Genomic DNA, 115,343 nt, shown 5'->3' on the forward strand with positions numbered 1-115,343 from the left:
ACACCGCTTCCATCCGGGTGGTCGAAAAAGTGGGCTTTCTTTATGTCGGTCTCTCCAAATACTATTTACAAATCAACGGTGTCTGGGAAGACCATCACATCTATGCCATCACGCAGGAAACGTGGCAGGAGAAATCATTGAATAACTAAATGCTGAAAACAATGACCGCAAATCGTTTATTTCCTTTCCTTTAAATAGCGGACCGGAACATGATCTGTCAACCAAACCCCATTGGCAGAACGAAAAAAGACATATCCTTCCTCATGCATCTCCTTTGCCAGAACAACCAAAATGACAGGTTTTCCGTGTCTGCTTCCCACCTTACGGGCTGTATCCGGATCCCCGGACAAATGCACATGATGCCGTTTTCCTTTCACCAGCCCCTTTTGACGGATGGAATGAAGAAAACGTTCCGCCGTTCCATGATACAACCGTTCGGGCGGTTGCACCGGCTTGAGATTTAAATCCACCACGATGGAATGCCCTTGATTCGCCCGGATCTTTTGTCCGTCTTCACTCAAAGCAAAACGCCGCTTCTCATTCGTCGCCACAATCCGCTCCAACACCGTCCGATCCATCGGAACCCCATGGTTGCGGCATGCCATCAAAAGCTGCTCCACATCCACCCATCCATTTTGATCCAACTCAAGACCGACCATCTCCGGCTTATGACGTAAAACTTTGCTCAGAAACTTACTCAGACGGACATCTGATTTTAACAAAACCATCAAGCTCCTTTGAACGAAAAATGACAAGTTGAATATAAACAATTTTACGAGCTGGGACAATCCTAAAAAAGAACCCGACAGATATATTGGAAAGCCTCCGTCTTGTACAGACGGGGGTTTTATTTTTGGGCAATCATTCGTTCTAATAAATCGAATTGTATAATTTAATTTATAATTAATAAAAAATATTTATTCGTCCGAATATATATTTTTAGATAATATTAGGAGGTTTCCTCATCTATGTTTATCATCGGAAAAGAATACCAGCGCAGAAAACTTCACGAACTCTATGGTGGACAACGTTATGGAGGCATTTCTACTCCAAAAAATTACCCATTTATCATGCTTTTCACAGGAGAGTCTGGACAAAACTACGGCTATAAAGATTATTGGGAAGACGGTGTTTTTTATTATACAGGCGAAGGACAAAAAGGTCCGATGCAATTTACGAAAGGTAATAAAGCCATTCGAGAACATAATGAAAACGGCAAAGACCTTTATTTATTCCAGTATGTTCGAAAAGGAGTCGTCGCGTTTGTCAATCAGTTAACTTACATCGGACATCATTTTGAAAACGATGGCCAACGTGAGATTATTGTTTTTCACCTCGCAATTTCGGATCTCGTCAATCAATGGGATGAAACCCCGATAGAATCCGAAGATTTCAAAACCAACGACCTTCATACCTTAAAAAAGATAGCACTTGATCAGCAAATAAAAACACAAAGTAGCACCATCTCTGAGGGGAAAGTGATTTACCGAAAAAGAACACTCGCGGTCAAAAAATACGCACTCGCCAGATCGAAAGGGAAATGCGAAGCATGCGGCCAACCGGCTCCTTTTATCAATAAAAAGAATGAGCCCTTTCTTGAGGTTCATCATTTAAGACGCTTATCCGATGGTGGATATGACCATCCCGAACATGTCGCAGCCATTTGTCCAAACTGCCATCGACGCGTACATAATGGGATCGATGGCAAAGATTATAACGAGAAGTTAATCCAAAAGATCCATCAAAAAGAAAAAAGGTTAAACATCAACTGTTAGTTATAAGAAAAAACAGCAAATATCCCTCTTGATCTAAGGCCACAAAGAAAAAATATTCCAAAGAACAACCATATAAACAACCTTGATCTTGTCACACCCTGTTTTTTGAATAAACAGGGTTTTTTATTTTGATGCCTTATGATAAGATCTGATTATAAATATCATATATGGAATATTAAATCACATATGTGATTTAGTGAGGTGGAAAATGTCTGTTAAATCTGCAGAACGAGTGTTACTCATTTTTGAGCTACTGGCAAATAACACTGAAGGCCTGACCATTAAAGAGATTAGTGAGAAACTCACCATCCCACAAAGTAGCACTTCCAATTTGGTTCGTACTCTTCTTCAGGCAGGGTACCTCACTCAAGATTCGCTCAAACGTTATCAATTAGGCCCCAAGCTGATCCAAATTGGAACCGTTGCTATGGATTCGTTGGATATCTCATCACAGGGAAGGCCGTATCTTAAAAAATTGATGGAAGAAGTGGAAGAAACGGTTTTTATGGCCGTCCTCTCTGGGAAAGAACTGGTCTATGTTGCCAAAATTGACAGTGATCGTTCGATTCGTACCACCGCGCAACCAGGTTATCGGAAACCTTTATATTGCACGGGTTTAGGCAAAACTTTCTTAGCATTTTTGCCAGAACCAGATCGAAAAGCATTGTTGGACGAAATCAAACTGACTCCGATCACACCCAAGACGATCACAGACAGGGAAACATTGGAAACACAACTCGAAACCTTTGCAGAACAAGGATACGCCGTGGATGATGAGGAGAATGAAGAAGGCTTGTTCTGCCTGGCTGCTCCTATCTTTGGCGTTGACCACAAGATACAAGCAGCTATCAGTGTTGCAGGGCCGAGAGAGCGAATGCTTCACCGTAAAGAACAAATCATAGAGAAACTTTCACAAACTGCATTGATCATTTCAAAAAACATTGGATATTCCCATGCACTTCACAAATAATTGGAGGCTTTTGAATGGATGTTGTCAGTATTGGAGAAACAATGGCACTGTTTACTCCCGATCAACGAGGGCCTATGAGATACGCCCGAAATTTTTCATTAAAAATGGCTGGAGCTGAAACCAATACATTGATCGGGTTAGCCAAGCTAGGGCACAAGACGGGTTGGATCAGTCGGGTTGGAAAAGATGAATTTGGCGCCTTTCTACTCCATTCAATTCGCGGAGAAGGTGTCGATACAAGTCGTGTCACTGTGGATGATCAAGCTTTGACGGGCATCTTTTTTAAAGAAATTCGAAATGAAAAAGATGTTCGTATCACCTATTACCGGAAGCATTCAGCAGCTAGCCGCATCCATCATGAGCAAATTGACGAAGACTACATCGCCAGCGCACGTTTCCTCTATCTTACCGGGATCACCCCTGCATTAAGTGAATCCTGTCGGAAAGCGATATTCTATAGCATGGACGTGGCAAAAAAACATGGCGTGAAAATTGTTTTTGATCCTAATTTGCGTCTTAAGCTTTGGAGTAAGAAGGAAGCAAGAAAAACGCTTTTATCGATGGCAGAAATGGCAGATCTGGTCCTCCCCGGTTATCAGGAAGGAATATTTCTAACGGAAACCACAGATATCAAAGAAATGGCCGATGTTTTCCATCAACTCGGAAATGAAATCGTGATCATAAAATGTGGAGAAAAAGGCGCCTACTATTCCCTTCACAATCAATCGGGATTTATTCACAGTTTTCCAGTGAAAAAAGTGATCGATCCCGTTGGGGCCGGAGATGGTTTCGCAGCGGGTGTGCTCTCAGGCTTGTTGGATGGACTCTCTATTTCCCAGTCGGTTGAAAGAGGTTGCGCCATTGGAGCCATGGTGACTACTGTTCCTGGAGATATCGAAGGGCTTCCAGATCGCGAAACATTGGAAGCGTTTTTAAAATCCGTGGACCAAGAAGATATTGAACGCTAAATAAAGGAAGGAGCTGATGGAGTGAACACTTACGCTCGCATTGTTGAGAACAAAATTGTCGCGATCATCCGCGGGGCTCATCCCTCCGATGTCATTCAAATCATCCATGCGCTAAGGGATGGCGGGATTCATGTCGTCGAAATCACGATGAACTCCCCCAAAGTGTTATCTGTTTTGGAAGCGGCTACAGACACCTTTGGTGACCAAGTTGTGATTGGAGCGGGTACGGTCTTGGATGCAGAAACCGCTCGTGCTGCGATCCTGGCTGGTGCCAAATTCATTTTATCTCCCACAACTGATGAGGAAACCATTAAAATGACCAAACGATATGGGATAATTAGCATTCCTGGTGCTTTGACACCAACGGAAATCCTTCGGGCTTATGAATATGGTGGAGATATTATCAAGGTTTTCCCAGCTACGTTGGGACCTCGATATATCAAGGACCTGCGTGGTCCCCTTCCTCAGATTCCTCTCCTTCCTACAGGCGGAATTGATCTAGATAACATCGCTCAATTTATCGAAGCAGGCGCCGTCGGTTGTGGCATTCGGAGTTCGCTCGTCAATCCCAGACAGGAAATTAATGAGGAATCACTAAAAGCGATCACGTCCAAGGCAAAACAATTTGTCTCAGCTGTAAACCATATTCATAGATAAAGGAGCGAAGTTTAATGAAAATAACAGGTTATAAATTGTTTCAAGTTCCACCCCGCTGGCTGTTTTTAAAAGTAGAAACCGATGAGGGACTCATCGGTTGGGGAGAACCAGTGATTGAAGGCCGGGCAGAAACCGTCAAAACTGCCGTTAAAGAACTAATGGAGTATTTAATTGGACAAGACCCTCTTCGGATTGAAGACCATTGGAACCTTATGTACCGCTCTGGTTTTTACCGAGGGGGACCAATATTAATGAGTGCCATTGCTGGCATTGATCAAGCCCTGTGGGATCTGAAAGGGAAATATTTTGGCATTCCCGTTTATCAATTGCTAGGTGGCGCTTGCCGGGATTCTATCCGTATTTATTCTTGGATTGGTGGCGATCGTCCATCCAATGTAGCAGATGCAGCCAAAAAAGCGGTCGAATCCGGTTTTACCGCTGTCAAAATGAATGGTACTGAGGAACTGCAAATCATTGATTCTTATGAAAAGATTGACCAAGCCGTCGAAAGGATCGCTGCAGTTCGAGAAGCTGTTGGCCCATCCGTCGGTATTGGCATTGATTTTCATGGTCGCGTCCATAAGCCGATGGCCAAAATTTTAGCCAAAGAGCTCGAACCGTATCGTCCCATGTTTATCGAAGAACCCGTATTGCCAGAAAATAATGAAGCATTAAAAGAAATTGCACAGTCTACCCATATCCCGATTGCTACGGGTGAGCGAATGTTCTCGCGCTGGCATTTTAAAAATCTTTTAATTGATGGTTATGTAGACATTATCCAACCAGACCTTTCTCATGCCGGGGGAATCACCGAATGCAAAAAAATTATTTCCATGGCTGAAGCATTTGATGTAGCCGCTGCCCCTCACTGTCCATTGGGCCCCATTGCTTTGGCAGCTTGCTTGCATGTAGATGCGACCTGCTATAACGCCTTTATCCAAGAACAAAGCTTAGGCATTCATTATAACCAAGGTAGTGATTTGCTTGATTACCTTGTTGACAAACAGGTTTTTGCATATAAAGACGGATATGTTCAGATTCCAAACGATCCCGGACTTGGTATCGAGATTGATGAAGAACACGTCAGAAAAATGGCAAAGATCGAACACAACTGGCGCAATCCCGTCTGGCGACATCGAGATGGTAGCATTGCCGAATGGTAAAACGAAAGGAGAAAGGAGCAAGACCAGACATGAATCAACGGAAAAATCGAAACAAACCGACACGGGTACGTTACGCCATTTTGGCACTCATTTTTGTAAACGTTGTCATCAACTATATGGATCGAAGCAATATCTCCGTGGCCGCCACGGCGATCAGTCAAGATTTGCAATTGAATTCGGTCCAATTGGGACTCATCTTTTCTGCCTTTGGTTGGGCGTATGCCGCTCTCCAAATTCCAGGTGGATGGTTGGTAGACCGACTTGGTCCCCGAATCATCTATAGTCTTTCTTTGTTTACTTGGTCCTTAGCGACCCTTTTTCAAGGCTTTACCAGAGGGTTTGCTTCTTTATTTGGGCTTCGTTTTGCAATTGGGGCATTTGAAGCCCCATCCTTTCCGACCAATAACAAAATTGTGACCAGTTGGTTTCCGGATCGTGAAAGAGCTTCGGCCATTGGAATGTACACCTCGGGTCAATTTGTTGGTTTGGCATTTTTAACTCCATTGCTTGTGACGATCCAACACTTCTTAGGTTGGCGAGGATTATTGATTGTAACCGGTCTGATCGGGATCATTTGGTCTGCCATTTGGTATTTGATTTACCGCAATCCTTCCGATAGTCGAAAAGTTAACCAGGACGAACTGGACTATATCAAAGAAGGAGGCGGATTAATCGATACAAAAGATTACCTAACCAACAAAGATAAAAAGAAATTTCAATGGAGTGATTTAAAAGAAGTCTTTACCCATCGCAAGCTTTGGGGGATTTATCTTGGACAATTTGCAGTCACTTCCACCTTATGGTTCTTCTTGACTTGGTTTCCCACATACCTCGTCGAATATCGGGGACTGGGCTTTATTCAATCTGGTTTTTTAGCTTCTATTCCCTTTTTAGCAGCTTTTGTAGGTGTATTGATTTCTGGATTCTTGTCTGATTATTTGGTGAAACGAGGCATTTCCATGGGGGTTGCCCGCAAGACGCCAATTATTGTCGGGCTGTTCCTTTCCATTTCCATTATTGGAGCCAACTATGTAAACAGTGCTGCTCTCATCATTTTCTTTATGACCATCGCTTTCTTTGGAAATGGACTCGCATCCATCACCTGGGTGCTCGTCTCTTCTCTTGCCCCCAAAAACCTGATTGGGTTAACCGGTGGTGTTTTCAACTTTATTGGTAACCTTTCTTCCATTGTGGTCCCTCTGGTCATTGGATTCTTAATCAAAGATGGCAATTTCGCACCAGCACTGATCTTTATTGGAACCATGGCTTTAATCGGTGCATTATCTTATATCTTTCTGGTTGGAAAAGTGGAACGGATTGCTGTCCATGAGGAAACTCCAGTCCGTGAAAAATCTTCTGCTTCTTCTTTATAACTTCTTTCTTAATGAGGCTGTCTATCTGGTCAGCCTCTTTTTCTTTCATTTTCTTGTGCACTCATTTTCTCCCGAAATCCTCCACGATAGTGAGAAAACAAAACAAAAACAGCATGAGAAGGACCAAACCGCCGGAAATGAAAACCAATCGCCTGTGATTCCGTTTTACAACCCTTTTACCGGGGAGTAAGATGATTTCAATCTGAATAAATCTCTTCATAAAAATCGCTGAATCCCATGATGGGAGCGGGGGAACCACCTGTTCCGGGGTGAATCCTGGGCAAGCCGTTTTGTCCGGGTAGGGTGACTCTCAACACCCGAATCCGTCAGCTAACCTCGCAAGCGTTCTGAGAGGAGGAGTGACATCGTGCTGAAGCCACGGTTTCTTTTGTGGTGCAAAAAAAGCCGCAGGAAGTCTTCCTTCTTGCGGCTTATTATATAAGGCAAGGTGGTCATCAATATATTTCCTTAAGTAACATCGTGATTCCAAGATCCCATGAGACCCGTTAAATCATCTTTTTAAAAGGAAGTGAATGGCTTTGAACTATGTTTTGCGTTTTGAGGAAATGGATCGCCACAGCTTGCCGATGGCCGGGGGAAAAGGGGCCAATCTGGGAGAATTGGCCAATGCCGGATTTCCGGTGCCGCCCGGTTTTTGCATCACCACCGACGCTTACCGCCGGATCATTGATGAACGGGATGAACTTAAAGATTGGTTGGATCGCTTGAATGAGCTGAAACCCGATCAGTTGGACACCATTCGTTCTATCGGACAAAAAGTGCGGGAACTTTTTGAGTCCTTGGAATTTCCCGCTGCGATAAAATCTGAAATCATCGGGGCTTGGGCGGAATCGGGAACCGAGCATGCCTATGCCGTCCGCTCCAGCGCAACGGCTGAAGACCTGCCCCATGCCTCTTTTGCCGGCCAGCAGGAAACTTACTTAAACGTCAAGGGGGAAGAACCGCTTTTAAAGGCCGTCAAAAAATGCTGGGCTTCGCTCTTTACCGACCGGGCCATTGTCTACCGCCTCAAAAACGGTTTTGATCATCACTCCGTTTCCTTGGCCATTGTCGTCCAACGGATGGTCTTTCCGGACGTTTCAGGCATCCTGTTCACCGCTGACCCGGTCACGGGACACCGGCGCACGGTCTCCATCGATGCCGGTTTCGGGTTGGGGGAAGCACTGGTTTCCGGGATTGTAACCGCCGATTTGTACAAAGTGCGGGACAATGAAATCATCCAAAAACAAATTGCCAAGAAAGAAAAAGGGGTTTTTCCTCTCCCGGAAGGCGGTACCGAAGTCCGGGAACTTTCTCCGGAACTTCGCCAAAAACAGGTGCTCCCGGATGAAAAAATTCTTGCCTTGGCAGCGTTGGGGAAAAAAGTGGAAAAACATTTCGGCTCGGAACAAGATATAGAATGGTGTTTGGAAGGCGATAACCTTTACCTGCTTCAGAGCCGGCCGGTCACTTCCCTTTATCCCGTCCCTGCCGCCGGAAAAAATGAAAACTACCGGGTTTATCTGTCCATCGGCCATTCGCAAATGATGACCGATTATATGAAACCGCTCGGGATCTCTATGTTCCAGTCCCTCATCCCCTTTGATGATGAAACGACGCCGTTTGTGGAAACAGGGGGACGTCTTTTCTGGGATTGTTCCAGTTACTTGTTTTTAAAGCCCGTGCAGCAGAAGATCCTGCAAAGCACCCTCGTGGATGACAGCATCCTGGTGCTGAAAAAAGTGATCCAAAGTGAAGACTTCCAACGATTCATGCCAAAGCGGGGTGCATTGAAACAAGCTTTGCGTCCCATTAAAGTAATCATGAGTATCTACGGAAACGTCATTCCCAGAATCATCCGAACCTGGTTTTTTGAGGATCCGAACCGGATCGTGAAGCGGGCTTATTCCACTTTTGAACAAGACCTGGCTCAATTCAAAAAGGAATTGTCCAAACAAGCCGGGGCCGAACGCATCCGGTTGATCCGGGATCACATCTTGTTCAAAACCATTCCCGATCCGTTGGCCTATACCTATATCGGCGTGATCGCCCGGGCGGTGATCAAAAGCAAAATCAAAAAATGGCTGGGCGAAGAGGCTTGGGATCACGCCATCGAAAAGTCTCCCCCCGGCAATATCACCAGCGAAATGGGGCTGATGATCGGGGATCTGGCGGATGCAGCCAGACGTTATCCCGAAGTGGTCCGCTATCTGGAGCAAGCAGAAGACCATAACTTTTATGAAGGGTTAAACCAAGTGGAAGGCGGTGAAGCTTTCCGTGCCGAACTGGACCGGTTCATGAAAAAGTTCGGGATGCGGGCACCCGGTGAAATCGACATCACCCGGGTCCGCTACAAAGAAGCGCCCGCCATGCTCATTCCGTCCATTCTCAGCCATATGAAAAACAATGCCCCCGGGGAACACCGCGAAAAATTTAAACAAGGGGAAAAAGAAGCACATGAAGCCATCCAGTCTTTGCTGGAAAAAATCAAAGCAACACGCGGCGGAGCCCGGAAAGCCCGGAAACTCTCCCGGTGGATCGCCATCTTCCGGAACACGGTGGGCATCCGGGAATTGCCCAAATATATTATGATCCGCTATTTTGAGCTGTACCGGGAAGCGATTTTGGAAGAGGCGCAAAAACTGAGTGAAAAAGGTGTCCTGAAACAAAAAGAGGATGCCTTTTACCTCACGCTTGACGAACTGATCCATCTGCTGGAAAACCAGTTGGCCGGGGATCAAGCTATCAAACGCATCGACAGCCGCAAAGAAGAGGAAAAAGTATACCGGAATTTCACGCCTCCCTTGATCATTACCAGCGAAGGGGAAACCTTCAATGGAGGTGTGGAAAACAAAGATGCCCCGCCGGGCGCTCTGGTGGGCATTCCGGCATCAGCCGGGGTGGTGGAAGGCTATGTCAAAGTCATCCGCCGGTTGGAAGAAGGAACATTAAATAAAGGAGAGATCCTGGTCGCTCCCTATACCGATCCCGGCTGGACCCCCTTGTTCCATTCCGCCAAAGCGCTCATCACCGAAGTCGGAGGAATGATGACCCACGGATCCGTCGTTGCCCGGGAATACGGCATCCCCGCGGTCGTCAGCGTGGAAAACGCAACCCAAATCTTAAAAGACGGCCAATACATCCGTGTCGACGGAACCAACGGCTATGTGGAAATTCTGGAGGATATAAAGGAATAAAAATAAGGTTTCAACCAAGCCAAAGCCCGCTCCGGTGAAAAAGGAGCGGGCTTCTCAACAACATCCATGGACGATTATGCAATGAACTGCAACAATTCTTCTCGTTTGATCTTTTTACTACTTCCCGCTGGATAATTTTCGAGCAGGTATTGCTGCAAACGCTCTGCCCAATCTTCTCGATACCCGTCTGCTTTTGCAATTTCTTTGGCAAATTCATCAATCATACCATCATCAACGATTTCAATAGGTTGTGGGACATAATTATCGTGACCATATTCAAATTTATACGCCTGCCAGATGGTGTACTCCAATGCATAATTGATGCATAACCATATTCTTGCCTGCTGAGAATTTTCCTCATCCACTGCTTCTTCATAAAACATGGAGACTCCGCCATCTTCTTCATTGACAAATATAGAGTAAAGATCACCGCCATCATATTTCTTCTCTTCGACCCATGCCCAGCACATATCAACGGTTTTTCGGGCATCAGCAGTACCCTTGGTTACTTGTTCCAAGATTTTCTCTATTAAACTCAATGTAAATAAGCCACCCGAGCCTCTTCACTGATTTGCGTGTACCAACTCACGGCACGCTTTCCTCCTTTCTTGGGGGTATGAATCTGCAATTTCCATCGGCTCATGATGCTTCCCTCTGTCAACACATTTTTTTGGATATCATCAACTGCAACAATTCTTCTCGTTTGATCTTTTTACTACTTCCCGCCGGATAATTTTCGAGCAGGTACTGCTGCAAACGCTCGGACCATTCTTCTCGATACCCGTCTGCTTTTCGGATTTTTCCCATAAATTCATCAATCGTCCTGTCACTTTCACCTTCAAGAGATTGTGGCAGATTTCTTTCTTTTTCATATTGACAGGCTTGCCAGCACGTATAACACACTGCATCCAAAACACATGCCCAAATCAATTTTGCTTGGTGACTATATGTTCGATCTCCCTCATATGCCACCCCTTCAATAAAAATCAATCCTTCTTCATCTTCATTCTCCACATTCTCATACAGATCATCTGCCCGATGCTTTTTCTCCTCCACCCATTCCCAGCAAGCATCCACCGCTGCCCTCACGGTGGCAACCCATTCATATTTTTCAATTTGATCCATGAATCTCTCCGTCATTGCCAGCAAATAGGCAGCTTTGGCATCTTCATTTACCTTTTCATACCACTTCACGTCCACACCTCGGGATTTGCCAAACAATATTGTCTGCGATATTCAAATTCTACTGGAAAAAATATTACTGCGTACAATCGGCGGCCATCGATTTCATTTCCCCCCGTAACGGTCATATCACCAATATCCGGGTTGGTTAAATATAAAGTATCAAAGTATCAAAGTAATCACTCCCCACTTGTCCCCATCAACTTGATCCAAGTAACTTTTGATTTGTTTCCAATCCGGATTGTTAATCTTTTCTTCCCCTCCACTTGGCTTGAAAATTGTTAGTTCCCATCTACTCATTCGATCACCTGTTCCTGTTCAATCATTCTTTACCGATAAGGCAACGTTTACGGCCTCTTTCAGTTTATTTTCAGCTACGTATTCTTTGATTCGCTTCGATTCTTCATCCCAATCCGGGCCATAGGCGTAAATGAAACAGGCAAATGCGATGATTACCTCTTTGTCCAGAGATCCCAGCCTGAATACTTGGTGGAATAAGTCAAACACCAAACCAACCGGCAATATATACACAATTTCAGGATCTGATTGAATAATGACTTCGATTTCCTCCTTGGATGCCGTTTTTTCCAAATACCCCCTGATATCGCCTATCAATGCTTCCCATTTTTTCACCAGCAAAGGATATTCCCTTGAGTTTATGTTATATTCTTCGGATTCAGTGATTTCCATCAATCTTTTTAATCGGGAGTATAGATGATTCATCCATTGTTTTCCTCCATTTGCAAATTCGCTGAAGAAAATCCATTTTTCTAAAAAGAAGGATCCAATCAAAGATCTTCAGCAACGGATAAATAATAATTTTCTTTGGCATCCAGCTTTCGTAAAAAGTCTTCAAGGGATTCGGCAATGATCATCCCTCCATAGTCAACCGGATGAACCCCCTCCCTTGTTTCTTGGCTCAAATCTAAAAAAATCAAGCAATCATCGCCCAAGAAAAAAAAACGGAAACAAATGCGGATCCTCTGCGATTTCTTCCACCAGATAGTAATCTTCCCAGTAATCTTCACCCAAGATCAAATCTGCGATGGAATGGGGATCCATGATCAGGTTATTAAAAGTCCTTTGATGAATACACATACGACCATAACCAATTTGTAAATAAAATTCCCTCAACTCTTTTGGAAACGTTCGCTTGAGCCTTTGTTCCGCTTCTTCCACTTCACGCTTTAAAAGCGGATAAAATTTATGCTTAAAATCCGGAGGTGCTTGAATGCGTTCAGATGGAAGGACATATTTTTTCAAAAAAGAAAAGTCACTCATCTTTGATACCTCTTTAAGCGTTTTATTTAACTGATTCAAGATCTCCCTTCCACACGATCCAATGATCACTCACCAAATCCGCTTGCGTCTTTAACAAGCCAAATGCCTGCTCCGGTGAAAAAGAGCAGGCTCCACTTATACTTCTATTTAATCATATATTTATGCAATCAACTTCAACAATTCTTCTCTTCTGATCCTCTTGTCACTTCCTGCCGGGTGGTTTTTAAGCAGGTACTCTTTTAAACGCCCGGACCACTCTTCTTGGTATCCGTCCGTTTTTTTGATTTCTTCCATAAACTGAACATAGGTGAAATCGTCATTGACGGGTACGAGTTCTTGCGGACCATGATGTTCCTTGTTTTCAAATATTAATGCTTGCTTTAAGGTATAAGATACGGCATAGAACAAACACCAATACACCGATTCCGCTTGCAAATCATCATGGTATAAACCTTCCAAAGTTGAAAGAACATAAAAACCCTCGTCTTCATCCGCCAGTTCATCATACATGGCATAGGAATCATACTTCTTCGCCTCAACCCATTCCCAACAAAGATTGATTGATCTTCTGATAACCGCATCCCAATCATCACCAAAAGCCAATTGTTCCAATATTTTTTCTGACAACGTTAAATAATAAGCGACTTTTGCGTCCATGTTTACTTTCTGATACCATTTCCCCATCAAGATGCCCCCGTCACATTCTGAGTTTCAAAATCCACATTCCAGGAAGCCAAATCAGAATTCTTCATTAACAGATAAATAATAATCTTTTTCAGCATCCAACTTGCGTAAAAACTCTTCCAATGAATTTGCAACTTTAAGACCCGTATAGTCAACCGGGTGATTTCCGTTATCTGTTTCTTTGCTTAAATCCAAGGAAATCATGATATCGTCGCCAACCTCAAAAAAGGGAAATAAGTGTGGTTGCTCTGCAAATTCATCTGCCAGATAATAATCTTCATAGACATTTTCACCCAAAAGAAGATCCGCCACGGAATCCGGATCCATGATCCGATTAATGAACATCCGATCTTTGACTGTCCACATGAAGCCGTAACCAATGTGCAGATATAAATCCCTCAACTCTTTTGGAAATGTTCGATTGAGCCTCTTTTCAGCGGCTTCCACTTCACGTTCATTAAGGGGATAAAATACATGCTTTTGCTCTGGTGGTGCTTGAATCTGTTCAGATGGCAGGATATATGTTTTCAAAAAAGAAAAGTCGTTCAATTCTTTGTTCACCTCCTTAACGATTTATATAGCTCATCGGGGAATTCCCCTTTAAGGCATGCGGTCAAGTCAAAACGAAAACCCGCTCCGGCTAAGAGGGAGCAGGCTTTTTTATGACTTAATCAAACGTATTTCAAAAGCTTTTGGATTATCATCCATTTAATGTGTTGATCTTAAATTATTCCCAATCCAGATTATTTAACACTTCTCCCGTTTGGTTAAAAATACTTCATTGCACGGACCACTTCCTGAAAACCCACAAGATGGATATCTGCTATATCCGTTCCCACTTGACCTGTAGCTAAAAAAAGTATTTATCAGGGTCTACATTCGGGTTAAGCAAGGTATTAAAATCACCTTTTCCATCAAAGAATTCAACCATATAAACTCTTTTTCCTTTCTCTTCAATAAATTCTCCACCGGCTACTGTCATAAATCCAACATCATCTATTTTAAGACTTGCTTGACTCACTTTTTTACCATCCATGCTTTCCAAAACTTCATAAACTTTTTCCCAAGTTGGATTTGAAAGAACTTTGGATTTATCTTGAATGCTTAATTCAACATTTTTCAAAACCTGTCACCTGCGTCCTCCATCGTCTTTATGCAATCAACTTCAACAATTCTTCTCTTCTGATCCTCTTGTCACTTCTGGCCGGATAATTTTCCATCAGGTACTCTTTTAAGCGTTCAGACCAATCTTTTTGGTATCCGTCTGTTTTTTTGATTTTTTCCATAAAACGCTGTTCATTGAATTCATCATCTAAACTTTCAAGCTCTTGTGGAAGTTCATGTTCCTTGTTGTTCTTGATATGACCCAGCCATATGATATAACTTACAGTTCCAAAGATACACCAATAAGCTGATTCCGCCTGTGAATTTCCCTGAAAAAGATCGATTTCGGCCAAGCCGATTATAAAGAACCCCTCATCTTCATCATTAGCTTTCATATAAATATCATCTTCATCCACTCTCTTATCCTCAACCCATTCCCAGCACAAATCCAGGGTATTTCTCGCAATGGAATACCAATTCTCATAAGGAGCAAGTTTATCTATTATTTTTTCTGATAAAGCTAAAAAATACGCTGCTTTCGCATCTATATTTACTTTTACATACCATCTCACTCTCAATTTCCTCCTGTCTTCCGGAGAAACCCGCTCCGGTGAAGAGGAGCAGGCTTCTTTTTATCATCCAAACCGCGTCCACTGAACTTTTTTACAAAATCAACTTCAACAATTTTTCTCTTTCAATCTTCTTGCCGCTTCCTGCCGGATAATTTTTTAGCAGGTATTCTTTTAAGCGTTCGGACCATTCTTCTTGATAACCATGGATTTGCTTTATTTTCGCCATAAAGTCCATCTCAATCGATTCATCACTCACCAAGTCAAGGATTTGCGGAAGATCATCTTTCTTTTCATACTCATAAGCTTGCCATATCGTGTAACATATTGCTTCCAAAATCGTATGGAGAATGAGCATGAATTGCGGACTTTTTGCCACTTCATCCTCTCCTTCAATAAAAATGAGTCCGTCTTCTTCGTCATCAAACTGAAAATACAGATCATCTGCACCATGCTTTTTCTCTTCAACCCATTCCCAGCACATATCCATCATGTTCCGAATCAGGCGATGCCATGGGTAATTTTCTGTCAAAGCCAAAATCTTCTCCGATAAGCACAGTACATAAGCTGCTTTTGCATCCTCACTGAGATGTTCATACCAAGCGATGGCAAGTCCCGCCTTTCCAACTTTTAGAATTCCAAACTTTTTTCAGATCAGTTTCAACAACTCTTCTCTTTTAATCTTCTTGCTGCTTCCGGCCGGATAATTGTGAAGCAGGTACTCTTTTAAGCGTTCGGACCATTCTTCCTGGTATTCGTCTGCTTTTCTCATGCTTTCCATAAACCAGTCAATGGCTTCATCATCCGTACTTTCCACCGCTTGGGGAACATATTCTTCCCCTTCATATTCATAGGCTTGCCATGTCGCATAAAACGCCACCTGTGTTACACAAAACCACAACGCTTTTTCTTGAGGATCCGGCTGATCATCGACAAACGCCACCCCTTTGATATGAATCAATCCGTTGCCATCTTCATTATCCAATTTCAAATAAAGTTCATCACCATGATGCTTTTTCTCTTCGAGCCATTCCCAACACATATCCATGACATTTCTTGCCAATCCATACCAATGATATTTTTCGATTTGATGCATCATTTTCTCTGTCAAGGTCAGGAGATAAGCCACTTTTGCATCGGAGCTCAACTTCTCAAGCCATTCCATCCTCAATGGTCTCCTCTCTCTGAAATTAAAAACAGTCTAAGGTTTCCTATCGGTTCATTTGACCAATCTATTAAAAAAAAAGAGCTGCAGAATGAGCAGATTTTTTTCATTCCCACTCTTGGTCCTCTGTTAATTCTCCTGTTTCAAAAAAATGTTTCACAGCTCGAATCATATCATCATATCCCACAAGGTATTGCTTGAATATGTCTGTCCCCACTTTTTGAACCGTAATATTCAAGTGTTCTTTAGTTTCTTCTGATTCTGAGGGGTTCACTAAATTCGCTTCATAACGATGAACAGCATCATAATATTGAACGTGATAACGTCTGATGCCATGAATTTGATCTCCTCCGGCAACCATTAAATCCCCGAATTTATCGTTAAATAAAGAAACATTATCGAAACGGCTTCCATCTACCTAGTCTAATATCGTTTGAATTTGTTTCCAATGAGGGTTAGAAATCACTTTTTCTTTCCCAGGTGTATGAATCTGCAATTTCCATTGGCTCATTCGACTTCTTCCTCTGCATGAACATCAGTACCTGCATTCGTTGCTTTACATTCACTTTCTTGCGGGTTCTGCTTGATCTTCATCAGTTTGAACATCTCTTCTCTTTGGATCTTCTTGCTGCTTCCCTTTGGTTCACGACAGATATCATGCTTTCTCTATGAACCACCCTGTGATTCTCTTTCGGGGAATGTGCCAATAAAAACTGAAGGAGTTTGTCTGAAATCTCTTTATACCGACCTCCTATGGCATGAAATTGCTCAATAAAATACAAAATCAAATCTTCGTCAAATTTTTCCACAGGTGCCGGAAGATATTTTTCACCACGCTCCTGATAAGCTTTCCAAGTGGTATATGTAACCGCACTGACCACACAATTCCAAACCCTCTGCTTTGCAGCATCTTCTTCTAACTGTATCAAGATAAAAAGTCCGGTTTCATCAATGGTATCCAAAAATGCATAGAGAAAATCCCCTGAAACCCTTTTTGTCTCCACCCAATCTCAACATGCTTTTAAAGCTACCAGCTTTTTCATAACCGTCAGAACCAGACAGCTTTTGGATAATTTTTTCCGATAAGGCCAGTAAATACACGACTTGAGCATCAGAAGGCAGTTGAGTTACTTTGGCGAACATATCGGGTTGCTCCTTCATCTGATTCTATCGTTCAACATTAACCGCATAGATATAATAATTTTCTTTGGCATCCAGCTTTCGTAAAAAGTCTTCGAGGGATTCCGCAATGATCATCCCTCCATAGTCAACCGGATGAATTCCTTCTCTTGTCTTTTGACTCAAATCGAAAAAAATCAAGTCATTTTCGCCCAAGTCAAAAAATGGGAACAAATGCGGCTCTCCGATCTCTTCCATCAGATCATAATCTTCCCAGATATACCGGTGCGGGCCTCTTTTTATGATCAAAACACCATTATGCAATTAACTTCAACAATTCTTCTTTTTGGATCTTCTTGTCACTTCCGGCCAGGTGGTTTTTAAGCAGGTACTCTTTTAAACGCTCCGACCATTTTTCTTGGTAGCCGTCTACTTTCACTATTTTTTCCGTAAACCAATCGATCCCTTCTTCATCAACCAATTCTACCGTCTGCGGAACATATTCTTGCCCTTCGTATTCATAAGCTTGCGATGTAACATAAGCCAAAGCCGTCGTTACACAAAACCATATTGCTTCTTCTTGAGGATCCGGTTGATCATCGACAAACGCCACTCCTTCGATATGAATTAACCCATCCCCATCTTCATTATCCAATTTCAAATAAAGCTCATCAGCCTGATACTTTTTCTCTTCCAGCCATTCCCAACACATATCCATGGCTCTTCTTGCCAAACCATACCAATGGTATTTTTCGGTTTGATGCATCATTTTCTCTGTCAAGGTCAGGAGATAAGCCACTTTTGCGTCTGAACTGACATTTTCAAGCCATTCCATCCTGAAAAAACTCCTTTTGTGATTTTATGTCTTGATAAATAATTTATAATTTCCTCAACTTCTTACGCACAAAATCTTTAGTGGAATCCGCAATAATTATCCAAGCATAGTCAAACAGATGAATTTCTTCTTTTCTCTCTTGGCTCAAATCAAGTCATTGCCCAATTCAAATAAGGGGAACCGGTATGGTTGCTCCGCAATTTCATCCACCAAATCATAATCTTCCCAGATATCTTCTCCCAAGATCAAATCTGCGATGGAATGAGGATCCATGATCCGATTTCATAAAACTAACCTAGTTAATACACAAAAAGCCATATCCAATTTGTAAGTAAAATTCCCTTAACACTTTTGGAAATATAATTCATTAGAAACAAAGCCCAACTGTTATCTTTAACAAAACTAATAACCCGCTCCCTTTTCTTTTTTCTGGAGCGGGTCTTTTTACCTCCACGGAATTATGCAATCAACTTCAACAATTCTTCTTTCTTGATCTTCTTGTCACTGCCTGCCGGATGGTTTTCCATCAGGTATTGTTTTAATCGCTCGGCCCATTCTTCTTGGTAGCCGTCTACTTTTTTTATTTCTTCCATAAACACCTCATCGATAAATTCATCGTGTGCGATATTAACGGTTTGAGGACAATGATTTAACTCACCATCATAAACATAAGCTTGTCTTGTGGCACAGGCAGCTGCATACAATACACAGTCAAACACTTGCTTTACTTGGGGATCATCTGAAACCGGCATTTCACAGTCGATTTCTTCAATATAGATAACAAATAACCCTTCATCTTCATCCTTTTCTAACTGGTCATACAGTTCGTCACCACGATACTTCTTCTCCTCCACCCATTCCCAGCACCTGTTCATCGTTTCTCTGATTTGAGAATACCATCTGTAATTTACCAATTTACCCATCACTTTCTCTGTCAATGTTAATACGAATGCCACTTTCGCATCGTCATTTACTTGATTGTACCAACACATTCGTTAACCCTCCGTATCAATCAATGATTATATTTATATTGTTTCCCATCTTTTACTATAAAGAAATGTTTTCTTGTAGCTTGTCCTCCCTCTGAAATTTCAGATGAAACAATGATCTCAAGATTTGGGTATCGCTTGCTAAGTTGATATATTACACCTTTATTAGTATTTTTAGATCTTCCTAAACCTGCTTTACAATTATTACATACTCCTCTATTATTTGATTGGTGAATATAAAGTTTTCCTTTTACATCATCCGGATTTTTAAACTTTTTATCCACAGCATAAACGAACTTATTAATTACCACTTCTTCAGCATGATTAACAAACAGTGGGTTTTTAAATGGTGCTTTGATTGGCCTATCAGGCATTTCCTCATCCAAAGACTTCAATCCAGCTTCTTTTTTTGCTGCTTTTATTACCTCCGGAGACGCACCTTTAAACACTTCACCTTCCAAACCTTCAATATCCGTTCTGGCAACAGCAATCGTATCTAAATCAGTTCCTACTTCTTCTCTCCACTTTTTTAAATCACTTTTAAGAAGGTTTGTTATACCTGTATCAATACATGTGAATTTTGTCGTATTTGTCGCCAAGAACAAAGCATGGTACCCTCTGGTTGGCTGTACAGCAACGCAATCGTCAACTTTGTTGAAAATATTTTTGACAATCGGGGTTTTGGCCAGTACCGGTTCCAGTGATGCAACGGCTTTATTGACGACAGGTTGGGCAAAGTGAACCACGGCGACGGAGCCGGCTCCAAACAGTCCTGCCAAAAAGGCATTTTTCCAATTGATCTTCCGCCCATGCAGGATATCGTCTGCCACACTGGTTCCGGCACCCTCGACGGCTCCGATGGCTCCGCCTTTGCCAAACATTTTTTGCAGAGGTGCCGGCAATTTGGAGACCAGTTTCTGTCCTCCTTGCAGAACAGCCCCCAAGACTTTGGAATTCTTGGCACCCATGATCAGTTTTTGCCCGATGCCACTCGCCAATGCCCGGGAAGCTCCTGCCGTGATACCTCCGCCGACCAATCCCAAGATGCCGCCAATGGCAGCCTCCAAGAAGGTCATTTTGTTAATTTCCCATCCATTCAAGGCCATACTGATCACAAATGACAAAGCCATACCACTGAGTACGGCAATCCCTAACGGTGTGGCAAAGATGCACAAGACGATACCCAAAATCAAGACACCGGCAAAAGCAATATATTCTTTATATTTTTTCACCCATTCCCAAGCCGTTGACAGCGTATCAATCACGACTTCTGCCATTTTGGAGCAAATTTCAGTAAACCAATCCCAAAAGGCAGCCGCTTTCTCTTTGGTCCATTCCCATGCTCCTGAAATTTTGTCCCCTAACCAATCTCCAGCCTTTGACAATGATTCGGTAAACTTATCCACAAATCCTTTCTTTTCTTCAACCGGAGGGGATGAGACCGGTTGTTCCTTCTGCACCGGGTTTTTTTGTTCAAATTGATTGAAATCTTCATTAATTTCGGGAACATTAATTCCCCCGTCAGCATGAACAAGGGCATGAACCCAGAAACCTGTTCCCACCGAGATGATCATCAACAAAAGGAGAAACCGAACAAAATGTTTTCCCATACTTTCGGGGACGAAAATCCGTAACCCCGTTTCCTCCTTTCTTATTTCTCTAAATATATTGTACAGGAAACAATTATTAATTTTAAAAAATAATAGTTTTCTTGGCAATTGTATTCATAAATAAATTTTAATAAATAGTGTATGAATTTGTTGATGACAATTGCGATAAAAAATAAACCTGCACTTTTGCAGGCTAATCCACTGATTTGTTAAATTCTTAGAGTCACTTCTGTAAAAACCATGGAAACAAAAATTAATTCCGCTCCATTGAAGAGAGCGGAATTTTTTTATTATTTTATGCAATCAACTTCAACAATTCTTCTCTTTGGATCTGCTTGTCACTTCCGGCCGGGTGATTTTTCAGCAGGTACTCTTTTAAGCGTTTGAACCATTCTTCTTGGCAGCCGTTTACTTTTCGGATATTTTGCATAAACGCTTTCTCCATATATTCATCATCGATGGGTTGTATTTCCTGAGGGCTTCATGTTCTCTTTTTTCAAAGAGGAGTGCTTGCTTTACGGTATAAGAAACAGCCAAAAAAAGGCACCAATAGACAAATTCTTCCTGCGAGCCTTCTTCGAAATCGTCATATTCCAGTCCAATAATATAAAATCCCTTATCTTCATCAGCCAATTCCAAGTACATGAGATAGGAATCACCCTTTTTATTCTCTGTCCACTCCCAACACATATCCATGGATTTTCTCACAGTGGAAAACCAGTCATATCCGGCTAATTTATCGAGGACCTTCTCAGATAAGACCAAATAATAAGCCGCTTTCGCATCCATATTTACTTTCTTATACCATTTCTCCATCTTAATCCTCCGATTTATTAAAATCCCGTCAATCCCTGTCGTCTTTGTCCCTGCAAAGTCCCATGATCTTTTTCACTTGTTCCATGTCCATGTGTTCACGGATCCATTGCGCCAGCAAAGAGTAAATCTTTTCCCTTTCTTCCCTTCTTCGTTTCATCGTTTGTTTCCGTTTTGGCAACCCTTTTTTCAAGTGGAGATGGCAGATCCAATGCCCGGTAAAGGAAGGATTGTCAAAAACGCCGTGAAGTCCGGTTCCCCACACTTCTCCGTCTTCGGAAACCGCGCCGTCGAACCGGCCGTCGGACAGCTCAAACAGTGGAGAAACTCCCGCGGCTTTCCGGGGGCGGGCGGAATGAATCTCATATCCTTCCACCGGGTCCGGTCCTCCCCAAGCGGCCAAAGGTTTTGCTTGGCTCCGGCTGGTTGGTGTGTTGAAATTCCATTGTATTTCCATGGGAAGAAGCCCCAAACCGGCCTCTTCGCGTTCGGACTCACAATCAGGATAAACCCATTTCGTCCCCAACATGGGAAAGCCTCCGCCGATCCCGATAACCGAACTTCCTTGTATTTTTAACACCCGGATTTTTTCTTCCAGTCCGGTCTTTTTCAGCCAGGCAAAATCTTCTTTCGGATTTTCCGTCCCGGGCAGAATGATGACATCTGGTCTTCCCAGTTCCCGGGCCGCTTTTACAAACCGGACAGACAAATCCGGATGATCCATGAGCGGGGAAAAATCCGTGAAGTTGGCAATACGGGGAAAACGGATCACGGCCACATCCAGATCGGCCGTTTCTTTTTGGTTTCCTTTTAACGCCAGTTCGGTGAGCGACAGGGAATCTTCCGGATCGATGCCAACCTCCACATAAGGAAGGACACCCAAAACCGGGATCCCGGTTCGCTGTTCCAGCCATCGGATTCCCGGTTCCAATAATGATTTGTCTCCACGGAATTTATTGATGATGATGCCTTTCACCCGCCGCCGCTCGTCCGGCTCCAGCAATTCCAAGGTGCCCACAACCGAAGCGAACATGCCCCCGCGGTCAATGTCAGCGATCAGCAAAACCGGCGCATCCGCCATCCGGGCCGTCCACATGTTCGCGATATCCCGCTCTTTCAAATTAATCTCCGCCGGACTCCCTGCTCCTTCCATCACCAGAACGTCATAATCCCGGGATAACCGGTTCAACGACTGTTGAACGGAAGCCAGAATCGAATCCAGTTCATGATGGAACGAACCGGCACGGAGTTCGGCAAAACGGCGCCCGTGCAAAATCACTTCCGACACCATTTCTCCTGTGGGCTTCAGAAGTACCGGATTCATATCAACCGTGGGTTCAATTCCCGCCGCCTCCGCCTGAATGCCCTGTGCCCGGCCGATTTCCCCTCCATCCCGTGTCACATACGAATTTAAAGCCATGTTTTGCGACTTAAACGGAGCCACCCGAAAACCTTCTTCAAAAAAATAACGGCAAAAAGCCGTGCATATCACACTTTTTCCGACATCGGAAGCCGTTCCTTGCAGCATGATGGCCTTCATCTTGTTACACCTCTCTTTTGCGATCATGTTTCGTTTCATTATTGCACATTTTCATTCTTTTTCCCTTTTATAAAACGATGCTCTCTTCGCTCCCGCCAATGAAAACAGACAGAAAATACTGTGACGGCACTGAATGTGCAAAGAAAAAAAGTCCCCCAACGCAAGCCGGCATATTGATCCGAAAATCCGTAAACGGCCGAGAAAACCGGCGGTGGCAACCGGAGAATCAAACTTCGGAAACTGGTGATTCTCCCCAGGTATTCCTCAGAAACTTCACGCTGGTAACCGGTGTTAATAAGAATTTGAATAAACACCGCCAGAAAACCGTTCAAAAAGAACAGAATCAGGACGAACAACGAGTGATGAAAAACGGTTGGCAAAAACAGCATGATACTGTAAACAAAAATAAGAAACGGCACTTTGTCAAAGTCCAGTTGCAATCTTTTGGTCACTTGGCGGATCAGGATGGATCCTGCAATGGTTCCGGCGAGGTACAAACTGTTCATCCATCCCAAATAAGTTCCGGGATGAAGGGGAGAGAACCTTTGAGAAAGCATCGTCATTTGAATGGAAATCATGGATACCGGGATATTTACAATGACCATATAAGCCATCGATTCCCGGAGAACGCCGGACGCTTCTCTCGTCAAATAAATCCATGCCTGTTTCAGTTCCCTTTTGATATCCGGTTTGTTCTTTCCAACCTTCCGCCGGCCGTACGGGGATTCAACCAACCATAAACAAACCAACGAACACAAATATGAAAAACCATTCAATAAAAAGATGATCCGGACATCCACCGTACCGGTGAGCACGCCACCCAGCAATGATCCCACAACCTTGGAAAGATTCAGTGTCATTTGCTTCGCACTGTTCGCTTCCAAAAGTTCCTCCGGCTTCACCAATCTTTTCATCAACACCAAATGGCAGGGATCAAAAAAGGTAGCGACTGAAAAGATGAGAAAGACAACCAGATAGATTGCGGCCAGCCCCACCCCATCTTGGTCCCACAGCCAAACAAGAATGAGCAGCAAGAAAAACCGCAGCAAATCAGAGCGGATCATCGTTTTCACGGGATCCAGCCGGTCCACTTTCACTCCGGAATACAAAGAAACAAGGAAATAGGGCAGCACTTGAACCAAAGTAATCAAGCTGATGGCCACGGGGGATCTCGTTTTTTGATAAACGGCCAAAAGAATCCCCACCGACATCATGGCATCTCCGATACCGGACAAAAACGACCCCGACATCAAAAAACGGAATGATTTGTTTTGAACCAGAAGTTGCATCATGGAAGAATGACCCCTTTTCAACCGAAGTGACAACCGGGACCGGCTGCTTGGATGTAAAGGTGTCTTTGATAAATCATTCGCAAAGATCGGGTGGCTTTCGGATCCGGAGCAATCAAAATCCGGTGAAAGGGATTCCGGCAACTACGCCCTTTTTCTCCGTTGCAATTTTTCAAAAACAAAAAACACAAGTGTCCCCTTGCACTTATCAAGAATATATACCAAAACGGTTATCATGGATATGAAAATTTCTCCCCAAACCACCGCGTTAAGATTCCCGGCACCTCCTTTACCGGGTTTATCCATGCTTTATATCACCCGGGGGAAATCACTGACATCAAATAAAAAAAAGAGGGGATGTTCCCTCTTTTAAAACGGCCGGTCGCCAACAATGGCCACCCGTTCGGCTTGGCGGGGGTTGGGATAATAGTCGGAAACCGCGTAATGTTGAGTGGCCCGGTTATCCCAGAAAGCGATCGTGTTTTCCTCCCAGCGAAAACGGACTTGATACTCGGGAATCTGTGCCTGCCGAAACAAATATTGCAGCAATGATTCACTCTCCTCCGGTTCCATCCCGACGATCCGGGTTGTAAATGATGGATTCACGAACAAAGTTTTGCGCCCGGTTTCCGGGTGGGTTCGGACCACCGGGTGTTCCACAGGAGGGAATTCGGCTTGTTTTTCCGCCAATTCTTCTTTTGTCATGAAATCACTGAAAGCCGGGGTAAAGTCGTGAACAGCGGTCAGCCCGTCGATGCGCTCCTTGATCTTGTCGGGTAAATTGTCGTAGGCGGCTCCCATGTCTGCCCACAGTGTATCGCCCCCGACCGGCGGGACCTTGATCATTTTTAACAGGCATGCCTTCGCCGGACGGGTCCGGAAAGTCACATCGGTATGCCAGATGTTCTCGTATCCGGCTTGCTTTTGATCCTTGGCAAACCGGACAAATTCCTTGGACTCGCCTTGTGGGAGAAAAGGGTGAACCTCCAGATCGCCCCATAGCCGGGCAAATGCTTTCAGTTGTTCACTGGTGACGTTTTGGTTTCGGAAGAAAATCACCTTCCACTCAAGCAGCGCCCGGTTCAACTCGGCTTGCAACTCCGGTGTAACAGGCCCTCTCAAGTTGACCCCGACAATTTCAGCACCAATCACAGGCGTGAGCGGCTTGACTTTAAACAGCGTATAGGGACGTTCCTCTGTTCCTTCCGGCAAACGGCGCAAAAGGCGCGGACCGACGTGATCCTCCCGGTTTTCAAACTTGAACGGACGGGAATCACCGGCAATGAATCCAGACATGGCACCTGCTCCTTTCAACGGGAATTCCAAATAAAAAAGGAGGTCCCACCCCGGCCGTGAAAGCCGGGATACAGGAACCTCCAGTGGTCTGGTCGGCTAATTATATATTTCACATCTGTTTACTCGGAAATAATGATATCAAGAGTTATTTTTGATGTCAATCGGTTATGGTTTATTAGGGTTCACCATGCCGGGCTGGAACAATTCTGTATGAGGGGCGGGGCAAGCAACACACCATGAAACGCTTACCCCTTCTTGCCGTCCCGGTAGTTCCGGCAAGCCGCAATGAAACGTTTGGCCATGGAAGGGTTGGAAGCAAAATGAAGATGGGTATACCCGGCCAGGAGATTTCCCCGTGCATACCCTTCCCGCTGTTTGCCGGCATGCCCGCTGATTTCATAAGCCCAAGCATCCTGCTCTTTCCGCATCGCCAGAGTGGAATAGTGAAATTGATGTCCACGCGCTTTCTCCCCTTGTTTGAACAACAGGTTGTCCGTCACGGCTTCCACTTCCCGGTAACCCAGCGCCGTCAGCCGGTCACTCATCCGGACCACGGCCGGGATCATGCCCGTCATCGGATGAAGCTTCCCTTCCCGGTCCACGATCGCCTCGGTCAAATACATGTATCCGCCGCACTCGGCATATGTCGGCATGCCTCTTGTGATGTTTTCCCGGAAAGAACGTTTCACTTCCTCATTTCCCGACAGTTCCCCGACAAACTCTTCCGGGAACCCGCCGCCCACGATCAATCCGTCGGCTTCTTCCGGCACCAGTTCGCCCTTGAGCGGACTGAAAAACCGCAACCGGGCTCCGTACTGCTTAAGCAACTCCAGATTTTCCGGGTAATAAAAATGAAAGGCCGCATCTTTTGCCACCGCGATGGTGACGGGATGTTGTTCCATCCGTTTTTGCGAAAAAAGCCGATGCTCAGGCCTGGCAAGCAAAGGAGCATCCCCGGCAACCTTCTCTAAACCGTCCAAATTCACTCCTTTTTCCATGAGCTCTGCCAACCGGTCAAACAGAGGAACCATATCCCCCCGTTCAAGGGCCGGGATTAAACCCAGATGGCGTTCCGGGATGTCAACGGACGGATCCGGGGGAAGCCAACCGAAAACCGGAATGCCGCACTCTTTTTCAATTGCAGATTTTACAAGCTGAAAATGTCCCTCCCCTCCGGCCCGGTTGGCGATCACTCCGGCAACGGGCACAGACGGATTCAACCCCTGATAACCCTTCACCACCGCCGCCGCACTGCGCGCCAAACCGTAGACATCCACCACCAGGATCACCGGGCTTCGCAGCAATATGGCAATCTCCGCCGTGCTTCCCTTGTCGCTCAAAGGATCTTTGCCGTCATACAGTCCCATGACCCCTTCAACGATGGAAAGATCGGCATCCCGGCTGCCATTGAGAAAAATCTCCACCATGTTCTCCGCCGACACCATCCAGGTATCCAGATTGCGGGAAGGGCGCCCGGTGATCGCCGTATGGTAACCCGGATCGATATAATCCGGCCCGGCCTTAAATCCCTGCACTTTGAGCCCCCGCCTTTGAAACGCAGCCATGAAACCAAGGGTCACCGTCGTTTTGCCCACTCCGCTCCCCGTTCCGGCAATGACGAGTCTCGGTCTTTTTTCGTTCATGGCACATCTCTCCCGTTCCTTTCCTTTTCCATGAGAAATCCCCTGCCACTTTGTTGCAGCAGGGTGCATTCCGTTCCTTAATAAGACTTGGCAAACCAGACAGTGTATTTGGCTTTCTCTCCGCATGCGACACACGTTTTCATGGTTTCCGGGGGATCAAAAGGAATGTTGCGGCTGACGGCACCGCTTTCTTCCTTCACTTTGGCTTCACAACGGTCATCGCCGCACCAGCCGGACAAAACAAAACCGCGCTTGGTTTGGATAATATCCGTCAACGCTTCAAGGGTTTCCGCAATGTGGGCATTCCGGTCAAAATGGGCTTTCGCTTGTTGATACAAGTTTTCCTGAATCTCATTGAACAGACGATCAACCGTCTCTGAAACTTCTGCGGTTGGAACCGTGATTTTTTCCAATGTGTCCCGGCGGGCGAGCACGACCTGATCTTGATTTACATCCCGGGGCCCGATTTCCATGCGAAGCGGAATGCCTTTCGCTTCATATTCGTTAAATTTCCATCCGGGACTGTAATTATCCCGGTCGTCCAGCTTCACCCGGATTCCCTTCGCTTTCAATTGGTCCAGGATTGGTGCGGCATAAGACAGCACACGCTCCCGTTCGCCTTTCGCACCGATCGGGATGATGATGACCTGTGTCGGGGCAATGTGCGGCGGCAGCACCAATCCTTGATCGTCGCCGTGAACCATGATCAATGCCCCGATCAAGCGGGTGCTCACTCCCCAGGAAGTGGTGTATGCATACGCCAGCTTGTTGTTTGCATCCGTAAATTGGATATCGAAACTTTTCGCAAAGCGTTGCCCCATATAATGGGAGGTTCCGGCTTGGAGTGCCTTTCCGTCTTTCATCATGGCTTCCACGGAATAAGTGTGAACCGCCCCGGCAAACTTTTCCGAAGGCGTTTTCTCTCCGCGGACAACCGGAATCGCCAAAACGCTTTCAATAAACTCGCTGTATAAATCCAAAATTTTAAACGTTTCTTCTTTGGCTTCCTGTTCGGTGGCATGAGCAGTATGCCCTTCTTGCCACAAAAACTCGCTCGTCCTCAGAAACGGCAACGTGCGTTTTTCCCAACGGACCACGTTGCACCATTGGTTCATGAGCAAAGGCAAATCCCGGTACGATTTCACCCATTTGGAAAACATGTGCCCGATCATGGTTTCCGAGGTCGGGCGGATCGCCAACTTTTCCTCCAGCGGATCGCCCCCGGCTTCCGTCACCCAAGGCAGTTCCGGATTAAACCCTTCCACATGCTCTTTTTCTTTCTCGAAAAAACTTTGCGGGATAAACAAGGGGAAGTAGGCATTTTCATGACCCGTTTCTTTCAGCCGGGCATCCAATTCTTTTTGAATCGCTTCCCAAAGCGCATATCCGGCCGGTTTAAAAACGATGCACCCCCGGACCGGCGAATAATCCATTAAGTCCGCTTTTTTGATCGTCTCTATGTACCAACCCGAAAAATCTTCGCTCTGCGACACAGACTTTTTGGAGCTCATGCAACATCATCCCCTTCCGGTATTTCAATTCATAATTTTCTGCCCGAGTGGATTCATGTTACTATATTTCATTTCTTTCTTCAACGCGTTTGTTTTATTTCCATTCTTTCATTCATGAGAATTAAAAATTCAACGCATACCGCAAGAAAGACCCCTGCCACTTCCTGTGCAGCAGGGATCTTTCTTTATCTTTGCTCAAGTGCTTGCTCAACGCTTCCGCCTGCTTCCAAACTGGCTTCATCCTTTGACAGAATCTCTTTTTTTGCGGACAGGAAACAAAAGATTAATGAGATCGCCGCACAGCCCCAAAAAATTTCCGGTATCCCCCACTTGGACACCACCGCCAACGAGCCGATCAAAACAACATCCAATACGGAATCAAGAATACTTAACAGAGAGGGTGGTCGCCCGGCTTCCCGTTGAAATGTATTGGTTACCGAGATTCGAAGAAATCGGCCAGCTAATGGATCGGGCCGCCCGGATCACCAGAACCGCCAAGATGAAAACAACCGGCGAATGATCAAAGATCACCGTCAACACATAAGAAGAGATGATCAAAACACCGGACAGATACATCCAAGCCACTTCGGACACCTTTTTCGTCAACCAACCGACATAGGTGGAAGCTAAAATTCCTCATTCGATATCGTTTTCTCATTATACAGGGGAATGGTTTTCGCACCGGCCCTCGTTCTTGCGGGCCATAACGCTTTAGAGACTCATTAATCCACTGCACGAATCCCTTTCATGACGGCAAGAATCAGCCCTTGAAAGAGCACGATGCAACTTCCGCAAATGATCAGCATCAAGGAAACGGACAAGCCATGATTCAAAAAAATGGTGAACACCCCGTGGGATACCGGCGTCAAACCGATCGAGAACGTGGTCATTAACCCCATGATCCGCCCCAATTTTTCCACAGGAATGCGTTCTTGAAGAAGAGTAACCAATAATGTATTGCCTGAGATCAAAACAAAACCGCAGAAAAACAGAGAACCCATTCCGAACAACAGCCGGTTGGTCAACCCCAGACCGACCAAACTCAATCCGTTGAGGGCAATAAGGATCATGGCAATCAGCGCCCGTCTGAACCGCAATGTAACCAGTGCCAAGAAAATTGCCCCGATGATCATTCCTGCGGATAATGCCATTTCCAAATAACTGAGATCCAGCGCCGAACCGTGCAAGATCTCTTCCACATACAAAGGAATGGCGATGTTTATGGGCCCGGAGAAGAAAAAACTGGCGATTAATGTCGTCAGGATTAATGAAAAGGCAAACGTGTCCTTTTTTAGATCGTTCAATCCTTCCCTCAGATCTTGCATCACCGACAACGGATTTCCTTGTTTTTTCCGGGTTTTGTTCTCTTCCTCCCGGACAAAGAAGAGAAAGAATGAACTAATGGCGAGAAATACAGAGATGGTGACAAAAACCAGCCCGTAAGAAAACAACGTCAACAGTCCGCCTGCGATCAGCGAACCGGTAAGAAGTCCCGCTTGTTGGGTTAATGCATTGAAAGAATTGGCTTGAGCCAAATGGTTCTTGGGCACAACCGCCGGTAAAACGGAGTTGGTTGCCGGCCAATAAAATGCTTCCAAAGTTCCAAAAAGAAAAGCAAACACAAGCAATAAGGGGATGCTCAGAACGTTGGTCATCACACAGAAAGCCATCACAAAAATCAGCAGAGCACGGGCCGAGTCGGAAACAATCATGATTCGGGATCGCTTGAAACGATCCGCCGTCACACCGCCGACGGGCATGAGGAACAACCGCGGAATGGACGCCACCATCAGGACAACTCCCAAGATCTGCCCGGCACCGGATTCCTTCACCACATACCAGCTTACTGTCAAGGTATACATGGAACCGGCCAAACTGGTAAATATACCGGCCAACCAAACCAATAAAAAGGATTTATTTTTGAACAAAGCGAACTTGGTGTTGGTTTGCCGTTCTTCTGTTTTTGCCAATACATTCTGTTCTTTCATGATCTCCCCGCAAATTCTGTCTGTCCCAATTATCAAATATGAAAAACACATTTTCTCCATAGTAACACTGACCGTCAGGCAACTTGAAGGATTATCCCTTTGATATTTCTATAAAACCCCATTAACAGCATCATGTCCCTTTTCTCGTTTCAAGCTCACCGTTTGTTACAATCAAAGCAATTTTTCCCACAAACGGCTACATCCCTTGAAACAACAATACAGTGTAATTTTACTGTTTTTTCTAATTTTCGCAAATGTTTTTTGGTTTTTAAGAAAAAACTACTAAATCAACAAATTGAACACAAAAAACCCCTGCCACATCTATGCAGCAGGGATATTTTCAATAAGACTGTATGAGAGTGCAAACACATGAGCAATAGATTGTGACTTCGGCTTCTCACTTTAAGATGTATCACAAAAGTGAAACTCACTAACGTGAAAAATAATATTCTTGCACAAAATAGTACAGAGTTCAGGTTATTTAAAATGCAGAAACTCATCTTTGTAATAAGAGTATTTCAAAGTTAATACTTGACACGGATCATGCCAATGCAGACTAGAAATCGATAGGTAATAATCCGATTACGATCAGAAAAGAGTCCGATTTAGAGGCATTCTACAGCAGACACCAAATACTTATTCCTTTAAAAACAACTCTTTAAAATATAGTGATTTGCATATACTTAGATATATCAATATTAGAAATAAATAATTCCCTTCCTATTTTTGTGTTATTTCCCTGATTAATCGAATAACACCATGACTCCTGATTAACATAAAAGTCCACTGATTGATATATCTCTTTCACCTCTTCACAATCATCAATAGTTAACAAAAAATTATGTTGAGTTTTTTTTAGAAGCCTAGCCAGTTTAACATGCTCTTCATGACTCATACTTACAGGGTATAATTCATGACCTTTTTTATAATATGGAGGATCCAATACTAGGAATACATCTTTCCCTGGGGCTAAGATAAGTTCTTCAAAATCTAAGCAAGTAATTTTTACATTTTGAAGTTTACTTGAGCATTCTTTAATTCTTTTACAAAGCATTTCAGGATTCCATCTACAATCAATTTTCCAATTGGATTTTTGTTTTATCCCTCCAATAGGATTAGCTGTAATTATGCCGGAGTAGTTTGTTCTATTTAAAAATAAAAACTTATATGCGACTTCCAACTCATTTTGCGGCTTTATTGATCTAATTTCTTTCCAAATCTCAATACTAGGTTTTATACTTAAAACAAATTTGCAAATGTCATCTGGATAGTCACGAACTATTTTAAAAAAAGCATAGACACTATAATCTTTATCATTTACCCAATTTATCTTTGCCTTGGGCTTCCCAAAAAATATAGCTCCACCCCCAAAAAATGGTTCACGATATTCTATATGAGGGATATAAAAATATGGATAAAATCTGTTTAAAACCTTGCTTTTAGAGCCAGGAAACCTTAAAGGAGATCTTATTTTATTTGATATCATTTCAAATCACTTTCCTCAATACATTCCCTTTTTTGTTTATATTATCATTACCAGAGCTTCTTGGCCAGACGAAAAATTAATGCCCACTGCTTAAAAGTGGGCATATGAACATTATTTTATTAATGCTTTTCTTGTTAATAAATCTAAAATTTTCCCACCTGGTTTCATACTAATAGCCGTGTATCGGTGCGCTAGTGCTATTGGTACTACAGCATTCTCATAAAGATCGCACTCAAATTCTTCAATTAAGCTTAATGCTTTTGGTAAAACTGAATTATATTTCTCAATATTAGCCTTCTCTCGCTTGAAAACCTCTAAATTCGGCTTAGTTTTACTTTCAAATGGATAAACAAGATTAAAGACAAACACTCTTCCCGAAGGAGTTTTGTATATAAAATCTTGTCCATAATATGTTTCATAGCCATGACCATTTTTAGGAACTCTTCTTCCAGGAGAAATATACTTGTATCGAAATGCATCATTAAGTGCAAATATCCTGTTGTTTGGAATATGAGAATTAATCATTTTTACAAAATCTACAACCTGGCCACTTTTTATCAAACTCATGATAAAAAGTGGCTCATAACCATTATTCTCTAGCTTTTTATTTATTAAATGTATATATCTTAATATACTTGCATGTAGCCATGCTGAGGGACCAAATATAGCTAAAGCCCCATCTAATATAAAAGCCATTTTTGATAAAATATCCAAAGAGCCCTGTTCTTCTAAACAACGGATATAATGAATAGGAATTAGATGCTCAAGGACTTGCATTGTTCTAGAAAGAGCTACTACGTTTGATTGATACTCATTGATCTCTTCCCAAATCCTAAGACAATCAGTCGGATAAATTGGTTCACCGCACTTACAATAGATTTGCTCCTCTAGGTCCTCAATTCTAATATCCCGTTCATCACATTCCTCATTGGGACATTTATGCAAAAATAAATGGGGTCTTTCTTCTAAAGATGTATTAAATTCATTGGGTCTTATTGAAGCTAAATAGAATAAAGTTGATCGTAAACTCGTTTTTGGGTCATCTGATTTTATCCTAAATTCGTACAATAATTTATCTAATTGTGCCCTAAAACTATCTCGAACAGATTTATACCCATCTAGGATCACATTCGAACTAGGTAAAGTAAATGAAATAGAAGAGTTGTTTTGTTGAAGCTTTGCCACCTCAAAAGGGTTAACAAACCCCCCCTTTTTATTGAGTAGCCTGTATTTATTTAATTCTATTAACAGGCTACCAATTTTTATATAACCCATTTTGGTACTTGGGATAGCCTCCTCGACACTTGATTCATAAATACTACCATCTACGGCTATAATAAATTCAGGCAAATAATCACTTTTCAAAGTTGGCATAACAAATTTTTTTTTGATTTCGTCGCGTTCTTTACCATCAATCGGACTTAACAGCTTACATTTATCAAGGAATTCCTTTACATCTGGACTTTTTATTAAATTCATATGTGATGATTTATTTGCAAACTCTCCATCATAAGGCATTATATAACCACCTAATCATTCTGGTTTAAAAAGATCGATCTGTACTGGTACTACAAACGGACTAGACAAAGTTTTAACTCTGGCAAATCCAACATCTTGTGCTTTCAATAAGGAACGACTAAAATCTGCAAAATCATAAAACTTAGTTAGCTCTTTGATTTCTTTTTCATTATTTAAATGGGTTACAAACCAATTTTCTGTATTAGCCAAAATATTCGGATGAATTGATGAAACTTCTTGTGTCGCATAAACTAATGCAATATTGTATTTAGCCCCTTCTTTTGCTATCCGAGGCCATGTTTCAGTTAAATCCATATTTTTTCCAATTAAATTATGTGCTTCTTCAATGTATATTACAATATTCGGCGGAGGAACGTCTTTGATAAATTGCTCCATTGATTTGTTAAAAATATATTCAGCGATTTCTAGACTAATATTTTTCCGAATCGTTGGGTCTCCAACGGACAAGTCAAGAATAACGATTTTCCCTTCTCTTAAATGGCTATATATTTCTTCGCCGACAGCAATCCTCCCTCTATTTGGCGAATGGTACTTTTTAGCTACATCAAGTATTTTGTAACCTGATATATAATTGTTATTACTATTTTTTTGAACCATCATGTCTAGGAGGTTGCTTAAATCTACATCTACCCAAGGTTCTCCACTTTTAGATTTTGGCAACTCATTTTTTACGTTCCGGATAATTTCAAACCATTTATTGGCATCCGGCAAATTCATTGATACTATACCACTTTTTTCATTAACACTAAATGATTTAAAATTCTCTTGACCTAACTTTTTAAAAACAATATCCCTAACATCTTTATTTGCAGGGAAATGAACTCTAAAGTTTTTAGTTGACTTAAAACCCGCTTTATATAAAAGAACTTGATAAGCTGCTACCCTTCTCATCCATCTTCCATAAGCAGATTCCCACCTATCCTTTGGTTCCTCCAATGACATGTTTATAAAACTTTTTTTGTAATCGGCATCTATACTATTTGCAGCCTGAAGTTCACGCTTAATAACATTAAATCCTTCATTGATTTTTTCATAAAAGTTATTCCGTAAATCTAGAAACCCTGCTGTTTGTATCATTCTGTATCGAACAGTCTGATCAGGATAAACATTCGCTAATGCTCCATTATCTTGTTTATTTGCATTAGCATATTCCCCATTAATATCAAAAATAATTTGACCAATCTTTACATTGCCTTCATCGGCAATTTTCTTTACAACTGAAACTGTCTTCTTAATCATATTTGACTTTCCAGTTCTCGTCATACCAAGTACAGCCGTTCGCCTTGCTAAAAAATCATATGGAAAAATAGTAAACGGCACATTTTTTTCCTTTGAACTTCTATGTAACCTATCTGTTGAAGTATATCTTACCGTACCAATTTGAATAGGAGGCAGTAATTTTGTAAAACCTTGTTCCTTTGCATTTTCAATTGAACGTTTACGTTGAAGTGGATCAATGTGATTTACTATCTGCTGCAACGCTTCACCACGAGGACGATAAACAGACAATCTAGTGCTTACATAAAAAGTTTCTAAATCACTTCCCAAGTAAAGCTGCCCATCTCGTTTATAGAAAGTCCCAATGACCCTACAATCTAATCCACCAAATTGCATTTGGTTTTTAGTTATTTCATCATAATCCTCACTTAAATAAATATTAGTCTGATTTTGAAAATAATCTATTTTCGCCCTTACTAAATCATCATCCTGAGGTAACTTTGTAGATCCAACAACCCTTAATAATATTACTTGTTTATCTTCTTCATGAACGTCTTTGTATTGATCAGGATTAAAGGAAGCAGCTACTAGAAAACAATTATGCGGGATACCTACCGCCTGATTCTTCCATAAATCATTAGTCATGACTTTTGCATAATCATAATCAATGTGATATATCCATCCTACAAATGAGCTATTCTGTACGAGCTTAACTAATTCATCTTCTTTTAAAAGTTGATTAAAATTGTCCAACACATCTATCACCTTTTGAAATAGTCTTATAATAAAAATATAACTATTTTTTTCAATTCGTTCAATCATTTATTATTCTAACTAATCTTCTTTTTTTCCAGCTGATTCATTTGTTTTGAATCAGTGATAGTTCAAACATTTCAGAGCGCTTCCTTTTGAATGACTTCATTATCGATAAATGTTACAGCTAGTTAGAAAAAATATTATACTTAACAAAGTCGTACTGAATTAAATTTCAAACTCCAACCACTAGTGATTTTTCATAATTCATTATATTTGAACTAAATTTCCTACTTGCAATCCTTCTTACACACCTTTCTCCTTGACCGGTCAATCGGGGCATGACATATGTACCGGATTGTTCAAATGGATCGCCGGTCTGTACTTTTTGGCACAAAACCGTTAAAATCTATGGTCTATACCACAAACACAAAGGGTGAAAAGATTGGAACCCTGCATGAACCATTCTTGGGATTTAGACGAATCCGAAGCATTACGAATCCAAAAGCATTTGGCCTCCAAAGTGATAAAAAAAGACCAACTGGATGCAGTCAAGTATGTTGCCGGTGTGGATGTCGCTTATGATCAAAAATCCGGGAAACTGGTTGCGGCTGCTGTGGTGCTGGATGCCGGATCACTGGATGTCGCGGAAACAGCGATCGCCGAAGACGTTGCCCGATTCCCTTATATTCCGGGTTTATTTTCATTCAGGGAAATCCCACCCATTGCCAAAGCATTAAAAAAATTAAACATCTCACCGGATCTGATTGTTTGTGACGGGCAAGGGATCGCACATCCAAGACTATTTGGGATCGCAAGTCACTTAGGCGTTTTATTCGATGTCCCCACGATCGGCTGTGCCAAAACAAGATTGATGGGTGAAGCCGGACAGCCGGAAATTCAAAGGGGCAGCCATGCTCCCCTGACCGATCACGGTGAGGTGATTGGCAACGTATTGCGGACTCAGGATCATGTAAAACCGATCTATGTTTCAATTGGTCACCGTATCTCCTTATCGACAGCCTGTGACTGGATTTTAAAGCTTTCTCCGCATTACCGCCTGCCCGAAACAACACGGAAAGCCGACCAAACCGTCCGCAGGGCTTTAAAAAACCGCCTTTCCTTCTAAAATTCAACAAAAACAAACCCCTGCCACATGCAGGCAGGGATCATCCCATTAAACGCCCAACCGAACCAACTCGACGACATACTCTGTGAGAAACAACTCATGATTGTAGATATTTAAAGTTTGTTGCCCTGTTTCCACTATGAGTGCTTTATAGACAATGCGACGTTTACGTGTGGAATTGTCCGGTTTGATAACGACAAAAACTTTGCCACTTCGTTGCAGCAGGAAGATCCATATCCGCCCCGATGAAACGATTTGGATTTCTGGAATCAACACCTTGAAATAATGAACCGAAGAGGAAAAGCACAAACTCCCGGTCGTTCAAATTGGTTAAATGAAGTTAAATGAAAAGAATCCATTGTGATTCAAAGCAGATTTCCTCCTGATCCCCCTGACAAAAGTTCCCCGTTGCCGTTCTTCAGCCGTATTTTATCAAGTTTATATTTTAGATCGAACCATTTCGGTTCCATCTTTGTAGTTTTTTGATTAATGTTGAATGGTCAATCCCAAGAACCTTCGCGGCTTGACGAAGGGACGGTTGCGACTTCATCGTCGCTAAAACCAACTGTTGTTCATACCTCTCCACTCTCTCCTTTAATGTGAGCGGATTATTCACCAATTGTGCATTTTGAATATGAGCAGGAAGGTGGTGAAGCTCGATTACAAGGGATGGAACGGAGACAATCAGATTCTCCATCAGATTTTTAATTTCCCTTACATTCCCCGGCCAATTATAACGGCACAACTGTTCCTTGGCGTCGCGACTGAGACGTTTTTGAACGTGGAATTTTTTTGAGTAATGCATAAAGTAATAATCAATAAGAGCAGGCACATCTTCAGGCCTCTCCGACAAAGGGGGGATATGAATCTCAACAACCTGCAGACGGTAAAACAAATCCTGACGAAAGCGTCCTTCTTTCACCAGACTACGCAAATCCCGGTTGGTCGCGGAAATCACACAGACGTTCACAGGGCGTGCTTGGACGCCACCTATCCGATAAACCTGGGGATCTTGCAGCACCCGCAACAGCTTCGTCTGCAAAGCAAGCGGCATTTCACCAATTTCATCAAGTAAGATCGTTCCACCATCCGCCAATTCAAACAATCCTTTTTTCCCCCCCTTGCGAGCTCCTGTAAAAGCACCAGGTTCATATCCAAACAGCTCCGACTCAAGCAGTGCCTCCGGTATCGCAGCACAATTCACTTTGATAAACGGTTTATTCCTGCGATCACTCAAATGATGGATGAGGTTTGCGATCACTTCTTTGCCAACGCCGGATGGGCCAAGCAACAGTACGTTTGTTGGATACGGAGCCACCTGTTTCACTTTTCCGACAATCTCTTTCATCCATTTGCTTTCGGAAACAAAAATGTTGTCTCCATCCGTCGTCAGGTGATACTGATGTCGGTTCAGTTCGGAAAGTCCGACCACCTTCTCCAATTCTTCCGTCAGCCGGTTCAAACGCGTAATATCACGAACACTCGTGACTACCAGTTGGATTTCTCCAGCTTCATCGAATACGGGATTCCCGGTAATAATTACCTCCTTACCATTCCTCAAGTTTTGCATCAGCGATATAGAACGCTTATGTTCGATCACGAGAAGGGAAACCGAATTATTGATGTAGCCTTCTTTAATCAAATCATTCATGTGGCGGCCAATGAGCTCTTCCCGCCGGGTCTCCGACAGCTTCTCATATGCAGAATTCACAAGGAGTGTAACTCCGGAACCATTGGTAACATATACGCCATCCGGAATCCACTCGATAATTTCCGCAATTTGTTCCAACTGTTCCGGGTCAAAGCATTTTGCTTTCAGTATGATAACCACCCCACGCGAAAAAATAATCGGTTCTTCAGTGGTGAAATTTATCATCGAACGGTGAATTTCGTCACCATTTTATTATAACAACGATAATCGGGAATAATCAAAAAAATCAATCTATAATCAGTGAAAAAATTCACCAATCACTGTTCGCCTACCATTTTCATGGCATATGTTGCGTGTTTTTTATGTTGGCACAATTTTTGCTTTTGAAATATAAACGAAAATCATATTTGTGATAAAGGAGGTATGAGCATGGCCAACATCGTGAAAGCACGCCCGAAGCTGTACGTCTTGGACAACGGACGGATGAGGATGGACAAAAACTGGATGATCGCCATGCACAATCCTGCTACTGTTGACAATCCAAACGCACCTGCGGAAATGATCGAGTTTCCGATTTATTCTGTCTTGATTGATCATCCAGAAGGAAAAATTCTTTTTGATACCTCATGTAACCCCAATTCCATGGGACCTCAAGGTCGCTGGTCAGAAGCCACCCAGTCGATGTTCCCCTGGATCGCAAGCGAGGAGTGTTATCTGCACAATCGCTTGGAACAGCTAAAAGTGCGTCCGGAAGACATTAAATTCGTAATTGCTTCTCATCTCCATCTCGATCACGCTGGCTGTCTCGAAATGTTTACCAATGCAACCGTGATCGTCCATGAAGACGAATTCAACGGGACCCTGCAAGTTTACGCTCGTAACCGCTCTGAGGGAGCGTACGTTTGGGCCGACATTGACGCTTGGATCAAGAACAACCTGCAGTGGCGCACCATTAAGCGCGACGAAGATAACGTCCCGCTGGCTGAAGGAGTACGAATCCTCAACTTTGGCAGCGGACACGCATGGGGGATGCTCGGACTGCACGTTAAACTCCCGGAAAAGGGCAACATTATCCTGGCTTCCGACGCGATTTACAGTTCTGAAAACTTCGGGCCTCCGGTAAAACCACCGGGGATTATCTACGATTCACTCGGATATGTAAAAACAGTGGAGCGCATCCGCCGGATTGCGCAAGAAACCCAGTCGGAAATCTGGTTTGGTCATGATTCAGAGCAATTTAAGTCGTTCCGAAAGTCCACGGAAGGATATTACGAATAAGATCCAAGACTCTCAACACCATGTTTTCGTATAAAGGAGGCATTGTCAAATGAAAATACGCGCCGCCGTTTTGTATGAAATGAACCTGCCGGCTCCTTACAAGGACAGCCGGCCACTTCGAATAGAAACTCTTGACCTTGACCCGCCCCAAATGGGCGAAGTACTTATTCGCATACGCGCAGCTGGTTTGTGCCACTCGGACCTTTCTGTCATTAACGGCAGCCGGCCCCGTCCCATCCCGATGGTCCTTGGTCACGAGGCGGCAGGCGAGGTCGTTGAAGTCGGGCCTGGTGTAACCGACCTCCGGCCTGGCGATCATGTTGTCTGCGCCTTTGTACCCAGTTGCGGACACTGCCTGCCCTGCCAAGAAGGTCGGCCAGCCCTCTGTGAACCGGGCGCCAATGCTAACGGTGTGGGAACTCTCCTGTCCGGGGAGAGAAGGTTACACAAAGACGGAACGGACATTCATCACCATCTGGGCATATCGGGGTTTGCGGAGTATGCGGTCGTATCGAGGAACTCTTTGATTAAGGTCGATCCCGAAATACCGTTTGATGAAGTCGCACTCTTCGGGTGTGCAGTGATGACCGGAGTTGGGGCTGTGGTGAATTCCGCCCGCGTCCCAGCGGGTAGCAGTGTAGCTGTTGTTGGATTGGGTGGAGTCGGCCTGTGCGCCATACTGGGTGCCCTTGTAGCAGGAGCAAGAACCATTGTAGCTGTGGATATAAATCCCGCAAAGCTCAAGACGGCACTGGAACTGGGGGCAACTGCAGCATTTGACGCACGCGATCCGGAAGTGACGGAACAAATTCGTGCGGAAACCGACGGCGGTGTGGAATTTGCATTTGAAACCGCTGGTGCAGTTCCCGCTATGCAGACTGCAATCAACATCACGCGTCGCGGTGGCACAACCGTCACGGCAGGACTCCCCCATCCGAAACACCATCTCTCTTTCCCGCAAGTCTTGCTCGCCGCTGAAGAACGAACCATTAAGGGGTCTTACGTTGGAAGCTGCGTTCCGGCACGCGACATTCCTCGTTTTATCGAGCTTTACAAAAAAGGGCGCTTACCGGTCAATCGGTTGCTGACTGACCACTTGCGTCTCGAGGACATTAATGAAGGATTTGACCGCTTGGTTCGCGGTGACGTTTCACGGCTTGTTGTCACGATGTGAGTATGCAAAGTTGAAGGAGAGATTATAAATGAATTCAGAACTAGGTCGGTACTCTCTTTTTATCGGAGGGAACTGGACGGATGGACAATCGGGGGAAACGTTTGACGTCATTAATCCGGCGACCGAAGAAGTGATTGCCACGGTTCCAAACGCCTCCCCTTTAGACATGCAGGCTGCGATTGAGGCATCCGTTGCAGCTCAGGCAGAATGGGCCGACACTCTGGCCTCGGAACGTGCGCATATCTTGCAAAAAGCAGCAGCACTCATGCGTCAGCGCGCCGACTCCCTGGCCCGTATCATAACGATGGAAGAAGGCAAACCACTCTTTGAGGCACGTGGGGAAATTGCCTATGCAGCTTCTTTTCTAGAGTGGTTTGCTGAAGAGGGGAAACGGATCTACGGCGACACCATTCCCTCTGGTTCGCGCTACAAGCGGATTATTGTTCTTAAACGACCGGTGGACGTCACAGCGTCCATCACCCCTTGGAACTTTCCTGCCGCCATGATTACTCGTAAGTTGGGCCCGGCACTCGCTGCCGGTTGTACGATGATTGTCAAGCCATCGGAACTCACACCTTTATCGGCACTTGAAATCGCCCGTGTGTTCGAAGAAGCCGGACTTCCGAAGGGTGTTTTGTCGGTGGTGGCAGGAACAGACGCGCCGGCGCTCACCAAAGTTATTATGGATGACTCCCGCGTCCGCAAGGTTTCCTTTACGGGATCCACAGAGGTCGGCAAGATCCTGATGCGTCAAGCCGCCGATACCGTGAAGAGGCTCTCTCTTGAACTCGGGGGGCATGCGCCGTTTATCGTCTTTGAAGATGCCGATTTGGACACCGCTGTCGGCAACGCAGTGACTTGCAAAATGCGCGGTATGGGCGAAACGTGCGTCTCGGCCAACCGCTTCTACGTCCACCGCTCGATTTTAGAAGCCTTTACCGAAAAGTTGGCTACACATTTGTCAAGCATGCAAGTGGGGAATGGATTAGACGAGAAAGTCCTTGTCGGTCCGCTCATCGAGCCGGCTGCGGTGAAAAAAGTGGAATACCATGTACGTGATCCAAGGGAGCAAAGCTCGTCACCGGTGGCAGCTGCTGCGGAGACCGCGGTTATTTCTTTGAACCCACCGTACTTACCGATGTTAATCACTCTATGGTCATCACGCAGGAAGAAACATTTGGCCCTGTTGCCGCCATACTTCCTTTTGACACCGAGGAGGAGGTCATTCGGGCGGCCAATAACACTCCATATGGTTTGGCGGCTTACTACTTCACCCGGGACGTCGGCCGGGTGATACGGCTTGCGGAACAACTCGAATACGGGATTCTCGGGGCCAACGACGGCCTGCCGTCTACGGCACAAGCCCCGTTTGGTGGAGTTAAGGCTTCCGGGATCGGACGGGAAGGCAGTAAATACGGAATTGAAGAATACTTAGACATTAAGTATCTGTCTCTCGGGATTTCATGAAATTACCAAAGATACTTTCCGGCATCCGGCAAAAGTCTGACGTTGGGAAAACGAGCCCTTTTCTCGTTTTCCCTTTTTCCATAATGATTTATATAATAAAAAACCCCTGCCACATGCATGCAGGCAGGGATCATCCCATTAAATTTTCAATTCGCCCAACCGGACCAACTCGACGACAGCTTGGGAACGCCCTTTTACATTTAACTTTTGCATGACGTTACTGATGCGCACTTTTAAAAACTTTGGAACAGGATTTCATTGGGAACAGTGTTTCAGATAATGGGTTATAAAGTCCAAATTACCCAATCAATTTCTTTAAAGTTAACTTCTTTACATTTTCCACCAATTTCAACTGATAGTTTTTAACCTCGCGCTTACTTCTTCTGGTATTTTTCCCAAGAAATAGTCTTCGATCAATTCCCAAAACTCTTTCGTTGATACTTCATTTTTAAACAAATATGTTAACATTTCAACCGATGTTTTATGTCTTTCATATACATTAGTCAGAACTCGATTTTCATATTGTGTAGGATTGTTTACTTCACGGTATAACTGAAAAAATGAGTTGATACGAATGTAAATTTCCGGATTATCGCCTCCGGTTACTGAATAAATTAGTAATCCCATTGCCTCAACCAATCCAAGCAAGATAAATGTTTTTTCGATTTCTTTTCTGTTTCCTTTTGATAAGTACATTTCATAACGATTGTTCTCAACCTCAGATGTATTTTGATTTGATAGGATTTGTTTCATTTTGGAATTTACCCAATCTAAAAAGCCACTGTAGCTGCTGTTAAGCAGTGTGTACTTTTTGCGCCCTTCGTCAAAACGGATGAAGCTGTTATAAAAGTTTGCATGTTTTTTTGTCAGCCGGTCGAAATTCTCCGCGCTATACAGACAAACCATCGCAAGGTTTTCACAATAATATTTATCTTTTTTTGTCTGCCTTTTTAGCTCTTGAGCAAACTCTTCGATGGAGAAGTATTGATTGTTTCGGGCGTATTTACCAAAAATGCTGGAAACTTCACCCACCAGATTCTGTAACTCCAATTTAAATTGAGTGATGTTACTTGTTTTTATCAGAAAATCAATCAGTAAGACAGATTGAATGGAATCAAGAAAAAACAAATTTAAACTTTCATCTTTTGAATGAAACAAGTATTTAAACTGTGGGTAAGACAAAGATGTATAATGATCTTGCCATAAGTTTTTTAAATTACACTGGTAAACGCTTTTTTCTTTTCCTTGTTTTTTGCGAACTAAGGTGAAGTAACGACCAAATTGTTTGATTAATTTGTTTTCAATCTCTTTGTCGACCAAAAAATATTCATTAGCAAAAATGCTCCTCGGTCTGGCAACGATGGGCGAATAGTTCATCTTCAATTTGAAATCTTTTTCAATGATTAATAGTGCCGTTTTTAGCTTGTTATCAATATCCTCAACCTGGTCAGTGACATTCTTTTTTTCAAAGATATAGCGAAACTCATCTGACCTGACAAGCAATTTACGAATAGGGGAGCTCTCTTTGCTTTTTTCCGCCAGTTTTAATATTTTCTCCATCACCTGAATCAGTTGGTGTTTTTTTATAGTTGAAATTCCATGCAATCGATTCACATGAACAAAATCTTTCGGAAGGAAATCGAAATAAGCATACCCTTTATTCAGAGAACGTGCAGCACGTCCAATTTCTTGGATATAGTCACACACATTTCCAGTTGGTGCGAAGTGATACACATTTTGAATATCAGGAATATCTATCCCCATTCCAAACGCCTTAGTTGCGAGCATAATTTTCGTTTCGTTATTTTTATATTTCAGGTAATTAATATTTTTGTCTTCCTTCTCCATGCTACCATAATAACTTGAAAGATTACTGATTAATTTAGTTGATCCGTATACCCTTGCAAATTGCATAAAGTCAAGTATTAAACGTACAGTAGGAAAATAAACCAGCGTTTTTTGCCCTCTCTGCAGGAAAGTTTCCAACCGAACCAAAAGAATCTTAAATTTGTCGCTTAAGTACTCATTATATTTTTGCTGCTCGAGATCCTTTTGCCTAATTTTGACCTCAATATCATCTCTCTTAATATAACCAAAATAACTGATTGGATTGATTAAGTTCAGACTATCCCGGGTTTCTGCATACATATCTTCAACACCGCCATAGATTGCTGTGGCAGTAAACGTAGCAATCGGAAATTGCATTTCTTTCCTAAGTTTTTGTAAATAACTGCCCAAATACCAATAATCTGAACGGAAAGCTTTTCCCCAAGTAGTAACGATGTGAGCCTCATCAATTACAAACAGACCGACTTTCCTCTCGCCGATCAGTTGTGAAATGTCGGATCGACTTAATAAAGTTTCAGGAGAAATGTAGAGAATGGAGATTTTTCCTTGCTTTATTTTCTCCATGATATCCAATTTTTCTACCGGGGTAAGTTCGGAGTTGATTGTTGCCGAAATATCCACATTTTTACTTTGCAACCCCTGTACTTGGTCTGTCATAAGTCCGATGAGCGGAGAAATGACGATTGTCATTAAATTATATTTATGCGCCAAGTATATGGCCGGGATTTGAAACATGATTGATTTACCGGCACCTGTAGGAGATGTGACAAAAATATCATTGTAATCTTCTTTGTTGAGTGATTTCTCCGCTTGCTTAATGATATCATCTATAATTTGACTCTGTGATACCAATATTGTCTCTTTTTTATTTGAAGGATCATTGATGTTTTTGTACATTTTGAGCAGTCTAAATGAATCATATCCCCAATACTTTTTTAAAATTTTTAAGTACTCTTCCTCGTAAACTCTCTTGGTTTCAAGTTTCTTCGTGGATAAAATCAGTTGGACTTGTTCCTTATACAGGTATTGAAGAAGGGTTAACCGATTATAATAGTAATTTGGAAAAGAATTCAATTCACCGGAGTAAGTAATATGAACTACTTTTCCATTTATTTTTCCCTGTGTAACATCATGAATGAACTGTAATATCTGATCCTCTTCTTCAGAAAGCTCTAAATAGGCTTCTTCATAAACACTTTGAACATCCTCTGGCAGCTGATCTTCGTTCTCAAAAACATAAAAGTCCAGATCATTCGTTTCGGTAACGTAAGTCACATAATATTGGTTGTCAACTTTTTTGATATCCCCAAAATAAGTTTGCAATATTTCCAGTTCAGCAGATAAGTTATCTGGCCATTCATCATCATGATAATAACACTGATATATCTCATCAATATTATCAATGGGGTATAAAATCGGGAAAGTTTGGTGATATAGGTTATTCTTTAACGTGATAATCTCAAAATAAAGAGAAAATATATCTCTTCCTAGGGTGCTCTAGAATCAGCCAGTTGTTGAATGCTAACTTCAGTGGAATAAGACAATAATTTTTCAATCGTGAGATCGTTATAAAATGATTGATCAAATCCTTTAAACACGAATAAAATGTTTTTTGAGTACCTATCTTTTTTACATTGGACAAATGAAATTGAATCATTGATTTGTTGTGATCCATCAAAGAAATCAACTCCATTCCCTGTGTTTTAAGATGCTAGCTCTTTATAATGTTTCAGGATTAGTATTTTCAATCTTTCCAAGGCTTTCTTTTCAATCTGTCTGATTCGTTCACGAGTGACACCCATGATTTGTCCAATTTCCTCCAAAGTTTTGGTTTGACCATTCTCAAAACCGAATCGAAGTCTTATTATATCTCTTTGTTTTGATGATAATTTTTCCAACAGTTTGTTAATCTCGTCCCTTTCAGATTTACTTTCGACCATATATACCGGGTCTGTATACTCATTAACCTGATATCCTAAAATTCTCATACGTTCGTTATCTATAAATTCGATGAGTTCGGTATTTTCACCCTCTCCTGACACAAGGGCATTTAAAGAAGCAAGATTCAAAAATCGGTGTTCAATTTTCTTAGACTCTTCATACTTCTCTTTCGAGATTCCCAATTGTTTACATATCTCTTCAACATCAATTTTTGGATTATGAAAAAGGTATTTTGTTCAGCTCTTTTTATTTTTAAAACAGTCTCAAATGCATGAGCCGGGATCCTTACCGTCAATCCTGTATCCATGATTGCACGTGTAATATGCTGACGAATCCACCATGTCGCATAGGTGGAAAACTGGTAACCTCGTGTAGGATCAAATCTGTGAATCGCTTTGATTAAACCAATAATCCCTTCTGAAACTAAATCGTCATAGCTTAACTTATGACTAACATAGTTTTGATATCTCAAAGCAATTTTTTGTACAAGCCGTTTATTACTTAAGATCAGATTTTTGAACACCCGTTCTTCACGATATTTTTGATAGTTGCTAATCAGGTCAGTGTTGTTATTGTAATCTTCCGATTCATTATCTATAAAACTTTCAGGTTTTCTTTTTAACTCAAGGCTTAAGATTTCGTCAATATCTAAATCTTCTTCAAAATCAAGTTTGCTAGATCTTTCATTTACAATCTGACAACCTTTTGATCTAAGATAACCCTGAACAAACTCCTCATCGACATCTCGCTTAACAATGCCAGCTATAATTTTTTTGGCTTCTTCTATGTTTATGAATTTTCTTCATGAAAAAGCTGAATGTAGTTGTTTTATCATCGTATAATCCAAATGCATATACCCGACCCACTTTCATAAAAATCAATTATAAATTTACCTCATCACATCGGATATATAACCATGATCACTAGATTCGCATTGTTTTCCTTCCATATTCCATCAATTGAGCATTCCTTTTTGGCGACCTGATGGAGTATCTATCAAACTCTTTATGAAAAAAATTTAAATTTAGAGACAGTAACCCGGCTCGAACAATGAGCCAGGTCTAATCTTAATTCCTCAAAAATGGCGACGGTTTTCCATATGAAGTAATAAACAATTTCTCGCGTGCTCTTGTACTGGCAACATACAAGAGAGAGCGCTCTTGCCTCATTTTCTCTTCTCTTTCTTCTACATCTTTAATTTTTGTAAAAGCACCAAGGGGAACAACTTTTTCATTAACCCCAGCCAGAAAGACAACACGAAATTCGAGCCCCTTACTTCGGTGCATCGTGCCGCAATGAACTGCCTTGTTGCTTAAATGAGATTCTGTTGTGAGAAGTGAGGCGGAAACTCCATTATCTTCCAAGAACTTTCGGTACCTCTCAACCATTCTTTTTGTTCTCGAGAAAAGGCCGATCTCATGAGGTAAAATTCCTTCTCTCAATAATTCCTTCACTTGTTTTAGAATAAATTGTCTCTCAAGGTTTACATTTGTAAAGTTTACGCAGACGGGTTCGGTTCCAGACATAAGCGAGATATCATCTGCAAAATTTTGCCCTCCGTCTAAGTCATCAAAGGGAATATGTCTGATGACTTTCATCGCCTGTTTTCGAATTTGTTCAGTGGTACGGTAGTTAATGCGTAAACGCCTGGATCTTTGCCCGCGAACATCAATTCCGCAACGTGAAAGAACCGCAAAACGGGAGTAAATGCGTTGGTGAGGATCTCCCACAATAAACAGGTCATTTCTGTTTTTCGGAACCAAGGCCCTCAACAATTTAAACGACTCTTCAGTAAAATCTTGAGCTTCATCAACGATGGCAGCACGATAACTCAATCGACCGGGGTTCGTTTCCAGCCATTTTCGGGCAATGCGAATGATATCCGGATATTCATACCAGCCTCTTGCCTCCATCTCACTGCGGACATACTCAACAACTTTCCATATTTCTTCCCGTTCTTTTTTGCTAATTTTCGTTTTCCCACCTTTACGCAGAAAATTTAAATATTCTTCCTTTACTTCGATTCCATAGGGTTGGATAAACCGGTCATATTCTTTCTTGATGAGCATCAGTTGACTTGGGTCTATGTTTAAACAGCTTCCGACTTGCCTCCAGATGATTTCTCGATCTTGGTTACTCTCAATCATTTTGTTGATTTGTACACCGCAATACATTTCAACAATTTCTTTGGCCAACCGGTCGATGTTAATAACATCAATTCTTTGTAACTCCTCAGGTGTACACATGGTGTTTAAGTAGTCTTGTACGATTGCTACCATATTAACGTTAAAGGTGGTAAAGAGAAGTTTCTCATCCGGAAGCAAAAAATCTCTCACCAACTTCCTTGCCCGGTGTAAAGCAACTACCGTTTTGCCTGTTCCGGCTCCTCCGAGCACTTTTACAGAGCCGCTAAAATCTTTCTCGACCAGTTCTTTTTGAGTGGAATGCAAAAACAACCGCCACCGGTCAAAAGGATATTTTAAAATCTCTAACAGCTGTGTATCGGAAGAGATCACAGCCACTTGGCTTGATGTATTTAACATCGCTTGGAGGAATGGTTGATCTGATTTTTCTTGACCTTTCCTTTGTTCTGCCTTGATCTCGGTGACAATCTGAAGTACATCTTGATACGGCTCACCCTGGGCGATCCATAAGAGAGGTTCAAACGTATCTTCCGGAATTTCATCGGCATACTTGTACAGCTCATCGGCTGTTTGAATACTGTATATAACCGGAATAAGCTCTTCCGGTACACCGATGGCAATCAATTGCTTTTCGGTATAATCAGAAAATATTCCTTTTACCGTATTTGAACCGTTCCTTCCCGGGCTTGTCCACATTTGTAAAAGACCCGTCGCCTTATTAACCTCAAATCGCTTCTTTTCCGCCCACTCGTATGCCTGATCATGATTATCAATCCACACAAACAAATTCACATCTTCTTTTTCCGGCTTGACAAGAATCGCCCGGTATTTTTGATTTACACGGACAGAATGGACTTTGGGATCAATCGCACCTTTCACCCGTTCAAAATTCAATCCATGAGCTTCCGGGTGTTCGGTAAGCTGATGAATCATATCCCAAGCCAATTTTTGAACTTGAGGCGGAACTTCTGCGATTGCCTCGGTAAAGGTTTTATGAATGGAAACGATGGGCATAGAAAATTCTCCTTTCAGAATCATAGATAATGGTCACGATATCTGTAGTAGGCAGAAGCTTTCTAACTTCCGCCTACCTCTTTCATCCGTTACTTCAAACCAAACTGCGCCTTTGTATTCAGTTTGTTGTTTTGAAACATCGCGTTCATATTCGAACCGTCGTCATTTTGCCAAGAGTACATAATGGTTTTGATACCGCCAATTTCAGTAGAACTCATTTCTGTTCCCTCAAAACCGATAATTTCTACAACCTCTTCATATGTCATCCCGTTTTTAATCTTTTTGAATTCTTCCATCGTCACTTCATCTTTTTCTTTCACCGCTGGTTCAGGTGTTGACACTGCTGGCACGTCCGCCTTTTCTGAAATTGTTTTTTTATCTACCTGAAGATTGTCTTTTTCTGTGTCTACACTTGACATGAGTGCCGCACATGCTCCCAACATTAAGAACAGTCCCATAAGAGCTCCGCATCCAATCATCCATTTTTTCATCTTTTGTTCCTCCCGAAGAATGAAATGTTGGACTTGACTTGAAGGGAGCGCAAAGAGTTCGTTACAATAAGAGAAAGGCTAATTTAAGGAAGCATAGGTTGAAGGGGTTGCACAAACGAATCTCTTTGCGCGTAAAACCTATGGAGTGATCTCCATCTGTGCAGTCTTCCATTTGGCGGTGGAAAACTGCATCTATGACTCTGCTGATCCTGTTGGCGCAGGTTCAGCAGATCCGGTTTCGATTTGCAGTTGGAACTGGCACTTCCAACCGCAAACATTCCTTTAAGCCTGCTTTCGGGCATCCCCCCTTTCACTTTTCATTGCTTTACAAGAATTACTCCAGTTCTTCGTCTAGTTCTTCTGCCTCATTCTGACAGCTTAATTCCGCCTGTTTCATCACAATTTCAACCGCACTTTTCTCTTTGTCTGGCGGATAACCGTATTTTCTCAACAATTTTTTGACTGTTACCCTCATTTTGGCTCTGACGCTTTCCCGCAGATTCCAGTCCACCGTTAGATTTCTTTTAATCGAATCGGTCAGATCGCGCGCGATCTGCTTTAACACTTCATCTCCCAGGACTTCTTTTGCCGATTCGTTATTGGCCAAAGCATCATAAAAGGCCACTTCATCATCGGATAACCCCGTTTCCTCGCCCCGCTTGTGGGCTTTATTCATCTCTTTTGCCAGCTCAATCAATTCCATGATGACCTGAGTCGATTCAATCGTCCGATTTTGATACTTGATAATTGATTCTTCCAGCATCTCAGAGAACTTTTTCGATTGAATCAGATTCCGTTTAGCGATGGTTTTTACTTTTCCGTTTAACAAGCGTTTGAGCAGCTCTACGGCAAGGTTTTTCTGTTTTAATCCTTTCACCTCGGCCAAAAACTCATCGGACAAGATGGCGATGTTGGGTTTATTGAGGCCAACGGCGCCCAAAATGTCCACCACGCCTTCAGAGATAATGGACTTGGATACCAATTGGTTGATCTCGGCATCCAACTGGGAAGCCGTTTTTTTCTTGCCCGAAGCTGGAATCATCTTGATAATCCCGGCTTTCACCGATTTAAAGAACCCGATTTCCAAGTTCAATTTTTCCGCTTCGGGAGTGGTTGAGCACAAAGCATAAGCTTTTGCCAGCTCGGTAACCAGTTGCAGAAAGTGTTTTTTCTTTTCTTCACCGAGCCCTAATACATAATCAACGGTGGCAACGATGGTTTGCATCCGCTCGGATGGGCTTCCGCTTTTAAACTTGCTGTAATCATGACCGTGAAGCAAATCCTGGATCAGGTCATACTTCTCATGCATGAGGTCAACTGCCAGTTCGGTATCCACACCCGCCGTTTTGCGGTCATTTTCGGTATACTGTTGCAGAGCCTTTTTCAAAGAGTCAGCGATCCCGATATAGTCGACCACCAATCCGCCCGGTTTATCTTTAAACACACGGTTGACACGGGCGATGGCTTGCATCAGGTTATGTCCTTTCATGGGTTTATCAATGTACATCGTGTGCATGCAGGGAACGTCAAAACCGGTGAGCCACATATCGCGGACAATGACAATCTTGAGCTCATCATGGATATCCTTCATCCGGTTGGCGAGAAGTTCGCGCTGCTGTTTTGTGGTGTGATGAGGATGCATTTTTGCCTCATCGCTCGAATTTCCGGTCATCACCACCTTGATGACACCTTTATCCAGGTCGTCACTGTGCCACTTGGGTCTTAACGCAACGATCTCGTTATAGAGGTCAACGGCAATTCTTCTGGACATGGTTACAATCATGGCTTTACCGAACATGGCTTTCTGCCTGGTTTCGAAGTGCTCCACGATGTCTTTGGCGATTTGCTTCAGCCGCTTTTCCGCCCCGACTAAAGCTTCCAACCGGGCCCATTTGGATTTGAGCTTCTCTTTCTCATCCAGTTCCTGATGTTCGGTGATCTCTTCATACTCCTCATCGATCTTCGGTTTCTCTTCCTCCGGCAGGGAGAGTTTGGCAATCCGGCTTTCGTAGTAGATCTTTACGGTCGTTCCGTCTTCCACCGCGCGGGTCATATCATAAATGTCAATGTAGTCCCCAAACACAGCCGGCGTGTTTTTATCCGCCAACTCAACAGGAGTGCCGGTAAATCCGATGTACGAAGCGTTGGGCAAGGCGTCCCGCATATATTTGGCGAAACCGAACTTGACCTTGGCCTCGTCTTTTCCTTTCACCACTTCCGCGCTGAACCCGTACTGGCTCCGGTGCGCCTCATCGGCAATCACCACCACATTGCGGCGGTCGGTCAGCACCGGCATCTGATCTCCTTTTTCCTCCGGGGCAAACTTGTGGATCGTGGTAAAAATGATGCCCCCGGACTCCACATTGAGCAGCTCGCGCAGTTCTTTGCGGGAATGGGCCTGTTTCGGAGTTTGGCGCAACAACTGCTTGGACTTGCTGAACGTGGAGAAAAGCTGATCGTCGAGGTCATTGCGGTCAGTGATCACCACTATCGTCGGATTGTCCAGTTCAGAGACCAGTTTTCCGGCATAAAAGACCATGGACAAACTTTTCCCGGAACCCTGAGTATGCCAGATCACCCCGATTTTGCGGTCCGATTGTTCCTTGGTTGCCCGGATCGTGCTCTCAATCGCCTTCACCGTCGCGTGATACTGATGATATCCGGCTAAAATCTTGTAAACATTTTCCCCATCCGTTTGAAAAAAGATGAAATGCCTTAAAATATCCAGGAAACGTTCTTTTTCGAACATTCCCTTGATCAAAACTTCCAGTTGCGGAATGGCGTCCGGGGCGATATCCTCCCCGTCAATCGTCCGCCACATCATATACCGGTCTTCGTTGGCGGTCAGGGAACCCGCCCGGGCGTTCACCCCGTCACTGATGACAGAGAAGGCATTGTAAATAAACAGGGATGGAATCTTCTTTTTGTAAGTCTGGATCTGATTGTATGCTTTGGTAATGTCGGTCTCTTCATTGGAAGCACTTTTTAATTCGATCACCACCAGCGGCATTCCGTTGACGAAAACCACCAGATCCGGGCGTTTCTCCACTCCGTTTTCAATGACGGTAAACTGGTTGACGACCAGCCAGTCGTTATTGTGGGGATCTTTAAAGTCGATGGGCCAGACTTTTTCCGTCTTAAAGCTGCCGTCTTCCCGCTGAACCTGGACATCAATTCCGTCCGTGATCATTTGATGAAACGCCTGGTTGTTCATCAGAAGATTGGGACTTTGCGGAATCAAAATCTTGCGAACGGCTTCTTCAATCGCAGACTCCGGAAGGTGAGAGTTGATGCGGGACAGGGCATCCCGCAATCTCTCTTCCAAAATGACATCACTGTACTCGTTGCGTTCCGGGTAATCACCTTCAGGGGAAATCTCAGGGCCGTAGCTCACATCGTAGGCTAACTCTTGAAACCACTCCAGGGAAGCTTGTTCAAGCTCATACTCGTTGAAGCTGCTCATCTTGTTGTCTCCCTTCGTTTTCTAAAGGTACGCGGATTTCACCGGACATGAGTTTGGGCAGGAGGGTGTCGCGGAGATCTTGTAATAACTCAATTTCTTTCTGATTTTTTAGTATAGAATTAAAAATCGGTTCAACTAATGAATGAAAATTATCCATTACCTGCTGATCCGGAACGATTAACTTAATTTTTGAGAACTCCGTTTTATTGAGATTCAAAGTTGTACTCCCACCGCTTCCCAAATTTCTAATATGATCGGAAAGATTACTCAAAGACAAGTACATAAAGAGATAACTAATATTATCTTTGCAAATGACACTATTAATTTGCTGATTGGTTTGACTTGGTTCTGAAGTTATTGTCACTAACCCTGGAGTAGCTATACAACTTACGTTTATAGAGTTAGGAGGCAAAGTTTTTTTAGGCTGTGATTCAACACCTTTTTTAGATAACATTCTTTCAGTGCGTGATACAAACACTTTTCCATGCATATCTGGAATTGTTATAAACGGCATATAGTCTCCATAGTTTTCCTTTATTTTTGTTGAAGGTGTTTTCCCACAAATTATCCCATCCTCTTTCGATAGTTCTTGAATAGTGTTTATACTCCACCCCTTAGGAATCAACCCTAACTCACTTTCAGCAAACTCTCCATCCTGAAACGGCTCAAAGTCAACAAACCAGGATTTAAAGATCGCTTGTGCCATTTCTTCAAGATTTTTGTTGATTTGGTTGTTGAGTTCGATTTTTCTATCAAGTGATGACAAAATTGAAGCAATTTTTCTTTGCTTTTCCAAAGATGGTAGATAAAATTCAAAGTCTAAAATTCTTTTAGGAGAAGTATGTTTGACTGTTGAACCAGTAGCAGTAGCTAAAATATGATGTCGATATTTATTAGAGCACAGTAGATAGTAAAGAAAATCCTTATCCAATCTTTTATCTTTGACTGAGACTTTTCCAAGTCTCTGATTATGAAGCAATTTTTTTGAGGGAATTTGAGGTACTATAGCAGGATAGCCTAATGTATCTCCATTTTTACTTAGATCAGTCATAGTAATTAGAAGATCACCAGGATCTAAAATATACTCTTCAGGGAAATTATTTATATTTTGGTAAAATTTATATTTATCTCCTGAAAAGCCCCCACCTATTTTAAAATTACCAGGAGTTAAAAGAATTAGTTCGGTTTCTTCTTCGGAAAAATATTTTCCTTTAAAAGCAAATCCGTGCTTAATTTCAATTAAGTCTCCTAACTTTGTTTTAATCACATCCTTTTCAAAACTCATACCCAATCCCCCGTAGATTCTTTCTAATCTCCTCTTCCAACTCCCGAGACTTCGCAAACTGATCCGCCAACTCACTCGTCAAGCGAACCATCTTATCCTCAAACGCTTCCCCGTCTTCTTCCGTCTCTTCAATACCAACATAACGACCCGGAGTGAGAATATACTCATGCTCCCTTACTTCCTCCAAAGTCGCCGATTTACAGAATCCCTTGATATCTTCATACTCTCCCGCTTCTTTTTGCCCCCGCCATGCATGGAAGGTTCGGGCGATCTTTTGGATATCTTCATCACTTAATTCCCTGCGGACACGGTCAACCATATGGCCCAGTTTGCGGGCGTCGATAAAGAGGATTTCCCCTTTGCGGTTGCGGTGGTTTCTGGCCGCTTTGTTTTTGGTCATCACCCAGACGCAGACGGGAATTTGGGTAGAGTAAAAGAGCTGCCCCGGAAGGGTGACGATGGCTTCAACCAAGTCATTCTCAATCAAATTTTTTCGGATGGTTGCTTCACTGCTGGTGTTGGTGGACATGGAACCGTTCGCCAGGATAAAGGCAGCTGTTCCGCTGGGAGCCAGTTTGGAGACGATGTGCTGAATCCAGGCGTAGTTGGCGTTTCCGGCTGGCGGAACCCCGTATTTCCAGCGGAGGTCTTCGGTTAAGCGCTCGCCGCCCCAGTCGCTGACGTTAAACGGCGGATTGGCCAGGATGTAGTCCGCTTTCAGGTTTTTATGCAGGTCATTGTGGAAGGTATCCGCATGGTGTTCGCCCAGGTTATTGTCGATCCCTCGAATAGCCAGGTTCATTTTGCAGAGGCGCCAGGTGGTCGGGTTGGATTCTTGTCCGTAGACAGCCACATCCCCAATCTTACCTTGATGGGCTTTGATAAACTCCTGGCTTTGGACGAACATTCCGCCCGATCCGCAGCAAGGGTCGTAAATCCGGCCCTTAAATGGCTGAATCATTTCAACCAGCAATTTAACGACGGTACGCGGGGTGTAGAATTGCCCACCGTTTTTTCCTTCGGCACTGGCAAAGTTATTGAGGAAGTACTCGTATACCCGTCCCAGCACATCGTGGGCCTGGCTGTCTTTGTCCCCCACTTTGAACGAGAATAAGTCGACAATCTCGCCCAATTTGGTTTTGTCTAATTCCGGGCGGGCGTAATCTTTGGGAAGCACACCTTTTAACGACTTGTTGTCCCGTTCGATGGCCAACATCGCATTGTCGATGATTTGCCCGATCTCCGGTTTTTTGGCGTTGGCTTTGATATGAGACCAGCGGGCTTCTTGAGGAACCCAGAAGATATTGTTTGCAAGGTATTCATCGGGATCTTCGGGGTCTGCCCATTCATCTTTGGATAAGCGTTCGTATTCTTCCTCAAACGCATCGGATATGTACTTCAGGAACAGCAAGCCCAACACCACGTGTTTGTATTCGGCTGCGTCCATGTTGTTTCTCAATTTGTCCGCCATGTTCCACAGGCGTTGTTCAAATCCCAATTCGGCGCTGTTGTTGTTGGATACTGCCATCACTTAAGGCCTCCTCAGTCCAATAATTGATCGTAAATCTGCTGTCTCTTTTTCTCCCACCGCTCTTTGGCTTTGCGGACGGTTTCGAGATAGAGTTGATGTTCTTTCCGGTACTCTTCGACAATCTTCCGTTGTTCTTCTATATCCGGCAGCGGAATCTCCATCTCACCCAGATCCGCCGGGTTAATATTCATCACGGTGGTTCCGCGTTGGAACGTTTTCACCAATTGGGTGCCAACCGGGCTTTCCAAAAAGATTTTTACATATTCGCTCATCACTTCTTTCGAAAACCGGACTACGATAATATTCGCAGAAGCGATCACTTTTTTGGGCAATTCCCGAACGACCGCCACTTTGTTGACCGTCCCCCGGCAGGTCATGACCAAATCTCCGGGTTCCAATTCGTAACGCCTTACTTTCCGGTACTCTTCATCGATCGTGTCCATCCCTTCCCAAATAATCTCCCCATCTTCGATATTGGAGATATTGAGAACCGATATTTCCCCGGGTTGGATATGGCTTTTCATAATCGACTTTCCGCGAAAAAGTTCGGCGATCTCTTTTAACTTGACCACTTCCCGGTTGGGCCCGGCCAGTCCCCCAAGGAGATCTTCCTGGTCATCCGCCAGTAAAAGTTCGATTCGCCAGTCTTCCCGTTCCTCAAGCTCTTCCTGATCAATTTCCTTTTGAACACGGGGAAGAAATTGGCCTTTTTTCAGCTCAAGGCTTCCCAGCTGGATGGAATCCACTGGTTGATGGGAGATCGTGATCAGGTATGTTTTCATCCCCGTATAGGGCCGCAGGGTTCCTTCAGGCAATGTAAAAATTGATTTTATATTGAAGTGTTGGAGAATCCAGGATCTCAACTTCGCAAAGGAACCGCCCGAAAACGTAAATCTCGCGGGGACAACGATTTGCAACTCCCCGAATTCATTCAGCCAGTCAAGTAAGTTTTCAGTAGCAATCCCTTCTGATTCCCGTGTCATAAACCGTTCCGTGTTTACTTCCGGTTTAAAGCCAAATGCGGGTATGGCGATAATCAGGTCAAATTCTTGATCCAATGGTAAGAGGCTGTAGATGGAAACCTGAAGCACTTCCACATGGTTGCAGTGGGCAAAAAGAAACTTTAACACTTCTGCCAACCACTTTTTTTCAGCGGTCAGGACAAAGTTTTTGTCCAGGTTGGTTTCGATCAGCTCTGTCAAACCATTCAGATGTTTATGTGCTTCCGCAATCAATACCGTCTCAATATGCCCGGCCATCAAAGATCGCGAAAAATAATCCACCAGATAGGCAGGGCTGACCATTACTCCAGACCGGTCTTTTTGGAATATTTCCTTTAGAGCCTGAAAGAAGTCGATCTCTTTACCGACCTGAAAAAGCTCATAAAACCAGCTCGGGTCTCCCGGAAAATAACCGAGCCGTTTTTCGGTTGTTTCTTTCATCAATTCATACAGAGACGCTTCATCTACATTCTGCAAGTGGTTGTATTTTTGTTCATATGCTTTTTGGGTCAGGTGGATGCGCAATAACTCAACAGTGATTCGATCGCAGTCAATGATATTTCTCTGTCTGAGCAGTTCTTGGAAATGAAAAAGCGTTGCCATGTTTTGTGCCTCCTTTTTCCACCGTTCCCCTCCACCTGAGAATAGTATATACCCATTCACATGATATTTGCAACAACAAATTTAGTATTACATTACTAAATTTCGGTTTATCCTTAATGTATTGTGATTCTCACGTCAATATCAAATAAAAAAGGTGTGTCATTTGCACACACCTTTGAGTCGGCCCACCTGTTTTTTTCTTAAATCATTGTTCAAAAAAATCGCTGTCAATTCGTTTAACAATATAGCGCTCCTCTTCAGATACCCCTATATTATAGTCGATCATCAGTTCAGCCAGATCATCCCCGTCAATTAAAACAATGTTTTTCGGAACCTTTTCTGCAAAATTGATCGCGCTGGCAGTAAATCTGGAGGTAGTGATAAAGACTCCTTTTTCGGCGTTTTTAGCCGCCAAGGCCCCGGCAAACTGTTGAATTTCCGGGCTACCAACCGGTTTTTCCCATCTTTTGGCTTGAATATAGATCTGGCTCAATCCAAGTTTATCTTCTTTAATAATACCATCAATTCCCTCATCACCTGTTCCTCCGACTCTTTGACCCGCTTCTGCCAGAGATCCTCCATATCCCATCGCAACCAACAACTTAACAACAAGACCTTCAAAAAAATCCGGGGAACATTTCATAACTTGTTCTAACAGCTCTTCAGCCAATGCTTTTCTAATCAGTTCATAACTCTCACTTAATGTTTCTCTCGGGGGTTTAACAAGCTCTTTAGTCTGTGTTTTATCAACCGCCGGATCTGCTTTTCTTTTTGTGAAAAATTCCCTGAACTCTTCAAACTGCAATAAAAATTGATTGTTGACTTCACTTGGATTGCTCTTTAAGACCTTTCGTCCGGCAGGAGTAATTTTTATGACTCCACGTTTAGGGCTTTCAATTAATTTCGCTTTTTTAAGGTATGTACATGCCCAACTGACTCTATTATCAAAAACGGGTTGTCTTCCACTGGACAGCAGTTGTTTTCTTTCTTTGGCAGTTATTTTAAACTCCGTTGCCAGCGCTTCCCGAAGGTCTTTCTTTGTATGCTCTTTTCCGTCGGACAGATATTTTAGAACAGGTAACATCAATGTTTGGTAATCCGGGATCACATCTTCACCCTCTTCATTATGTTGTTCTTAGTTGTTGAAAAAGAAAAAGTAATTAATACAGGGTCATTAACATTTATACTCGCAAACTATACAAGTAATGGCAAGCCGCTTTTTTATTGTTAGTTCTCATACTTCCCCAGCAAAATCCGTTTTCCAAAAGAGTATAAAACACTTAGCGTGAAAAGAGCTGCACTCTTTGCTCTTCAAAGATTGTCCCCCTTTTCCACAAACATTTTCCCATACAAAAACCCCTGCCACGTGCATGCAGGCAGGGATCATCCAATTAAATTTTCAATTCGCCCAACCGGACCAACTCGACGACAGCTTGGGAACGCCCTTTTACATTTAACTTCTGCATCACATTGCTGATATGGTTACGAACGGTTTTTTCGCTGATAAACAGTTGTTGGGCGATTTCTTTGGTTGTCTTGTCTTGCACCAAAAGCTCAAACACTTCCCTCTCCCGGTTGGTCAACAAGGAGTTGCCTCTTCGGTTACTCAAATGATGCCACCCTTCCTTGCTCGAGCACTTGATTTACAAGGGTCAGGGACCAGTCAAGTTATATTATGTCGGGGCTCCGCTAATGGTGAGTTTTTATCCGCTATTTAGGCGCGTATCCTGTTATTTTCGAAGCGCTGCGTCACTTTTCTCCATCATCATATTCAACATCCCCTGTAACGGTTCCGGAAACTTCGGAAGGAAGGGATGAAAAACGGGAGAGAAAAAATTTTATTCCGGAATGTGGATGATTTCTTCCGGAGCGGTGGTCAACGATTCCAATCCGTTTTTAGTCACCAGGTATGTGTTTTCAATGCCGACGACCCCGCGTCCCGGGAAGGTAAACTTCGGTTCAATGGCGATCACCATTCCTTCTTGCAGCGGCTGGTCAAATCCCCTTGCCAAAACGGGAAGCTCGTCCATCTCCAGACCGACGCCATGCCCCAGGAACTTGGCTTGATCGGGCCCGTATCCCATGAAATGCTCCGCCAAACCGGCTTCCTTTGCCATTTCCAGCGAACGGAGATACAATGACTTCCAGGAAACCCCGGGTTTCCCCATCTCTTCGGCTTCTCTGATGATGGAAACAGCCACCTTGTAAGCCTGTTTTAAATCGTCATCCAATTCCCCAATCACCACCAGCCGCGTTTGATCAATCAGATAACCTTCCACCGTCGTGGCTATGTCCACCAGAATCGGTTCATTGGCTTGGATCGGTTTGGCACTCGCCCCTTGCGGACTGGCTAGTTGCGCCCCCAATCCGCCGGCAGGCCCGTCAAAATACGTGGGCGTGGCCGCGGCGGAACCGGAAGCCACCATTCCCAGGCAAAGTTCCTGGTTATATCCCCGCATCCGGAACAATCCGATGCTTCCTTTTAACCGCAGGGTGTATTCAATTTCTGCCGACAGCTCCAACTCCGTTTTGCCTTCCCGGATCAAACGGGGAAGGGATTCCACGATTTCTTTGACATGGGAGGCCGCCTGGCGCATTTGCCGGAGTTCATATTCGGACTTGACCGCTCTTTGGAGCCTTAAATCAAAGGAGATGTCCACCGGTTCGGCCCCGGGAAACAAACCGATATATCTTTGGGCGAGGCCGTAAGGAAGCACATCCCATTCCAGTCCCAACCTTTTGACCGGTCCGAAGGTCGATTCGATTTTCCCGCCCAACTCGCGCAATCTTCCCAAAGGTTGCACAGGAAGAACCGTCTCAAATTCGGCTCGGGTTACACTTTTTTTTACATAAAAACAGGGTTCTCCTTTTTGTGGCACATACAAGACCCCGTTTTGCATCGTCCCGGTCAAGTAATAAAGATCGATGTTCTGGGTGATCAAAGCACCGTCTGTTTCCTTCTCTTGAAGCATGGATTGAAAACGGGCAATCCGTTCCCTGATTTCCGTTTCCGGCACTTTTGAAAGCGTATGCATTTTTGCGCGATCCCCTTTCTGACTTACGCCTGAAATGTTAAAATCCTCACTCTTTTAAGGTACAATGTTTTTTTCCCCACCGTCAAACCCGGGCATAATTGCCCCGAGTCCGAGCCAAACTACTTGCAAACAACCAAGAGAAAGGAAACCACGGAATGATCCTCATGGGAATAATCCTCATTGCACTTTTCATTGTCATCCTGGCTGTCGGATCGGGGCTTTCCGGTTCCAAAGAGCGTCGTAAGCAACAGCAGGAAATGCAATCCTTGAAATATTCCCCGGCGCAAAAGCCGGTGGTTTTGATCATCATTGATTCTTTGATGCACATTCCATTGAAAGAAGTGCTGGATTTTGGCAAAGCACCGGCAATGAAATATTTGGTGGAAAACGGGCAATATCATCCCAAGGTGGTGACCAGCTTTCCAACCATGTCCGTGAGCATCGACACAACCTTGCTCACGGGAGCAACCCCCAATGAACATCATATTTACGGCCTGGTTTATTTTCACAAAAAAGAAAACCGCATCGTCAACTTTGGCACGGGTTTCAAAGAAACGTTTATTTTCGGCTTGAAAACCGTGTTGCAAGACAGCCTCTTGAATCTGAACCAAAAATACATCAGCCAAAAGGTGAAAACCATTCATGAAGAAACGGACTTGCCCACCGCATCCATCAACGGATTGATTTACCGGGGTAATTATCAAAGAACGTTGTTTCCTCCTTTGTTGGCGCGATGGACCGCCCTTTTGCCCAAGCGCATTCAGACCAAAGCCCCGTTTCTTTTTTCATTTGGTGCCATGTCCAAAATCTCGAAGTCTGGTAAATATGATTCGCTTTGGAGACGTTTCGGGTTTAATGACTCCTTTTCGCGAAAGGAACTGGCTTCGCTTATTAAAAAGGGCAATTTGCCGGCGTTTACCATTGCCTATTTCCCCACCAATGACGATGCGGTTCATCGGGAAGGCCCGTCGCAAATCAAGGGGATTGAAAAAGCGGACAAAGAACTGCAAAAGGTTTTGGATGCCTTCGGTTCCTGGGAAGAAGCCATCCGGCAAGTCACTTGGATTGTCATGGGCGACAGCGGACAAACCCCGATTCTTCCCAATCATCAAGCCGCTTACATCGATTTGCGAAAACTTCTCAGTGACTACAAAATCATGCCCATCCGGCAAAAAACGCCGCGAAAAGAAGACCAACTGGTGTTATGCGTCAATGAACGGATGGCTTACATTTATTTAACAGACCCTGATCTTAAGATGAACGAAGTGGTTCAGGCATTGAAAAAGGAACCCAAACTGGACCTGATTGCCTGGCAAGAAAAAGATTGGATTCACGTCATCAGCGGTAATGTCCCGGAAGCCCGTTGCCGGTTTCAAAAAGAAGGCCCGTATGCGGACGAATACGGCCAAACCTGGAAGCTGGAGGGAGACCTGTCCGTCCTGGACCTGAAACCGGATGAATCAAACCGGATCCGCTACGGCATTTTTCCTGATGTGTTATTCCGTTTATCCGGTGTCATGAATACGTGGGACCGGGTGATCATAGTCACTGCTTCGCCGGGATATGAGTTGACGGGGGAAGGCTCTCCGACACATAAAGGCGGATCTCACGGTTCCCTGCATTATCTGGATTCGGAAGTGCCGATGATTATTTGCGGCACAAACACCAGGCCCAAAACGCTGCGCTTGATCGACATCAAAGACTGGATCCTTCAATTAATCTCGAAAGAAACAAATCTCTGATTGGTTGGAATGAGTCAAGCCCGGTATCGCATAAAAGTAACTGTAAAATAAAAATATCGGGGAGAAACCAATATGAGCCGCGTGGCGAATCCGGACAAAACCTTGATGAATTTGGATGAGCGGTGTCCGACACTGCCTCCGAAATGTTTATTTGTTTTGGAACTGGAGCAAGATGAGTATTTTCCCCATCTGTCTCCATCCGAAGTTCCTTTGTTGATTGACCAGGCCATTCAAAAAGGAATCCTTGCATCCGGCAAATGGGCGGAACAAAAACAATCGCTCAAGGATATGATCAATCTGCTCATAAGACAAGGAATCACCGTGCGCTTTTTGGACCGGCATCCGGAAAAACCCGCCATTCGCGCCGAATATAACAAGAAAACCAAAACCATCCGCATTTACCGCAAATCCATGCATCAAATCCAGCGGTTCTTCGAAGAACTCAACATCCCGGTAACGGAAGAAGATCTTTTCTTGCTGCATTTATACCATGAATGGTTTCATCACTTGGAAGAAACCAAAATCGGGCGGACCGATGATGAATTGCCCCGTGTTACCATCAAGCAGAAAGGCCCTTTCGCCATTCGCAAACGATTGAGCCGGTTGCGGGAAATCGCCGCCCATGCGTTTGTCCAACAAGTGTTTGACCTCAACTGGTCCCCTCTGTTACTGGATTATTTGCTTTATTTCAAAGAAAAAGGATGGAGCTTTGGGCAAATCCGCGAATCTTTCCAAAAAGAAAAAGAAAGAATTCAATCGGTTTATCATTTGGGCGGCACATAGATTGGTCGGCAAGACCAATCTATTTTCTTGAGAAAGGTGCCAACATCCTGATCATTTGCTAAGATAATAAGAGAGGTGAAAAGCTATGGACCGCTGTATTTGTCCGAAATTTGAAATGGCTGTTGAAATTATTTCCAAAAAATGGACAGGCCTTATCATTCGTGTTTTGATTGAAAAAACAAGCCGCTTTCGGGATATTCGTGAGCAAATTCCTTTGATGAGCGAGCGGATGCTTGCCGAACGATTGAAAGAACTTGAGGCCAAAGGATTGGTGGAACGGAGAGTTTATGCGGAAACGCCGGTGCGGATCGAGTATGCTTTGACCGAAAAAGGAAAAGCACTCACCCCTGTCATTGACGCCATTCAAAAATGGGCGGACGAATGGATCGACTGTGACGAATAATTTTTAAAAATGCGGGGGACATTAATGGCACCGGAGGTGTCCAACGATGTCATTTCCATATCGATGTCCGGCTTGCGGCACAAACCGGACTCGTTTTAATATCATTGAACAAGTGGTGCATTCCGTCAAAAAGGATCGGCTGACCGGTGAAATCGTCGAGACCGTGCCGGAAGACGATCCTTTTCAAATTCGGTACCGCGGCGAAAAATACCGTGTCCAATGCGGTGTGTGCGGAATGATCGACAAAGAAGAACGGTTTGTCAAATCGGCGCAAAACGCATTGGACCCGGCAAACTGAATTTTCTGTTTACGAATGCCGGAGGGACTTCCCCTCGGCATTTTTTATGGAAAAAAACCCTCGCTTTTATCATGCTGAGAAATGTTTTAAATATCGTTATAATAGATATTGAATAGAAGATTCTGTTCTTATGCCTTATGATTCTGCGCTTTGTTCTCACAGCGCTTTCATCATTCAGATCATGCGTTACCAATTCATGAAAGAAGAAGGGGTTTACATGCAAGCGTTCAAAGAGTCCATATTACAACTGATCACCGAAACATCCACCAATCTGCCGGCAGATGTGCGCAAAGCCATCAAAAAATCCAGAGAACTGGAAAATGCGGGAACCCGTTCCGCTTTGGCTTTATCCACCATTTGCGACAACATTCAAATGGCCGAAGAAAACGTTTCCCCGATTTGCCAGGACACCGGCATGCCGACTTTTAAAATCAAAGTTCCCGTCGGCGCCAATCAGATCGAAATGAGCAAAGCCATCCGGGAAGCGATTGTCGAAGCCACGCAAAAAGGGATCTTGCGCCCGAACTCCGTGGATTCCCTCACCGGGGAAAACAGCGGAAACAACCTGGGAGAAGGCGTTCCGGTCATTCACTATGAGCAATGGGAAAAAGACGAGGTGGAAGTACGCCTGATATTAAAAGGCGGCGGCTGTGAAAACAAGAATATTCAATATAGTCTGCCTTGTGAATTGGAAGGTTTGGGACGGGCCGGACGCGATTTGGACGGAATCCGCAAATGCATTTTGCATTCGGTTTACCAAGCCCAAGGGCAAGGATGCAGTGCCGGCTTTATCGGTGTCGGAATCGGCGGCGACCGGACCACCGGCTATGAGTTGGCCAAAAAACAATTGTTCCGTCATTTGGATGACACCAACCCGAATCCAAAACTGGCTGAATTGGAAGAATATATTCTCGAAAAAGCCAACACGTTGTCCATCGGAACCATGGGCTTCGGCGGCGAGGTGACTTTGTTGGGCTGTAAAATCGGCGCCATGCACCGGATTCCGGCCAGCTTTTATGTATCGGTCGCATATAACTGTTGGGCTTTCCGCCGCCAGGGTGTCACCATCGATCCCAAAACCGGAAAAATCACCCGCTGGCTGTACCAATCCGATGAAAAAGTGGATCTCCAAGTGAAAGAAGAAAACCATGCCGGTTCTTCTGAAAACACCCGCACCGTGGAACTTCACACCCCGATCACCGAAGAGCAAGTCCGTCAGCTGAAAGTGGGGGACATCGTCATCATCAACGGTCCTATTTACACCGGCCGTGACGCCATCCACAAACACTTGATGGATCACGACGCTCCGGTCGATTTAAACGGGGGCGTCATCTACCACTGCGGTCCGGTCATGCTCAAAGATCAGGACGGCAAATGGCATGTCAAAGCCGCCGGCCCCACCACCAGCATCCGCGAAGAACCGTATCAAGGGGATATCATCAAGAAATTCGGCATTCGCGCCATCATCGGAAAAGGCGGCATGGGCAAGAAAACCTTGCAAGCCTTAAAAGAACACGGGGCGGTTTACCTCAATGCCATCGGCGGAGCAGCCCAATATTATGCCGACTGCATCACCAGCGTGGACGGCGTCGACTTCATGGAATTTGGCGTTCCGGAAGCTATGTGGCATCTTCAAGTGAAAGGCTTTGCCGCCATCGTCACCATGGATGCCCATGGCAACAGTTTGCATGAAGACGTGGATAAAACTTCTCTGGAAAAACTGGCTGAACTGAAAGATCCGGTCTTTTAACGGATGGTTGCCACGGGGAAGCGTTTGCTGTTTTAAAAAGGATGCCCGTCCTTTTGGCAAACACTTCCTCCCATCCCGCGTCAGTTTTCTGATTTTTCCGCAAAATAAATGATAAATTTTGGTTGACTCCCTGCTTTTTACTGTTCACAGAATCCACGGAACAAGTTACAATAAGCTTGAGCCACTTTACCTCAATGGGAAATGAAGGAAACGTTTGGATTGTCACATGTTTCTTTTCATGAAAAGGGGGATTTCATTACGAATGAAAAATATTAAGTTGTGGAGCATCCTTGCCCTTGTGGCAATGACGGCTTTCTCCTTGATCGTGCCGCAATCGGCTTCCGCCGATGCCATTAAAGGAGAAACCGTGGTCACCTTGGGAAAAGATTTGACCGGAACCCAACGTGATCAAATTTTGAAAGAAATGGGTGTCAGTGAAAACGCGGATAATGTCACCATCATTGATGTAACCAACGAAGAAGAACATCAATACCTTGGAAAATATTTGGGGGCGGATGTCATCGGACGCCGGGCCATCTCCTCCGCAAAAATTGTACTTACTTCTTCCGGAGAAGGAATCTCGGTGAAAACCAACAAAATCACCACCATTACACCCAGCATGTATGCCAACGCTGCCATTACAGCCGGAATCAAAGATGCGGACATTTATGTCACCGCTCCGTTTGAAGTATCCGGCACCGCAGGTTTGACCGGGATTATCAAAGCTTTTGAAACAGCAACCGGAGAAAAAATTGATGAAAATAAAAAACAAGTGGCTAACGAAGAAATTGTCCGGACGCAAGAGCTCTCCCAAGAAATCGGCGATCCAAACAAAGCTGTTCAATTCATCAACGAAGTGAAAAAGCAAGTCTCTGAAGAAAAACCGAAAACTCCGGAAGAATTCCGGGACATCATCATCAACGTTTCCAATGATTTTGATATCAACTTGAATCAGGAAACCATAAACAATCTGGTTCAATACGCCCAAAACTTCGACAAATTGGGCATTGACTGGGATCAATTGAGCCAGCAATTTGAAAGCTTGCGTGGAGATATCAAAGACATTTTAAATTCGGAAACCACTCAAGGAATCATCGACACCATTTTTGAATGGTTGGGCGATCTCTTTAAAGCAATCGGTGAATTATTCACCTCTGCATCTTCACGGCAATAATTTCTAAAAAAGAACCGCTGGAATCTTTCCAGCGGTTCTTTTTTGTTTAAACGGACAACCACTTTTTAAACAGATGTTTTGTAGCATCCCGGTTTGATTTGGCAATCGCCGTTGTCAGCGGTATGCCTTTCGGACAAGCTTGCACACAGTTTTGTGAGTTTCCGCACTCTTGCAAGCCGCCTTTGTCCAAGAGGGCTTCGAGACGTTCTTCTTTGTTCATGGCCCCTGTCGGATGTGAGTTAAATAATTGAACTTGTCCCACCACAAAGGGTCCCATGAAATCCGAATGGCTGTTGACATTCGGGCAGGCTTCCAGACAAACCCCGCAGGTCATGCATTTTGACAATTCATAACGCCATTGCTGTTCATTTTCGCTCATCCGCGGTCCCGGGCCGAGATCGTGGGTTCCGTCAATCGGAATCCATGCTTTCACTTTTTTCAATGCATTAAACATCCGGCTGCGGTCCACAATCAAGTCCCGAATCACCGGGAAAGTTTTCATCGGTTGAACCCGGATGGGTTGTTCCAATTTGTCAATGAGTGCGGTACAAGCTTGGCGCGGCTTTCCGTTAATCACCATCGAACAAGCTCCGCACACTTCTTCCAGACAGTTGGACTCCCATTGGACCGGAGAAACGGTTTTTCCTTCGCTGTTTACGGGATTTCGTTGGATTTCCATCAATGCGGAAATGATATTCATGTTCTTGCGATAAGGAATTTTAAACTCTTCTTCATAAGGTTTATCATCAGGTCCGTCTTGGCGTGTTATGATGAGGTGCACTGTTTTTTGTTCACTCATTTTTTCGCACCTCCTTTATCCACATCATAACGACGCGGGCGAGGCTTAATCAAAGAAACATCAACCGGTTCATATTCAAACACAGGGCCTTCCGGTGTAAATTTCGCTTTGGTGGTTTTCAACCATTCTTCGTCGTTCCGGTCGGGGAATTCCGGTTTATAATGGGCACCGCGGCTCTCATTCCGGTTGTAGGCACCCAGCGTGATCACACGGGCCAATTGCAACATGTTCCACAAATGGCGGGTGAACGGTCCGGCCTGATTGCTCCATTTGCTGGTATCCACCATATTGATGTTTTGATAACGCTCCATCAGTTCCTGAATTTTCTCGTCGGTTTTCTTCAGGCGGTCATTGTACCGGACAACCGTGACATTATCCGTCATCCATTCACCCAACTCTTTGTGCAAGAGATAGGCATTTTCATTGCCGCTGTCCATTTTCAGGATGCTTTCATATTTTTCTTCTTCCGCTTTGCGTTGCGATTCGAACTGATCCACGGACATGTCTTCAATGCTGTGATTCAATCCGCGCACATATTCAATGGCTTTCGGTCCGGCCACCATTCCGCCGTAGATGCTGGAAAGCAAGGAGTTTGCACCCAGGCGGTTGGCTCCGTGATATTGGTAATCACACTCTCCGGCGGCAAACAGTCCGGGGATATTGGTCATTTGATCATAATCAACCCACAAGCCGCCCATGGAGTAGTGAACGGCAGGGAAAATTTTCATGGGAACTTTTCTCGGGTCTTCTCCGACGAATTTTTCGTAGATCTCAATGATTCCACCGAGTTTGATGTCCAACTCGCGCGGGTCTTTGTGAGACAGATCCAAGTAAACCATGTTTTCGCCGTTGATGCCCAATTTCATATCGACACAGACTTTAAAGATGGCACGTGTCGCGATGTCCCTCGGAACCAGGTTTCCGTAAGCGGGATACCATTCTTCCAGGAAGTACCATGGTTTCCCGTCTTTATAAGTCCAGACCCGTCCGCCTTCACCCCTTGCCGATTCCGACATCAAACGCAACTTGTCGTCTCCCGGAATGGCCGTGGGATGAATTTGAATAAATTCACCGTTGGCATAATAAGCCCCTTGTTGATATACCGCACTGGCAGCCGTTCCGGTATTGATCATCGAGTTGGTCGATTTCCCGAAGATGATTCCCGGACCGCCCGTTGCCAAGATCACTGCATCGGCCAGGAAGGTGACAAATTCGCTGCTTCTCAGGTTTTGTGCGACAATCCCCCGGCAACGCCCTTCATCATCCTGAACAATCCGGACAAATTCCCAATGCTCAAACTTGGTGACTTTCCCTTCCACCTCAAACCGGCGTACTTGCTCATCCAAGGCATAAAGCAACTGTTGTCCGGTGGTGGCTCCGGCATAAGCCGTCCGGTGGTGTTTGGTTCCCCCGAACCGGCGGAAGTCGATCAATCCTTCCGGGGTCCGGTTAAACGGAACACCCATGCGGTCCATCATATAAATGATTCCCGGAGCTGCTTCACACATTGCTTTTACCGGCGGCTGGTTGGCCAGGAAGTCTCCGCCGTAAACCGTGTCGTCAAAATGTTCCCATGGGGAGTCTCCTTCACCCTTGGTATTGACAGCACCGTTGATACCGCCTTGTGCACATACAGAGTGAGAGCGTTTCACAGGAACAAGCGAAAAGAGTTGTACATTGGCACCGGCTTCAGCCGCTTTGATGGTTGCCATCAAACCAGCCAAACCACCGCCCACAACGATTATTTTTTCATTCATTGGCAAGTGCTCCCTTCTAATGCTGTGCCAATTGTTGAATAAATTCAGGTCTGGCAAACGCGAATAGTGCTGAAATTCCCAAATAAGAAACAATCACAAAAACCGCGCTCCACACCCATGTGGAAACAAGCTGGGCACGCGGTCCCACCGTCACACCCCAGCTGACAAGGAATGACCACATTCCATTGCTGAAATGGAAAACGGCACAAAGGACCCCGATGATATACAGAGCGAAAACAACCGGATTTTGCACAGTGTCTGCCATGAGCTGAGCCAATTGTTCCGACGTCAGGTCATACAAAGCAACCTGTACCCTGGTTTCCCACACATGCCAGATGACATAAACCAATGTCACAACACCGGTTACCCGTTGCAAAACGAACATCCAGTTACGGAAAGTACCGAAATTTCCCACGTTGTTTTTCGCCTGGAACGCAATGTACAATCCGTAAATACCGTGATATAAGAGAGGCAGAAAAATAAAGAAAATTTCAAGTACAAGCAAAAACGGTAAACCCCAAAGCCATTCGACTTTTTCCACAAACGCATCTGCCCCTCGTGTGGCGTAGTAGTTGGTGAATAAATGCTCAACTAAAAAAAAGCCCACCGGTATTACGCCCAACAACGAGTGAATCCGACGGTTGAAAAAGCTGCGTTGTGTGCTCATCATTTGCCTCCAATCTAGGACATAATCGCGATCAGTGAATGAATTGAAAAGTCTATCAATAATTTTTAAGAAAATAGAAAAGGGTTTCAACTCGCTATATATTTTACTCCCATATTGTTTCCGCCGTCAAGGAACGGTCAAATTTTATCCTCCGTTTAAAAACCGGTGAATCTGCGGACCGAACCGGTTGAACTCGACAAGGAAAGCATCATGCCCGTAATCAGAAGAAAACTCATGATAAACCGACTTGACCCCTTTTTTCAGACAAATTTGGTGGAAATCGCGCTGTTGCCAGACGGGAAAATAAATGTCTTCCTCAATTCCGATGGTCAAAACTTCGGCATGAATCTTCCTGACCGCTTCTTCCACACCGCCCCGTCCGCGTCCCAAATCATGATGATCCATGGCATCGAGAAACCTGAGATACGTATTGGCATCAAACCGGTTGACCAGCTTGCGGCCTTGATAATGCAAATAACTGTCCACCATTTCCCGCGCATTTTCCGGATTCTGCCGGGAAAAACGTTCTTCAAACAAAAGATCCGTACGGTATGTCACCATTCCGATCATCCGGGCGATGGACAATCCCCGAACCGGGCCTTTTGACGGATAATAATCCCCTCCCTGCCAATCCGGATCACTGACAATCGCTCTGCGCCCGATCGTATTATAAGCTATGGACATGGCCGACAGCGAGGCGGCAGTTGCAATCGGGATGCACTTTTCCATGAAATCCGGGTACATCACGGCAAACTCCAAAGCAAGCATCCCGCCCATCGATCCCCCGATCACTGCTTTCAGGCGGTGGATGCCCAGCTTCAAAAGCGCTTCATATTGCGCCCGCACCATGTCGCGAATGGTCACCTTGGGAAACCGGCTTCCATATGGTTTTCCGGTGCGCGGGTCCGTCGAAGCGGGACCGGTGCTTCCTCCGCATCCCCCGAGCACATTCATCGTGATCACGGTGTATTCGGTCAAGTCAATATATTTGCCTGTGCCAATCAGCCCGTCCCACCATCCCGGATCCGACTCATTGCCCACCGCATGGGCATCCCCGGTCAATGCATGGCAAACCAAAATCACCTGGTCTGTGCCGACCCGGCCCACTTTCTCATAAGCCAGTGTCACATCCGGCAAAATCTCCCCGCATTCCAATTCAAAAGATCCGATGGACACCGTATCTTTTATCTCGACCAACTGTAAAGTCATTTTGCATTCCCCCAAAAGCTCCTGGATAAAAACATGAAGCCCTCTCCTTGAGCGAAGAGGGCTTCACGATCCGTCACACGTTCCGTCAACCTCTTCTCATCTCTCAGGAATCAAATCCTGCAGGAATTGGCACCAACCGCTAATAACTAGCGAGGTTGCCGGGTTTCATCGGGCCAGTCCCTCCACCACTCTGGATAAGAAGCAGTTTCTTATATAATTTTTCTAATCAATTATAAAGATAATTCTATAAATTGTCAACCGCCTTGGAAAAATCTGCCGGCGGCGCCTGGGGGTCTTCCAACCAACAGCGCACTTGGTGCGTATGGGTGACCGGAGTGACTTCCGGCATTTCTTCAAAACAGATATTCATCGCATACAGGCAACGATCCGCAAACGGACATCCCTGGGGAGGAAGGAACAAATCCGGAGGGGACCCGGGAACCGGCCGGAGTGCTTGTTCTTTGGACCGGTCTAACCGGGGCATGGATTGAATGAGTCCCCAGGTATACGGATGATGCGGTTGATGGAATATTTCCCGCACAGTTCCGGTCTCCACGATCTGTCCCCCGTACATCACCGCAACCCGGTCCGCCGTTTCCGCAACAATCCCCAAATCATGGGTAATCAACAAAATGGAGGTGCCGGTCTGTTGCTGGATGTTTTTCATCAAATCCAATATTTGCGCCTGAATGGTGACATCCAACGCCGTGGTCGGTTCATCGGCAATCAAAATTTCCGGAGAACATGACAGGGCGATGGCAATCATGACCCGCTGCCGCATCCCGCCGCTGAATTCGTGCGGATATTGCTTCATTCTTCTTTCCGGATGGGAAATCCCCACCCACTCCAAAATTTCCAAGGCTTTCTGACGGGCTTCGTGATAACCGCACTGCTCATGCCAGCGAATGCCTTCCATGATCTGATACCCGATGGTCATGGTCGGATTCAATGAGGTCATCGGATCCTGAAAAATCATCGCAATCCGGGAACCGCGAATCTGATACCATTCTTCCTCCGGCAAATTCGTCAATTCCTTCGGCCCCAAAAAGATTTTTCCCTGCTTGATCCTTCCGGGCGGAGACGGGATCAACCGCATGATGGATAAGGCCGTCACGCTTTTTCCGCTTCCGGATTCACCGACGATGGCCAGCGTTTCTTTTTGATTTAATGAGAAACTCACTCCCCTGACGGCCTGCACTTCCCCTCCGGGAATCCGGAAAGATACATGGAGATCCTCGACTTTCAAGATGGTTTCCAAAACAACCCCTCCTTTGTCCTTTGCTGCTTCCTTACTTCCTCATTTTCGGATCAAGGGCATCACGCAATCCGTCTCCGAAAACATTAAAAGCCAGCATGGTCAAACAAAGAAACAGTGCCGGGAACAGAAGGCGCCACCATTCTCCGGACAGAATCGTAATCAGCGAGTCATCAATCATCGTCCCCCAGCTGGCAACCGGAGATTGGACCCCCAAACCGAGAAAACTTAAAAAAGCTTCTGAAAAAATGGCAGAGGGAACCGTCAAAGTCAACATGATGATGATAGGGCCGAGCGCATTGGGGATCAGATGCTTAAAAAGCAGTCTCGGCGTGTTGGCCCCCAGGGTTTTTGCGGCAAGCACGAATTCCTGCTCCTTCAACTGCAATATCTGCCCCCGCACCAAACGCGCCATATTGAGCCAACCGGTCACCGTCAATGCAATAATAATGGTTGTCACACCCGGCGGCATCACCACCATCAATAAAATCACCGTCAACAGATGGGGCAGTCCCCATAAAACATCCACCACCCGCATCATGATTTCATCCGTGCGTCCCCCGCGATAACCGGCAATTCCTCCGTAAATCACACCGATCACCAAATCAATGAGCGCCGCGGCCAGGCCGATGGTCAGGGAGATTTTCCCCCCTTCGCACACCCGCACAAACACATCCCGTCCCAGATCATCGGTTCCAAACCAGTGTTCTTTGGAAGGAGGAAGGTTCCGCCCGTGTTCCAAATCCTGTTGGTGAACATCATAAGGGGAAACAACCGGGCCGATGACGGCAATCAGTGCAATCAGCAATATGACGGCCAGTCCGGTGACGGCCAGATAATTTCTACGGAGGCGCCCCCATACATCCTGCCAATAAGTTTGGGTGGGACGCTTGATTTTTTCGATGGATGCCGGATGGCGCCTGGCCGGCTGAAACCGGGGATTTACTGATGGTTCCATGTTATTTCCCCTCCTTTTTGCCCAGTTGGATGCGCGGATCAATCAGTCCGTAGGCCAAATCGACAAGAAAATTGATTCCCACCAGCAAAACGGAATAAAACAACGTAACCCCCATGATCAACGGATAATCGCGATTATGAATGCTTTCCACAAAATATTTGCCGATCCCCGGAATGGAAAAAATATTTTCGATCACAAAACTTCCCGTCAAAATGCCGACCGCAAGAGGACCGATCACGGTCACCACGGGCAAAATGGCATTTCGGATCGTGTGACGGGAAATCACATAAACGGGTGGCAATCCTTTGGCCCGGGCGGTACGTATGTAATCTTGCGTCAACACTTCCACCATGCTGGAGCGCATCAGCCTTGTAATGGTGGCAAGCGGCAAAGCCGCCAGCGCCAGTGTCGGCATGATCGTCGAGGCAAACCCTTCCCACGTGGCCACCGGCAACAGTTCCCATTCCACGGCAAGATACTTTTGCAATAAAGGCCCCAGCACAAAACTTGGGATGGAAATGCCGAGCACGGCAAGCACCATGGCCAGATAGTCCGCCGTCCGGTTCTGTTTGAGCGCGGCAACAACCCCCAGAAACAAACCGGCAATGATTGCGCAGACCAATGCCTGGATTCCCAATTGGAAGGATACCGGAAACCCTTCCTGAATCATGTCATTGACCGAACGGGTTTCAAATTTGATGGAAGGTCCCAAGTCCAATTGCAATAATCGCTTCATATAGTTCAAATATTGAACCGGTATGGGATCATCCAACTGGTAATGGGCGCGCAAATTGGCCAATACCTGCTCCGGCAGTTTCTTTTCATCCGAAAACGGATCTCCGGGAATTGCTTTCATCATAAAAAAAGTGACCGTTGCAATCACCCAGAGCGTAATGATCATCTGCATGAAGCGCTGAAGAATGTATTTCAGCAATCCTCTCCCCCCAACCTGAACAAACTGAAACGTTTTCATCTCTTTTTCAATTGCTATTTTTCGGAAAACAAAGTCAATTTCCGGTCACAGCGCAAACCCATCCTCTTCCGCTGTGTTCTTATTTCATGATGAAGAAAAAACTGCATATTAAATATTATTCTATAAAAAACAGAGTAACCCTTTGCACGGGTCATCCGTTCATGAAAAAAGAGAGCCGATCAAGATCAGCTCTCTTTGGCCACTCCCTGCAGAACGGGTTCTTTCCCTTCGGTTTGATCCAACCCGAAAGCCGTATGAAGCCGGCGCACGGCTTTTAATGCCACTTCCCTGTCCACCACACAAGAAATTTTGATTTCAGATGTCGAAACCATTTTCACCCGGATTCCGGCTTCACTCAGCGTGGCAAACATTTTCGCGGCCACCCCCGGCTTCGTCATCATGCCCATCCCCACTGCAGACACCTTGGCAAGACCGGACTCGGAAATCAACTGGGCATAACCCAGGGAATCTTTTGCCGATTCTAATAATTCAATCGTTGCATCCTTTTCAGATTCTTGCACACTGAAAGCCACATCGATCTCCTTATGGTCATGTTCACTTTGCACAATAATATCTACATTGATATTCGCTTCACCGATGAGTCCGAATAATTGCGACAACATATTTTCGCGGTTGGGCAGGCCCAGCACTTTGATTCTTGCTACATCGAGATCATGAGCGATGCCCCGTACGTTTAATTCGTTTTCCACGGTTTTCTCCCCTTTCACCCATGTTCCGGGTTCATCCACAAAGCTGGAACGGACCACCAACCGGACTTGATGATGGAGCGCCGTTTCCACCGAACGCGGATGAAGAACGCCGGCTCCCAAGTGTGCCAGTTCGAGCATTTCTTCATAAGTGATTTCATCCATTTTCCGGGCGGCGGGCACCACGCGCGGGTCAGCTGTAAAGACCCCGGTCACATCCGTGTAAATTTCACAACAATCCGCCCCCAGGGCTGCCGCCAAAACAACCGCCGTTGTATCGGAACCTCCGCGTCCCAAAGTGGTGATCTCATTCTCCGGGGAAATCCCCTGAAATCCTGCAACCACAACGACTTCACCCTGTTTCAGGCATTCAAGCACGGCTTCGGTGCGGACTTTTGTCACCCTTGCTTTTCCATGCGCATGATCGGTTTGGATTCCGGCTTGCCACCCCGTCATGGATCTTGCTTTCAATCCCCGTTCTTTGAGCGCCATCGTCAACAAAGCGATGCTGACTTGTTCTCCAGTGGCCAAGAGCATATCCATCTCTCTCGGTTCCGGATGCGGACTGATCTCATTGGCCAGATGAACCAGCTCATCTGTGGATTTTCCCATCGCTGACACCACGATGACACACTGATGTCCCTGCCTTGCGGTTTCAGCGATCCGGTCTGCCACTTTATGAATCCTGGCGACATCGCCCACCGAAGTACCGCCAAACTTTTGCACAACGATCCCCATGGTTCCTCTCCTCTTTCCTCAGCTGGACTAAACTCGCTCAGAAAAAACAGAAGGCCACAGCAGAGATAGCTTGCTGTCGCCTTGGTTTCCAACGCTCCAGCCCGCATATTCCCTGCGGATTAGCTCTCCACAAAAGCCGTGGCTTCTGTGACAGTGTTGCCCCTGTTCGAGCACAACACCAGCTTGTGTTCAATCGGGATTTCCCACAAGCTTCGGCGGCATTTTCCTTTCCTTGTCCATCCTCGTGTCCCGACACTCCGGACAAGTACTCATAAAAGCCGCGCCTCTAGTCCACATGATCAGCGAGCAATATTTATTCATTGTCCTGATTTTTTACGATCTTACCATAACCGGGTTCCGGATTCAATCCATTCAAACACTTTTTTTCTTTAAATCAAAGAAAAATCTTCACGGGAAACGACTGACAAAAAGCATCACTGGTACAAACCGGATTGAAAGATTATAATAAACAACATAAAGGGGTGAAATTTCATGGCAAACATCGGATTACCCGGACTGATCATTATTCTGGTCGTTGCCTTGTTATTGTTCGGGCCCAAAAAGCTGCCCGAGCTGGGACGGGCCACCGGACAAACATTGAAATCTTTCCGCGATGCCTTAAACGGCAAGGAAAAAGAAGAAGAAAAAAACTCTCAAAAGGATTAATCGTTCATTCCTTTCTGCTGACTGGAAACCGGTGCCTTGTCAGCAGTTTTTATTTTGGAAGCATGACGGGCTTCTTTCTTTAATTGCTTTGCTTTCCGCTTTTCTTCCAATCCCATGAGGTATTCATGATCATCGCGAAGAATCCGTGCCACATGGAGCCCGCTTAAAGCCGAGGCGGAAACACCTCCGTGGCCCGGATAGGTCGTGGATCCCGTGTAATACAGGCATTGCACTTTTTTATCTTTCATGGGCGGACGGATCAAAGACCGGAAACCGTGAAAAGCCCGGCCGTTTAAGGCTCCGCCCTTGGCACCGGTTAATTCCTCCAGCTCAGCCGGCCCCATGATTTGCTCCGTTTCGATGTGATCTTTCAAATCTTTCAATCCCCATACTTTATCCAGCAAAAACAACAATCGTTCCCGGTAGGTTTCCATATTCTCCCGGCTTCCTGAGGGCACCGGCACCATCACCGTGAGATTGCTGGCTCCTTCCGGTGCGCGGTCCGGTTCGGACACACTGGAATTTCCGACATAGATAAGAGGAGACTCCGGCCATCTTTGTTGTTCAAAAATATCGATATACTGCCGGCCGACATCATCCGGATAAAAATAGTTGTGGTGCAACAATTGCGGATAGCTTTGCTTTACCCCGAGCAACCACAAAATCCCGGAACTGCTCATCCGCTCCGGTTTGTCTTCTTTCCTTCCCAGGAAGTATTTTTTCGTTACTTGCACGTCCACATTGCTGATGACAAAATCCGCTTCCCATTTTTCTCCGCCCGCCTTGACCCCTGACGCTTGTCCTTCTTTGACCAGGATCTCTTCCACCTCGCAAGAGGTATGTATCATCACCCCCACCTTTTCGGCCAACCGGACCAACGCTTCCACCAAACGCCGGTTCCCGCCTTCGACATAGCTTAACCCGTGCACCATCTCCAGATAACTTAAGATCGCCAACGCTGCAGGCGCCTGATAAGGAGAAGAACCCACGTACAGTGCATACCGGTTCATCATGGCGATCAGCCGGTGGTCCTTGAAGTAGCGGCGGTGAAAAGCATCCAGCGATTCAAACGGGCGGGCTTTCAAACCACGCCAAATCGCTTTGTTCCGGAAAAAATCGGTCCAACTGCGGTTGGGTTTTCGTATCACATAATCTTCAATCACTTCATACATCTGCTGCACTTCGGACAAATAATCAAAAAAACGGTTTTGCTCTTCCTGGGAAAAAGCTGTCAATTGTTCCATCATATAATCCGGATCGGCCGACAAATCAATGACCGTTTTATTATAAAAAAAATGGCGGCTGTTGACCGGAAGCGGAATAAAACGCAAGTCGGGATCCATTTCCTCTCCTGCTTCCCGGTAAACTTCCCCGATCACTTCCGGCATCATGACCGGCACGAATTCCCCATCAAAAAAGTAAGAATTCAGCTGAAAAGAACGACATCGCCCTCCCAACTCTTTTTGCTTTTCCAGCAAGGTGATTTCATAGCCATATGCCGCCAGCCGGATCGCGGCCACCAGTCCGGCAATCCCGCCTCCAATGACAATTCCCTTTTTCATGGAGTGTGTCACCCTTTCTTTATTTTCTGTATCCATTGTTCAATTTGCTTTTTCCAATCTTCTACCGGCGGCCACGGATGGTCCCCGGCCATGGTTCCTGCCAGTACACACTCAAAATCGCCAAGATTTTCGGAAATCACCTGTTCCTTGACCATATCCAGATGATAGGTGAGTTCCTTGCTGCAGGCGGCAATCCATGCCCGGCGGTTTCCCTGTTCAAAAGTGGAAGGCACAATCGGTGCAGACAATTGGATGCAAGCTTCCGGAGAGGGTCCGGTCATGGAATAATAAAACGCAACCGGCACCACTTGCACATGTTTCACCTTTTCAAGCAATGAGCCCAGTCCCGGCAAAAAACGAAGCGGGCGAAAATCCGGATGTTTCACTTCTCCCTGCCCGAAAACCCAAAGCGAGCCAAATCTTCCATCCAGGATCTCTGCACCGTGTTCCAAAGCTTCTTGAATTTGTTGATAGGAATCCCCGTCAAAAGAGAGCACCTCTTCCTGCCCCAGCCATCCATACGTGTCGGTTTCCTGTTCATTGAGCAAAAAATAAGCATTTTGCCGCAAGTAATTCCGGCTGATCCACATGGCCAGGTAAAGATCCCACCAGCTTGCATGATTGGCCATATATAATGTAGGAATCGAAACGTTGATTTGTTCGCTGCATCGGACATACACACGGGCAAAGTGTTTTTTTAATTTCCTTGTCAAATAAACCTGCCAAACCCAATCGGCCACGAGGTTTTGTTCCCCGGATTTTTCCCTCATACGCATTTCTCCTTTCCCCGATTTTCTTCTGAAACAAACATAAGGATCTGTATCGAAAATGACGCCCTGTATACTTTCTTCGTAAATTCTTGTTCTTTTCGGCCGGGAAGACTTCCTGCCAAGCACCAGACCAATCAAGGATTATAACCGATTCACCCCAAAAAGAAAAAAGACCCCTGCAGGCCTTTTTCATCTTTTTCCTTTTTATTTCATCAGATTAGACAATCGTTTCAGATGTGATTCAATTTGATCCAATTGTTGATCCATGTTCAAAAAGGATTCTTTGATTTCCTTCCGCAACTCATGCAGCTGTCTGGCAAGCAAAGCAATATTGGTCTCCACATATTCCATATTGTATTCCCGGCTTTCCGGGTTGGAGGTGCGCGAAACATCAGGGGATGAAGACGGGTGTTTCCGCTTTTGCAAACTTTTCAAATAATGCAATGCTTCTTTTCCCGTGGAAATGTTTCTCCGGAATAAGTCTTCAGCCAGGTTGAGCACATCGGCACGGATGATCTTATAGTTATTTTCCAACATGCAAAATTCGAGTAAAACGTTGATGACCCCGTTGGAAAAAGAATACCTTTCTTTTAATTCATAAATCAACTGCACCATTTGTTTCGAAACAGCTTGTCCCCTTGAATATTGACGAAGAAAATAAACAGGATCCATGGCTTCAATTTTCTCATGAATGTCACGCACCAAGAAGTCCCCCTTACATCATCAAATGATCGATTGGTAAAAAAGATCCTCACCCTCCCGACGGCGAGGATCTTATTGGTTTAACTCCTTCAGAATGGTCCGGGCCAGCTGATCGCCAATACCCGCCTTCCGAAACTCTTCAATGGAAGCTTTTTTCATGTTTTCAATGGATCCAAAATGTTGATAAAGCAGTTGCTTTCGTTTCGGCCCGACTCCCTGGATTTTATCCAATTCGGATTGGAACATGCTTTTGCCGCGAACCTGCCGGTGAAACGTGATGGCAAAGCGGTGTACTTCTTCCTGAATGCGCTGGATCAGGAAAAAAGTGTCGCTTCCCCGCTCCAGCTTCACTTCCTCCACCGGATCCCCGGCCATCAGTTTGGCTGTTTGGTGTTTGTCATCTTTCACCATGCCGCCGACCGGGATAAACAATCCCAATTCGTTTTCCAACACATCCACGGCCGCATGGATTTGCGCTTTTCCGCCGTCCACCAAGACCAAATCCGGCAACGGACGGTTTTCTTTCAAAACGCGCGTATAACGGCGCCGGATCACTTCCCGCATGGTTTCCACGTCATTGGGGCCGGAAACGGTCCGGATCCGGTATTTGCGGTATTCTTTTTTGGCCGGTTTTCCATCGATAAAACATACCATCGCCGACACCGGATCGGTCCCTTGGATATTGGAGTTGTCAAATGCTTCAATCCGGCGGGGCAACCCGATGCCAAGCGCCCGGCTCAAACCTTCCAACGCATTCCACGTTTTTTGCTCGTCCCGCTCCAACAATTGGAAACGTTCTTTCAAGGCAATCTCCGCATTTTCGGTGGCCATGTTCACCAGATTCTTTTTGTTGCCGCGCCGGGGAACATGAATGTGAACTTCCGGAAGCATTTTTGTGAGAATATCCGGATCCACTCCTCGGGGCAAATGAATTTCTTTCGGGAGTGTAGGCATTTCGTGATAAAACTGGGCGACAAAAGAAACAAAATCTTCTTCTGCCTCGTGGTAGTGCGGAAACACCGATACTTCCCGTTCAATCAATTTTCCCTGGCGCACAAAAAACACCTGGACACACATCCAGCCCTTTTCCGCCGCATAGCCGAAGATGTCCAAATTCTGTTGAGCGGGAAGGACAATGTTTTGTTTTTCAATGGTTGAGTCAATATCCAAGAGCAGGTCCCGGTACTCTTTGGCTTGTTCGAACTCCAAGTTTTCCGCTGCTTCTTCCATTTTTCTTTGCAATTCTTTTTTCAGTTCCGTAACTCCCCCGTTTAAAAAGCGGACGATTTCCTTCGTTATTTTCTCGTAATCGTCCGGATCCACATCCATTTCACAAGGAGCCAGACATTGTCCCATATGGTAATACAGGCATACCCGTTTGGGGATTGTTTTGCACTTGCGCAGCGGAAACAAGCGGTCCAATAACTTTTTGGTGTGTTGAGCCGCTCCGGCATGGGGATAAGGTCCGAAGTATTTGGAACCATCCTTTTTTAAGTTCCGGGTCACTTCCAGGCGGGGATGTTTTTCTTTGGTCAGCCGGATGTAAGGGTACGATTTGTCATCTTTTAACATCACGTTATATTTCGGGCGGTGTTTTTTGATCAAATTCAACTCCAGAATCAAAGCCTCCACGTGATTGGACGTGACAATGTACTCAAAATCGGCGATATCCATCACCAAGCGTTGGGTTTTTCCGTCATGGCTCCCCGTAAAATAAGAACGAACCCGGTTTCGCAAATTTTTCGCCTTGCCGACGTAAATCACTTCCTGGTCTTGATTTAACATCAAGTAACAACCGGGTTTTTCCGGCAACAGAGACAGTTTGTCTTTTATCTCCAAACAAGTCCCCCCTCCTGGATTTAATTTCATTTATATCCATAAACATTTTTCTGTTTGCCAAGTTAACTATTTATAGTTTAGCATATTACCATTCGCTCCTCACGAAAAAAGATTGCGCATCTTCCGCACAGATCATTCATAAAATTCGAAATAAAACTTGAAAAAATACACAACATATTTTAGTATAAAGATCTGTACTGTCTCAATAAATACATAAATTTATGTAGGTGATTTGATATGTTTTTAAAAGACCAAGTCCAAAAAAACCTTTATCTGTCTTATCTGATTGTCTCCTTGCTCTTAGCGGTCTTTACATTTTTTATCAATGTGAATATCGATCCGGTAACCAAAGAACCAACAGCCTGGGCCTTTGTATTTATCATCATTTTAATCATATTAACTCCTGCCCTTAGCGGGGGAATTATGTCGGTGACCATTTCCGCTCACTATAAAAGTGAAGCTTCCGTTCAAGTTTTGCTTCAGGAAATGTTGCCGAATTACTGGAAAATTTTAAGACTCGGTTTATGTATTTATTTATTGTCCATTCCGGCTGTGCTGGTTACTTTTTTAGCGGTTTTTCTCTTTTTATTTTTTCCTCCGTTGGCAGTTTTGGCAGCCATATTGCTTTCAATTGGCTTGATTGCTTTGTTGTCTTATTTGTCTGTTCAATCTTCGGTTCTGGTTTTAAAAGACGGAATAAAGAGCTGGCAATCGATTAAACATGCCTTTGTTATGCTGAAAAAAGCTTTCACAAAAATTTTTCTTTCTCTTCTGACTGCATTTGGGTCCTACCTTGCTCTTTCAATTATTTTCTGGTTGGCGGGATCTTTGCTCATCATCGCCATTTACATGGTGTTTGGATTTTCGGACTCACATCCTGTTATCTTATGGATTGCAAGTTTGGTAGCACAACTTACAATCACCTTCCCGTCACTGTTTGCTTTATCCGTTTATGTCAAAAGATACAAAGACAAAATTGAACCGGAATTCAATCCGGCTGATTGAGAGGCCGTTTAAGATCATAAAAACAAAAGGCGATGCCAACCGGCATCGCCTGATGAACATCCATCAAACATATTCTTTCAACCAGGCTACCAATTGTTCTTTCGGTTGAGCCCCGACCATTTTGGAAACCATTTCCCCGTCTTTGAACACCATCAAAGTCGGCACACTCATGACTCCAAACTTCCCGGCCGTTTCAGGGCTGTTGTCCACATTCACTTTGGCAATTTTCAATTGGTCGCCCATTTCTTCATCCACTTTTTCCAATTCGGGTGCCAACATGCGGCACGGACCGCACCACGGAGCCCAAAAGTCAACCAAAACGGTCCCGGCTTCTTTGCTTTGTACTTCTTTATCAAAATTTTCATCGGTAATTTCCACGATTGCCATAAGTTACTGCCTCCTTATTTTGCTTGCGCATCATGATCCAAACCAAAAATATCTTTGGCTTTCACAGTGTAGTATACCACTTTAGAAAAAAAAGTACCAAGTCATTTTGTAAGTAAACCAAAAAAGAAGAGCACCACCCGTGTGCTCTTCTTTTTAAAACCAATCTTTTCTTATTGTTGTTCACCCAACAACTTTTTAAACTCTTCCGTCAGCATCGGAACCACTTCAAACAAGTCGCCGACGATGCCGTAATCCGCCACTTGGAAAATCGGAGCTTCCGGGTCTTTGTTGATTGCAACGATGACTTTGGAGTTGGACATCCCTGCCAGGTGCTGGATCGCTCCTGAAATTCCGCAGGCAATGTACAAATCGGGGGTCACCACTTTACCGGTTTGGCCGATTTGCAACGCATAGTCACAATATCCGGAATCGCAAGCCCCCCGGGAAGCGCCGACGGCTCCTCCCAATACATCCGCCAGCTCGTACAAGGGTTTGAATCCTTCCTCGCTTTTCACCCCGCGACCGCCGGAGACGACCACGCGTGCTTCGGTCAAATCCACGCCATCCGAAGCTTTTTTAACCACATTTTTAACAATGGTCCGCAATAAATCTTTATCCAGATCCACGCTGAGCGCCTCAACATCCGGCGTGCGGCTGGTATCCGGCTCTTCCTGAGGAATATTGTTGGGACGGAATGTTGCAAAGATCACGCCGTCTTTCACCACTTTTTTCACAAACGCTTTCCCAGCGTAGATGGGGCGGGTGAAGACAATGTTTCCATCTTCCACCTCAATATTGGTGCAATCGCTGATCAACCCGTAACCCAAACGGGCCGCAATCCGCGGGCACAAATCTTTTCCCACCGCCGTGTGGCCGGTAAAAATCACATCCGGGTTGACATGCTCAATCACTTTTTTAAAGGCTTGGAAATATGCATCTGTAGTATATTGATCCAATTCGCCGTTTTCCACAACGATCACTTTATCGGCGCCATGATGAGCCAGCGGTTCGGCCAAATCTTTGGCAAAACTTCCGAATACCGTGGCGGTTACCGTCCCGCCTTCTGCCACCTGTTTTGCCGCTGCCAGCGATTCAAATGTCACATTTCTGAGTTTCCCCTCACGCACGTCTGCAAGAACCAATACATGTTTGCTCATGATTCGCTCCTCCTCGCTGTTAAATCACCTTTGCTTCAGAGTGCAACAATTGAACCAATTCTTTTACCTGATCTTCCAACTCGCCTTCCAAAATTTTTCCTGCTTGTTTTTTGGGCGGCAGGAATACTTCCGTCGTTTCGGTTTTGGCCTGAATTTCTTCTTCTTCCAGGTCCAAATCATCCAAATCCAAACGGGAAAGCGGTTTCTTTTTGGCTTTCATGATTCCGGGAAGCGAAGGATAACGAGGATCATTCAATCCTTGCTGTGCCGTCACCAAAATCGGGAGGGTTGATTCGATGTATTCAACATCCCCTTCCACGTCTTTTTCCACTGAAACTTTTTCGCCCTCAATTTCCAATTTGGTAATGGTGGAAATATGGGGAATCCCGAGCAATTCAGCCAGTCTGGGCCCCACTTGGGCAGACCCGTCATCCACAGCCATGTATCCACACAAAATAAGGTCATATTCCAGGTCTTCTTCTTCGATCGTCGCAGCCAGGATTTGAGCAACGGAATGTTCATCCAGTTCTACATCCAGATCTTCGGTATCGACAATGACTCCTTTGTCCGCCCCCATGGCCATGGCGGTGCGAAGTGCTTGTTCAGCCCGTTCCGGACCAATGGTGATGACCGTCACTTCCCCGCCGTGTTCTTCTTTCAGGCGGACGGCTTCTTCCACCGCATATTCATCATAAGGGTTGATCACAAACTCGACGCCATCCTCACTGATCTGACCATTTTCAATTGTGATTTTTTCTTCGGTGTCAAACGTCTGCTTGAGACAAACGAGAATGTTCATCTTCCACTCCCCCTTGTTGTCGGCTGTTTTTTATTTCTTCATCCCATGAATGAATAAACGGTGAATCTCGTTGATCTGGTCCAACAGGCTGTATTTAAAACCATTCATAATCCAAGATGTCACCGTTTCATCCAAGGTTCCAAACACCATTCTGCGGGCAATCCGCACATCCAGATCTTCGTGAAACACACCTGTCTTTTTACCGTTTAAAATGACATTGTCAATGATATCCAAGTACCTTTTTAAAATATTGTTGATTCCTTTTCGCACTTCCGGATTGGACTGCCTCAGTTCGATTTGGGTAACCAGTGCCAATTTGCGGTCTTTTTCCAAGTTTTCGAAATGGAGTTTGATCAAATGGTACAGTTGCTCTTCAGGGGATGTGATTTGGCTCAATTCTTTTTCGGCCTGGCTGATAAAAGAACCCATTTTTTCATCAAACAGTGAAACCAAGACATCATCCTTGTTTTCAAAATAAAGATAGATGGTACCGTCAGCCACCTTGGCTTCACGGGCAATTTTAGATATCTGGGCATTATGATAACCATATTCGGCAATCACTCTTACTGCAGCATCAATGATTGCTTCATATTTTTCCCCGGTTCTTTTTGCCATCTTTCCATATCCTCTCCGGCTTTTATGAATGACTATTCATTCAATTTTTAGTTTAGGATAACCGCTTTCAATTGTCAATTGATTTGAACAGATTTTATTATATCAAATTAATCCTATTATAGAAATTTTCAAGATAAATTTATGCATTTTTCTTGGTTAATTGGGAAGACCGTTCTTTTTCTTCATCCATCAACACCCGCCGCAACACTTTTCCGATGGAGCTTTTGGGCAATTCCTTGCGGAACTCATACAAGCGGGGGACTTTAAATTTGGCCAGCCGTTCGCGGCAGAACCGGTCCAATTCCTTTTCGGTCACCGAATACCCTTCTTTTAAAACGATGAATGCTTTCACCGTCTCGCCCCGGTAATCATCTTTCACGCCGATGACCGCTGCTTCTTTGACCGCTTCATGTTCGTACAGGATATCTTCGACTTCCCGGGGATAAATGTTAAACCCGCCTGCAATGATGACATCTTTCTTCCGGTCAAGAATATAGAAATAACCGTCTTCATCCATTTTGGCAATATCCCCTGTACACATCCATCCGTCTTTCAACACTTTCTCCGTTTCATCCGGACGGTTCCAATACCCTTTCATCACTTGCGGACCTTTGACTTGCAATTCCCCCTCATGTCCGGGAGGAAGCACTTCTCCTGTTTCAATGTCAACAATTCTCGCATCGGTATCCGGCCAAGGCAAACCGATGGTTCCGCTTTTTTTGCGGTCCCACAACAAATTGGCATGGGTTACCGGGGAAGTTTCCGTCATTCCGTATCCTTCCACCAACAAGCCACCGGACAACTCTTCAAACTTTTCCTGAACCTCCAGCGGAAGCGGTGCCGAACCGCTCAAGCAAGCATCCACCGAGGACAAATCGTATTGACTGATCTTGGGATGATTGATCAGCCCCACATACATCGTGGGAGCCCCGGGGAAAAAGGTGGGTTTGTGTTCTTGAATCTTTTTCAACACGAGATCCGTGTCAAACTTAGGAATCAAAATGATTTTTGCTGCCATTTTCATTCCCAGGTTCATCACGGTGGTCATGCCATACACATGAAAAAACGGCAAAGCCCCGACAAAGGATTGCGGCTCGGTTCGTTTGGTCTTATACAACCACGCTTCGGCCTGGCAACAGTTTGCCACCAGATTGCGATGGGTCAACATCGCCCCTTTCGCAAACCCTGTCGTCCCTCCGGTATATTGGAGCAACGCAATGTCATCCACTGACTCAAAAACCGGCTCCATCGGCTCGGGATCCGACTTTTTCAAAAGAGAAACAAAAGAATACGTGTCCCCGCCATAGTTAACGCTTACACTTTCGCCCGCAAGTTTGGATTTAAGCTGAAACAGCCAGTTTTTCGGAACAGGCAGATAATCGCACAACCGGGTTACGATCACCCGTTTCAGTTTTGTTTCCGGTTTTACTTCCTGCACCCTCGGCCACACCAAATCCAGGCAGACAATCGTTGTGGCCCCGGAGTCAGCCAATTGGTGCTTCAGTTCTGTTTTCATATATAACGGATTAATTTGAACCACAATGCCGCCGACCATCAAGACCGCATAATAAGCAATGATTCCCTGAGGCGTGTTTGGGAGCATGATGCCCACACATTCCCCTTTTTGCACTCCCAATTCTTTCAAAGCGGCGGCAAACCGATAAACTTCATCCAACAACTCCCGAAACGTCATACTTTTCCCCATAAAATCAAAGGCATCCCGCTCTGGATAATCTTTTGCGGCATCAAGCAGAAACTGTGTTAACGGAACTTCAGGATAGTCCAAAGTTGCTGGAACTTCCGGAGGATAATGACGAAGCCATATTTTTTCTTTTTCAGCCATCTGAACTCCTCCTTTTTCGACTGAATAGTCATTCATAATTTTATATATTTTTATAATAAAAAATAATTAACTAAAAGTTATTTTATCTAATTTCACGTTATTTTTAAAGATTAGTTTTTTGGAAATATTCGATATCTGTGTGTTTTTTTGCCATAAAAAAGGCAAGGCGTCTCCCTGCCTTGCAAAATTTCTTTGTGTTTGAGCCAAAACCCCCGTCATGTTTCCGGCTTTGCCTGCCGATCCGGATCTTGCGGAGCAATGCCGCTGGGTCTTTTCGTTTTGTTGGGCATGGGTGTCCGGATCAAAATATCCAGCATGGCCTTTCCGTTAAACGGAATCAACGGCCATAAATAAGGGGTTACCAATACTTCAATCCGTGCCAGCCAGACAATCCAGGCGATGCAGGCAATGATAAATCCGGCCCATCCAAAGAGTGCCGCTGCGACCAACAATCCGAAGCGGACCATTTTGTTTGCCATCCCCATCTCATAACTGGGGGACGCAAACGTTCCGATCACTGCCAATGAAACATACAGAACCACTTCCGGAATGAACCATCCGATTTTGATCCCGATCTCTCCCAATAAAACGCCGGCTATCAATCCCATCGCCGTCGCCAGCGGAGAAGGGGTGTGGATGGAAGCCATCCGCAAAATTTCCACCCCGGTCTCCGCAATGAGAATTTGAACAAAAAGCGGAATGTCCGCGGTGTTTTGCACGGCAAGAAATTGAAGAAAAGAAGGAAGGGATTCGGGACGCGTGGAAAGCAAATACCAAAGCGGCAACAAAAAAATCGAAACACCCATCGCCAGAAACCGGATCAAGCGTAAAAATGCACCGACCACCGGTTGTTGCCGGTACTCCTCTGCATGCTGCAGATGATGAAAAAATGTGGATGGGGTGATCATCACACTGGGAGACGTATCCACATAAATCAGCACATGCCCTTCCATCAGGTGAACCGCCGCCACATCGGGGCGCTCCGTAAAGCGCACCATCGGATAAGGATTCCAATAACGTTTAAACAAATGCTCTTCCAATGTTTTTTCCGCCATGTGCAAACTGTCTGTATCAATCTTTTGAATCGCCTCCCGCAACTCATTCACCACGCGGGGATCCGCCAAATCTTCCACATACGAAAGGCAGACATCGGTTTTTGACCGTCGCCCGACTTGCATGTGTTCCATCCGCAATCCGGGATCCCGCACATGCCGGCGTGTCAAAGCCGTGTTAAAAATCAGCGTTTCGACAAACCCGTCTCTGGCGCCCCTGACCACTCTCTCAATATCCGGCTCCTCGGGACCGCGTGCCGGATAAGTCCGGGCATCAATGATGACGGCTGACGATTCGCCTTCAATCAACATGGCGGTGGCACCGGACAACACCGAAGTGACGATTTGCTTCACCTGATCGGTCAATTCCGCTTCCACATAGGCGATTTCCCTCTTCAACAGCCGTTGCAAAGCATCGGTCTTCAAATCTTCCGCCCTCAAATCGGCGAGGCGGTCCATGATGTAATTCATGATTTCATCCTTCACAAAACCGTCCACAAAATAGAAGGCGCATGCTTTTTTTCCATAAGTCATCGGACGGCAAATCATATCAAAACTTTGACCGACTCCCAAAATCTCATTCAACATTTCGGTGTTTCGTTCCAAATCCTTATGAAGCGATGCATGCTCCCACCACTGGGTTTTGAGCTCACTCATCCGAAATCCACCTTTTCGATTGTCTGCATCCAGTCTCCATTATTGCCCGGCTCCGAAAGAGTTAGACCCCGGCGGAATCCAAAGATTTTTTAACCCGGATGACTGGATTCCCGGATCTAAAAATCAACCGATACGGAGCGTTTGAGCTGCACGATGATCCGTCCCGCATCCGATTAAGCGAAGCTCATTCAGCTTATCAGTGGATCTCCGAAGGGGAAGTCCAACATTACCTCCTGAGCGAGGAAACCAAGGATTCCATCTTGCGGGGCTTTCATCTGTCCGGGTGACAAGCGGTCTTTCCGGCACATCACGGATGAAGCCCGGATTCGTTACAACATCGTTTATTTCATTAAAGTTCCATGATTTTTAAATGAGTGCCATCCCGCAAAAACCGCATGAACTCCTCCATCGAATAAAAAAGCCATTGATTAAACCTTAAAAATTTATACCCCTGCGAAGAAAATATATAGACAAATATGATATTTCAAAATATGATAGAGGCAAGAGGTGATCTTTTTGAACGAACTTGATTTAAAAGTTTTGGGAGAAGCTTTGCGAAAAGTCCGCAAAAAGCGGGGACTCAGACTGGTGGATTTGGAGGATGATCAAATTTCATTCGCCACCATCTCCAGCATTGAGCGCGGCGTTCCCACCGTCAAACCGCAGAACCGGCTTTATTATTGCCAAAAACTCGGATTTGACGTTTCCCAACTTCCCTCCCTGATTCATCAGGAAAACGGCGAGCGCAATAAAACGGAAAACTTGCTCTTTTTAATTGAAACCTGTATACGTTTGGATTGCGATGCAGCTTTGGAACAGCTCCGCAAATTGCAATCCCAAGGAAAAGAATATTATTTAGACAAGATTTATTATTTAAAAGGCTTGTGCTATGTGAAGAAAAATAAACTAAAAAAAGCGGAACATTTTTTTCTCCAATCCATCCATGCCATCGAAAAGAAAAATCACGCCTCCGACTCCCATATCAAATCGGCTTGCCTGTATGAACTGGGGCAAATATATTACCTCCGGGATCATTTATATAAAGCGCTGGATTATAACGAACAAGGGCTGAACGCCTTTCAACCGGGAGAAAACCCTTCCGATCTTTATGATTATTTAATGATTGCCAAAGCCACATATCTGGAAAAACTGTACCGGACTGATGAAGCTTTGCAAATATTGAATGAATTATGGGAAAGAATCGGACAAATCAACAGCCTGAAAGTCAAACTATATATGTATGAATTAAAAGCTGCTTTGTTAAATAAAAAGAAAAAATATGATGAAGCCTTAAAATACGCCCGGGAAGGACTACATATCGCGCGTACAAACGGCGCACACGAACAGGCGGTCGAATTGTTGACTGTTTGGGGAAACATCCTGCAAAACGCCAATGACTACCAGACTGCCGAAAATTGTTATCAACTGGCTCTCCGCTTGGAAAACAAGCTGAAAGACAAAAAAGTTTTACTCGTGTCAACCCTGACCCGGCTTGGGAAATTATACAGCAAGATGAACAAAAGCCGCGAAGCATACCTCAGCTTGTCAACGGCTGTGGAACGCGGAAAAAAATATAATGACTCCCATCGCTACTGTGAATCGTTAATGGCTTTGGGCGATTATTACATTGAAAACGGACAATATCCGAAAGCCGTCGATCCTTACGAAGAAGCCTTGCACATCGCCAGTTCCTGCAACTTTACCCGGCTCATGGAAAAGGCCTTGCTCAATTTATCCGAATGCTGGAATAAATTGGGAGAAAAAGAAAAATACATAAAAATGCTGGGTGAATTGCAACAACTCCGGTTACGGGATCTGGAAGTCATGGAAGTGTAAATGCAATTTCCTTCACTGCGGCATCCCCCCTTTGGAAGAATGAGTTTCCTTTACCGGGGGATGCTATTTTCATCACCGGATTTTTCATCTGTGGTATAATAGTGCCTGATTTTTTGGATGGAGCTTAACTTTAAGGAGGAAATACTGTGCAATCTCTTCCGCAAGACTTCTTGGAACTGATGAAATCCCTGTTGGACGATGAATATCCGGCATTCCTCAAAACTTATGAATCAGCTCCGGTTCGCAGTTTACGTGTCAACACGTTGAAAACCGGACACCTCTCCTTCCCGGAAAAAGTTCCTTTCCGGCTGGAACCGGTTCCATGGTGCCCGCCGGCTTTTTATTATGACCACGAACGGGACCGTCCGGGGAAACACGTTTACCATGCAGCCGGTTTATACTACATTCAAGATGCCAGCGCGATGGCTCCGGCAGAAGCCCTTTCCGCCAAGCCGGGAGAAAAAATTTTGGATTTGTGCGCCGCTCCGGGAGGAAAAACCACACAGCTGGCCTCCCAGATGCAAGGAGAAGGGGTCCTGGTTGCCAATGAAATTGACGGCAAACGGATCAAAGCCTTGGTGGAAAACCTGGAACGCTGCGGAGTTACCAATGCCGTCATTCTGAATGAAACCCCCGCCCATCTGGCAGCCCGTTTCCCCCAATATTTCGACGGCATTTTGATTGATGCCCCTTGTTCTGGAGAAGGCATGTTCCGGAAAGACCCTGAAACCGCCACCCGCTGGAGCCTGAAAGCGGTTGAGAAATGCGCGGAATTACAATATGAAATTCTCACTGCCGCTGCCCCGATGTTGCGTCCGGGCGGCCGGTTGGTCTATTCGACATGTACGTTCAACCCGACGGAGAATGAGCAAGTCATCGCATCCTTTTTAGAAAATCATCCAGGTTTTGAGATCAAATCGATCCAAGCGGCTCCCCACTATCAACCGGCACGTCCCGATTGGGCAGGCAACCGGGTACCCGCATTAAATCAAGCATGCCGCCTTTGGCCTCATCACTTGAAAGGAGAAGGCCACTTTGTCGTGCTTTTGGAAAAAAAAGAAGATCAGGAAAGCAGAAAAGCCCGGCCCGGCAAATACCCGCCCGTTCCACAACCGGCGGCAAAAGTGTGGAAATCCTTCATTCAGGAAACTTACAACCAAACGGATCTTTCAGAAGGGACTTTCACCATGTACGGCGATCATCTTTATCAAGTACACCCGGATCTCCCTTCATTAAAAGGTTTGCGGGTGGAAAGGCCCGGCAGATACCTGGGGCAGGCCAAACGCAGCCATTTTGTGCCTTCCCACGCCTTGGCACTCTCCAGCCTTCCGGAACAGGTGAAACAAACCTGTGATTTTCAAGCGGATGATCCCGATCTTCTTCTGTATTTGCAGGGAGAAGCCTTGCCGAGCGATCTGGCCAAAGGCTGGACGCTGGTCACGGTGGACGGATATCCGCTGGGCTGGGGAAAAGTTTCCGGCCGTTTATTGAAAAACCATTATCCCAAATGGTTACGCTGGGATCGCACATTGAAATAAAAAAAGACGGGAGATATCCCCCGTCTTTTTTTATTTTTAATCATAAATCCCCTTTTGTCTCACATAGGTTACGGTAGATGAATCATTTTAAAGAGACAGAACCCAGGGAGGGGTTGCCCCGGTGGAAAAAAAGCCGTCCGATACCTGGCCGAAATATCTTCCCTACACCCAGGTGGCCATGGGAATGATTCAACCTGAATGGTTGTTTATGTCACATTTTTTTGAGGACCCGGAAGAAGAGGAAGAGCAAGAACCGCCACCTCCGGCTGTCAAACCCCGCAACATCCGGATCAATATCCGTCCCCGCAGACGCTAGCCTTGTGACTTTTTCTTCCACCTGACCACCGGGAACAGGCGAAAAGGCCTTTTTTCTTTTTGTTTTTTCTCTCCTTTTTCCTTCCATAATTTCTTCTTAATCATCAAGTAGCGGCGCATTTCATTGATAAAATACAGATAAGCGGCATGCGTTTCAAATTCTTCTTTTGTCGCAGGCAAAGGAGAATTATGAAAACTTTCCCTGATCTCTTGCAACCGGTCTAGGAACACTTGTGAGGAATCGCCGTAATGAATGGCATCCGCTACATCCTCCAGAAATCCGGCAATCATTTGCCCCTGTTCACTGCTGTTGTTTAAAGTGGAAACGGTCAGCGCAATCCGTTCCAAAACTTCAAACTGTCGCTCTCTCATTTCAAAATACTGGTAATAATCAAGAGCTGATCCGTTGAATTGATTTTCGATATCCCTGACAGCCAGCTCTTTGGCTTCCTTTAACCATTGCGCCGTCTCCGTGATTTGTTTCCCGTCCCAATACCGCTCGGGTTCACGGAGATAAGCGGCAAATTCCCGCAAGATAATCTTAAAATTTTCTTCGATTTTGTGCCGGTACGCTTTCAGCTCTTTTTCCGCACTGGGAATGTATGCATTGAGCAGAACCGCCATGCCGATTCCGATCACCAATAACATGATTTCATTGACGATGATCTCCACATTGACATCTTTCAACAAATAAAGATGCAGGATAACCACCGCACTGGATACAATCCCGTCTTTAATATTTAAATAAACATTCATCGGAATCAACACGAGCAACAATAAGGTCAACGTCCAGGTATGATAACCAATCCATTCAAAAAAGACGGCTGAAATCCCCAATCCCGCCAAAGAGCCGAAAAAACGTTCCCATGCCGTTTGATAAGATTGCTTCTTTGTCGTTTTAATGCAAATCATCGTAATGATTCCGGCTGCCGTATAATATTGCAGTCCCATCCATTGCGCAATGGAAATGGATAACGCAATGCCGATCGCCGTTTTAATGGTTCGGTATCCGATTATCATGCACACTCACTCTTTTATTTTTCTGATCTTGAATCACTATATACCATCATATGACGGCAGTGCCCAAGGTGCAAGCAAAACCGGCAATCAAAAATGCGCTGAACAGTTCGAAGCCGGCAGACGCCACTTTGTGACAAAAACATCAACGATACGGACCATGTTTCTCCGGAAAACTCAACTGTCTGGATAAATACATGCAGGAGAAAATCACTTTTTTCGGTTCGGGGAAACCGATCTTTTTTCAATTTTGTAATTTCCCAGGAAATCAGTGGTTCATTTTCAAATCTGGTATGATATGAATGTCGGGGATTTTACGGCAAGGAGAAGGTTTCAATGAATACATCCGTCATCAAAAACATTTCACCCAAAAAAACTTATTATCACTTATTGGCATCCAGTTACCAACGGGCTTTACATCTGCTTTCCCAAACGGAAACAGATCCGGTGAGACAACGGGATACCATGGCGTATTTACATCAATTACAAAAAGAGATACAACAGTTTGCGGAAGATCACGAAAAAGCGGTAACCAGCCATCCCGGAAGGGAGCCGTGAACCGACAACCCGTTTCAGGAGCTGATGATGCGATGATGGTCAGCTCTTTTTTTAAATTCCAAATTGTTAAAAATTAAAGGAGGATATATTACTTTTTTGTAGAAAATTATTTATGGATAAAATAAAAAGGAGGGTTGCCACCACTTACCTTTTTGTTTTGTTGTTTTGCTGAAAAATCAGATAAGGGGATCTCATCAAGAAACAGGAGGAGAAAAAATGAAACGTTTCCTGAGTGTTGCCACGGCACTGTTATTGGTTGTCCTTCTTGCAGTGCCCGGAACCATGTTTGCCGCCAGCCCTGCCTCAACCGATGACTATGTGCCGGGTGAGTTGATTGTGAAGTTTAAAGATGGCATCTCCGCCCAATCCACCCAATCGATTCACGCACAATACGGGGCCAAGTCGATCGAAAAATCCAAATATTTGGGTTTTGAAGTGGTTAAGTTTGATGGTTCGGTTGAAAAAATGATCGAAAAATACAAAAACAATCCCAATGTGGAATATGTTGAACCCAACCATTACGTTCACATCATGTGGACACCCAATGACCTTACCAGTCGCCAATGGGGACCGCAAAAAGTCCAAGCTCCCCAAGCTTGGGATGTCACCCGCAGCAGCAGCAGCACGGTGATTGCCATCGTGGACACCGGAGTCCAAACCAATCATCCGGATTTGCAGGGAAAAATCGTCCAAGGGTATGACTTTGTCGATAACGACAGCAATCCCCAAGACGGGAACGGACATGGAACCCACTGCGCAGGAATTGCCGCTGCCGTGACCAATAACGGAACGGGAATTGCAGGAATGGCTCCCAACGCCTCCATCATGCCGGTTCGCGTGCTGAATAACAGCGGAAGCGGAACCATGGCAGCCGTTGCCAACGGAATCGCTTATGCCGCCCAAAACGGGGCAGATGTCATCAGCTTGAGCTTGGGTGGCACTTCCGGAAGCTCGGCCTTGCAAAGCGCCGTTCAACAAGCTTGGAACAGCGGAGCTGTCGTCGTTGCCGCTGCAGGAAACAGCAGCAGCTCCACTCCCAACTATCCGGCTTATTACTCTCAAGCCATTGCTGTCGCTTCCACCGATTCCAATGACAGCCTGTCTTACTTCTCCAACTACGGAAGCTGGGTGGATGTAGCCGCTCCGGGTTCCAACATCTACTCCACCTACCTCAACAGCAGTTATGCATCCTTGAGCGGAACCTCCATGGCCACACCGCATGTGGCAGGACTTGCCGCTTTGTTGGCCAGCCAGGGCCGCAGCAACTCGCAAATCCGGGCTGCCATTGAAAATACAGCCGATAAAATCAGCGGCACCGGAACTTACTTCCAACACGGAAGAATCAATGCTTACAAAGCCGTCAATTATTAATAAAGAAGGAGGGGATTCCCTCCTTCTTTTCATGCATAAAACATAAAGAAAATAACCCCTGCTATGAAAAAAAGCAAAGAAATGGTTCCCAAGATCCATGGCAAGTGTTTCATCGGTTTCCTCCATATGCAATCTTTACTTCAATTCGACCACCGTCACGCCGGATCCGCCTTCATTATGGTTGCCCAAACGAAAACTTTTCACATGCCGGTGGCTGCGCAAAAACTTTTGCACTCCTTGGCGAAGTGCACCTGTCCCCTTGCCGTGAATGAGATGAATTTCTTTATAGCCCGCCAACAGGGCTTTATCCAAATAATTGTCGATTTCCAGCAATGCCTCTTCCACCAGCTTGCCCCGCAAATCGCACTCGGGTTTCACATTGGCAGACATCCGGTTGACCGTCGGCTTTATTTTCACGTCAGCCGGTTTTGGCGAAGAACGCTTTTCCAGCTGGTCTCGATGCATTTTCATCTTCAAAAAGCCGACTTGCACTTGATAATATCCGTCGCCCATATCCTCGGTGATGGTTCCGTTCTGATTCACAGACAAAACGCGAACTTCATCCCCCACGTTCAGTTTCTCGGCTTTGCCGGTGTTTTTCCTCGGCTTTTGCGGCAATTCCCAATCCGGCACGGCATTTTTCAGCCTGGCTTTTGCTTCATTCAATTCATGCTCTTTTAAATCCCCCGGCCGGGCTTTGGCCCATGCCCGCAATTGCTTCAAGACCTCTTCCGCTTCTCGCTCGGCATCGGCAATGATCCTTTGCGCCTCTCGACGCGCTTTTTCCTTGAGAGCGGCTTTTTCTTCCTCAAACTGTTCCCATTTTTCCCGGATATCCGCATACAAAGCTTCTGCTTCTTTCTGCAATGCATCCGCTTCCTTGTGCTTTTCCCGAGCCAGCTTCTGCTCAGTGGTCAAAGAAGAAATCATTTCTTCCAAGCTTTTTTCATCACTGGACAGATGTGCTTTGGCCCGCTCAATGATTTCTTCCGGCAATCCCAAACGGCGGGAGATGTTAAACGCGTTGCTGCGGCCGGGAACCCCGATCAACAAGCGGTAGGTCGGTTTCAATGTCTCCACATCAAATTCCATGCTGGCATTGACGGTTTTCGGATGATGATGGGCAAACAGTTTTAATTCACTGTAGTGGGTGGTCGCCATGACAAACGACCCTTTTTGGATCACATATTCCAAAATGGAAATGGCCAGCGCCGCCCCTTCTGTCGGGTCGGTTCCTGCGCCCAATTCATCGAACAATACAAGGCTTTTTTCATCCACCTGTTTTAAAATGCGGATAATCTTGGTGAGGTGTCCGGAAAAGGTACTCAAATTTTGTTCAATGCTCTGTTCATCCCCGATATCGGCATACACCCCGCCAAACACCGGCATGATGCTGTCTTCTTCAGCGGGAACGGGAATTCCGGATTGTGTCATTAAAGCAAACAAACCGACCGTTTTCAGTGTCACCGTTTTTCCTCCGGTGTTGGGGCCGGTAATAATAATGGCATGGTAATCATCCCCGATCGAAACTTCGATGGGAACCACATCTTCTCCTTTAATCAAGGGATGGCGGGCTTTTTTCAGGTGCAGTAACGATTCGGAAATCTCCGGGCAAATTCCCTTCACCCGATATCCGAACCGGGCACAAGCCATGATACAATCCAGGCTGGCCAAAATTTCCAGATTTCTTTTTAAGCTCTCCACTTCGGGGGCAATTTTCTCCGTCAGCTTTTTCAATACTTTTTCAACTTCCTGTTTCTCTTGCAACTCGAGCTGACGCAACCGGTTGTTCCATGACACCACCGCTTCCGGTTCGATAAATAACGTCGCCCCCGATGAGGATTGGTCATGGACAATTCCCGGGAACCGGGAACGGTACTCCTGCTTGACGGGGATGACATACCGGTCGAACCGCTGGGTGATGATGGCTTCCTGCATCATCTTCGTATAATGCGGATTGCGCAAGATTTCTTGTAATGTTTGTTGAATTTGCTTTTTCGCTTCCCCGATGCGGCTCCGGATTTTCCCCAATCCGGGACTGGCCTGGTCTTTGACAACTCCCTGTTCATCAATGCTTTTCAGGATTTCTTCTTCGACCCATTCCAAACTTTCAACCTGCTCGGTCAAACCACGCAGAATGGGAAGCGGCGCCTCTTCATCTTCCACTTGCCGCAAAAAGGACTTCACCTTGCGTCCGGCCGAAATGGTACCGGCGATGTCCAGACATTCCGATTCGGTCAAGACACCGCTCTTTTCAGCCCGCCGGACCGCTGCGCGTATATCCCGGACCCCTCCCAGCGGAAGGTCCCCTTTCAGCCGGATCAAGTCCATGCCTTCTTGTGTGGCTTGCAGGCGGTGTTTCACCTGATCCCTTTGGCCGGAAGGGGTTAATTGGCTGACTTTCTCTTTTCCCAAGACCGTTGCGGCCTCGCTTTTCACCATCTCTTTAACTTGGTCATATTCCAACGATTTCAGCGTCCACTGCTCCACGCCGGACAACTCCTCTTTCTTTTCAAAATCATTCTTTATTATAGCATTTCCTGTTAACGAAAAACCATCGAGCCGATCGAAATCAGCCCGATGGTTTTTCAGCGTGTGAAAATATGTTTCCCGATTTTTTTGATTTGCGGACGGTTCCAAATCCATTTGGAAGTTGCCCGTTCCGGGTTGAAGTAATACAATGCGCCTCCGGTCGGATCCCAACCATTTAAAGCATCCCTGACTGCTTTTTTGGCCGTTTCATCCGGCTGCATCCAGATTTGCCCGTCGGCCACCGCTTCAAATGCCAAAGGTTGAAAGATAATCCCGGAAATGGTATCCGGAAATTCTCTGCTTTCCAGCCGGTTCAAGATCACCGCGGCAATGGCAACCTGTCCGATGTAAGATTCGCCCCGCCCTTCCGCATAAACGGCTTGCGCCAACAGATGAATATCATTTTCTGACAAACCGTAACTGCTTTTTGGAATGGAAACCTGCTTGCTCTCTTGCGGCTGTTGCCACTTGGTTTCGGGGGCGTAATTTTTGGTTGCTTTCCTGAGTTTTTGCATTGTCTTCGGTCCCGCCACGCCATCCACTTTCAGGCCGAATTCATATTGGAACAACCGGACGGCGCGATACGTTCTTTCTCCAAAATTGCCATCCCATTTTCCGGTGTAAAAACCGATATGCTTGAGACGTCCCTGCAACTCCCAGACACCGCCGCCCCGGTTCCCGCGTTTTAGCACCGGTCCTTTCTTATTGGTCATTTCCGGTCGCCAATGCTTTGTCGATTGCCAAAGTTTCAATTTTGTCTTCGGACCGACCACTCCGTCAATCTTCAAGCCGAATTCATATTGGAACAACCGGACGGCCAAATAAGTGCGATGGCCAAATACTCCATCCACATCTCCGGTGTAAAACCCCAAAAGTTTTAAACGTCCCTGCAATTCATAAACATCGCCGCCTCTGGCACCTTTTTTGAGAATGGTGTCACCAAATGCTGTTGCCGACGACGCTGAAATCTTTTGTTGATCCGCCGCAAAAACCGGAGCCAACCATGCACTCACACAGAGACTGACGATCAAGCAAGACGCAAACCATTTCAAAGTTACACGATTGACCATACAAGCTCACAACCCTTTTTCTGGTTGATATTTACTGGTTATTATGCCAAGTCCCGTTCAAAATCATGCAGATTCCATCCACATCCACAAAACAAAAAAAGCCGGATCTTTTCCGTCCGGCTTTCAACGAAAAAATCCGGTTGACGAATCACGTCCGGCCGTTAATTCTTGTTAAGCACGGCTTTCAACCGGTCCAACGGGTATGCATTGATGACATCTTCTTTTTCCAACCAACCCCGGCGGGCGGTGGCAATTCCGTAAATGATGGAATCATACTCCGCGGTGGCGTGCGCATCAGTGTTGATCGTAAATTTTAATCCGTATTCTTCTTTGGCTTTCTTTAACAACCGGTCATTTAAATCCAAGCGATGCGGATTGGCGTTTAACTCCAAAATGGTGCCGGTCTCCCGGGCGGCTTGAAACAACCGGTCCACATCCACGTCATAAGCATCCCTCCGCAGTAACAACCGTCCGGTCGGATGCGCAATGATATTGACATAAGGATTTTCCATCGCCTGGATGATGCGGCGGGTCATGGTCGCTTCATCCTGCCGGAATTGTGTGTGCACCGATGCAATCACCAGATCCATCTGTTTCAGCAAATCATCCGGATAATCCAGGGTTCCGTCTGCCAGGATGTCGACTTCCGCCCCTTTTAAAATCTGAATTCCCAATCCCTCCCGGTTCAGCCGGTCGATTTCCTCCCATTGCTCATACACTTCATCCACTGTCAAACCGCCGGCAACCTTCAAAGACCGGGAATGATCCGTCACCGCCATGTATTCGTACCCTTTGGCTTTGGCAGCCAGTGCCATGTCTTTAATGGAATGCGCCCCGTCGCTGTACAGGGTGTGCGCATGTAAATCCCCGCGATAATCCTCCAATCGGATGAGCGAAGGGAGCAAGGACTGATCCGCTCTTTCCATTTCCCCGCGATCTTCGCGCAACTCCGGCGGAATGAAAGGAAGATGCAGGTGGGTAAAAAAATCGGATTCCTTTTCAAATTTTGCCGTTTGGCCGGTTTCGGCATCATAAATGCCGTATTCGCTCACTTTCCAACCATATTGTTTCGCCCGCTGACGGATGCGGATGTTAAATTCTTTCGATCCGGTGAAGTGACTGAGGGCACTGCCAAATTGGTCCGGGGACACCAGGCGCACGTCGACTCCCATCACCAGGCCTTCTGTATCCACGACAATACTGACTTTGGTTTCCCCTTGCCCGACAACTTGTGTCACTTCAGGCAATTGTGCAATCCGCTCCGCCACTTCGGCGGGTTGATTCGTCGCCAAAACAAAATCAATGTCTTTGATCGTTTCCTTAAACCGTCGGATGCTGCCGGCCAATTCCACCTTCTCCACCCCGGGAATGGCTTGCAAACGTTGTTGGATGACGGCGGCCACCGCCATGGCTTCATGCAGCAGAAAACGCTCGGGCCGCTTTTGAAATTGTTCGATGGCTTCCAGGATCTTTTTTTCTTTTTTGGGTCCGAATCCCGCAAGGGTTTGGATTTGTTTTTTCTCTGCCGCTTGTTTCAACTCGTCCAAATTGGTGACCGAAAGTTTGTGATACAACGTATGGATGGATTTCGGCCCCAATCCGGGCAATTTCAGCAACAACGGCAATTCCGGGGGCAATTCGGCTTTTAATTCTTCCAGATAACGGGAAGTGCCGGTGGCGACAATTTCACGGATCACTTCCGCCGTTCCTTTGCCGATTCCGGGAAGTTCAGGCAAACGATCCAACGCCTCCGCAATCTGAAAACGGCTGTTTTCAATCGTTCGCGCTGCCCGGCGGAAGGCGTTTACCTTAAAAACATTTTCCCCTTTGATCTCCATGTAATCAGCCAACGCATGCAAGGTGCCGGCGATTTGTTTATTGTTCAAAGCATTCCCTCCCGTTCTGCCTTCTTTCAAAAAAAGCAGCTGTCAGGCGTCCCTCCCCGACAGCTGTTGCATACTAAACATATTATAATGCCTTTCCTTGAAACAACCGATCCAGTTCCCGGGTCAAATCCGGCGTCCAGCCGGTGATCGCATGAGCCACTTTCGACCCCTCCACCGCTTCCTGCCCGGTGCTCCAGGGAAGAACCGCAAGCACGTTGACCATAATAAACGTGATCAGCATCACCTTGGCCAGCCCGAGGATGGCCCCTCCCGCTTTATTGATGGAATGAAGAACGGGAAAGCTGGCCACCTGATTCAAAAGGGATGCGAAGATGGACAATACCCAGCGTGCACCGATCAACAGGATGAAGAAAGCCATTGCCGAGTAGATCATTTTATCCACCGGCACCAATGTCATCCATCCTTGTTGCGTGGAATCCGGCAGTTTCCACAAGTTGCTCAGCACCGGCGCGAGCTCATCGGTAAAATGAAAAGCAATCCAGAGGGACAAAATGTAACTGAGCAACGAAGTCACTTGCATGACAAACCCCTGCCGGTATCCTTGGATCAATGCACCGGCAAGAAGAAGAAGGACAATCATGTCAAAACCATTCATGCTGTTTTTTCACCTCATGGCTCTTCGTCTTCAATCAAGTGCATGATCTCATCGTATTCCTGTTTCAGTTTTAAATAATCATCCGCAATATTGACCGCCGACAAGACGGCCAGGCGGGCCACGTCCAAACGCGGGTTATTGTCGGCGATTTGCCGCATTTTTTCATCGACGTGGCTTGCCACCTGACGCATATGGCTGGGACTGGCTTTTCCCGTCAGCTGATATTGGGTTCCGTAGATTTCCACACTTAATTTATTTCTCACTGCACCGTCCTCCTTCACACTGTGAAGGTTTCCTCGTTGATCCATGCTCATTGTCTGAGCTGTGCGCCAAATTGCTCGGTCAGATAATGGACAATTCGCTCATGGATTTGATGAACTTCTTCATCGGTCAAGGTCCGTTCATTCGTCCGGAAAACCAAAGAATACGCCACACTTTTTTTACCTTCCCCAATCTGCTCCCCGGTAAACACATCAAACAGGGTTACAGATTCAAGCAATTCTCCGGCCACTTTCCGGATCCCTGCTTCGATCCGGCCGGCCGGCACATTTTCATCCACCGTCACGGCCAGGTCACGGGTTACGGCCGGATAGCGGGGAATCGGTTCATAAATCACTTGCAGATCCTTTTTAAGAAGTTTTTCAAGATCCAGCTGGAGCACAACCGGTTCACTTAAATCATATTCCTTGGACAATTTCGGATGCAGTTGCCCCAATACGCCGATCACTTCATCCTCCACCACACACAGTGCGGTCCGTCCCGGGTGGAATCCGTTCAAATCGGCCGCTTGATACTCGGCATCCCGCACTCCGAACCGTTCCAATACGCTTTCCAAAATTCCTTTCAGTTCATAAAAATTCTGCGCATCCACTTGCGGGGTTTTCCAGATGGACGCGGCTTTCGGCCCGGCAATGAGCGCGGCCAGTTGCAGCCGTTCTTCCGGCAAATCGGTCAATGTTTCTTCTTGCGTCAAATAAACTTTCCCCACTTCAAACAGTTGAACCCGTTCATTTCCACGATGGACGTTGTATGCCGCCACTTTGATCAATTGGGGCAACAATGTCGTCCTCAGCACCGCATGTTCCTTACTCATCGGCATGGCCACACGGATGGGTTGAAGATCATACAACGAAGCGATTTCCTGCTCGGCCTCATCCGATGTCAAACTGTAAGTCACCACTTCGTTTAACCCGAGTTCCCGCAACATATGCCGGGCATCGCGGCGCAGTTTTTGTTCCTTTGTCAGGGCGCCCGGCAATTGCTGGCCCCAGGGCAATGTCGCGGGAATCCGGTCATAGCCGTACAATCGGGCCACTTCTTCGACCAAATCCACTTCCATCATGAGATCGGGCCGCCGCGTCGGAATTTGCACCTGGTAAACATCGTTTTCAAATGCAGCCGGCAATCTCAGCCGACGGAAGATGTCCATGACTTCATCCGGACTGATTTGCACGCCCAACAAATTGACAAGTCGTTCATGGCGCAGGGAAATAGTGACTTCTTCAACATCTCCCGCCTTATGCACAGACGCATCCGAAGAAACGACCCCTCCGCAAAGTTGGCGCAACAATTGTACCGCCCGGTAAAGCGCGGGAAGAATTTGTTCCGGATCCACCCCTTTTTCGAAACGGGTGCTCGCTTCCGACCGGAGCCCCAGATTTTTGGAAGTTTGGCGGACGGTCAGCGGGTTGAAGAACGCAGCCTCCAGCAATACGGTTTTGGTTTCTTTCGTTACCTCCGAAGAAGCTCCCCCCATCACGCCCGCAACCGCCAGCGGCTCTTGTCCGTCCGTCACCAACAACATTTCGGGGTCACATTCACGCTCCACATCGTCCAACGTCACAATCTTTTCCCCATCGTTGGCGCGACGGACCAGGATTTGGCCGTTTGCGATTTTGTCAAAATCAAAAGCATGCAAAGGCTGTCCCGTCTCCAACATCACATAGTTGGTAATGTCGACAATGTTATTGATCGGCCGGATCCCGGCGGAAATCAAGCGGTTTTGCATCCATTGCGGGGAGGGTCCCACTTCCAGATTGCCCACCACTTGCGCGGCATAAAAAGGACAGTCCTCAACAGATTCTACGACAACTTCCACCCCGGTTCCTGCTTCGCTCGGAACTTGTTCGGAGATGACCGGCAGGCGCAATTCCCGGTCAAAAATCGCCGCCACTTCATGGGCCACTCCCCACATTCCCAAACAATCGGAACGGTTCGGGGTCAACTGCAATTCAATCACTTGGTCATCCATGCTCAAGTATTCTTTAATATCCATCCCGACCGGAGCATCCGGTTCCAATACAAAAATCCCTTCGGTTTGCTCCTTCATCAGCACTTTGTCGGGAAATCCCAGTTCTTTGGCCGAGCAAATCATCCCGTGCGATTCCACGCCGCGCAGTTTGGCTTTTTTAATATGGACTCCGCCCGGCAGTTTGGCACCGATCAAAGCAACCGGAATCCGTTGGCCTGCCGCCACGTTTTTGGCCCCGCAAACAATTTGCAACAGTTGCCCTTTCCCCACATTCACCGTGCAAATATTCAACCGGTCTGCTTCCGGATGGGGCTCCACCGCCAACACTTCACCGACAACCACGCCGTTTACTCCCGGATCCCGGGTGTAAATGACTTCCACCTCAATCCCGGTCCGGTTCATCTCCTCCGCGATATCTTCCGGCGAAATTCCTTCCAGGTCAACATATTGAGACAACCATTCATAAGATACTAACATCCTTCCAATTCACCTCTTCAGACGTTCTTAAATTGCCGCAAAAAACGCAAATCGTTGTTGTAGAAATGGCGAATGTCGTCAATGTCATATTTCAACATCGCAATCCGTTCCACACCGATCCCAAACGCAAAGCCGGAATAACGTTCCGGATTGTAACCCGCTTTTTCCAGCACGTAGGGATGAACCATTCCGGCCCCCAAAATTTCAACCCACCCTTTTTCAGGATGATAAATGTCCACTTCGACACTCGGTTCGGTGAACGGGAAGTAGCTGGGACGCAAACGGATCTCGGTTTCCTCGCCAAACATTTTCTCGATAATGGTCAACAGCACGCCGTTTAATTCGCTCATGGACACCCCGCTGTCCACCACAAGCCCCTCTATTTGCGTAAACTGATGCGAATGCGTGGCATCGTCGTCATCGCGCCGGTACACCTTTCCAGGAGCAATAATCCGCACCGGAACCCGTCCTTCTTTTTCCAAAAGGGTTCGAACCTGTACCGCGGATGTATGGGTCCGAAGCAGAATTTCCGGAGTGATGTAAAAAGAGTCCTGCATGTCCCGGGCCGGATGCCCTTTCGGCAAGTTCAACATTTCAAAGTTAAATTGATCAGTTTCCACTTCAGGGCCCTCCGCAATTTCAAAGCCCATTCCGACAAAAATGTCTTCCATTTGTTCAATGATCAGTTGCAAAGGATGCAACGTCCCCGGTTCGGGTTTGATCCCGGGCAAAGAAACATCAATCACTTCCCGGTTGATTTGTTCCTGAAGAACCGCTTCTTCCAATTCTTTCTCTTTTCCCGCAATCAACTCTTCCAGATATCCACGGACTTCATTGGCCATGCTTCCAATCACCGGACGCTCTTCGGGGGGAAGATCTTTCATGCCCCGGAGCACTCCGGTCAATTCGCCCTTTTTTCCGAGATACCTCACTTTCAATTCACGTAATTCATCCAAGCTTTGCGCCTGATGAATGACCGAAGTCGCCTCTTCTTTCAAGACTTCCAATCGCTCACGCATTGTTCGATCTCCTTTCGGTAAAAACTGTCGTCAATGGCACCACAAATGGTATCAAATGAAAAGATAAAATAGAAAATTATTCCATAAACAAAAAAGACCTCACGCCCAAAGGGACGAGAGATCCGCGGTACCACCCTTTTTTGAGAAGGAAACATCCTTCTCCGCTTCTTTGCAATAACGGTCATCAACCGGTCCCCCCTACTCCATCGTTCAGGGGTCAGCTCCGGAGTGAATTTCAACAGCCGGTTCCTTAGAAATGCTTTCAGTCACGGCATTTCCTCCCTGAAAGGTCGTACTGCCTACTTGTCTCCTTCACAGCCGTTTATGGATATGATTTTTCTGCGGAAAAATTATTTTATATTATAATCGAACTCTCCATTTCCCCGCAAGGAGCCTTGGCGAATTCGTTCATACATGAGTAAAGCGCCGGTGACGGAAACATTCAGTGATTCCGTTCCGCCGGGCATGGGGATGGTCACATGGTCATCCACAAATTCCTCCAAGCGGCGATCCACCCCCCGCCCTTCATTTCCCAACAAGATGGCAACCCGGGACGGAAACGGATAATGAAAATAAGAGCGGGTTGCATGCGGAGAAGCGTTCACAACCGTCACGTTCCGATCCTTTAAAACGGGGATGACCGCACTTAAATCTTCCTGCCATAACGGCACTTTGAAAATGGCCCCCATCGAAGCCCGGATCACTTTGCCATTGAAAGGATCCACGGTCCCTTTGCCCAAAAAGATCCCGTCCATGCCCGTTGCTTTGGCAGTCCGGATCAATGTGCCCAAGTTTCCCGGATCCTGAATGGAATCCAAAAGCAAGAAAGTGTTCCCGCCTTTGGTTTGTTTCCACACTTCATCCAGCGACCAACGGGGGCAACGGACCACCGCCATGATTCCCTGGGGAGTCGTGGTCTCTGCCAGCTGTTGAAACAAAGACGAAGGCAATTCAAACACCGGAACATTCTCAGGGATCTTTTTCAACCAATCTGCCGTTTTGTCCTTCGCAGCTTCGGAAAAAATCACGGCTTGAAAAGCCATTTTTGCCCGCAACGCTTCTTCAAGCAAATGTTCCCCTTCGATCAGTAATGCGTCTTGCTGCTTTCTTCCTTTTTTGGTTTTCAGCTTTTTCCATTGTTTCCACTGTCGGTTTTCCGAAGATGTAATCCGTTCTATCTTTTTCATTTGGCATGCTCCTGTAATTTTTGCAAATCTTTGTTGTGTCCGATCACGACCAGAACGTCTCCTTCATGAATCGCATCGGTGGCCGAAGGCGCAATGTTAAAGGTGTTTCCCTTTTTGATGGCCATCACGTTGCAACCAAACCGGGCCCGGATATCCAATTCTTGCAACGTCTTCCCGGAAAAAAAGTCCCGGGCGATAATTTCAATGATGCTGTAGTCATTGGATAACTCAATATAATCCAGGATATTCGGGGAGATTAAACTGTGCACCACCCGAACGCCCATGTCTCTCTCCGGAAAGACCACCCGGTCGGCCCCGATTTTGTCCAACACCTTCCAATGCAATTCGTTGATGGCTTTGACCACCACCTGTTTACAGCCGATTTCTTTGAGCAGCAAAGTCGTTAAGATGCTTGACTGAATATCGTTTCCAATGGCCACGATGACCACGTCAAAATTGCGAATCCCCAAGGATTTGAGTGCATTTTCATCGGTGGTGTCCGCCTCGACGGCATGGGTGACGATTTGCGACATCTCTTGGACACGGGAAGCATCTTTATCGATGGCCAAAACTTCGTATCCCATCTCGTGCAAAGTACGCGCCATCGTCCCTCCAAACCTCCCCAGCCCGATGACAGCAAAAGTTTTGATTTCCAATCGTTTGTCCACCTCTTTCTCCCATAAAAGCTGGCGCCGCAACTTTTTCATCCATTGTTGGATAATGTTCCATAATCCGCACAATCTATATTCAAAAAGGAGGATTATACACATGAATTTTGACATCCGTGGTGCAGTGATTCACAACATTCATAACATGAATGAAGAAGAACTGCAAGAATTGGTTGTTGACTCCATTCAACAACGTGAAGAAAAGTTGCTTCCGGGTCTGGGGGTTTTATTTGAAGTCATCTGGAAAAACAGCACGGAAGAAGAACGCCAGGAAATGATTGAAACCCTGCGTGAATCCCTTTCCAAACAATAATGCCCCAAAATAAAAAAAAGCCTGTTCTTTAAAAAAAGAGCAGGCTTCTGCATTGTTCCTCACCAGAAGAAACCGCCGCCATATCCGCCGAATCCGCCAAAACCGCCGAATCCGTAGAATCCCCAAAAGCAAACAAAGAGGATGAACAGAATCACCAAGATCGCGATCAAAAACCACTTCGATCCCAAACCGTCATAGTGATCGTAGGGACCACTCGCCAATTTCCGTTTCATAGGCTGTCTCCTTTCATTTGCCTATCTCTCACTACTTTATGTATCAAAAGACAGGAAAGAAATGGACAAATCCCTAAAAAAACAGCCTAATTTACTCAAAATGGTTCCGTGCCCCCCACAGGAACCCGGTGATGAGCAGAAAAGCCACCAAGGCCAAAAATGGAATGGTGACGAAACCAAACCAATTGATATACATTTGCTCACAAGGAACGCCAACCCGACAAGCAGCAACTTCGGAGAGAAACGGAACTTTTTGTTTGAGATAATGGAAAAGCGAAATGCCCGCCCCCAATACGGTAAGCGGCAACACATAAGGAATGATGCCCCGGTCATTCCGGTAGGAGGCAATGCCGAGAAGGATCACCAGCGGATACATCAAAATCCGTTGCACCCAACACAACGTACAGGGAATAAATCCCAATATTTCACTGAAATAGAGGCTTCCCAATGTCGCGATGAGTGAAACGAGCCAAGCAAAATAAATCCCGTACGTTCTCACCAGACGCATCCTTCACTTCTCCTTGTTTGCCAGCTCGCTGTCGATCATTTTTTTGAGGGCTTCATAATCCAGTGCATTTTCCACTTTTTTTCCGTTGACGAAAACCGCCGGCACCGATTCAATGTTTAATTTTTTTGCTTTGTTGTTGTCTGCCGTCACTTCATTTAAATACGTTTTGTTATCCAAGTCTTCCCGCACTTTTTTTGCATCCACTTCGGGAATGTTTTGTTCAATCAATTGTTCCAAAAAGTCCGGAGTGGCCCATTTCACGGATTCATCTTTCTGATGGTTGTAAATAGCGTCATAAAACTTCCAATAAGCTGCGGGATCTTGTTGATAGACGGCTTCTCCGGCCATTCCCGCTGTGATCGAATCTTCCCCGATAAACTGGTAATTGGTGAAATACATCTGCACTTTGCCGGTATCGATATATTCTTTTTTCAATTTGGGATAAACGGTGTCATGAAACACTTTGCACACCGGGCACTTATAATCGCCAAACTCCATCAACTTGACAGGGGCATTGTCATCGCCAATCGCCGGCTGGCCGTCGTATTCAACCGGAAGCACACGGGCCGTCTCTTCGCCGGGATTATCCTTCCCCGCGAAAGAATTGATGATGGCAAAAACACCCAATCCGATAAAAACAACCAAAACCGTCACCATGGTAATGGTGCTCATCCGGGTCTTTTTCTTTTTTTTATGCGCATTGGCCATAAATCAAGTCACCTCCCTCATCGATTTTACAATAAAAAGAAAGAAAGTTCATTCCGTTTTCTTGGACGGGCAACCCTCCCTCTTTCCGGCAGGTTTTGCAGCTTTATTCTTTTGTTTCCCTTGTGTTACAATGCGATGGGAAAGATCAGGACAGAAGGAGAAGCACCATGAAACAGATTGCACGCGCACTCACCATCGCCGGCTCCGACAGCGGCGGGGGCGCCGGAATTCAAGCAGATTTAAAAACATTTCAAGAGCTTTATGTATTTGGGATGAGCTCAATTACGGCCATCACAGCCCAAAACACCCTCGGGGTTCAAAAGGTGGGTGTGGTGGATCCCGATCTGGTTGCCAAACAGATCGACTCCGTTGTCACAGACCTCGGAGTGGATGCAGCCAAGACTGGCATGCTCGCCAATGCGGAAATCATCGAAGTGGTTGCGGCCAAAGTCAAAGAACACCAAATCGGTCCCTTGGTCATCGACCCCGTGATGGTTTCCACCAGCGGACACCAACTGCTCACCGAAGACGCCCGGGTGGCGATGAAGAAAAAATTATTGCCGCTGGCAACCCTTGTCACTCCCAATTTGCATGAAGCGGAAATTCTTGCAGGCCAACGGATCACCGGCTGGGAAGACCGGAAACAAGCAGCCCGGAAATTGGTGGATGAAGGCGCCAAAGCAGTGATCATCAAGGGTGGACACGGCAAAGAAGAAGAGGCGATCGATTTGTTGTATGACGGAAAAGACTTTGTCTCCTTTTCATCGCCTCGCTTCAAGACCAATAACACCCATGGAACGGGTTGCACCTTTTCGGCAGCCATCACCGCTTATTTGGCAAAAGGAGAGTCTTTGCATGAAGCCGTCCGTCAAGCCAAGAATTTTATCACTGCTGCAGTCGGAAATCCTTTGATGCTCGGAAAAGGAAACGGCCCAACCAACCACTTTGCACACCGCCTGAAGGAGGAATACCAATGAAATGGTCTGGCGACGTTCTGTCGGTTTATTTCATCATGGGCAGCCAGGATTGCTCCGGCCGTTCACCGGAAAGCATTCTGGAGGAGGCTATTCAAGGCGGCATCACTTGCTTTCAGTTCCGGGAAAAACATCCGGATCTTCACATGCACCAAGTCGTGGATTTGGGATTTCGCCTGCGCGCCATTTGCCAAAAACACCAAATTCCTTTTATTGTGAATGACCGTGTCGATTTGGCCCTCATCCTGGAAGCGGACGGAGTGCACATCGGCCAGGAAGACCTGCCTGCTTTCCATGTCAGAAAGTTGATCGGCAAAGAGCGGATTCTCGGGGTTTCCGCCAAAACCGAAACCGAAGCACTGGAAGCTGTACAAAACGGAGCCGATTATATCGGCGTCGGGCCCATGTTTGCCACAAAAAGCAAATCCGATGCCGGACATCCCGTCGGGCCTGAAACGATTACCCGCATCCGCCGTGTCGTCGGGAAAACCTTTCCCATTGTGGGAATCGGCGGCATTAACCGGCAAAATGCGCGGCAGGTCCGGGAAGCAGGAGCAGACGGGGTCGCCGTCATCTCCGCCATTGCACAAAGCCGGTCACCCCAACAGGCCGCGGAAGACTTGAAAAACGGATAAACCAACAATATTAAAAAAACACAAGATATTATTCTTATATTTCTAAAAATTATATTTACACATATAATAATATTATTATATAATTGGGTAGAGAACGCTCAAATCTCTTCCAATCTCACTTCCACTTTCCGTGAAGGAGGTGCGCCAATGCCTTCGCTCATCCTCTCGAAATGCGACAAATGCGGAACTCCGGATTGCAAATGCCCGGATTGCGACTGTAAAAAATAACAAATCCTCCCATGGCCAGTCCTTCAGGGCTGGGTTTTCTTTTAATAGAAATACTTTTGATAAAAAATACATGCGTTAGACAAAAATATAAAAGTATTATAACTTAGTAGATGATTACAGCAGCTGGGCATTCCACATTAGGAGGGAAACAAGTTGAAAAAGAAAGCACTCATTCTCTTCCTCATCACCCCTTTATGTGTGTGGATATTTCCTTCCATGACTTTCGCATACAGCTTTACGGGTGACAAATTATGTGATTATTATTATGTATACTATCGCTGGGGCGGACACATCACGAATGAACATCAGGAAGCTTCCAAAAAAGCGATTCAAAGCTGGAATGAAGCACAGGACAAACGCCGTTTTGTGCAAGGCGATTCCTCCGCAACCGGAGTGGTCGATTCTTATTACTCCAGCACAGATGGTTATTTTGGCTATTCTTACTGGCAAACCGGCGTGGGTTCCTGCATCAATTCCTGGGTGGCAAAAATGAATACATACTATGAGTCCAATAACGACTCCCAATTTGGGCAAAGCGTCCTGGGCCATGAAATCGGGCACATTCTCGGTTTGGCGCATACCAATTGGACATCCCTGATGAATACGGAACGTGACCGGTTTCATACATATACCCCGCAGACCGACGACATCAACGGGGTAAACAATTTATATGAGTGAAACTTCCTGGCTTAAAGGAGGATTTTCATTGAAGTGGAAAAAAATCTCTTTTCTGTTTACAACCGTCTTTCTTCTCTTGGCTGCCGGCTGTATGCCCGGTGACAAAAAAGAAGAAGTGAACATGGGCATGCATGTCGATTTGGCTATGGCAAACAATTTGCCGGCCATGATTGATCAAGCCCCCGTCATCGTCCTCGGCGAGTACAAGGGAATGGACCGGGTGGAAAACGGGGCACGGAATCCGAAAAATCCGGCACTCCCTTCCGAAAACACCTATCATGAAGTGCAAGTGTACAAATTTCAAGTCGATCGGGTGCTCAAAGGAAAACTGGAGCAAAAGAACATCGAAGTCGGCATTGCCCACAAGCTTCAACTGCAAACCAATGATGACCAAAAAATTGAAATCATCCATCCTCTTTACACCCAACCGGAGAATAACCAAAAATACATTTTATTTCTGAATCACCCGGACACGTACACCCGGTACCACACGTTTCGGTTTACACCGCATTCCATTAAATTGGACAAAAAAAATATTGCCCATTTGGTCATGCCTTCCATGAAACTGCAAAAACAACGAGTGGAAACGCAAGATCAAATCTTCCATATCAACATTGACGGTTTTCCGTCCGATTATCATGATCAAATCACAGGTAAACCTTTATCTTCCCTCTTTGATTTGATCCGTTTGGAATCAAACCCGAAATAAATAAGCACCCTGAGGGCAAAAAGGCTTATTGGATTGATTTTGGACAAGCGAACGTGACACTCGCTTGTTTTTTTTATTTTGTCTTTCAGAGATTTCAAGACGAGACGTCGAAATATTTTGATATAATAAATTTGCGAAACATTATCAAACAATTGAGAGGAGATGGATTGTGAAGCGATTGGTTCTGTTATTGCTTTCATCTTTGATGATCGCTTTCACATGGTATCCGATGGCTGAAGCCCGCACTTCCAGTCAAAGTGAATTCCGGGGGGTTTGGATCGCCAGTGTCACAAACATCGACTGGCCGTCCAATCCATATCTGAGTGCGGAAGAACAAAAGAACGAGTTCATCACGATTCTGGAAGAGTCCAAAAAAATGGGGTTAAACGCGGTGGTGGTGCAAATCCGTCCGACAGCGGACGCTTTTTATCCCTCCCAATGGAATCCGTGGTCAAAATATCTGACCGGGGAACAAGGAAAATCCCCCGGCTATGACCCGCTGGCCTTTATGATTGAAGAGGCCCATGCACGAAATCTGGAGTTTCATGCCTGGTTCAATCCCTACCGGGTGAGCATGGACACCCGACTGGATCAACTGGTTCCGGATCACCCGGCGCGAAAAAACCCGAATTGGGTGGTTTCTTACGGGGGAAAACTTTGGTTCGATCCGGGTATCCCCGCTGTCCAAGATCATATTGTGGACAGCATCATGGAAGTGGTCCGCAATTATGACATTGATGCCGTTCATTTCGATGATTATTTTTACCCGTATCCTGTGCAAGGACAAGACTTCCCGGATGATGAAACCTACCAAACTTACGGACAAAATTTTCCGGACAAAGGAGACTGGCGGCGGCATAATGTCAACACCCTCGTCCAGTGCGTCAGCCAGGCCATCAAAAGCGAAAAACCGGGTGTGAAGTTCGGCATCTCTCCGTTTGGCATCTGGAAAAACAAATCAAGTGATCCGACCGGCTCCGACACGAACGGATCCGAAAGCTATTTCACGGTTTATGCCGATTCGCGCACATGGATCCGGCAAGGATGGCTTGATTACATCGCCCCGCAAATTTACTGGAACATCGGCCATCCGGCCGCCGACTATGCCAAGTTGCTTGCATGGTGGTCCGGTGAAGTGGCGGGAAGAAACACTCATTTATATATTGGACATGCCGCCTACAAGATCGGCAATGATAACGAAGCCTGGGACAACCCGGAAGAAATCCCCAACCAGATCAAAATGATCCGGCAAAACGCGTTTGCAAAAGGAAGCATTTTTTTCAGTTACAAAGACTTAAATGCCAATCGTCTCGGCATCAAGGACCGCCTGGCAAACGATCTGTACCGGGAACCAGCCGGGATCCCGTCCATGCCCTGGTTGGACAGCACATCGAAATGATTTAAATTCCTTTCAAAAAAGCCGGCAATGCCGGCTTTTTTCACTTTCATCTTCTTTAATTCGCTTGGGACAACACCGGAGAACACCGCTTCAGTTCTTCCACGACCAAATCTCCAAATTCCTCCGTATCCACCGCCATCGTATCCGGTTTTGCCAAATCCGGCGTCAGGTACCCGTTAGCAAAAACCGTTCGCACGGCCTGCTCCACTGCCTCAGCCGCTTGGTGGAAACCAAATGAAAATTTCAACATCAATGCAGCAGACAATATCGTCGCCGCCGGATTGGCCACTCCCTGTCCGGCAATGTCGGGGGCGGAACCATGAACCGGTTCATACAAACCAAAGGAATCTTCACCCAGGCTGGCCGACGGCAACAAACCGATGGAACCGGAAAGAATGGCGGATTCATCACTTAAAATATCGCCAAACATGTTTTCAGTCACCAGCACATCAAAAGAAGACGGGCGCAGAATTAATTGCATGGCGCAATTGTCCACCAGCATGTGTTCCAAGGTGACATCCGGGTATTCTTCCGCCACTTTTTCGGTCACCTCCCGCCATAACCGGGAACTTTCCAACACATTGGCTTTATCCACGGATGTCACTTTTTTCCCCCGCTTTCTGGCAATTTCAAATGCTTGCCGTACAATTCGTTCAATTTCGTATTCATGATACACCAGCAGGTCAGTGGCCACTTCGCCCTGTAACGTTTGCGAACGGGTCTTCTCTCCAAAATAAATGCCGCCGGTCAATTCGCGAACCACAATGAGATCCACGTCTTTCACCACATCGAACCGCAAAGAGGAATTTGTGTTTAATCCTTCAAACGCCATGACCGGACGCAAATTGGAAAACAAACCGAGTTCTTTTCTCAGTGCCAGCAAAGCCTTTTCCGGACGCAGTTCAGCCGGATACCGGTCCCATTGGGGTCCCCCGACCGCCCCGAGCAAAACCGCATCTGATGCTTTGCATAATTGCAACGTTTCATCGGGGAGGGGAGTGCCCACCCGGTCGATGGCCGTCCCCCCCACCAAGCTGTATTGAAATTCAAAGGCGCAACCATACATCCGTTCCACTTGATACAAAACCTTCACAGCCTCTTCCACAATCTCCGGACCGATTCCGTCTCCCGGCAATACAGCCACTTTTTTCTTTGCTCCGCTCATCTCTGTCCACTCCTTTATACTGTCGTCACTGCTGTTTTCTCGGCAGGATAATCTCCTTTGCGACGAATCAGACGGTTGATCGCATCCAGGTACGCCCGGGCACTGGCCTCCAGCACGTCTGTGCTCACACCTCTGCCTCTGACATAAAGCTCGCCTTGTCTCAACTGAACACTCACTTCACCCAGCGCATCTTTTCCTTGCGTCACTGAATGGATCCGATAATCCTCCAAAGACACTCTCTCCTGTGCAACCCGGTCAATGGCTTTAAAGATGGCATCCACCGACCCGTTCCCGCAGGCCGCTTCAAAGAAGGTTTTGCCATCACTTTCTCTTTTGATCTTAATGCTTGCCGTCGGAAGAGACGGATTGCCGCAGGTGACCTGCAATGATTCCATCACATAAAAGTCCTGTGC

General features: G+C 45.5%; 109 protein-coding genes, 2 pseudogenes, 3 riboswitches and 1 other annotated feature (2 of these 115 only partly in view). Of the genes and pseudogenes, 32 read left to right on the plus strand and 79 right to left on the minus strand.

Annotated features, from left to right (window positions below):
- Positions 1–149, plus strand: partial view of a GNAT family N-acetyltransferase gene (locus I8U23_RS09255; protein ID WP_131470835.1) — the 3' end only. It extends 412 nt beyond the left edge of the window; the window shows 149 of its 561 coding nt (coding positions 413–561); its start codon lies beyond the left edge, outside the window; the stop codon is at positions 147–149.
- A 27-nt stretch (positions 150–176) separates the two neighbouring features.
- Here I8U23_RS09255 and I8U23_RS09260 read toward each other — a convergent pair whose 3' ends face one another.
- Entirely contained in the window at positions 177–722 is a 546-nt protein-coding gene (locus I8U23_RS09260) for an RNA 2'-phosphotransferase (protein WP_370526932.1), read from the minus strand.
- 246 nt (positions 723–968) lie between these two features.
- Here I8U23_RS09260 and I8U23_RS09265 point away from each other — a divergent pair, with 246 nt between their 5' ends.
- The 7 genes from I8U23_RS09265 (at position 969) to I8U23_RS09295 (ending at position 10,103) form a co-directional block, all read left to right on the plus strand.
- Entirely contained in the window at positions 969–1,775 is an 807-nt protein-coding gene (locus I8U23_RS09265; protein ID WP_062842915.1) for an HNH endonuclease, read from the plus strand.
- Between the two features lie 208 nt (positions 1,776–1,983).
- Positions 1,984–2,745 (plus strand): IclR family transcriptional regulator, encoded by a 762-nt coding sequence (locus I8U23_RS09270; RefSeq protein WP_049719840.1) that lies wholly within the window; start codon positions 1,984–1,986, stop codon positions 2,743–2,745.
- A gap of 14 nt (positions 2,746–2,759) precedes the next feature.
- The gene (locus I8U23_RS09275) at positions 2,760–3,713 is read left to right on the plus strand and encodes a sugar kinase (protein ID WP_049719839.1); all 954 of its coding nucleotides are present in this window, start codon (positions 2,760–2,762) and stop codon (positions 3,711–3,713) included.
- Positions 3,714–3,734: 21 nt separating this feature from the next.
- Entirely contained in the window at positions 3,735–4,370 is a 636-nt protein-coding gene (locus tag I8U23_RS09280) for a bifunctional 4-hydroxy-2-oxoglutarate aldolase/2-dehydro-3-deoxy-phosphogluconate aldolase (protein WP_198050941.1), read from the plus strand.
- Between the two features lie 14 nt (positions 4,371–4,384).
- Positions 4,385–5,533, plus strand: a complete 1,149-nt coding sequence (dgoD, locus tag I8U23_RS09285; RefSeq protein WP_198050942.1) for a galactonate dehydratase — start codon at positions 4,385–4,387, stop codon at positions 5,531–5,533.
- Positions 5,534–5,562: 29 nt separating this feature from the next.
- Positions 5,563–6,906 carry an MFS transporter gene (locus tag I8U23_RS09290; RefSeq protein WP_198050943.1) on the plus strand — a complete coding sequence of 448 codons (1,344 nt, stop codon included), beginning with the start codon at positions 5,563–5,565 and terminating at the stop codon, positions 6,904–6,906.
- Positions 6,907–7,122: 216 nt separating this feature from the next.
- A riboswitch (cyclic di-AMP (ydaO/yuaA leader) is annotated at positions 7,123–7,265 on the plus strand.
- Between the two features lie 174 nt (positions 7,266–7,439).
- A complete protein-coding gene (locus I8U23_RS09295; protein WP_198050944.1) occupies positions 7,440–10,103 on the plus strand; it encodes a phosphoenolpyruvate synthase in 2,664 nt (887 codons plus the stop codon).
- 74 nt (positions 10,104–10,177) lie between these two features.
- Here the strand turns inward: I8U23_RS09295 and I8U23_RS09300 are convergent, their stop codons facing one another.
- The 31 genes from I8U23_RS09300 to I8U23_RS09440 form a co-directional block, all read right to left on the minus strand.
- The gene (locus tag I8U23_RS09300; RefSeq protein ID WP_198050945.1) at positions 10,178–10,642 is read right to left on the minus strand and encodes an Imm6 family immunity protein; all 465 of its coding nucleotides are present in this window, start codon (positions 10,640–10,642) and stop codon (positions 10,178–10,180) included.
- A 118-nt stretch (positions 10,643–10,760) separates the two neighbouring features.
- Positions 10,761–11,297, minus strand: coding sequence for an Imm6 family immunity protein (locus I8U23_RS09305; RefSeq protein ID WP_198050946.1), 537 nt, complete (start codon positions 11,295–11,297; stop codon positions 10,761–10,763).
- Between the two features lie 306 nt (positions 11,298–11,603).
- The gene (locus I8U23_RS09310) at positions 11,604–12,008 is read right to left on the minus strand and encodes a hypothetical protein (RefSeq protein WP_198050947.1); all 405 of its coding nucleotides are present in this window, start codon (positions 12,006–12,008) and stop codon (positions 11,604–11,606) included.
- Positions 12,009–12,073: 65 nt separating this feature from the next.
- Entirely contained in the window at positions 12,074–12,223 is a 150-nt protein-coding gene (locus I8U23_RS09315) for a hypothetical protein (protein ID WP_198050948.1), read from the minus strand.
- 4 nt (positions 12,224–12,227) lie between these two features.
- Complete coding sequence (locus I8U23_RS09320) at positions 12,228–12,566, minus strand: SMI1/KNR4 family protein (RefSeq protein ID WP_198050949.1); 339 nt, start codon at positions 12,564–12,566, stop codon at positions 12,228–12,230.
- Between the two features lie 159 nt (positions 12,567–12,725).
- Positions 12,726–13,250, minus strand: a complete 525-nt coding sequence (locus tag I8U23_RS09325; RefSeq protein WP_198050950.1) for an Imm6 family immunity protein — start codon at positions 13,248–13,250, stop codon at positions 12,726–12,728.
- A gap of 54 nt (positions 13,251–13,304) precedes the next feature.
- Positions 13,305–13,799 carry an SMI1/KNR4 family protein gene (locus tag I8U23_RS09330; protein ID WP_198050951.1) on the minus strand — a complete coding sequence of 165 codons (495 nt, stop codon included), beginning with the start codon at positions 13,797–13,799 and terminating at the stop codon, positions 13,305–13,307.
- A gap of 301 nt (positions 13,800–14,100) precedes the next feature.
- The gene (locus tag I8U23_RS09335) at positions 14,101–14,373 is read right to left on the minus strand and encodes a hypothetical protein (protein WP_198050952.1); all 273 of its coding nucleotides are present in this window, start codon (positions 14,371–14,373) and stop codon (positions 14,101–14,103) included.
- A 28-nt stretch (positions 14,374–14,401) separates the two neighbouring features.
- Positions 14,402–14,926 (minus strand): Imm6 family immunity protein, encoded by a 525-nt coding sequence (locus I8U23_RS09340; protein ID WP_198050953.1) that lies wholly within the window; start codon positions 14,924–14,926, stop codon positions 14,402–14,404.
- A gap of 91 nt (positions 14,927–15,017) precedes the next feature.
- Positions 15,018–15,560: an Imm6 family immunity protein gene (locus I8U23_RS09345; RefSeq protein ID WP_370526945.1), complete on the minus strand. Its 543-nt coding sequence runs from the start codon at positions 15,558–15,560 to the stop codon at positions 15,018–15,020.
- Positions 15,561–15,572: 12 nt separating this feature from the next.
- The gene (locus I8U23_RS09350; protein WP_198050955.1) at positions 15,573–16,088 is read right to left on the minus strand and encodes an Imm6 family immunity protein; all 516 of its coding nucleotides are present in this window, start codon (positions 16,086–16,088) and stop codon (positions 15,573–15,575) included.
- Positions 16,089–16,194: 106 nt separating this feature from the next.
- Positions 16,195–16,449, minus strand: a complete 255-nt coding sequence (locus I8U23_RS09355) for a hypothetical protein (protein ID WP_198050956.1) — start codon at positions 16,447–16,449, stop codon at positions 16,195–16,197.
- 232 nt (positions 16,450–16,681) lie between these two features.
- Entirely contained in the window at positions 16,682–17,050 is a 369-nt protein-coding gene (locus I8U23_RS09360) for an Imm6 family immunity protein (protein ID WP_232335509.1), read from the minus strand.
- A complete protein-coding gene (locus I8U23_RS09365; protein WP_198051073.1) occupies positions 17,037–17,231 on the minus strand; it encodes a hypothetical protein in 195 nt (64 codons plus the stop codon). Before I8U23_RS09365 ends, I8U23_RS09360 begins: the two co-directional genes overlap by 14 nt.
- 24 nt (positions 17,232–17,255) lie before the next feature.
- Complete coding sequence (locus I8U23_RS09370) at positions 17,256–17,465, minus strand: hypothetical protein (protein WP_198050958.1); 210 nt, start codon at positions 17,463–17,465, stop codon at positions 17,256–17,258.
- A gap of 58 nt (positions 17,466–17,523) precedes the next feature.
- Complete coding sequence (locus I8U23_RS09375; protein ID WP_198050959.1) at positions 17,524–18,042, minus strand: Imm6 family immunity protein; 519 nt, start codon at positions 18,040–18,042, stop codon at positions 17,524–17,526.
- A 144-nt stretch (positions 18,043–18,186) separates the two neighbouring features.
- On the minus strand, positions 18,187–18,315 hold the full coding sequence (locus I8U23_RS13610) for a hypothetical protein (RefSeq protein WP_255517161.1): 129 nt from the start codon (positions 18,313–18,315) through the stop codon (positions 18,187–18,189).
- 185 nt (positions 18,316–18,500) lie between these two features.
- A complete protein-coding gene (locus tag I8U23_RS09380) occupies positions 18,501–19,034 on the minus strand; it encodes an Imm6 family immunity protein (protein WP_198050960.1) in 534 nt (177 codons plus the stop codon).
- 20 nt (positions 19,035–19,054) lie between these two features.
- A complete protein-coding gene (locus I8U23_RS09385) occupies positions 19,055–20,608 on the minus strand; it encodes a hypothetical protein (protein WP_198050961.1) in 1,554 nt (517 codons plus the stop codon).
- A gap of 328 nt (positions 20,609–20,936) precedes the next feature.
- Positions 20,937–21,071 carry a hypothetical protein gene (locus I8U23_RS13615; protein WP_255517162.1) on the minus strand — a complete coding sequence of 45 codons (135 nt, stop codon included), beginning with the start codon at positions 21,069–21,071 and terminating at the stop codon, positions 20,937–20,939.
- Positions 21,050–21,457: an Imm6 family immunity protein gene (locus I8U23_RS09390; RefSeq protein WP_198050962.1), complete on the minus strand. Its 408-nt coding sequence runs from the start codon at positions 21,455–21,457 to the stop codon at positions 21,050–21,052. Before I8U23_RS09390 ends, I8U23_RS13615 begins: the two co-directional genes overlap by 22 nt.
- 28 nt (positions 21,458–21,485) lie before the next feature.
- Positions 21,486–22,994: a cobyric acid synthase gene (locus I8U23_RS09395; protein WP_198050963.1), complete on the minus strand. Its 1,509-nt coding sequence runs from the start codon at positions 22,992–22,994 to the stop codon at positions 21,486–21,488.
- Positions 22,995–23,032: 38 nt separating this feature from the next.
- Positions 23,033–24,286 (minus strand): MFS transporter, encoded by a 1,254-nt coding sequence (locus tag I8U23_RS09400; RefSeq protein ID WP_198050964.1) that lies wholly within the window; start codon positions 24,284–24,286, stop codon positions 23,033–23,035.
- 366 nt (positions 24,287–24,652) lie between these two features.
- A complete protein-coding gene (locus I8U23_RS09405; protein ID WP_198050965.1) occupies positions 24,653–25,579 on the minus strand; it encodes a TauD/TfdA dioxygenase family protein in 927 nt (308 codons plus the stop codon).
- A gap of 245 nt (positions 25,580–25,824) precedes the next feature.
- Entirely contained in the window at positions 25,825–27,222 is a 1,398-nt protein-coding gene (locus I8U23_RS09410) for a cobyrinic acid a,c-diamide synthase CobB (protein WP_198050966.1), read from the minus strand.
- A 77-nt stretch (positions 27,223–27,299) separates the two neighbouring features.
- Positions 27,300–28,733, minus strand: coding sequence for a proline--tRNA ligase (gene proS, locus I8U23_RS09415; protein ID WP_198050967.1), 1,434 nt, complete (start codon positions 28,731–28,733; stop codon positions 27,300–27,302).
- A gap of 378 nt (positions 28,734–29,111) precedes the next feature.
- Complete coding sequence (locus I8U23_RS09420) at positions 29,112–29,318, minus strand: hypothetical protein (protein ID WP_198050968.1); 207 nt, start codon at positions 29,316–29,318, stop codon at positions 29,112–29,114.
- 137 nt (positions 29,319–29,455) lie between these two features.
- Positions 29,456–30,721 carry an MFS transporter gene (locus tag I8U23_RS09425; protein WP_198050969.1) on the minus strand — a complete coding sequence of 422 codons (1,266 nt, stop codon included), beginning with the start codon at positions 30,719–30,721 and terminating at the stop codon, positions 29,456–29,458.
- 658 nt (positions 30,722–31,379) lie between these two features.
- Positions 31,380–32,207, minus strand: a complete 828-nt coding sequence (locus I8U23_RS09430) for a DNA adenine methylase (RefSeq protein ID WP_198050970.1) — start codon at positions 32,205–32,207, stop codon at positions 31,380–31,382.
- 111 nt (positions 32,208–32,318) lie between these two features.
- Positions 32,319–33,725 (minus strand): DNA double-strand break repair nuclease NurA, encoded by a 1,407-nt coding sequence (locus tag I8U23_RS09435; protein ID WP_198050971.1) that lies wholly within the window; start codon positions 33,723–33,725, stop codon positions 32,319–32,321.
- 15 nt (positions 33,726–33,740) lie between these two features.
- A complete protein-coding gene (locus tag I8U23_RS09440; protein WP_198050972.1) occupies positions 33,741–35,717 on the minus strand; it encodes an ATP-binding protein in 1,977 nt (658 codons plus the stop codon).
- Positions 35,718–36,174: 457 nt separating this feature from the next.
- Here I8U23_RS09440 and nfi point away from each other — a divergent pair, with 457 nt between their 5' ends.
- Positions 36,175–36,846, plus strand: a complete 672-nt coding sequence (gene nfi, locus I8U23_RS09445) for a deoxyribonuclease V (RefSeq protein WP_198050973.1) — start codon at positions 36,175–36,177, stop codon at positions 36,844–36,846.
- A 445-nt stretch (positions 36,847–37,291) separates the two neighbouring features.
- Here nfi and I8U23_RS09450 read toward each other — a convergent pair whose 3' ends face one another.
- Positions 37,292–38,635: a sigma-54 interaction domain-containing protein gene (locus I8U23_RS09450; RefSeq protein ID WP_232335510.1), complete on the minus strand. Its 1,344-nt coding sequence runs from the start codon at positions 38,633–38,635 to the stop codon at positions 37,292–37,294.
- A gap of 291 nt (positions 38,636–38,926) precedes the next feature.
- Between I8U23_RS09450 and ahlS the strand changes: the two genes are divergently transcribed.
- From ahlS to I8U23_RS09465, 3 genes and pseudogenes are all read left to right on the plus strand, one after another.
- Entirely contained in the window at positions 38,927–39,775 is an 849-nt protein-coding gene (gene ahlS / locus I8U23_RS09455; protein ID WP_198050975.1) for an AhlS family quorum-quenching N-acyl homoserine lactonase, read from the plus strand.
- A 49-nt stretch (positions 39,776–39,824) separates the two neighbouring features.
- Positions 39,825–40,949 carry a zinc-dependent alcohol dehydrogenase family protein gene (locus I8U23_RS09460; protein ID WP_198050976.1) on the plus strand — a complete coding sequence of 375 codons (1,125 nt, stop codon included), beginning with the start codon at positions 39,825–39,827 and terminating at the stop codon, positions 40,947–40,949.
- Positions 40,950–40,977: 28 nt separating this feature from the next.
- Positions 40,978–42,416 (plus strand): annotated as a pseudogene (locus tag I8U23_RS09465) (NAD-dependent succinate-semialdehyde dehydrogenase).
- 138 nt (positions 42,417–42,554) lie between these two features.
- On the opposite strand, the pseudogene I8U23_RS09470 reads toward I8U23_RS09465, so the two are convergent.
- The 13 genes and pseudogenes from I8U23_RS09470 to I8U23_RS09530 all read right to left on the minus strand — a co-directional run.
- A pseudogene (locus I8U23_RS09470) lies at positions 42,555–42,644 on the minus strand (helix-turn-helix domain-containing protein); the annotation flags it as partial.
- Positions 42,645–42,764: 120 nt separating this feature from the next.
- A complete protein-coding gene (locus I8U23_RS09475; protein WP_198050977.1) occupies positions 42,765–45,587 on the minus strand; it encodes a DEAD/DEAH box helicase in 2,823 nt (940 codons plus the stop codon).
- A gap of 380 nt (positions 45,588–45,967) precedes the next feature.
- Positions 45,968–46,387, minus strand: a complete 420-nt coding sequence (locus I8U23_RS09480; RefSeq protein WP_198050978.1) for a sigma-70 family RNA polymerase sigma factor — start codon at positions 46,385–46,387, stop codon at positions 45,968–45,970.
- Positions 46,330–46,728, minus strand: a complete 399-nt coding sequence (locus tag I8U23_RS13750; RefSeq protein WP_198050979.1) for a sigma-70 family RNA polymerase sigma factor — start codon at positions 46,726–46,728, stop codon at positions 46,330–46,332. Before I8U23_RS13750 ends, I8U23_RS09480 begins: the two co-directional genes overlap by 58 nt.
- Positions 46,729–47,272: 544 nt before the next feature.
- Positions 47,273–49,363, minus strand: a complete 2,091-nt coding sequence (locus I8U23_RS09490; protein ID WP_198050980.1) for a 3'-5' exonuclease — start codon at positions 49,361–49,363, stop codon at positions 47,273–47,275.
- 89 nt (positions 49,364–49,452) lie between these two features.
- A complete protein-coding gene (locus I8U23_RS13430) occupies positions 49,453–49,854 on the minus strand; it encodes a DUF3862 domain-containing protein (RefSeq protein ID WP_232335511.1) in 402 nt (133 codons plus the stop codon).
- A gap of 334 nt (positions 49,855–50,188) precedes the next feature.
- Positions 50,189–53,317 carry a type I restriction endonuclease subunit R gene (locus I8U23_RS09500; protein ID WP_198050981.1) on the minus strand — a complete coding sequence of 1,043 codons (3,129 nt, stop codon included), beginning with the start codon at positions 53,315–53,317 and terminating at the stop codon, positions 50,189–50,191.
- Positions 53,295–54,602 (minus strand): restriction endonuclease subunit S, encoded by a 1,308-nt coding sequence (locus I8U23_RS09505; protein WP_198050982.1) that lies wholly within the window; start codon positions 54,600–54,602, stop codon positions 53,295–53,297. The genes I8U23_RS09500 and I8U23_RS09505 overlap by 23 nt, the downstream gene beginning before the upstream one ends.
- Entirely contained in the window at positions 54,592–56,130 is a 1,539-nt protein-coding gene (locus I8U23_RS09510; RefSeq protein ID WP_198050983.1) for a class I SAM-dependent DNA methyltransferase, read from the minus strand. Before I8U23_RS09510 ends, I8U23_RS09505 begins: the two co-directional genes overlap by 11 nt.
- Positions 56,131–56,144: 14 nt before the next feature.
- Positions 56,145–57,737 (minus strand): restriction endonuclease subunit S, encoded by a 1,593-nt coding sequence (locus I8U23_RS13435; protein WP_232335512.1) that lies wholly within the window; start codon positions 57,735–57,737, stop codon positions 56,145–56,147.
- Between the two features lie 205 nt (positions 57,738–57,942).
- Positions 57,943–58,845: a restriction endonuclease gene (locus I8U23_RS09520; RefSeq protein ID WP_370526937.1), complete on the minus strand. Its 903-nt coding sequence runs from the start codon at positions 58,843–58,845 to the stop codon at positions 57,943–57,945.
- 283 nt (positions 58,846–59,128) lie between these two features.
- A complete protein-coding gene (locus I8U23_RS09525; RefSeq protein WP_037993760.1) occupies positions 59,129–59,347 on the minus strand; it encodes a helix-turn-helix domain-containing protein in 219 nt (72 codons plus the stop codon).
- Positions 59,348–59,575: 228 nt separating this feature from the next.
- On the minus strand, positions 59,576–60,772 hold the full coding sequence (locus I8U23_RS09530; protein ID WP_198050984.1) for a M24 family metallopeptidase: 1,197 nt from the start codon (positions 60,770–60,772) through the stop codon (positions 59,576–59,578).
- A gap of 164 nt (positions 60,773–60,936) precedes the next feature.
- On the opposite strand from I8U23_RS09530, the gene I8U23_RS09535 reads away from it, so the two are divergent.
- The 6 genes from I8U23_RS09535 (at position 60,937) to I8U23_RS09560 (ending at position 66,922) form a co-directional block, all read left to right on the plus strand.
- The gene (locus I8U23_RS09535; RefSeq protein ID WP_198050985.1) at positions 60,937–62,514 is read left to right on the plus strand and encodes an alkaline phosphatase family protein; all 1,578 of its coding nucleotides are present in this window, start codon (positions 60,937–60,939) and stop codon (positions 62,512–62,514) included.
- 72 nt (positions 62,515–62,586) lie between these two features.
- Complete coding sequence (locus I8U23_RS09540) at positions 62,587–63,297, plus strand: hypothetical protein (protein WP_037993323.1); 711 nt, start codon at positions 62,587–62,589, stop codon at positions 63,295–63,297.
- 85 nt (positions 63,298–63,382) lie between these two features.
- The gene (locus I8U23_RS09545) at positions 63,383–63,700 is read left to right on the plus strand and encodes a winged helix-turn-helix transcriptional regulator (RefSeq protein ID WP_037993325.1); all 318 of its coding nucleotides are present in this window, start codon (positions 63,383–63,385) and stop codon (positions 63,698–63,700) included.
- Between the two features lie 46 nt (positions 63,701–63,746).
- Positions 63,747–63,998, plus strand: coding sequence for a DNA alkylation repair protein (locus I8U23_RS09550; RefSeq protein WP_198050986.1), 252 nt, complete (start codon positions 63,747–63,749; stop codon positions 63,996–63,998).
- Positions 63,999–64,215: 217 nt separating this feature from the next.
- Positions 64,216–65,748 (plus strand): fumarate hydratase, encoded by a 1,533-nt coding sequence (locus I8U23_RS09555; protein ID WP_198051069.1) that lies wholly within the window; start codon positions 64,216–64,218, stop codon positions 65,746–65,748.
- Positions 65,749–66,010: 262 nt separating this feature from the next.
- Positions 66,011–66,922, plus strand: coding sequence for a DUF1002 domain-containing protein (locus I8U23_RS09560; RefSeq protein ID WP_198050987.1), 912 nt, complete (start codon positions 66,011–66,013; stop codon positions 66,920–66,922).
- Positions 66,923–66,968: 46 nt separating this feature from the next.
- On the opposite strand, the gene sdhB is transcribed toward I8U23_RS09560, so the two are convergent.
- The 8 genes from sdhB to I8U23_RS09600 form a co-directional block, all read right to left on the minus strand.
- Positions 66,969–67,721 carry a succinate dehydrogenase iron-sulfur subunit gene (gene sdhB / locus I8U23_RS09565; RefSeq protein ID WP_198050988.1) on the minus strand — a complete coding sequence of 251 codons (753 nt, stop codon included), beginning with the start codon at positions 67,719–67,721 and terminating at the stop codon, positions 66,969–66,971.
- Positions 67,718–69,478 (minus strand): succinate dehydrogenase flavoprotein subunit, encoded by a 1,761-nt coding sequence (sdhA, locus tag I8U23_RS09570; protein WP_198050989.1) that lies wholly within the window; start codon positions 69,476–69,478, stop codon positions 67,718–67,720. Before sdhA ends, sdhB begins: the two co-directional genes overlap by 4 nt.
- Before the next feature lie 16 nt (positions 69,479–69,494).
- On the minus strand, positions 69,495–70,145 hold the full coding sequence (locus tag I8U23_RS09575) for a succinate dehydrogenase cytochrome b558 subunit (protein WP_198050990.1): 651 nt from the start codon (positions 70,143–70,145) through the stop codon (positions 69,495–69,497).
- Positions 70,146–70,289: 144 nt separating this feature from the next.
- Positions 70,290–71,354, minus strand: coding sequence for a homoserine O-acetyltransferase MetX (metX, locus tag I8U23_RS09580; protein ID WP_198050991.1), 1,065 nt, complete (start codon positions 71,352–71,354; stop codon positions 70,290–70,292).
- A 93-nt stretch (positions 71,355–71,447) separates the two neighbouring features.
- Positions 71,448–71,555: riboswitch (SAM riboswitch) on the minus strand.
- A 43-nt stretch (positions 71,556–71,598) separates the two neighbouring features.
- Positions 71,599–72,612, minus strand: a complete 1,014-nt coding sequence (locus I8U23_RS09585; RefSeq protein WP_198050992.1) for an ABC transporter ATP-binding protein — start codon at positions 72,610–72,612, stop codon at positions 71,599–71,601.
- A 31-nt stretch (positions 72,613–72,643) separates the two neighbouring features.
- Positions 72,644–73,567, minus strand: a complete 924-nt coding sequence (locus I8U23_RS09590; protein ID WP_198050993.1) for an ABC transporter permease — start codon at positions 73,565–73,567, stop codon at positions 72,644–72,646.
- 1 nt (position 73,568) lies between these two features.
- Positions 73,569–74,501, minus strand: coding sequence for an ABC transporter permease (locus tag I8U23_RS09595; RefSeq protein ID WP_198050994.1), 933 nt, complete (start codon positions 74,499–74,501; stop codon positions 73,569–73,571).
- A gap of 224 nt (positions 74,502–74,725) precedes the next feature.
- Entirely contained in the window at positions 74,726–75,985 is a 1,260-nt protein-coding gene (locus tag I8U23_RS09600) for an aspartate kinase (RefSeq protein ID WP_037993341.1), read from the minus strand.
- A gap of 112 nt (positions 75,986–76,097) precedes the next feature.
- Positions 76,098–76,282, minus strand: a riboswitch (Lysine riboswitch).
- 195 nt (positions 76,283–76,477) lie between these two features.
- Between I8U23_RS09600 and I8U23_RS09605 the strand changes: the two genes are divergently transcribed.
- A complete protein-coding gene (locus I8U23_RS09605; RefSeq protein WP_062842883.1) occupies positions 76,478–76,651 on the plus strand; it encodes a twin-arginine translocase TatA/TatE family subunit in 174 nt (57 codons plus the stop codon).
- On the opposite strand, the gene I8U23_RS09610 is transcribed toward I8U23_RS09605, so the two are convergent.
- From I8U23_RS09610 to uvrC, 4 genes are all read right to left on the minus strand, one after another.
- Positions 76,648–78,213, minus strand: coding sequence for a phytoene desaturase family protein (locus tag I8U23_RS09610; protein ID WP_049719808.1), 1,566 nt, complete (start codon positions 78,211–78,213; stop codon positions 76,648–76,650). The two genes, I8U23_RS09605 and I8U23_RS09610, sit on opposite strands and share 4 nt — an antisense overlap.
- An 8-nt stretch (positions 78,214–78,221) precedes the next feature.
- Entirely contained in the window at positions 78,222–78,983 is a 762-nt protein-coding gene (locus I8U23_RS09615) for a lysophospholipid acyltransferase family protein (protein WP_049719807.1), read from the minus strand.
- Between the two features lie 204 nt (positions 78,984–79,187).
- Positions 79,188–79,685 carry a DnaD domain protein gene (locus I8U23_RS09620; RefSeq protein ID WP_037993345.1) on the minus strand — a complete coding sequence of 166 codons (498 nt, stop codon included), beginning with the start codon at positions 79,683–79,685 and terminating at the stop codon, positions 79,188–79,190.
- Positions 79,686–79,757: 72 nt separating this feature from the next.
- Positions 79,758–81,524 carry an excinuclease ABC subunit UvrC gene (gene uvrC, locus I8U23_RS09625; RefSeq protein WP_255359646.1) on the minus strand — a complete coding sequence of 589 codons (1,767 nt, stop codon included), beginning with the start codon at positions 81,522–81,524 and terminating at the stop codon, positions 79,758–79,760.
- Positions 81,525–81,761: 237 nt separating this feature from the next.
- Between uvrC and I8U23_RS09630 the strand changes: the two genes are divergently transcribed.
- Positions 81,762–82,529 (plus strand): hypothetical protein, encoded by a 768-nt coding sequence (locus I8U23_RS09630; RefSeq protein ID WP_049719805.1) that lies wholly within the window; start codon positions 81,762–81,764, stop codon positions 82,527–82,529.
- Positions 82,530–82,592: 63 nt separating this feature from the next.
- Here I8U23_RS09630 and trxA read toward each other — a convergent pair whose 3' ends face one another.
- From trxA to I8U23_RS09660, 6 genes are all read right to left on the minus strand, one after another.
- Positions 82,593–82,916: a thioredoxin gene (gene trxA, locus I8U23_RS09635; RefSeq protein ID WP_049719804.1), complete on the minus strand. Its 324-nt coding sequence runs from the start codon at positions 82,914–82,916 to the stop codon at positions 82,593–82,595.
- 170 nt (positions 82,917–83,086) lie between these two features.
- Positions 83,087–84,073, minus strand: a complete 987-nt coding sequence (locus I8U23_RS09640) for an electron transfer flavoprotein subunit alpha/FixB family protein (protein ID WP_037993353.1) — start codon at positions 84,071–84,073, stop codon at positions 83,087–83,089.
- Between the two features lie 19 nt (positions 84,074–84,092).
- Positions 84,093–84,872, minus strand: a complete 780-nt coding sequence (locus I8U23_RS09645; RefSeq protein WP_037993355.1) for an electron transfer flavoprotein subunit beta/FixA family protein — start codon at positions 84,870–84,872, stop codon at positions 84,093–84,095.
- Between the two features lie 30 nt (positions 84,873–84,902).
- Positions 84,903–85,487: a fatty acid metabolism transcriptional regulator FadR gene (locus I8U23_RS09650; protein WP_037993357.1), complete on the minus strand. Its 585-nt coding sequence runs from the start codon at positions 85,485–85,487 to the stop codon at positions 84,903–84,905.
- 139 nt (positions 85,488–85,626) lie between these two features.
- The gene (locus tag I8U23_RS09655) at positions 85,627–87,330 is read right to left on the minus strand and encodes an AMP-binding protein (RefSeq protein WP_037993359.1); all 1,704 of its coding nucleotides are present in this window, start codon (positions 87,328–87,330) and stop codon (positions 85,627–85,629) included.
- 215 nt (positions 87,331–87,545) lie between these two features.
- The gene (locus I8U23_RS09660; RefSeq protein ID WP_037993360.1) at positions 87,546–89,039 is read right to left on the minus strand and encodes a spore germination protein; all 1,494 of its coding nucleotides are present in this window, start codon (positions 89,037–89,039) and stop codon (positions 87,546–87,548) included.
- Positions 89,040–89,137: 98 nt separating this feature from the next.
- Between I8U23_RS09660 and I8U23_RS09665 the strand changes: the two genes are divergently transcribed.
- From I8U23_RS09665 to I8U23_RS09680, 4 genes are all read left to right on the plus strand, one after another.
- The gene (locus I8U23_RS09665; protein WP_037993363.1) at positions 89,138–89,326 is read left to right on the plus strand and encodes a hypothetical protein; all 189 of its coding nucleotides are present in this window, start codon (positions 89,138–89,140) and stop codon (positions 89,324–89,326) included.
- A gap of 229 nt (positions 89,327–89,555) precedes the next feature.
- Complete coding sequence (locus I8U23_RS09670) at positions 89,556–90,875, plus strand: helix-turn-helix domain-containing protein (RefSeq protein WP_049719803.1); 1,320 nt, start codon at positions 89,556–89,558, stop codon at positions 90,873–90,875.
- A gap of 146 nt (positions 90,876–91,021) precedes the next feature.
- On the plus strand, positions 91,022–92,413 hold the full coding sequence (locus I8U23_RS09675; RefSeq protein ID WP_082813468.1) for an RsmB/NOP family class I SAM-dependent RNA methyltransferase: 1,392 nt from the start codon (positions 91,022–91,024) through the stop codon (positions 92,411–92,413).
- Between the two features lie 121 nt (positions 92,414–92,534).
- On the plus strand, positions 92,535–92,729 hold the full coding sequence (locus tag I8U23_RS09680; RefSeq protein WP_037993365.1) for a hypothetical protein: 195 nt from the start codon (positions 92,535–92,537) through the stop codon (positions 92,727–92,729).
- Here I8U23_RS09680 and I8U23_RS09685 read toward each other — a convergent pair.
- Positions 92,726–93,748, minus strand: a complete 1,023-nt coding sequence (locus I8U23_RS09685) for an aromatic acid exporter family protein (RefSeq protein ID WP_049719802.1) — start codon at positions 93,746–93,748, stop codon at positions 92,726–92,728. The genes I8U23_RS09680 and I8U23_RS09685 overlap by 4 nt on opposite strands.
- A 333-nt stretch (positions 93,749–94,081) precedes the next feature.
- Between I8U23_RS09685 and I8U23_RS09690 the strand changes: the two genes are divergently transcribed.
- Positions 94,082–94,303: a hypothetical protein gene (locus tag I8U23_RS09690; RefSeq protein WP_037993367.1), complete on the plus strand. Its 222-nt coding sequence runs from the start codon at positions 94,082–94,084 to the stop codon at positions 94,301–94,303.
- A gap of 282 nt (positions 94,304–94,585) precedes the next feature.
- Entirely contained in the window at positions 94,586–95,674 is a 1,089-nt protein-coding gene (locus I8U23_RS09695; protein ID WP_231564558.1) for a S8 family serine peptidase, read from the plus strand.
- Between the two features lie 135 nt (positions 95,675–95,809).
- On the opposite strand, the gene I8U23_RS09700 is transcribed toward I8U23_RS09695, so the two are convergent.
- From I8U23_RS09700 to I8U23_RS09740, 9 genes are all read right to left on the minus strand, one after another.
- The gene (locus tag I8U23_RS09700; protein WP_037993464.1) at positions 95,810–98,164 is read right to left on the minus strand and encodes an endonuclease MutS2; all 2,355 of its coding nucleotides are present in this window, start codon (positions 98,162–98,164) and stop codon (positions 95,810–95,812) included.
- 98 nt (positions 98,165–98,262) lie between these two features.
- Positions 98,263–99,276 carry a spore cortex-lytic enzyme gene (gene sleB, locus I8U23_RS13755; RefSeq protein WP_037993371.1) on the minus strand — a complete coding sequence of 338 codons (1,014 nt, stop codon included), beginning with the start codon at positions 99,274–99,276 and terminating at the stop codon, positions 98,263–98,265.
- 161 nt (positions 99,277–99,437) lie between these two features.
- Entirely contained in the window at positions 99,438–101,162 is a 1,725-nt protein-coding gene (gene polX, locus I8U23_RS09710; RefSeq protein ID WP_084712877.1) for a DNA polymerase/3'-5' exonuclease PolX, read from the minus strand.
- An 82-nt stretch (positions 101,163–101,244) separates the two neighbouring features.
- Positions 101,245–101,778 carry a CvpA family protein gene (locus I8U23_RS09715; protein ID WP_037993373.1) on the minus strand — a complete coding sequence of 178 codons (534 nt, stop codon included), beginning with the start codon at positions 101,776–101,778 and terminating at the stop codon, positions 101,245–101,247.
- A gap of 14 nt (positions 101,779–101,792) precedes the next feature.
- Complete coding sequence (gene zapA, locus I8U23_RS09720; RefSeq protein ID WP_181732020.1) at positions 101,793–102,086, minus strand: cell division protein ZapA; 294 nt, start codon at positions 102,084–102,086, stop codon at positions 101,793–101,795.
- 2 nt (positions 102,087–102,088) lie between these two features.
- On the minus strand, positions 102,089–104,506 hold the full coding sequence (gene pheT, locus I8U23_RS09725) for a phenylalanine--tRNA ligase subunit beta (RefSeq protein WP_049719801.1): 2,418 nt from the start codon (positions 104,504–104,506) through the stop codon (positions 102,089–102,091).
- A 17-nt stretch (positions 104,507–104,523) separates the two neighbouring features.
- Entirely contained in the window at positions 104,524–105,525 is a 1,002-nt protein-coding gene (gene pheS, locus I8U23_RS09730; RefSeq protein ID WP_037993383.1) for a phenylalanine--tRNA ligase subunit alpha, read from the minus strand.
- 106 nt (positions 105,526–105,631) lie between these two features.
- Positions 105,632–105,850, minus strand: a binding site (T-box leader).
- A 25-nt stretch (positions 105,851–105,875) separates the two neighbouring features.
- On the minus strand, positions 105,876–106,712 hold the full coding sequence (locus I8U23_RS09735; RefSeq protein WP_049719800.1) for a TrmH family RNA methyltransferase: 837 nt from the start codon (positions 106,710–106,712) through the stop codon (positions 105,876–105,878).
- A complete protein-coding gene (locus I8U23_RS09740) occupies positions 106,709–107,419 on the minus strand; it encodes a potassium channel family protein (RefSeq protein WP_049720019.1) in 711 nt (236 codons plus the stop codon). The genes I8U23_RS09735 and I8U23_RS09740 overlap by 4 nt, the downstream gene beginning before the upstream one ends.
- A 61-nt stretch (positions 107,420–107,480) precedes the next feature.
- Between I8U23_RS09740 and sspI the strand changes: the two genes are divergently transcribed.
- Positions 107,481–107,693 carry a small acid-soluble spore protein SspI gene (gene sspI / locus I8U23_RS09745; RefSeq protein WP_037993387.1) on the plus strand — a complete coding sequence of 71 codons (213 nt, stop codon included), beginning with the start codon at positions 107,481–107,483 and terminating at the stop codon, positions 107,691–107,693.
- 59 nt (positions 107,694–107,752) lie between these two features.
- Here sspI and I8U23_RS09750 read toward each other — a convergent pair whose 3' ends face one another.
- The 3 genes from I8U23_RS09750 to I8U23_RS09760 all read right to left on the minus strand — a co-directional run bounded on the left by I8U23_RS09750 (position 107,753) and on the right by I8U23_RS09760 (position 109,142).
- Positions 107,753–107,926 carry a hypothetical protein gene (locus I8U23_RS09750; RefSeq protein WP_231564556.1) on the minus strand — a complete coding sequence of 58 codons (174 nt, stop codon included), beginning with the start codon at positions 107,924–107,926 and terminating at the stop codon, positions 107,753–107,755.
- A 91-nt stretch (positions 107,927–108,017) separates the two neighbouring features.
- Complete coding sequence (locus I8U23_RS09755) at positions 108,018–108,434, minus strand: disulfide oxidoreductase (protein ID WP_037993390.1); 417 nt, start codon at positions 108,432–108,434, stop codon at positions 108,018–108,020.
- A 3-nt stretch (positions 108,435–108,437) separates the two neighbouring features.
- Positions 108,438–109,142: a DsbA family protein gene (locus tag I8U23_RS09760; protein WP_082240556.1), complete on the minus strand. Its 705-nt coding sequence runs from the start codon at positions 109,140–109,142 to the stop codon at positions 108,438–108,440.
- Positions 109,143–109,309: 167 nt separating this feature from the next.
- On the opposite strand from I8U23_RS09760, the gene thiD reads away from it, so the two are divergent.
- The 5 genes from thiD to I8U23_RS09785 all read left to right on the plus strand — a co-directional run bounded on the left by thiD (position 109,310) and on the right by I8U23_RS09785 (position 113,765).
- The gene (gene thiD, locus I8U23_RS09765) at positions 109,310–110,119 is read left to right on the plus strand and encodes a bifunctional hydroxymethylpyrimidine kinase/phosphomethylpyrimidine kinase (protein ID WP_049719799.1); all 810 of its coding nucleotides are present in this window, start codon (positions 109,310–109,312) and stop codon (positions 110,117–110,119) included.
- A complete protein-coding gene (gene thiE, locus I8U23_RS09770; RefSeq protein WP_037993394.1) occupies positions 110,116–110,751 on the plus strand; it encodes a thiamine phosphate synthase in 636 nt (211 codons plus the stop codon). Before thiD ends, thiE begins: the two co-directional genes overlap by 4 nt.
- Before the next feature lie 381 nt (positions 110,752–111,132).
- Entirely contained in the window at positions 111,133–111,657 is a 525-nt protein-coding gene (locus I8U23_RS09775) for a matrixin family metalloprotease (RefSeq protein WP_037993397.1), read from the plus strand.
- Positions 111,658–111,685: 28 nt separating this feature from the next.
- On the plus strand, positions 111,686–112,366 hold the full coding sequence (locus tag I8U23_RS09780) for a hypothetical protein (RefSeq protein WP_037993398.1): 681 nt from the start codon (positions 111,686–111,688) through the stop codon (positions 112,364–112,366).
- A 169-nt stretch (positions 112,367–112,535) separates the two neighbouring features.
- Complete coding sequence (locus tag I8U23_RS09785) at positions 112,536–113,765, plus strand: glycoside hydrolase family 10-like protein (RefSeq protein WP_370526939.1); 1,230 nt, start codon at positions 112,536–112,538, stop codon at positions 113,763–113,765.
- A gap of 55 nt (positions 113,766–113,820) precedes the next feature.
- Here I8U23_RS09785 and leuB read toward each other — a convergent pair whose 3' ends face one another.
- A complete protein-coding gene (leuB, locus tag I8U23_RS09790) occupies positions 113,821–114,930 on the minus strand; it encodes a 3-isopropylmalate dehydrogenase (RefSeq protein ID WP_198050995.1) in 1,110 nt (369 codons plus the stop codon).
- A 14-nt stretch (positions 114,931–114,944) separates the two neighbouring features.
- A protein-coding gene (locus I8U23_RS09795) for a 2-isopropylmalate synthase (protein WP_049719798.1) crosses the window boundary here: on the minus strand, positions 114,945–115,343 show its end. Its footprint extends 1,152 nt past the window's final position; 399 of the gene's 1,551 nt are visible here — the last part of the coding sequence; its start codon lies beyond the right edge, outside the window; its stop codon occupies positions 114,945–114,947.

This window comes from Thermoactinomyces sp. CICC 10735 (assembly GCF_016055175.1).
GTDB classification, from domain to species: Bacteria; Bacillota; Bacilli; order Thermoactinomycetales; family Thermoactinomycetaceae; genus Thermoactinomyces; species Thermoactinomyces vulgaris.

What these genes read in the sequence shown, in the direction of transcription:
- I8U23_RS09265 (WP_062842915.1), top strand. Translation starts at nt 969, where the DNA reads ATGTTTATCATCGGAAAAGAATACCAGCGCAGAAAACTTCACGAACTC.
- I8U23_RS09270 (WP_049719840.1), top strand. Translation starts at nt 1,984, where the DNA reads ATGTCTGTTAAATCTGCAGAACGAGTGTTACTCATTTTTGAGCTACTG.
- I8U23_RS09275 (WP_049719839.1), top strand. Translation starts at nt 2,760, where the DNA reads ATGGATGTTGTCAGTATTGGAGAAACAATGGCACTGTTTACTCCCGAT.
- dgoD (WP_198050942.1), top strand. Translation starts at nt 4,385, where the DNA reads ATGAAAATAACAGGTTATAAATTGTTTCAAGTTCCACCCCGCTGGCTG.
- I8U23_RS09290 (WP_198050943.1), top strand. Translation starts at nt 5,563, where the DNA reads ATGAATCAACGGAAAAATCGAAACAAACCGACACGGGTACGTTACGCC.
- I8U23_RS09295 (WP_198050944.1), top strand. Translation starts at nt 7,440, where the DNA reads ATGGCTTTGAACTATGTTTTGCGTTTTGAGGAAATGGATCGCCACAGC.
- I8U23_RS09310 (WP_198050947.1), bottom strand. Translation starts at nt 12,008, where the DNA reads ATGAATCATCTATACTCCCGATTAAAAAGATTGATGGAAATCACTGAA.
- I8U23_RS09320 (WP_198050949.1), bottom strand. Translation starts at nt 12,566, where the DNA reads ATGAGTGACTTTTCTTTTTTGAAAAAATATGTCCTTCCATCTGAACGC.
- I8U23_RS09325 (WP_198050950.1), bottom strand. Translation starts at nt 13,250, where the DNA reads ATGGGGAAATGGTATCAGAAAGTAAACATGGACGCAAAAGTCGCTTAT.
- I8U23_RS09350 (WP_198050955.1), bottom strand. Translation starts at nt 16,088, where the DNA reads ATGGAATGGCTTGAGAAGTTGAGCTCCGATGCAAAAGTGGCTTATCTC.
- I8U23_RS09355 (WP_198050956.1), bottom strand. Translation starts at nt 16,449, where the DNA reads ATGGTTGCCGGAGGAGATCAAATTCATGGCATCAGACGTTATCACGTT.
- I8U23_RS09365 (WP_198051073.1), bottom strand. Translation starts at nt 17,231, where the DNA reads ATGTTCGCCAAAGTAACTCAACTGCCTTCTGATGCTCAAGTCGTGTAT.
- I8U23_RS09370 (WP_198050958.1), bottom strand. Translation starts at nt 17,465, where the DNA reads ATGGAAGAGATCGGAGAGCCGCATTTGTTCCCATTTTTTGACTTGGGC.
- I8U23_RS09375 (WP_198050959.1), bottom strand. Translation starts at nt 18,042, where the DNA reads ATGGAATGGCTTGAAAATGTCAGTTCAGACGCAAAAGTGGCTTATCTC.
- I8U23_RS13610 (WP_255517161.1), bottom strand. Translation starts at nt 18,315, where the DNA reads ATGGATCCTCATTCCATCGCAGATTTGATCTTGGGAGAAGATATCTGG.
- I8U23_RS09380 (WP_198050960.1), bottom strand. Translation starts at nt 19,034, where the DNA reads ATGTGTTGGTACAATCAAGTAAATGACGATGCGAAAGTGGCATTCGTA.
- I8U23_RS13615 (WP_255517162.1), bottom strand. Translation starts at nt 21,071, where the DNA reads ATGCAAAATATCCGAAAAGTAAACGGCTGCCAAGAAGAATGGTTCAAA.
- I8U23_RS09390 (WP_198050962.1), bottom strand. Translation starts at nt 21,457, where the DNA reads ATGGAGAAATGGTATAAGAAAGTAAATATGGATGCGAAAGCGGCTTAT.
- I8U23_RS09395 (WP_198050963.1), bottom strand. Translation starts at nt 22,994, where the DNA reads ATGAAGGCCATCATGCTGCAAGGAACGGCTTCCGATGTCGGAAAAAGT.
- I8U23_RS09400 (WP_198050964.1), bottom strand. Translation starts at nt 24,286, where the DNA reads ATGATGCAACTTCTGGTTCAAAACAAATCATTCCGTTTTTTGATGTCG.
- I8U23_RS09405 (WP_198050965.1), bottom strand. Translation starts at nt 25,579, where the DNA reads ATGTCTGGATTCATTGCCGGTGATTCCCGTCCGTTCAAGTTTGAAAAC.
- I8U23_RS09410 (WP_198050966.1), bottom strand. Translation starts at nt 27,222, where the DNA reads ATGAACGAAAAAAGACCGAGACTCGTCATTGCCGGAACGGGGAGCGGA.
- proS (WP_198050967.1), bottom strand. Translation starts at nt 28,733, where the DNA reads ATGAGCTCCAAAAAGTCTGTGTCGCAGAGCGAAGATTTTTCGGGTTGG.
- I8U23_RS09425 (WP_198050969.1), bottom strand. Translation starts at nt 30,721, where the DNA reads ATGAAAGAACAGAATGTATTGGCAAAAACAGAAGAACGGCAAACCAAC.
- I8U23_RS09430 (WP_198050970.1), bottom strand. Translation starts at nt 32,207, where the DNA reads ATGATATCAAATAAAATAAGATCTCCTTTAAGGTTTCCTGGCTCTAAA.
- I8U23_RS09435 (WP_198050971.1), bottom strand. Translation starts at nt 33,725, where the DNA reads ATGCCTTATGATGGAGAGTTTGCAAATAAATCATCACATATGAATTTA.
- nfi (WP_198050973.1), top strand. Translation starts at nt 36,175, where the DNA reads ATGAACCATTCTTGGGATTTAGACGAATCCGAAGCATTACGAATCCAA.
- ahlS (WP_198050975.1), top strand. Translation starts at nt 38,927, where the DNA reads ATGGCCAACATCGTGAAAGCACGCCCGAAGCTGTACGTCTTGGACAAC.
- I8U23_RS09460 (WP_198050976.1), top strand. Translation starts at nt 39,825, where the DNA reads ATGAAAATACGCGCCGCCGTTTTGTATGAAATGAACCTGCCGGCTCCT.
- I8U23_RS09490 (WP_198050980.1), bottom strand. Translation starts at nt 49,363, where the DNA reads ATGCCCATCGTTTCCATTCATAAAACCTTTACCGAGGCAATCGCAGAA.
- I8U23_RS13430 (WP_232335511.1), bottom strand. Translation starts at nt 49,854, where the DNA reads ATGAAAAAATGGATGATTGGATGCGGAGCTCTTATGGGACTGTTCTTA.
- I8U23_RS09500 (WP_198050981.1), bottom strand. Translation starts at nt 53,317, where the DNA reads ATGAGCAGCTTCAACGAGTATGAGCTTGAACAAGCTTCCCTGGAGTGG.
- I8U23_RS09505 (WP_198050982.1), bottom strand. Translation starts at nt 54,602, where the DNA reads ATGAGTTTTGAAAAGGATGTGATTAAAACAAAGTTAGGAGACTTAATT.
- I8U23_RS09510 (WP_198050983.1), bottom strand. Translation starts at nt 56,130, where the DNA reads ATGGCAGTATCCAACAACAACAGCGCCGAATTGGGATTTGAACAACGC.
- I8U23_RS13435 (WP_232335512.1), bottom strand. Translation starts at nt 57,737, where the DNA reads ATGGCAACGCTTTTTCATTTCCAAGAACTGCTCAGACAGAGAAATATC.
- I8U23_RS09530 (WP_198050984.1), bottom strand. Translation starts at nt 60,772, where the DNA reads ATGCATACGCTTTCAAAAGTGCCGGAAACGGAAATCAGGGAACGGATT.
- I8U23_RS09535 (WP_198050985.1), top strand. Translation starts at nt 60,937, where the DNA reads ATGGGAATAATCCTCATTGCACTTTTCATTGTCATCCTGGCTGTCGGA.
- I8U23_RS09540 (WP_037993323.1), top strand. Translation starts at nt 62,587, where the DNA reads ATGAGCCGCGTGGCGAATCCGGACAAAACCTTGATGAATTTGGATGAG.
- I8U23_RS09545 (WP_037993325.1), top strand. Translation starts at nt 63,383, where the DNA reads ATGGACCGCTGTATTTGTCCGAAATTTGAAATGGCTGTTGAAATTATT.
- I8U23_RS09550 (WP_198050986.1), top strand. Translation starts at nt 63,747, where the DNA reads ATGTCATTTCCATATCGATGTCCGGCTTGCGGCACAAACCGGACTCGT.
- I8U23_RS09555 (WP_198051069.1), top strand. Translation starts at nt 64,216, where the DNA reads ATGCAAGCGTTCAAAGAGTCCATATTACAACTGATCACCGAAACATCC.
- I8U23_RS09560 (WP_198050987.1), top strand. Translation starts at nt 66,011, where the DNA reads ATGAAAAATATTAAGTTGTGGAGCATCCTTGCCCTTGTGGCAATGACG.
- sdhB (WP_198050988.1), bottom strand. Translation starts at nt 67,721, where the DNA reads ATGAGTGAACAAAAAACAGTGCACCTCATCATAACACGCCAAGACGGA.
- sdhA (WP_198050989.1), bottom strand. Translation starts at nt 69,478, where the DNA reads ATGAATGAAAAAATAATCGTTGTGGGCGGTGGTTTGGCTGGTTTGATG.
- I8U23_RS09575 (WP_198050990.1), bottom strand. Translation starts at nt 70,145, where the DNA reads ATGAGCACACAACGCAGCTTTTTCAACCGTCGGATTCACTCGTTGTTG.
- metX (WP_198050991.1), bottom strand. Translation starts at nt 71,354, where the DNA reads ATGACTTTACAGTTGGTCGAGATAAAAGATACGGTGTCCATCGGATCT.
- I8U23_RS09590 (WP_198050993.1), bottom strand. Translation starts at nt 73,567, where the DNA reads ATGGAACCATCAGTAAATCCCCGGTTTCAGCCGGCCAGGCGCCATCCG.
- I8U23_RS09600 (WP_037993341.1), bottom strand. Translation starts at nt 75,985, where the DNA reads ATGGGGATCGTTGTGCAAAAGTTTGGCGGTACTTCGGTGGGCGATGTC.
- I8U23_RS09605 (WP_062842883.1), top strand. Translation starts at nt 76,478, where the DNA reads ATGGCAAACATCGGATTACCCGGACTGATCATTATTCTGGTCGTTGCC.
- I8U23_RS09610 (WP_049719808.1), bottom strand. Translation starts at nt 78,213, where the DNA reads ATGAAAAAGGGAATTGTCATTGGAGGCGGGATTGCCGGACTGGTGGCC.
- I8U23_RS09615 (WP_049719807.1), bottom strand. Translation starts at nt 78,983, where the DNA reads ATGAGGGAAAAATCCGGGGAACAAAACCTCGTGGCCGATTGGGTTTGG.
- I8U23_RS09630 (WP_049719805.1), top strand. Translation starts at nt 81,762, where the DNA reads ATGTTTTTAAAAGACCAAGTCCAAAAAAACCTTTATCTGTCTTATCTG.
- trxA (WP_049719804.1), bottom strand. Translation starts at nt 82,916, where the DNA reads ATGGCAATCGTGGAAATTACCGATGAAAATTTTGATAAAGAAGTACAA.
- I8U23_RS09640 (WP_037993353.1), bottom strand. Translation starts at nt 84,073, where the DNA reads ATGAGCAAACATGTATTGGTTCTTGCAGACGTGCGTGAGGGGAAACTC.
- I8U23_RS09645 (WP_037993355.1), bottom strand. Translation starts at nt 84,872, where the DNA reads ATGAACATTCTCGTTTGTCTCAAGCAGACGTTTGACACCGAAGAAAAA.
- I8U23_RS09650 (WP_037993357.1), bottom strand. Translation starts at nt 85,487, where the DNA reads ATGGCAAAAAGAACCGGGGAAAAATATGAAGCAATCATTGATGCTGCA.
- I8U23_RS09655 (WP_037993359.1), bottom strand. Translation starts at nt 87,330, where the DNA reads ATGGCTGAAAAAGAAAAAATATGGCTTCGTCATTATCCTCCGGAAGTT.
- I8U23_RS09660 (WP_037993360.1), bottom strand. Translation starts at nt 89,039, where the DNA reads ATGAGTGAGCTCAAAACCCAGTGGTGGGAGCATGCATCGCTTCATAAG.
- I8U23_RS09665 (WP_037993363.1), top strand. Translation starts at nt 89,138, where the DNA reads ATGACTGGATTCCCGGATCTAAAAATCAACCGATACGGAGCGTTTGAG.
- I8U23_RS09685 (WP_049719802.1), bottom strand. Translation starts at nt 93,748, where the DNA reads ATGATAATCGGATACCGAACCATTAAAACGGCGATCGGCATTGCGTTA.
- I8U23_RS09690 (WP_037993367.1), top strand. Translation starts at nt 94,082, where the DNA reads ATGAATACATCCGTCATCAAAAACATTTCACCCAAAAAAACTTATTAT.
- I8U23_RS09695 (WP_231564558.1), top strand. Translation starts at nt 94,586, where the DNA reads ATGTTTGCCGCCAGCCCTGCCTCAACCGATGACTATGTGCCGGGTGAG.
- sleB (WP_037993371.1), bottom strand. Translation starts at nt 99,276, where the DNA reads ATGGTCAATCGTGTAACTTTGAAATGGTTTGCGTCTTGCTTGATCGTC.
- I8U23_RS09715 (WP_037993373.1), bottom strand. Translation starts at nt 101,778, where the DNA reads ATGAATGGTTTTGACATGATTGTCCTTCTTCTTCTTGCCGGTGCATTG.
- zapA (WP_181732020.1), bottom strand. Translation starts at nt 102,086, where the DNA reads ATGGATCAACGAGGAAACCTTCACAGTGTGAAGGAGGACGGTGCAGTG.
- pheT (WP_049719801.1), bottom strand. Translation starts at nt 104,506, where the DNA reads ATGTTAGTATCTTATGAATGGTTGTCTCAATATGTTGACCTGGAAGGA.
- pheS (WP_037993383.1), bottom strand. Translation starts at nt 105,525, where the DNA reads ATGCGTGAGCGATTGGAAGTCTTGAAAGAAGAGGCGACTTCGGTCATT.
- I8U23_RS09735 (WP_049719800.1), bottom strand. Translation starts at nt 106,712, where the DNA reads ATGAAAAAGATAGAACGGATTACATCTTCGGAAAACCGACAGTGGAAA.
- I8U23_RS09740 (WP_049720019.1), bottom strand. Translation starts at nt 107,419, where the DNA reads ATGAAAAAGTTGCGGCGCCAGCTTTTATGGGAGAAAGAGGTGGACAAA.
- sspI (WP_037993387.1), top strand. Translation starts at nt 107,481, where the DNA reads ATGAATTTTGACATCCGTGGTGCAGTGATTCACAACATTCATAACATG.
- I8U23_RS09750 (WP_231564556.1), bottom strand. Translation starts at nt 107,926, where the DNA reads ATGAAACGGAAATTGGCGAGTGGTCCCTACGATCACTATGACGGTTTG.
- I8U23_RS09755 (WP_037993390.1), bottom strand. Translation starts at nt 108,434, where the DNA reads ATGCGTCTGGTGAGAACGTACGGGATTTATTTTGCTTGGCTCGTTTCA.
- I8U23_RS09760 (WP_082240556.1), bottom strand. Translation starts at nt 109,142, where the DNA reads ATGGCCAATGCGCATAAAAAAAAGAAAAAGACCCGGATGAGCACCATT.
- thiD (WP_049719799.1), top strand. Translation starts at nt 109,310, where the DNA reads ATGAAACAGATTGCACGCGCACTCACCATCGCCGGCTCCGACAGCGGC.
- thiE (WP_037993394.1), top strand. Translation starts at nt 110,116, where the DNA reads ATGAAATGGTCTGGCGACGTTCTGTCGGTTTATTTCATCATGGGCAGC.
- leuB (WP_198050995.1), bottom strand. Translation starts at nt 114,930, where the DNA reads ATGAGCGGAGCAAAGAAAAAAGTGGCTGTATTGCCGGGAGACGGAATC.